The organism is Pseudomonas sp. RT4P38, from assembly GCF_054897765.1.
This window is the reverse complement of the sequence record NZ_CM142703.1, coordinates 514420-629762: the sequence shown is the minus strand read 5'-3', so window position 1 is coordinate 629762 and position 115343 is coordinate 514420. Positions and strand designations below refer to the sequence as shown.

Annotated in this window: 103 protein-coding genes, 1 tRNA gene and 3 pseudogenes (1 of these 107 running past the window's edge); 49 read left to right on the top strand and 58 right to left on the bottom strand. The window is 59.5% G+C overall.

Going from position 1 to position 115343, the window contains the following annotated elements; genetic code table 11:
* The 5 genes in view from pilQ to ACYZT7_RS02920 are tightly spaced (at most 13 nt apart) and all read right to left on the bottom strand, a layout consistent with a single transcriptional unit that may run on beyond the window.
* A protein-coding gene (pilQ, locus tag ACYZT7_RS02940) for a type IV pilus secretin PilQ (RefSeq protein ID WP_462039873.1) crosses the window boundary here: on the bottom strand, positions 1-525 show its 5' portion. Its footprint begins 1563 nt before the window's first position; 525 of the gene's 2088 nt are visible here — the first part of the coding sequence; the start codon lies at positions 523-525; its stop codon lies beyond the left edge, outside the window.
* Positions 526-538: 13 nt separating this feature from the next.
* Positions 539-1066: a pilus assembly protein PilP gene (locus ACYZT7_RS02935; RefSeq protein WP_462039872.1), complete on the bottom strand. Its 528-nt coding sequence runs from the start codon at positions 1064-1066 to the stop codon at positions 539-541.
* Positions 1063-1686 carry a type 4a pilus biogenesis protein PilO gene (pilO, locus tag ACYZT7_RS02930; RefSeq protein WP_462039871.1) on the bottom strand — a complete coding sequence of 208 codons (624 nt, stop codon included), beginning with the start codon at positions 1684-1686 and terminating at the stop codon, positions 1063-1065. The genes ACYZT7_RS02935 and pilO overlap by 4 nt, the downstream gene beginning before the upstream one ends.
* Positions 1683-2249 carry a PilN domain-containing protein gene (locus tag ACYZT7_RS02925; protein ID WP_462039870.1) on the bottom strand — a complete coding sequence of 189 codons (567 nt, stop codon included), beginning with the start codon at positions 2247-2249 and terminating at the stop codon, positions 1683-1685. The genes pilO and ACYZT7_RS02925 overlap by 4 nt, the downstream gene beginning before the upstream one ends.
* Positions 2249-3313, bottom strand: coding sequence for a pilus assembly protein PilM (locus ACYZT7_RS02920; RefSeq protein WP_462039869.1), 1065 nt, complete (start codon positions 3311-3313; stop codon positions 2249-2251). Before ACYZT7_RS02920 ends, ACYZT7_RS02925 begins: the two co-directional genes overlap by 1 nt.
* A 214-nt stretch (positions 3314-3527) precedes the next feature.
* Between ACYZT7_RS02920 and ACYZT7_RS02915 the strand changes: the two genes are divergently transcribed.
* Positions 3528-5972: a penicillin-binding protein 1A gene (locus ACYZT7_RS02915; RefSeq protein WP_462039868.1), complete on the top strand. Its 2445-nt coding sequence runs from the start codon at positions 3528-3530 to the stop codon at positions 5970-5972.
* Positions 5973-6210: 238 nt separating this feature from the next.
* Here the strand turns inward: ACYZT7_RS02915 and ACYZT7_RS02910 are convergent, their stop codons facing one another.
* The 3 genes from ACYZT7_RS02910 to rpmE all read right to left on the bottom strand — a co-directional run bounded on the left by ACYZT7_RS02910 (position 6211) and on the right by rpmE (position 8710).
* Positions 6211-7479: a malic enzyme-like NAD(P)-binding protein gene (locus ACYZT7_RS02910; protein WP_449642738.1), complete on the bottom strand. Its 1269-nt coding sequence runs from the start codon at positions 7477-7479 to the stop codon at positions 6211-6213.
* A 182-nt stretch (positions 7480-7661) separates the two neighbouring features.
* Positions 7662-8462: a thermonuclease family protein gene (locus ACYZT7_RS02905; RefSeq protein ID WP_462039867.1), complete on the bottom strand. Its 801-nt coding sequence runs from the start codon at positions 8460-8462 to the stop codon at positions 7662-7664.
* 14 nt (positions 8463-8476) lie between these two features.
* Positions 8477-8710 carry a 50S ribosomal protein L31 gene (gene rpmE / locus ACYZT7_RS02900; protein ID WP_282379923.1) on the bottom strand — a complete coding sequence of 78 codons (234 nt, stop codon included), beginning with the start codon at positions 8708-8710 and terminating at the stop codon, positions 8477-8479.
* A gap of 170 nt (positions 8711-8880) precedes the next feature.
* Here rpmE and ACYZT7_RS02895 point away from each other — a divergent pair, with 170 nt between their 5' ends.
* From ACYZT7_RS02895 to ACYZT7_RS02850, 10 genes are all read left to right on the top strand, one after another.
* Entirely contained in the window at positions 8881-11100 is a 2220-nt protein-coding gene (locus ACYZT7_RS02895) for a primosomal protein N' (protein WP_462039866.1), read from the top strand.
* A gap of 239 nt (positions 11101-11339) precedes the next feature.
* Positions 11340-13076 (top strand): arginine--tRNA ligase, encoded by a 1737-nt coding sequence (gene argS, locus ACYZT7_RS02890; protein WP_462039865.1) that lies wholly within the window; start codon positions 11340-11342, stop codon positions 13074-13076.
* A 1-nt stretch (position 13077) separates the two neighbouring features.
* Positions 13078-13782, top strand: coding sequence for an SPOR domain-containing protein (locus ACYZT7_RS02885; RefSeq protein ID WP_449642742.1), 705 nt, complete (start codon positions 13078-13080; stop codon positions 13780-13782).
* 232 nt (positions 13783-14014) lie between these two features.
* The gene (gene hslV / locus ACYZT7_RS02880) at positions 14015-14545 is read left to right on the top strand and encodes an ATP-dependent protease subunit HslV (protein ID WP_007899242.1); all 531 of its coding nucleotides are present in this window, start codon (positions 14015-14017) and stop codon (positions 14543-14545) included.
* A gap of 55 nt (positions 14546-14600) precedes the next feature.
* Positions 14601-15944, top strand: coding sequence for an ATP-dependent protease ATPase subunit HslU (gene hslU, locus ACYZT7_RS02875; protein ID WP_462039864.1), 1344 nt, complete (start codon positions 14601-14603; stop codon positions 15942-15944).
* 45 nt (positions 15945-15989) lie between these two features.
* Positions 15990-16370 carry a gamma-butyrobetaine hydroxylase family protein gene (locus ACYZT7_RS02870; protein ID WP_462039863.1) on the top strand — a complete coding sequence of 127 codons (381 nt, stop codon included), beginning with the start codon at positions 15990-15992 and terminating at the stop codon, positions 16368-16370.
* Positions 16371-16628: 258 nt separating this feature from the next.
* Positions 16629-18308 carry a class II poly(R)-hydroxyalkanoic acid synthase gene (gene phaC, locus ACYZT7_RS02865; RefSeq protein ID WP_462039862.1) on the top strand — a complete coding sequence of 560 codons (1680 nt, stop codon included), beginning with the start codon at positions 16629-16631 and terminating at the stop codon, positions 18306-18308.
* A 73-nt stretch (positions 18309-18381) separates the two neighbouring features.
* Positions 18382-19236, top strand: a complete 855-nt coding sequence (gene phaZ / locus ACYZT7_RS02860; protein WP_462039861.1) for a poly(3-hydroxyalkanoate) depolymerase — start codon at positions 18382-18384, stop codon at positions 19234-19236.
* Between the two features lie 129 nt (positions 19237-19365).
* The gene (gene phaC, locus ACYZT7_RS02855) at positions 19366-21048 is read left to right on the top strand and encodes a class II poly(R)-hydroxyalkanoic acid synthase (protein ID WP_462039860.1); all 1683 of its coding nucleotides are present in this window, start codon (positions 19366-19368) and stop codon (positions 21046-21048) included.
* A 27-nt stretch (positions 21049-21075) separates the two neighbouring features.
* On the top strand, positions 21076-21696 hold the full coding sequence (locus tag ACYZT7_RS02850; protein WP_449642748.1) for a TetR/AcrR family transcriptional regulator: 621 nt from the start codon (positions 21076-21078) through the stop codon (positions 21694-21696).
* A 114-nt stretch (positions 21697-21810) separates the two neighbouring features.
* Here ACYZT7_RS02850 and ACYZT7_RS02845 read toward each other — a convergent pair whose 3' ends face one another.
* The 3 genes from ACYZT7_RS02845 to ACYZT7_RS02835 all read right to left on the bottom strand — a co-directional run bounded on the left by ACYZT7_RS02845 (position 21811) and on the right by ACYZT7_RS02835 (position 23542).
* Complete coding sequence (locus tag ACYZT7_RS02845) at positions 21811-22584, bottom strand: phasin family protein (protein ID WP_462039859.1); 774 nt, start codon at positions 22582-22584, stop codon at positions 21811-21813.
* Between the two features lie 10 nt (positions 22585-22594).
* Positions 22595-23017: a phasin family protein gene (locus ACYZT7_RS02840; protein ID WP_462039858.1), complete on the bottom strand. Its 423-nt coding sequence runs from the start codon at positions 23015-23017 to the stop codon at positions 22595-22597.
* A 249-nt stretch (positions 23018-23266) separates the two neighbouring features.
* Positions 23267-23542: a polyhydroxyalkanoic acid system family protein gene (locus ACYZT7_RS02835; RefSeq protein ID WP_462039857.1), complete on the bottom strand. Its 276-nt coding sequence runs from the start codon at positions 23540-23542 to the stop codon at positions 23267-23269.
* A gap of 155 nt (positions 23543-23697) precedes the next feature.
* Here ACYZT7_RS02835 and ubiE point away from each other — a divergent pair, with 155 nt between their 5' ends.
* The 11 genes and pseudogenes from ubiE (at position 23698) to ACYZT7_RS02780 (ending at position 31760) form a co-directional block, all read left to right on the top strand.
* Positions 23698-24468 (top strand): bifunctional demethylmenaquinone methyltransferase/2-methoxy-6-polyprenyl-1,4-benzoquinol methylase UbiE, encoded by a 771-nt coding sequence (gene ubiE, locus ACYZT7_RS02830; protein WP_007948968.1) that lies wholly within the window; start codon positions 23698-23700, stop codon positions 24466-24468.
* Positions 24468-25091, top strand: a complete 624-nt coding sequence (locus ACYZT7_RS02825) for a ubiquinone biosynthesis accessory factor UbiJ (protein WP_462039856.1) — start codon at positions 24468-24470, stop codon at positions 25089-25091. The genes ubiE and ACYZT7_RS02825 overlap by 1 nt, the downstream gene beginning before the upstream one ends.
* Entirely contained in the window at positions 25088-26692 is a 1605-nt protein-coding gene (gene ubiB / locus ACYZT7_RS02820; RefSeq protein ID WP_462039855.1) for a ubiquinone biosynthesis regulatory protein kinase UbiB, read from the top strand. Before ACYZT7_RS02825 ends, ubiB begins: the two co-directional genes overlap by 4 nt.
* 81 nt (positions 26693-26773) lie before the next feature.
* Complete coding sequence (gene hisI, locus ACYZT7_RS02815) at positions 26774-27175, top strand: phosphoribosyl-AMP cyclohydrolase (RefSeq protein ID WP_149416786.1); 402 nt, start codon at positions 26774-26776, stop codon at positions 27173-27175.
* Complete coding sequence (locus tag ACYZT7_RS02810) at positions 27168-27500, top strand: phosphoribosyl-ATP diphosphatase (RefSeq protein ID WP_008047820.1); 333 nt, start codon at positions 27168-27170, stop codon at positions 27498-27500. Before hisI ends, ACYZT7_RS02810 begins: the two co-directional genes overlap by 8 nt.
* A gap of 25 nt (positions 27501-27525) precedes the next feature.
* Positions 27526-27804 (top strand): twin-arginine translocase TatA/TatE family subunit, encoded by a 279-nt coding sequence (locus ACYZT7_RS02805; protein WP_462039854.1) that lies wholly within the window; start codon positions 27526-27528, stop codon positions 27802-27804.
* A gap of 10 nt (positions 27805-27814) precedes the next feature.
* Positions 27815-28276, top strand: a complete 462-nt coding sequence (gene tatB / locus ACYZT7_RS02800; RefSeq protein WP_462039853.1) for a Sec-independent protein translocase protein TatB — start codon at positions 27815-27817, stop codon at positions 28274-28276.
* The gene (tatC, locus tag ACYZT7_RS02795) at positions 28273-29067 is read left to right on the top strand and encodes a twin-arginine translocase subunit TatC (RefSeq protein WP_462039852.1); all 795 of its coding nucleotides are present in this window, start codon (positions 28273-28275) and stop codon (positions 29065-29067) included. The genes tatB and tatC overlap by 4 nt, the downstream gene beginning before the upstream one ends.
* Positions 29064-29771 (top strand): 16S rRNA (uracil(1498)-N(3))-methyltransferase, encoded by a 708-nt coding sequence (locus ACYZT7_RS02790; RefSeq protein WP_449642756.1) that lies wholly within the window; start codon positions 29064-29066, stop codon positions 29769-29771. The genes tatC and ACYZT7_RS02790 overlap by 4 nt, the downstream gene beginning before the upstream one ends.
* A 51-nt stretch (positions 29772-29822) precedes the next feature.
* Positions 29823-30902: pseudogene (locus ACYZT7_RS02785) on the top strand (methyl-accepting chemotaxis protein); the annotation flags it as partial.
* Positions 30888-31760 (top strand): methyl-accepting chemotaxis protein, encoded by an 873-nt coding sequence (locus tag ACYZT7_RS02780; protein WP_462041731.1) that lies wholly within the window; start codon positions 30888-30890, stop codon positions 31758-31760. The pseudogene ACYZT7_RS02785 and the gene ACYZT7_RS02780, both read left to right, overlap by 15 nt.
* A gap of 50 nt (positions 31761-31810) precedes the next feature.
* Here ACYZT7_RS02780 and mdoH read toward each other — a convergent pair whose 3' ends face one another.
* The 4 genes from mdoH to pip all read right to left on the bottom strand — a co-directional run bounded on the left by mdoH (position 31811) and on the right by pip (position 37914).
* Positions 31811-34381, bottom strand: coding sequence for a glucans biosynthesis glucosyltransferase MdoH (gene mdoH / locus ACYZT7_RS02775; RefSeq protein WP_462039851.1), 2571 nt, complete (start codon positions 34379-34381; stop codon positions 31811-31813).
* Positions 34374-36188 (bottom strand): glucan biosynthesis protein G, encoded by a 1815-nt coding sequence (locus ACYZT7_RS02770; protein WP_462039850.1) that lies wholly within the window; start codon positions 36186-36188, stop codon positions 34374-34376. Before ACYZT7_RS02770 ends, mdoH begins: the two co-directional genes overlap by 8 nt.
* Positions 36189-36508: 320 nt before the next feature.
* Entirely contained in the window at positions 36509-36946 is a 438-nt protein-coding gene (dtd, locus tag ACYZT7_RS02765) for a D-aminoacyl-tRNA deacylase (RefSeq protein ID WP_461967920.1), read from the bottom strand.
* Positions 36943-37914 (bottom strand): prolyl aminopeptidase, encoded by a 972-nt coding sequence (pip, locus tag ACYZT7_RS02760; protein WP_462039849.1) that lies wholly within the window; start codon positions 37912-37914, stop codon positions 36943-36945. Before pip ends, dtd begins: the two co-directional genes overlap by 4 nt.
* Before the next feature lie 517 nt (positions 37915-38431).
* Between pip and ACYZT7_RS02755 the strand changes: the two are divergent.
* Positions 38432-38828: pseudogene (locus tag ACYZT7_RS02755) on the top strand (DUF6124 family protein).
* 100 nt (positions 38829-38928) lie between these two features.
* On the opposite strand, the gene ACYZT7_RS02750 reads toward ACYZT7_RS02755, so the two are convergent.
* From ACYZT7_RS02750 to hutC, 20 genes are all read right to left on the bottom strand, one after another.
* Positions 38929-40059, bottom strand: a complete 1131-nt coding sequence (locus ACYZT7_RS02750) for a hypothetical protein (protein WP_462039848.1) — start codon at positions 40057-40059, stop codon at positions 38929-38931.
* Positions 40043-40249, bottom strand: a complete 207-nt coding sequence (locus ACYZT7_RS02745; RefSeq protein ID WP_462032202.1) for a hypothetical protein — start codon at positions 40247-40249, stop codon at positions 40043-40045. The genes ACYZT7_RS02750 and ACYZT7_RS02745 overlap by 17 nt, the downstream gene beginning before the upstream one ends.
* A gap of 26 nt (positions 40250-40275) precedes the next feature.
* A complete protein-coding gene (locus tag ACYZT7_RS02740; RefSeq protein ID WP_462039847.1) occupies positions 40276-41406 on the bottom strand; it encodes a hypothetical protein in 1131 nt (376 codons plus the stop codon).
* Positions 41390-45028, bottom strand: a complete 3639-nt coding sequence (locus ACYZT7_RS02735; RefSeq protein ID WP_462039846.1) for a toxin VasX — start codon at positions 45026-45028, stop codon at positions 41390-41392. Before ACYZT7_RS02735 ends, ACYZT7_RS02740 begins: the two co-directional genes overlap by 17 nt.
* Positions 45025-45891: a DUF4123 domain-containing protein gene (locus tag ACYZT7_RS02730; RefSeq protein ID WP_462038961.1), complete on the bottom strand. Its 867-nt coding sequence runs from the start codon at positions 45889-45891 to the stop codon at positions 45025-45027. The genes ACYZT7_RS02735 and ACYZT7_RS02730 overlap by 4 nt, the downstream gene beginning before the upstream one ends.
* The gene (locus ACYZT7_RS02725) at positions 45888-47888 is read right to left on the bottom strand and encodes a type VI secretion system Vgr family protein (RefSeq protein WP_462041730.1); all 2001 of its coding nucleotides are present in this window, start codon (positions 47886-47888) and stop codon (positions 45888-45890) included. Before ACYZT7_RS02725 ends, ACYZT7_RS02730 begins: the two co-directional genes overlap by 4 nt.
* 97 nt (positions 47889-47985) lie before the next feature.
* Complete coding sequence (locus tag ACYZT7_RS02720) at positions 47986-48918, bottom strand: alpha/beta hydrolase (RefSeq protein ID WP_462039845.1); 933 nt, start codon at positions 48916-48918, stop codon at positions 47986-47988.
* A complete protein-coding gene (locus ACYZT7_RS02715) occupies positions 48918-49865 on the bottom strand; it encodes a choline ABC transporter substrate-binding protein (RefSeq protein ID WP_462039844.1) in 948 nt (315 codons plus the stop codon). Before ACYZT7_RS02715 ends, ACYZT7_RS02720 begins: the two co-directional genes overlap by 1 nt.
* Positions 49866-50131: 266 nt before the next feature.
* Complete coding sequence (hutG, locus tag ACYZT7_RS02710) at positions 50132-50935, bottom strand: N-formylglutamate deformylase (protein WP_462039843.1); 804 nt, start codon at positions 50933-50935, stop codon at positions 50132-50134.
* A gap of 10 nt (positions 50936-50945) precedes the next feature.
* Positions 50946-52151: an imidazolonepropionase gene (gene hutI, locus ACYZT7_RS02705; RefSeq protein WP_462039842.1), complete on the bottom strand. Its 1206-nt coding sequence runs from the start codon at positions 52149-52151 to the stop codon at positions 50946-50948.
* A 17-nt stretch (positions 52152-52168) separates the two neighbouring features.
* Positions 52169-53578: an amino acid permease gene (locus ACYZT7_RS02700; RefSeq protein ID WP_462039841.1), complete on the bottom strand. Its 1410-nt coding sequence runs from the start codon at positions 53576-53578 to the stop codon at positions 52169-52171.
* A gap of 110 nt (positions 53579-53688) precedes the next feature.
* On the bottom strand, positions 53689-55221 hold the full coding sequence (hutH, locus tag ACYZT7_RS02695; RefSeq protein ID WP_462039840.1) for a histidine ammonia-lyase: 1533 nt from the start codon (positions 55219-55221) through the stop codon (positions 53689-53691).
* 115 nt (positions 55222-55336) lie between these two features.
* The gene (gene hutH / locus ACYZT7_RS02690; protein WP_462039839.1) at positions 55337-56860 is read right to left on the bottom strand and encodes a histidine ammonia-lyase; all 1524 of its coding nucleotides are present in this window, start codon (positions 56858-56860) and stop codon (positions 55337-55339) included.
* 142 nt (positions 56861-57002) lie between these two features.
* Entirely contained in the window at positions 57003-57833 is an 831-nt protein-coding gene (locus ACYZT7_RS02685) for a quaternary amine ABC transporter ATP-binding protein (protein WP_462039838.1), read from the bottom strand.
* Positions 57830-58681: an ABC transporter permease gene (locus tag ACYZT7_RS02680; RefSeq protein WP_074872803.1), complete on the bottom strand. Its 852-nt coding sequence runs from the start codon at positions 58679-58681 to the stop codon at positions 57830-57832. Before ACYZT7_RS02680 ends, ACYZT7_RS02685 begins: the two co-directional genes overlap by 4 nt.
* A 70-nt stretch (positions 58682-58751) precedes the next feature.
* Positions 58752-59720, bottom strand: coding sequence for an ABC transporter substrate-binding protein (locus ACYZT7_RS02675; RefSeq protein ID WP_462039837.1), 969 nt, complete (start codon positions 59718-59720; stop codon positions 58752-58754).
* A gap of 68 nt (positions 59721-59788) precedes the next feature.
* Complete coding sequence (locus ACYZT7_RS02670) at positions 59789-61261, bottom strand: purine-cytosine permease family protein (RefSeq protein WP_462039836.1); 1473 nt, start codon at positions 61259-61261, stop codon at positions 59789-59791.
* A gap of 165 nt (positions 61262-61426) precedes the next feature.
* Positions 61427-63130 (bottom strand): urocanate hydratase, encoded by a 1704-nt coding sequence (gene hutU, locus ACYZT7_RS02665; protein WP_462039835.1) that lies wholly within the window; start codon positions 63128-63130, stop codon positions 61427-61429.
* A gap of 402 nt (positions 63131-63532) precedes the next feature.
* Positions 63533-64102 (bottom strand): HutD/Ves family protein, encoded by a 570-nt coding sequence (locus ACYZT7_RS02660; RefSeq protein WP_462039834.1) that lies wholly within the window; start codon positions 64100-64102, stop codon positions 63533-63535.
* Complete coding sequence (gene hutC / locus ACYZT7_RS02655; RefSeq protein ID WP_177326944.1) at positions 64099-64809, bottom strand: histidine utilization repressor; 711 nt, start codon at positions 64807-64809, stop codon at positions 64099-64101. The genes ACYZT7_RS02660 and hutC overlap by 4 nt, the downstream gene beginning before the upstream one ends.
* Before the next feature lie 146 nt (positions 64810-64955).
* Here hutC and ACYZT7_RS02650 point away from each other — a divergent pair, with 146 nt between their 5' ends.
* Positions 64956-66320, top strand: coding sequence for a formimidoylglutamate deiminase (locus ACYZT7_RS02650; protein WP_462039833.1), 1365 nt, complete (start codon positions 64956-64958; stop codon positions 66318-66320).
* 132 nt (positions 66321-66452) lie between these two features.
* On the opposite strand, the gene ACYZT7_RS02645 is transcribed toward ACYZT7_RS02650, so the two are convergent.
* Positions 66453-67022 (bottom strand): lipocalin family protein, encoded by a 570-nt coding sequence (locus ACYZT7_RS02645; RefSeq protein WP_462039832.1) that lies wholly within the window; start codon positions 67020-67022, stop codon positions 66453-66455.
* A gap of 31 nt (positions 67023-67053) precedes the next feature.
* Complete coding sequence (locus tag ACYZT7_RS02640; protein ID WP_045061982.1) at positions 67054-67308, bottom strand: lipoprotein; 255 nt, start codon at positions 67306-67308, stop codon at positions 67054-67056.
* A gap of 284 nt (positions 67309-67592) precedes the next feature.
* Here ACYZT7_RS02640 and ACYZT7_RS02635 point away from each other — a divergent pair.
* The 4 genes and pseudogenes from ACYZT7_RS02635 to ACYZT7_RS02620 form a co-directional block, all read left to right on the top strand.
* Positions 67593-68627, top strand: a pseudogene (locus tag ACYZT7_RS02635) (HAMP domain-containing protein); the annotation flags it as partial.
* Positions 68628-68720: 93 nt separating this feature from the next.
* Positions 68721-69485 (top strand): methyl-accepting chemotaxis protein, encoded by a 765-nt coding sequence (locus ACYZT7_RS02630; protein ID WP_370694726.1) that lies wholly within the window; start codon positions 68721-68723, stop codon positions 69483-69485.
* 149 nt (positions 69486-69634) lie between these two features.
* Entirely contained in the window at positions 69635-69907 is a 273-nt protein-coding gene (locus ACYZT7_RS02625) for a type II toxin-antitoxin system Phd/YefM family antitoxin (RefSeq protein WP_462039831.1), read from the top strand.
* On the top strand, positions 69904-70230 hold the full coding sequence (locus ACYZT7_RS02620; protein ID WP_462039830.1) for a type II toxin-antitoxin system RelE/ParE family toxin: 327 nt from the start codon (positions 69904-69906) through the stop codon (positions 70228-70230). Before ACYZT7_RS02625 ends, ACYZT7_RS02620 begins: the two co-directional genes overlap by 4 nt.
* 19 nt (positions 70231-70249) lie before the next feature.
* Here ACYZT7_RS02620 and ACYZT7_RS02615 read toward each other — a convergent pair whose 3' ends face one another.
* From ACYZT7_RS02615 to ACYZT7_RS02595, 5 genes are all read right to left on the bottom strand, one after another.
* Positions 70250-70852, bottom strand: coding sequence for a DUF924 family protein (locus tag ACYZT7_RS02615; RefSeq protein WP_462039829.1), 603 nt, complete (start codon positions 70850-70852; stop codon positions 70250-70252).
* A gap of 2 nt (positions 70853-70854) precedes the next feature.
* Positions 70855-71865, bottom strand: a complete 1011-nt coding sequence (locus ACYZT7_RS02610) for a class 1 fructose-bisphosphatase (protein WP_462039828.1) — start codon at positions 71863-71865, stop codon at positions 70855-70857.
* A 160-nt stretch (positions 71866-72025) separates the two neighbouring features.
* A complete protein-coding gene (locus ACYZT7_RS02605) occupies positions 72026-73399 on the bottom strand; it encodes a DUF3999 domain-containing protein (RefSeq protein WP_462039827.1) in 1374 nt (457 codons plus the stop codon).
* Positions 73396-76968: a DUF2339 domain-containing protein gene (locus ACYZT7_RS02600; RefSeq protein ID WP_462039826.1), complete on the bottom strand. Its 3573-nt coding sequence runs from the start codon at positions 76966-76968 to the stop codon at positions 73396-73398. Before ACYZT7_RS02600 ends, ACYZT7_RS02605 begins: the two co-directional genes overlap by 4 nt.
* Before the next feature lie 270 nt (positions 76969-77238).
* Positions 77239-79689, bottom strand: a complete 2451-nt coding sequence (locus ACYZT7_RS02595) for a glycogen/starch/alpha-glucan phosphorylase (RefSeq protein ID WP_462039825.1) — start codon at positions 79687-79689, stop codon at positions 77239-77241.
* A gap of 254 nt (positions 79690-79943) precedes the next feature.
* Between ACYZT7_RS02595 and ACYZT7_RS02590 the strand changes: the two genes are divergently transcribed.
* Positions 79944-80387 (top strand): YkgJ family cysteine cluster protein, encoded by a 444-nt coding sequence (locus ACYZT7_RS02590; RefSeq protein ID WP_008149447.1) that lies wholly within the window; start codon positions 79944-79946, stop codon positions 80385-80387.
* 217 nt (positions 80388-80604) lie between these two features.
* On the opposite strand, the gene typA is transcribed toward ACYZT7_RS02590, so the two are convergent.
* Together typA and thiI are read right to left on the bottom strand one after the other, a co-directional pair.
* Positions 80605-82425: a translational GTPase TypA gene (gene typA / locus ACYZT7_RS02585; protein WP_449642782.1), complete on the bottom strand. Its 1821-nt coding sequence runs from the start codon at positions 82423-82425 to the stop codon at positions 80605-80607.
* A 139-nt stretch (positions 82426-82564) separates the two neighbouring features.
* On the bottom strand, positions 82565-84019 hold the full coding sequence (thiI, locus tag ACYZT7_RS02580) for a tRNA uracil 4-sulfurtransferase ThiI (RefSeq protein WP_461967859.1): 1455 nt from the start codon (positions 84017-84019) through the stop codon (positions 82565-82567).
* Between the two features lie 330 nt (positions 84020-84349).
* Between thiI and glnA the strand changes: the two genes are divergently transcribed.
* The 5 genes from glnA to ntrC all read left to right on the top strand — a co-directional run bounded on the left by glnA (position 84350) and on the right by ntrC (position 89932).
* Positions 84350-85756, top strand: a complete 1407-nt coding sequence (gene glnA / locus ACYZT7_RS02575) for a glutamate--ammonia ligase (RefSeq protein WP_149411305.1) — start codon at positions 84350-84352, stop codon at positions 85754-85756.
* 294 nt (positions 85757-86050) lie between these two features.
* Positions 86051-86566 (top strand): DUF4124 domain-containing protein, encoded by a 516-nt coding sequence (locus ACYZT7_RS02570; protein WP_462039824.1) that lies wholly within the window; start codon positions 86051-86053, stop codon positions 86564-86566.
* Positions 86563-87183, top strand: coding sequence for a DUF4124 domain-containing protein (locus ACYZT7_RS02565; protein WP_462039823.1), 621 nt, complete (start codon positions 86563-86565; stop codon positions 87181-87183). Before ACYZT7_RS02570 ends, ACYZT7_RS02565 begins: the two co-directional genes overlap by 4 nt.
* Before the next feature lie 230 nt (positions 87184-87413).
* Positions 87414-88499, top strand: coding sequence for a nitrogen regulation protein NR(II) (gene glnL / locus ACYZT7_RS02560; RefSeq protein ID WP_008024908.1), 1086 nt, complete (start codon positions 87414-87416; stop codon positions 88497-88499).
* Positions 88496-89932 carry a nitrogen regulation protein NR(I) gene (ntrC, locus tag ACYZT7_RS02555; protein ID WP_462039822.1) on the top strand — a complete coding sequence of 479 codons (1437 nt, stop codon included), beginning with the start codon at positions 88496-88498 and terminating at the stop codon, positions 89930-89932. Before glnL ends, ntrC begins: the two co-directional genes overlap by 4 nt.
* Before the next feature lie 549 nt (positions 89933-90481).
* On the opposite strand, the gene ACYZT7_RS02550 is transcribed toward ntrC, so the two are convergent.
* A complete protein-coding gene (locus ACYZT7_RS02550) occupies positions 90482-90922 on the bottom strand; it encodes a hypothetical protein (protein ID WP_462039821.1) in 441 nt (146 codons plus the stop codon).
* Between ACYZT7_RS02550 and ACYZT7_RS02545 the strand changes: the two genes are divergently transcribed.
* Positions 90921-91376 carry a tRNA (cytidine(34)-2'-O)-methyltransferase gene (locus tag ACYZT7_RS02545; RefSeq protein WP_007949025.1) on the top strand — a complete coding sequence of 152 codons (456 nt, stop codon included), beginning with the start codon at positions 90921-90923 and terminating at the stop codon, positions 91374-91376. The genes ACYZT7_RS02550 and ACYZT7_RS02545 overlap by 2 nt on opposite strands.
* A 114-nt stretch (positions 91377-91490) precedes the next feature.
* Here ACYZT7_RS02545 and secB read toward each other — a convergent pair whose 3' ends face one another.
* Genes secB through ACYZT7_RS02530 form a run of 3 tightly spaced genes read right to left on the bottom strand, consistent with a single transcriptional unit; the run spans position 91491 to position 92687 of the window.
* A complete protein-coding gene (gene secB / locus ACYZT7_RS02540) occupies positions 91491-91976 on the bottom strand; it encodes a protein-export chaperone SecB (protein WP_461967853.1) in 486 nt (161 codons plus the stop codon).
* A gap of 41 nt (positions 91977-92017) precedes the next feature.
* Complete coding sequence (grxC, locus tag ACYZT7_RS02535; protein ID WP_462039820.1) at positions 92018-92272, bottom strand: glutaredoxin 3; 255 nt, start codon at positions 92270-92272, stop codon at positions 92018-92020.
* A gap of 1 nt (position 92273) precedes the next feature.
* Positions 92274-92687 carry a rhodanese-like domain-containing protein gene (locus ACYZT7_RS02530; RefSeq protein WP_247292360.1) on the bottom strand — a complete coding sequence of 138 codons (414 nt, stop codon included), beginning with the start codon at positions 92685-92687 and terminating at the stop codon, positions 92274-92276.
* 153 nt (positions 92688-92840) lie between these two features.
* Between ACYZT7_RS02530 and gpmI the strand changes: the two genes are divergently transcribed.
* From gpmI to ACYZT7_RS02505, 5 genes are all read left to right on the top strand, one after another.
* The gene (gene gpmI / locus ACYZT7_RS02525; protein WP_462039819.1) at positions 92841-94370 is read left to right on the top strand and encodes a 2,3-bisphosphoglycerate-independent phosphoglycerate mutase; all 1530 of its coding nucleotides are present in this window, start codon (positions 92841-92843) and stop codon (positions 94368-94370) included.
* A gap of 230 nt (positions 94371-94600) precedes the next feature.
* Positions 94601-95899, top strand: coding sequence for a murein hydrolase activator EnvC family protein (locus ACYZT7_RS02520; protein WP_462039818.1), 1299 nt, complete (start codon positions 94601-94603; stop codon positions 95897-95899).
* A 31-nt stretch (positions 95900-95930) separates the two neighbouring features.
* Complete coding sequence (locus tag ACYZT7_RS02515; RefSeq protein WP_449642791.1) at positions 95931-97250, top strand: S41 family peptidase; 1320 nt, start codon at positions 95931-95933, stop codon at positions 97248-97250.
* A 1-nt stretch (position 97251) separates the two neighbouring features.
* Positions 97252-98043 carry a divergent polysaccharide deacetylase family protein gene (locus ACYZT7_RS02510; RefSeq protein ID WP_462039817.1) on the top strand — a complete coding sequence of 264 codons (792 nt, stop codon included), beginning with the start codon at positions 97252-97254 and terminating at the stop codon, positions 98041-98043.
* A 104-nt stretch (positions 98044-98147) separates the two neighbouring features.
* Positions 98148-99386 carry a trypsin-like serine peptidase gene (locus ACYZT7_RS02505; protein ID WP_462039816.1) on the top strand — a complete coding sequence of 413 codons (1239 nt, stop codon included), beginning with the start codon at positions 98148-98150 and terminating at the stop codon, positions 99384-99386.
* Between the two features lie 3 nt (positions 99387-99389).
* On the opposite strand, the gene ACYZT7_RS02500 is transcribed toward ACYZT7_RS02505, so the two are convergent.
* The 7 genes from ACYZT7_RS02500 to ACYZT7_RS02470 form a co-directional block, all read right to left on the bottom strand.
* Entirely contained in the window at positions 99390-100145 is a 756-nt protein-coding gene (locus ACYZT7_RS02500) for a substrate-binding periplasmic protein (RefSeq protein ID WP_462039815.1), read from the bottom strand.
* Between the two features lie 78 nt (positions 100146-100223).
* Entirely contained in the window at positions 100224-100994 is a 771-nt protein-coding gene (hisF, locus tag ACYZT7_RS02495; RefSeq protein ID WP_121731627.1) for an imidazole glycerol phosphate synthase subunit HisF, read from the bottom strand.
* 9 nt (positions 100995-101003) lie between these two features.
* Positions 101004-101741 carry a 1-(5-phosphoribosyl)-5-[(5-phosphoribosylamino)methylideneamino]imidazole-4-carboxamide isomerase gene (hisA, locus tag ACYZT7_RS02490; protein ID WP_282377342.1) on the bottom strand — a complete coding sequence of 246 codons (738 nt, stop codon included), beginning with the start codon at positions 101739-101741 and terminating at the stop codon, positions 101004-101006.
* Positions 101742-101783: 42 nt separating this feature from the next.
* Entirely contained in the window at positions 101784-102044 is a 261-nt protein-coding gene (locus ACYZT7_RS02485) for a DUF2164 domain-containing protein (RefSeq protein WP_403104477.1), read from the bottom strand.
* A complete protein-coding gene (gene hisH / locus ACYZT7_RS02480) occupies positions 102045-102683 on the bottom strand; it encodes an imidazole glycerol phosphate synthase subunit HisH (protein WP_462039814.1) in 639 nt (212 codons plus the stop codon). It lies immediately after the preceding gene.
* A complete protein-coding gene (gene hisB, locus ACYZT7_RS02475) occupies positions 102683-103276 on the bottom strand; it encodes an imidazoleglycerol-phosphate dehydratase HisB (protein WP_123367004.1) in 594 nt (197 codons plus the stop codon). Before hisB ends, hisH begins: the two co-directional genes overlap by 1 nt.
* Before the next feature lie 282 nt (positions 103277-103558).
* Positions 103559-105223, bottom strand: coding sequence for an OFA family MFS transporter (locus ACYZT7_RS02470; protein ID WP_462039813.1), 1665 nt, complete (start codon positions 105221-105223; stop codon positions 103559-103561).
* Between the two features lie 223 nt (positions 105224-105446).
* On the opposite strand from ACYZT7_RS02470, the gene ACYZT7_RS02465 reads away from it, so the two are divergent.
* From ACYZT7_RS02465 to ACYZT7_RS02445, 5 genes are all read left to right on the top strand, one after another.
* On the top strand, positions 105447-105851 hold the full coding sequence (locus ACYZT7_RS02465; protein ID WP_449642796.1) for an acetyl-CoA sensor PanZ family protein: 405 nt from the start codon (positions 105447-105449) through the stop codon (positions 105849-105851).
* A gap of 78 nt (positions 105852-105929) precedes the next feature.
* Positions 105930-108149 carry an AsmA family protein gene (locus ACYZT7_RS02460; protein WP_462039811.1) on the top strand — a complete coding sequence of 740 codons (2220 nt, stop codon included), beginning with the start codon at positions 105930-105932 and terminating at the stop codon, positions 108147-108149.
* A complete protein-coding gene (gene mutY / locus ACYZT7_RS02455; RefSeq protein ID WP_462039810.1) occupies positions 108146-109213 on the top strand; it encodes an A/G-specific adenine glycosylase in 1068 nt (355 codons plus the stop codon). The genes ACYZT7_RS02460 and mutY overlap by 4 nt, the downstream gene beginning before the upstream one ends.
* Entirely contained in the window at positions 109210-109482 is a 273-nt protein-coding gene (locus ACYZT7_RS02450) for an oxidative damage protection protein (RefSeq protein WP_462039809.1), read from the top strand. Before mutY ends, ACYZT7_RS02450 begins: the two co-directional genes overlap by 4 nt.
* 103 nt (positions 109483-109585) lie before the next feature.
* Positions 109586-109661, top strand: a tRNA-Phe gene (locus ACYZT7_RS02445).
* Between the two features lie 65 nt (positions 109662-109726).
* Here ACYZT7_RS02445 and ACYZT7_RS02440 read toward each other — a convergent pair.
* Entirely contained in the window at positions 109727-110176 is a 450-nt protein-coding gene (locus ACYZT7_RS02440; protein WP_462039808.1) for a carboxypeptidase regulatory-like domain-containing protein, read from the bottom strand.
* A gap of 263 nt (positions 110177-110439) precedes the next feature.
* Between ACYZT7_RS02440 and ACYZT7_RS02435 the strand changes: the two genes are divergently transcribed.
* From ACYZT7_RS02435 to ACYZT7_RS02420, 4 genes are all read left to right on the top strand, one after another.
* On the top strand, positions 110440-111495 hold the full coding sequence (locus ACYZT7_RS02435) for a PDDEXK nuclease domain-containing protein (protein WP_462039807.1): 1056 nt from the start codon (positions 110440-110442) through the stop codon (positions 111493-111495).
* 69 nt (positions 111496-111564) lie between these two features.
* Positions 111565-112539, top strand: a complete 975-nt coding sequence (locus ACYZT7_RS02430) for an alpha/beta hydrolase family protein (RefSeq protein WP_462039806.1) — start codon at positions 111565-111567, stop codon at positions 112537-112539.
* 37 nt (positions 112540-112576) lie between these two features.
* A complete protein-coding gene (locus tag ACYZT7_RS02425; protein WP_462039805.1) occupies positions 112577-112993 on the top strand; it encodes a hypothetical protein in 417 nt (138 codons plus the stop codon).
* 6 nt (positions 112994-112999) lie between these two features.
* Positions 113000-113452 (top strand): hypothetical protein, encoded by a 453-nt coding sequence (locus ACYZT7_RS02420; protein WP_462039804.1) that lies wholly within the window; start codon positions 113000-113002, stop codon positions 113450-113452.
* 72 nt (positions 113453-113524) lie between these two features.
* Here the strand turns inward: ACYZT7_RS02420 and gabP are convergent, their stop codons facing one another.
* A complete protein-coding gene (gabP, locus tag ACYZT7_RS02415; protein ID WP_462039803.1) occupies positions 113525-114916 on the bottom strand; it encodes a GABA permease in 1392 nt (463 codons plus the stop codon).
* 177 nt (positions 114917-115093) lie between these two features.
* A complete protein-coding gene (locus tag ACYZT7_RS02410) occupies positions 115094-115312 on the bottom strand; it encodes a hypothetical protein (RefSeq protein WP_462039802.1) in 219 nt (72 codons plus the stop codon).
* Positions 115313-115343: the final 31 nt, after the last annotated feature.

The window sequence follows — 115343 nt, the reverse complement described above, 5'->3', positions numbered from 1 at the left end:
GACCACATTGCCTTCGCCCTGAGTGCCGCGCTGGAAATCCACCCCCCGAATAGCCTTGCCTACCGGCGCATAGGCTTTCGCCGGGGCTGGCGCTGCAGTCGCGGCGCGCGGCGTTTTGGGCGCTGGGCTGGAGGCCGTTTTGTTGGCTCCTTGCCCGACCACCACGAACAGATTGTTGCCTTCGACCCGTGCGTTATACGGGGTCAACTGGGTCAGATTGATGATCAGCCGCGTGCGGTCCTTGGCTTCCACCACCGTGGCGCTGCGGGCATTTCCACCGCCCAGGTCACGATTTTTGCTTTTTAACTGACTGACTACGCCCGGCAGATCCAGCGCAATCCGAGCCGGTTGTTCCGTGGTGTAACCGTGGGGCGGCGGTGGCGGCCCATCGAATGACAACTTCAACTCGACGCGGTCCCCCGGCAGCGCCGCAACATCCAGCGCTTTGAGGTTGGCCGCTTGTACCATCGGCGACAGCAACGCTATCCATAGCGCAATACCGACGGTTGAGAAAATCCTGTTCATTATTCGAGTTCCACTATGAGTGCTCTTTCAAAGGGATGGTCCGCGGCCGCTCCAGCCAGGCGCCTTGGCCGTCGGGAACGATTTCGACCACATCGACCTGCGAGCCGCTGATGGCGACGATCTGCCCATCGTTACGCCCCAGGTAATCGCCGACTTTCAACCGATGCACCCCACCCGCCCCGCGCACCAGCGCAAAGGAGCCGGTCGCATTGGCGATCGTTCCGACCATTTCAAACTGCTCGATGTTGAAACCTTCGAGGTACTGCTTGACCCGATCAGGGTCAGGTTTGACATTGCGTGAGCCGTGCTTCTGGCCAGCCAGATCAACTCTGATCTGTGGGGAAAACGGGCTTCGCAGGTTGGCGGCGTTGTAGGTGAATGTTGGGTAAGACCGAAATGTCGGCGTTGGTTCAATCTTGCCGGGCGCACGCAAACGCATTTCGTTCATGTAGGCGTCCAGGTCGCTGAAGTCATTGTCGCTGCCACAACCGGCCAGGCCGGCGACCAACACAACCATCGAAAAGCAACGAATCGGGCTCATTTTTGCTGCCCCTTGTCGTTGTAGCGGTAGGTCTTGGCAAGGATGCTCATGCGCAACTTCGGACCACCTTCCGGGTTGGCCGGCGCAAGGTCGAAGTCGTGCAGGGTGACAATCCGTGGCAGCCCGGCTACGCCGCTGACGAAGGTGGCCAAGTCGTGATAGGCACCGGTGACGGTGATCTGGATCGGCAACTCGATGTAGAACGGCTGCGTGACCTCTGGCAGCAGTTTGATCTCCTCGAATTCCAGGCCACTGCCCAGGCCGGTGCGAGTAATGTCCTCCAGCAGGCCCGGCACTTCGGTGTCACTGGGCAATTGCCGCAGCAGCACGCCAAAGGAGTTCTCCATTTGCTTCATCTGCTGGGTATACAGCTCCAGATTCGCCGCCATGTGGGCTTTGTTGGCGAATTGTTCCTTGAGGGTCGACTCTTCCTCGCGCTTGAGATCAAGGTGGCTCTGAAGGTCGCTGACGGAAAAACTGTAGCCCAGCGAAAGCACCAGGATCATCAGCAGAATGCCCGCCAGCGCCTTGATGGCTGGCGGCCAGGAACCCATGTTATTGGTGTCCAGGTCGTTGATGTCGATCTTGCGCAGTCCCTCAAACCATTCAGACGGAGTCATTGACCGCCCTCCGCAGCGGCTGGCTGAGTCTGACGAACGGTTAATTGAAAGACGTTGGCCTGGTCCAGCTGACCGGCAGTGGTCGCTTTGACTTCCGTCAAGGTCGGCGCATTGAACCAGTCCGACGCATCCAGATTACGCATCAGGTCCGAAACACGATTATTGGAGTCTGCCGCGCCGGTAATGGACAGGGTTTTGCCGGCCATTTTCACCTCGGTGAAATACACTCCCTCCGGCAAGGTACGCGCTAACTGATCGAAGATCCGCCCGCTGATTGGACGGTTGCCTTGCAGGTCCTGGATGATGCGCATGCGCTCGACCAGTTGCTGGCGACGAGCCTTCAAATCGCTGATCAGTTTAATCCGCTCGTCGACCACGGCAATCTGTTTTCCGATGTAGTCATTACGAGCAACTTGCCGATCGATGGCGCCATTGATGGCCTGGTTCGCGATCAGCACCGCGCCCACTGCCCCCACCATCACACCGACCAGCGCCAGCAAAAAGCGTTTGCGGCGTGCTTCACGCTGCTCTTCACGCCAGGGTAAAAGATTGATCCGCGCCATCAGTCGAAACTCCTGAGGGCCAGCCCGCAGGCGATCATCAGTGCCGGCGCATCGTTGGCCAGGGCTCCGGCGTTGACCTTGCTGCTCAGGGCCATGTCGGAGAAAGGGTTGGCCACTTGCGTCGGCGTGCCCAATCGCTGTTCGATCAACCGATCCAGCCCCGAAACCGACGCAGTACCCCCGGCCAGCAGGATGTGATCAACCTCGTTGTACTGACCGGAGGCGAAGAAAAACTGCAACGAACGGGACACCTGCTGCACCAGCGCATCGCGAAACGGCTGCAACACCTCGCTGACGTAATCGTCAGGCAAACCGCCCTGCTTCTTCGCCAACCCGGCCTGCTCAAGCGTCAGGCCATAACGTCGCTGGATTTCTTCCGTCAGTTGGCGACCGCCGAACAATTGCTCGCGGGTGTAGATGATTCGTCCCTTGTGCAGCACGCTCAGGGTGGTCATGGTCGCACCGATGTCGACCACCGCTACTGTCAGACGCTCCTGAGAAGTAGCCAGTTGCCCCGCCAGCAAACCGTAAGTACGCTCCAGCGCATAGGCCTCGACGTCAACCACGCGCGCCGTCAACCCGGCCAGGGCCAGGGCCGCTTCCCGGACCTCGACGTTTTCCTTGCGACAGGCGGCCAGCAGCACATTGACTCGGTCGGGGTTGCGCGCGGAAACACCCTGGACCTCAAAGTCGATGGCCACTTCGTCCAATGGATAAGGGATGTACTGATCGGCCTCGATCTTCAGCTGGTTTTCCATTTCGTCGTCGGAAAGACCGGCATCCATCTCGATGGTCTTGGTGATCACCGCCGAACCGGCCACAGCCACAGCCACGTTCTTGAGACTGGTTTTGGCCTTGAGCAACACGCGCGCGAGTGCCTGCCCCACGCCTTCGAGTTCGGCGATATTTTTCTCGACCACCGCGTTGGCGGGCAAAGGCTCCACCGCATAGGCTTCGACCCGATAGCGGTCGCCCCGGCGGCTTAGCTCCAGAAGCTTTACCGACGTGGAGCTGATGTCGATCCCCAGAAGCGTATTGGCCTTTTTATTGAAGAGTCCTAGCACTAGCAATTCCCTATGACTATCCGTGTCTTACGGACTCTGTAATATCAGTTGCGTTCAAACCACCCGTCTTGACAGCAGCGCAAATGACGCCCTCGACGGAAAAATGCTTATAATGCCCAGCGTTTTTTTCCGGTTTTTACTTCAAGCGCGGGTCGTTCCCTGTTATCTGAACCCTGATGCCTCATTCATTCTTTGCCCTGGATGTCCAAAAGCCTTGATTCGTCTGCTGAAATTTTTCGGATGGTCCATCGTCGCCGTTTTCTGCGGACTGCTCCTCGGTCTTAGCGGCGCGTTTCTCTACCTTAGTCCGGGATTACCGTCCGTGGAGGCGCTGAGAAGCATTCAGTTGCAGATCCCTTTGCGGGTGTACAGCAGCGACAACAAGTTGATCGCAGAATTTGGCGAAATGCGCCGCACACCGATCCGTTTCGCCGACATTCCCCCCAATTTCATTAATGCGTTACTAAGTGCTGAAGACGACAACTTCGCCAACCACTACGGCGTCGACCCTGGCAGCCTGATGCGCGCGGCCACCCAGTTGGTAAAAAGCGGACACATCCAGTCCGGCGGCAGCACCATCACCATGCAGGTGGCGAAGAACTTCTTCCTGACCAGCGAACGCAGCTTCTCGCGCAAAACCACCGAAATTCTCCTGGCCTTGCAGATCGAACGGCAGCTGACCAAGGACGAGATCCTCGAGCTCTACGTCAACAAGATCTATCTGGGCAACCGCGCCTACGGCATCGAAGCCGCCGCACAAGTTTATTACGGCAAATCGATTCGTGACGTCAGCCTGGCGCAGATGGCGATGATCGCCGGCCTGCCAAAAGCCCCTTCGCGCTTTAACCCCCTGGCCAACCCGACCCGCAGCAAGGAACGTCGCGACTGGATCCTTGGGCGCATGTACAAGCTCGGCAAGATCACCGAAGCCGACTACACCACGGCGATCAACGAACCTCTGAACGCCATCTATCACGTGCCGACCCCGGAAGTGAATGCACCGTACATCGCTGAAATGGCCCGCGCCGAAATGGTCGGTCGTTATGGCAGCGACGCGTATACCGAGGGTTTCCGCGTCACCACCACGGTGCCAAGCAACCTCCAGGAAATGGCCAACACCGCGGTCCACGAAGGTTTGATGACCTACGACCAGCGTCATGGTTATCGCGGCCCGGAGTCGCGCCTACCGGGCAAGACTCGCGAGGCCTGGACAACCGAGCTGACCAAGCAGCGCACCATCAGCAGCCTTGAGCCTGCCATCGTCACCCAGGTCGACAAGACCGGCCTACAAGTGTTGACCCGTACCGGTGACGAACACGTCGGTTGGGACAGCATGAAATGGGCGCGTCCGTTCCTGAACACCAACAGCATGGGTGCCAATCCGAAGCAGCCGTCGGACGTCGCCCAGGTCGGCGACCTGATTCGGGTACACCGTCAGCCAGACAATTCACTGAAATTCAGCCAGATCCCGCAGGCTCAGGGCGCACTGGTTTCCCTCGACCCGCAGAACGGTGCCATTCGTTCCCTGGTCGGCGGTTTCGCCTTTGAACAGAGCAACTACAACCGCGCGATGCAGGCCAAGCGCCAGCCGGGATCGAGCTTCAAGCCGTTCGTCTACAGTGCCGCGCTGGATAACGGCTACACCGCCGCCAGCCTGGTGAACGATGCACCGATCGTGTTCGTCGACGAGTACCTGGACAAGGTCTGGCGTCCGAAGAACGACACCAACACCTTCCTCGGCCCGATCCGTATGCGTGAAGCGCTCTACAAGTCGCGCAATCTGGTGTCGATCCGCTTGCTGCAGGCGCTGGGCGTCGACCGCACCATTGATTACATCAGCAAGTTCGGCTTCAACAAGCAGGACTTGCCACGCAACTTGTCCCTGGCCCTGGGCACCGCGACACTGACGCCAATGGAAATCGCCACTGGCTGGAGCACCTTCGCCAATGGCGGCTACAAGATCACCCCCTACATCATCGACAAGATCGAAAGCCGCAATGGCGACACGCTGTTCGTCGCCAACCCGCCGAGCGTCCCGAAAGGCGACGTCGCCACCGACGGCATCGCCGCCCCTGTCGCGGCCAACGCCTTCACCGTCAACACAACCCCGGGCGAAACCCTGACTGCCCAGCCAGCGCCGCAAACGCCGGCCGTGGCCGAGCGCATCGTCGATGGCCGCACCACCTACATCCTCAACAGCATGCTCGAGGACGTGATCAAACTCGGCACCGGCCGCCGCGCCCTGGCCTTGGGCCGCAGCGACATTGCGGGCAAGACCGGTACGACCAACGAGTCCAAGGACGCCTGGTTCTCGGGTTACAACGCCGATTATGTAACGACCGTCTGGACCGGTTTCGACCAGCCTGAAAGCCTGGGTCGCAAGGAGTTCGGCGGCACCGTCGCCCTGCCGATCTGGATGAGCTACATGGGCGCCGCACTCAAAGACATGCCGCCCCATACACAGCAAGAGCCGGAAGGCATCCTCAGCCTGCGAGTCGACCCGATTAGCGGCCGTGCAGCCACCCCAGGCACGCCAGGCGCCTACTTCGAGCTGTTCAAGGCCGAAGACACGCCACCGTCGGTGAATGAGCTGGGCAACGGCACTGCGCCGGGCAGCCCACTGCCTGCGGATGAAGCGGCGCCGATCGATTTGTTCTGATCACCTGAAGCTGCAAAAAGCCCCGCCTTCGAAAGAAGAGCGGGGCTTTTTATTTGTGTTGCCTGTCAGGCCTCATCGCGAGCAAGCTCGCTCCCACATTGGATTTGTGAACGATGCAAAACCCTGTGGGAGCGAGCTTGCTCGCGATGAGGCCATTACTGCCGCTGCAAAACTCCCAGACATAAAAAAGCCCCGACTCAATAAGAGCCGGGGCCTTTGATTGAAGCGCTACAACGACTTAGCCGTTGAACACGTCATCCACGCTTTTCAGCGGGTAGTTCTTCGGATACGGCAGGGTCGCTACGCCGGTCTCGATTGCGGCCTTGGCCACAGCATCGGAGATCAGGGTGATCAGACGGGCATCCATTGGCTTCGGAATGATGTACTCACGACCGAATTCCAGTTTGATACCGCCGTAGGCGTCGCACACTTCCTGAGGAACCGGCAGCTTGGCCAGCTCACGCAGAGCGTTGGCGGCAGCCACTTTCATTTCTTCGTTGATGCGCTTGGCGCGAACGTCCAGGGCACCACGGAAGATGAACGGGAAGCCCAACACGTTGTTGACCTGGTTCGGGTAGTCCGAACGGCCGGTGGCCATGATCACGTCGTCACGGGTGGCGTGAGCCAGTTCCGGGGAAATTTCCGGATCAGGGTTGGAGCACGCGAACACGATCGGGTTGGCCGCCATGGATTTCAGGCCTTCAGCGCTCAGCAGGTTCGGGCCGGACAGGCCCACGAACACGTCAGCACCGGTCAGGGCGTCAGCCAGGGTGCGCTTGTCGGTCGCGTGAGCGAAGACAGCCTTGTACTGGTTTAGGTCGTCACGGCCGGAGTGGATCACGCCGGTACGGTCAACCATGTAGATGTTTTCGATGTTGGCACCCATGCTCACTAGCAATTTCATGCAGGAGATGGCGGCCGCACCGGCGCCCAGGCAGACGATCTTGGCGTCAGCGAGGGTTTTGCCAGCGATTTCCAGGGCGTTGATCATGCCGGCCGCCGTAACGATCGCGGTGCCGTGCTGGTCATCGTGGAATACCGGAATGTCGCACTGCTCGATCAGAGCGCGTTCGATCTCAAAGCACTCAGGTGCCTTGATGTCTTCCAGGTTGATGCCACCGAAGGTGATGGAGATGCGCTTGACGGTGTCGATGAAGGCTTGCGGGCTTTCGGAATCGACTTCGATGTCGAATACGTCAATGCCGGCGAAGCGCTTGAACAGCACACCTTTACCTTCCATCACTGGCTTGGAAGCCAATGGGCCGAGGTTACCCAGGCCGAGAATTGCGGTGCCATCGGAAATGACTGCAACCAGGTTGCCCTTGCCGGTGTATTTGTAGGCCAGTTCAGGATCGCGGGCGATTTCGCGTACTGGTTCGGCTACGCCGGGGCTGTAGGCCAGCGACAGATCGCGGGCGGTAGCGGTGGCCTTGGTGAGCTCGACACTCAGCTTCCCTGGACGAGGATGGGCGTGATATTCGAGAGCGGCAGTTTTCAAATCAGACATGTGGGCATTCCGCTTTTTACTGTTGGACAGACGGACCGCCGAGGATACGCGTGTCGTAAAGTCCCCACAAGACTGACCAGTCACCCCTGTCAAGCACCCAGCCCTACGACTTTGGACCAAGAGCCGCGGAACACAAGGGACAGACTGTTCACAATCTACAGAAAAAATGTCTACAGCTTTTCTCATGGCGCCGCTTGCAGCATCGCCGGGGCGGTCAATGGCAGAAGCCAGCGCGCCTGCCCTTGTTTAAGTCCACCGCGCCGCGAACGGTCCAGCAACCAGCCACGCGCCTCAATCTGTTTGCCCTTCAGCCGCTCAAGCGTCGCAACATCGAACTGCCCCAACAGATTGGGTGCAACGCGCAATACAACCGAATCCTGCAACTCGATCCAAACCCCACCGCGATTGCGCTGAACCTTGCTCACACGACCGCTGAGCACAGTGAAACCAGACGTGCTGATCTGCTCCGCTTTCAGTACAGGAGATTGGCGCCACAACCCGAGTCCGGCCTGACGGGCACTGTGTTCCGCCGCTTGCTGGCAGTCGACCAACTCGACATTCGGCGCGACCGCCACCTGAAAACCGAGCCCTTCTGCGAGCATCTGCGCTTCGAGGTTGGCGCCGTCAGCGCTGTAGACATGGGCCAGCGTGCGACCGTAATGATCTTTGCTCTCTTTGCCGGGCAGTAAACCGACCCGTCCGTCGCTGGCGGCCACCAGCGCTTCCAGGCGTTGGCGCGCGGTCACCGCGAACGGCTCGTCGGAGCGGCCTTTCTTGCCCAGCTCCGGCGTATTCAAACCGATCATGCGCACGCTGCGGCCATCGCTCAGGCGCAGCGTGTCACCATCCACCACCCGCTGCACCGCGACGGATGTCAGCCCGCTCGGCACCGGACAGAAGGCCTGAGCACCAGAGAGCCAAATCGCGGACACAAAAAAGGCGCCCGCAAGGGACGCCTTTTTCATCAGCAAGGAAAAGCCCATCGGGCTTTGCAACCTTACTCTGCAGCAGCAGGAGCTTTGGCTTTGCCAAAAGCACCGAAACGGTCTGCGAAGCGCTGTACACGGCCGCCAGTATCCAGAGTCTTCTGCTTACCGGTGTAGAACGGGTGGCACTCGTTGCATACGTCAGTACCCAGTGGCTTGCACAGGTTCGAACGAGTTTCGAACTTGTTGCCGCAGCTGCAAGTTACTGCGATGGTTTCGTACGCTGGATGGATATCGGCTTTCATGGTGTATTCCTCAGGCTAGCGTGCCGCCACTCAACACTATTGTTGAATACCGCACGTAATTAGGCCGCGGATTCTACCAGACCTTTGCAATCACGCAAGCTGTCGCTTAAACCAGTCGTCTGCTAGGCTCCCGGCCTTCTTCATCGCCCCATCATCGAGAAAACAACCGCGTGCCCGACGCCATATTGCGCCTCGCCCTGCCTTCGCCCCTGCGCCGCCTGTTCGATTACCGTGCCCCGGCCGGGGTCCTGCGCGCCCAGTTGCAACCAGGCATGCGCCTGCGGGTGCCGTTCGGCCGACGGGAGATGATCGGCATTCTGATCGAGGTCACCGACACCAGCGAAGTGCCGGTCGAAAAGCTCAAACCGGCTCTGGCACTGCTCGATGCCACAGCGCCACTGCCGCCGGCGCTGTTCAAACTGTGCCTGTGGACGTCTCAGTATTATCAGCACAGTCTCGGTGACACCTTGAGCTGGGCGCTGCCGGTGTTGCTGCGCCAGGGCGAACTGGCCGAAGCACGGCAGGAGCGCTTCTGGTCCGCCGCGCCGGGCGCCAGCCTTGATGACCCGCGCATCGCTCGCGCCCCGCGTCAACGTGAGGCCCTGGCGACACTGGCCCAGCATCCCCATGGCGTCGCCCATCAGTTGTTGAGCAAACTGATGCTGAGCAAGGACAGCCTGGACTTGCTGCTGGCCAAGGATCTGGTGCAAGTCGAAATCCGCAAGCACGCCCCCGGCGCCCGCCACGAACACTGGCTGGCGCAGCCGGAGTTGCCACTCAACCCGGAGCAACGCGCCGCTTATGAGGCGATTCGCGCTGGGTTCGACAGTTATCACGCCTTCCTGCTGGCCGGCGTTACCGGCAGCGGCAAGACCGAAGTCTATTTGCAGTTGATCCGCGAAACCCTTGAGGCCGGCAAACAAGCACTGGTGCTGATCCCGGAGATCAACCTCGGCCCGCAGACCCTGGCGCGCTTCGAGCAGCGCTTCAATGCACGCATCGCGCTGATCCACTCGTCGGTCAATGATCGAGAACGCCTCGAAGCCTGGCTCGCCGCCCGGGACGGTGACGCCGACATTATTATCGGCACCCGTTCGGCGCTGTTCACACCGATGAAGAACCCCGGCCTGATCATCATCGATGAAGAGCACGACGGTTCCTATAAACAGCAGGAAGGCTTGCGCTATCACGCCCGCGACCTGGCATTGGTCCGCGCCCGCCAGGAAAACATCCCGATTGTCCTCGGTTCCGCCACGCCTTCGCTGGAAAGCCTGCACAACGCCTACACCGGCCGTTATGGCCTTCTGCGATTAAACGAGCGCGCTGGTGGCGCCAAACAGCCGCGATTTCTGCGCCTGGACGTAAAAAGCCGTCCGCTGGACAGCGGCATTTCCGGGCCGATGCAGCAAGCCATCGGTCAGACACTGGCCGCGGGCCAACAAGTATTGGTGTTCCTTAACCGTCGCGGTTTTGCGCCGACCTTGCTGTGTCACGACTGCGGCTGGATGTCCGAGTGCCAGCGCTGCGATGCGCGCATGACCGTGCACCAGCGCTCCGGTGAGTTGCGCTGCCACCATTGCGGCTACGTTGAACGCGTACCCCGGCATTGTCCGAAATGCGGCAAGGTCGATTTGCGGCCAGTGGGCGCCGGCACCGAGCGCGCCGAAGAGCGATTGGGGATTTTGTTTCCGGATGTCCCGGTGCTGCGGGTCGACCGCGACAGCACCTCGCGCAAGGACGCGATGAATCAGCTGTTCGCGACCATCCAGAAAGGCCAACCGTGCATTCTGGTCGGCACGCAGATGCTTGCCAAAGGGCATCACTTCCCACGGGTGACGCTGGTGTCGATTCTCGATGCCGATGGCGGGCTGTTTTCCGGCGACTTCCGCGCCAGCGAGCGCATGGCGCAACTGATCGTCCAGGTTGCCGGGCGTGCGGGACGCGCTGAAGAACCGGGCAAGGTGATTATCCAGACGCATCTGGCCGACCATCCGCTGCTGGTGCAATTGACTGAACAGGGTTACTTCGCCTTTGCCGAACAGGCCTTGAGCGAACGTCGCTCGGCGGGTCTACCGCCGTTTGCGCACCTGGCATTGCTGCGGGCTGAAGCGCACAAACCGGGGCAGGCCGAAGGCTTTCTCGATGAGGCGTGCAGCGAGGCCGAGCGCTTGCTGGCCGAACAGAATTTGACCGGCATCGAGTTACTCGGGCCGGTGCCGGCACCGATGGAACGCCGGGCCGGGCGTTATCGTGCGCAGTTGTTGTTGCAAGCGACGGCTCGGGCGCCGCTGCATCGACTATTAAGCAGCTGGTTGCTGGTGCTGGAGCAGATGCCGAGTGGGCGGGCGGTGCGTTGGTCGTTGGATGTTGATCCAGTCGATCTGTATTGATTTAGAGTTCGCCATCGCGAGCAAGCTCGCTCCCACATTGGGTCTGTGGTGTTCATTGGTTTTGTGATCGACGCACATCCCCTGTGGGAGCGAGCTTGCTCGCGATGGGGCCCGATTTGTCACCACATATCCATAACCTGCCCGCTATAGTTGGCAAGCCCGTCTTCGCAACGGATAATGCCCAGTTTTTCCACCAGCGCATCGAAGCGCCGCCGCGCTTGCGGTCGAAAGAGAACACCATGAAAGACACCATTCGCCAGCTGATCCAACAAGCCATCACCCAACTCGTCAACGAAGGTGTGTTGCCTGAAGGCCTGTCGCCGGCGATCCAGGTGGAAAACTCCCGTGACAAGACTCACGGCGACTTCGCCAGCAACATCGCGATGATGCTGGCCAAGCCGGCCGGCATGAAACCGCGTGACCTGGCGGAGAAAATAATCGCCGCGCTGCCGGCTGACGAAAACGTCACCAAGACCGAAATCGCCGGTCCCGGCTTCCTGAATTTCTTCCAGAACACCCAAGCCCTGGCGACTCGCCTGGACGCCGCCCTGACAGACGCTCACATCGGCGTGCGCAAGGCCGGCCCGGTGCTGCGCACCGTCGTCGACCTGTCGGCACCGAACCTGGCCAAAGAGATGCACGTCGGCCATTTGCGCTCGACCATCATCGGCGATGGCGTGGCCCGCGTTCTGGAGTTCCTCGGCGACGAAGTCATCCGTCAGAACCACGTCGGCGACTGGGGCACCCAGTTCGGCATGCTGATGGCGTATCTGCAGGAAAACCCGATCACCAGCGATGAGCTGTCGGACCTGGAAAACTTCTACCGCGCCGCCAAGCAACGCTTTGACGAATCCGAAGAGTTCGCCGACCGCGCCCGTGGTCTGGTGGTCAAATTGCAGGCCGGCGACCCGGACTGCCTGGCGCTGTGGACCAAGTTCAAAGACATCTCGCTGTCGCACTGCCAGAAAATCTACGAACTGCTGAACGTCAAACTGACCATGGCCGACGTGATGGGCGAAAGCGCCTACAACGACGACCTGATCAACGTGGTCAACGACCTCAAGGCCGCCGGCCTGCTGGTCGAAAGTAACGGCGCCCAGTGCGTGTTCCTCGACGAGTTCAAGAATGCCGACGGCGACCCGCTGCCGGTGATCATCGTCAAGGCCGACGGCGGCTACCTCTACGCCACCACCGACCTCGCGGCCGTGCGTTACCGCAGTGGCAAGTTGAAGGCTGATCGCGCGCTCTACTTCGTCGACCAGCGTCAGGCCCTGCACTTCCAGCAAGTGTTCCAGGTCGCGCGCCTGGCCGGCTTCGTGACGCACCCGATGGAAATGGAACACATGGGCTTCGGCACCATGAACGGTAAAGATGGCCGCCCATTCAAAACCCGTGATGGCGGCACCGTGAAGCTGATCGACCTGCTGACCGAAGCTCAGGAACGCGCCTACACCTTGGTGAAGGACAAGAACCCGGAGCTGGCCGATGACGAGTTGCGCAACATCGCCAAGGTCGTGGGCATTGGCGCGGTGAAATACGCCGACCTGTCCAAGCATCGCACCAGCGACTACAGCTTCAACTTCGACCTGATGCTGAACTTCGAAGGCAACACTGCACCGTACTTGCTGTACGCCTACACCCGCGTGGCCGGTGTGTTCCGCAAACTCGGCAAGGACTTCAGCGAAGTCGAAGGCCAGATCGTCCTCGAAGCGGCGCACGAACACGAACTGGCGGCGAAGCTCGCGCAGTTCGGCGAAGTGCTGAACAACGTTTCCGACAAGGGCACGCCGCACATCCTCTGCACGTACCTGTACGATGTCGCCGGCCTGTTCTCCAGCTTCTACGAGAACTGCCCGATCCTCAGTGCCGACACTCCGGCGCAAATGCAGAGCCGTTTGCGCCTCGCCGCGCTGACCGGCCGCACTCTCAAGCAAGGCCTGGAACTCTTGGGTCTGGAAACTCTGGAGCGTATGTAAGTTGGCTGCCAAGAAAAAACCTGCACCCAAGCGTGGCGCCAGCCGTTACCAAGCTCCTGCAAAGCAACCGATCCCGGGTTGGCTGTGGATGGCCATCGGCCTGACGGTCGGCGCATTCATTGTGTTCCTGATGAAGCTGGAGCCAGGCAAGGGCAGCGAGAGCGTCAAGCGCGAGAGGATCGAGCAACAGAAGGCCAAAATCGCCGAGGCCAACAAGACCCCGCCGAGCCCGACGCAACCGGTGAAGCCGAAGTACGACTTCTACACCCTGCTGCCAGAATCGGAAGTCATCGTACCGCCGGATGCCGTGCCGGAGAAAACCCTGCCGACGCCGCAAGTGCCAGCCATTCCGACGACGCCGGTCACGCCAGAGCAAGCGGCGAAGATCGATACCGCGCGGGCTCAGGCCGCACTGGCCGGGATCACTCCGCCGCCAGCGCCACCGGTGTCCAAAGCGGCGCCAGTGACCAAGTTCTTCCTGCAGGCCGGTTCGTTCCGCAAGGAGGCTGACGCGGACAAAGTTCGGGCGCAGATCATTTTGCTCGGCCAGGCAGTGGCGGTTGAGTCCGGCACCGTGAAGGACGAGACCTGGTATCGGGTATTGGTCGGACCGTTCAGCAACCGCGAACAGCTGACTACGGCCCAGAAGCAACTGGCTGGAAGCGGGTTCAGCAACCTGTTGTTACAACAACGCCAAAGCCGCTGATTCCACCAGAAACACCGCGTCATCGTTCTTCGCGGGCAAGCCTCGCTCCTACGGGATTTACGCATTTCCCTGTAGGAGCGAGGCTTGCCCGCGAAGGCGCCAGAACAAACAATACGCCCTTCCCTGCCAAACACCGCTCGTCCCCTCCCCCTTCCTGCAGTTGAAAAACGCTCCACCACCCCCATATGAGTTGGCATAAGGCATTTTCGCCCCGCTGCGTGGAGACTCTCCCTTGACCACCATCGTTTCAGTTCGCCGCCACGGCAAAGTCGTCATGGGCGGCGACGGCCAGGTTTCTCTCGGCAATACCGTGATGAAAGGCAACGCGAAGAAAGTTCGCCGCCTGTACCACGGCCAGGTAATCGCCGGTTTTGCCGGGGCCACCGCTGACGCCTTCACCCTCTTCGAGCGTTTCGAAGGCCAGCTTGAGAAACATCAAGGGCACCTGGTTCGCGCCGCCGTCGAACTCGCCAAAGAATGGCGCACAGACCGTTCCCTCAGCCGCCTCGAAGCCATGCTCGCGGTCGCGAACAAAGATGCCTCTCTGATCATCACCGGCAACGGCGACGTGGTCGAACCTGAAGAAGGTCTGATCGCCATGGGCTCCGGTGGCGGTTACGCCCAGGCCGCCGCCAGCGCGCTGCTGAAAAAAACCGATCTGTCGGCCCGCGAAATCGTCGAAACCGCCCTCGGCATCGCCGGCGACATCTGTGTATTTACCAACCACACCTTCACCATTGAGGAGCAGGACCTCGCTGAGTAAGCCTGTTTTGGCCACCACGCCACGGCTCACTTTTACTTGAGGACCGCCAATTACTATGTCCATGACTCCCCGTGAAATCGTCCACGAACTCAATCGCCATATCATCGGCCAGGACGATGCCAAGCGCGCCGTCGCCATCGCGCTGCGTAACCGCTGGCGCCGGATGCAGCTGCCTGAAGAGCTGCGCGTTGAAGTGACCCCCAAGAACATCCTGATGATCGGCCCGACCGGTGTCGGTAAAACCGAGATTGCTCGTCGTCTGGCCAAACTGGCCAACGCGCCGTTCATCAAAGTTGAAGCGACCAAGTTCACCGAAGTCGGTTATGTCGGCCGCGACGTTGAATCGATCATTCGTGACCTGGCTGACGCGGCGATCAAACTGTTGCGCGAACAGGAAATGACCAAGGTTCGCCACCGCGCCGAAGACGCCGCCGAAGAACGCATCCTCGACGCCCTGCTGCCACCGGCACGCATGGGCTTCAGCAGCAACGACGACGCCGCACCGTCGGCCGACTCCAACACCCGGCAGCTGTTCCGCAAGCGTCTGCGCGAAGGTCAGCTGGATGACAAGGAAATTGAAATCGAAGTCGCCGAAGTGACCGGCGTCGATATCTCCGCGCCACCGGGCATGGAGGAGATGACCAACCAGCTGCAGAGCCTGTTCGCCAATATGGGCAAGGGCAAAAAGAAAAGTCGCAAGATCAAGGTCAAGGAAGCGCTGAAACTGGTGCGTGACGAAGAGGCCGGCCGCCTGGTCAACGAAGAAGAGTTGAAGGCCAAGGCGCTGGAAGCCGTCGAGCAGCACGGCATCGTGTTCATCGACGAAATCGACAAGGTCGCCAAGCGCGGCAACTCGGGTGGCATCGACGTGTCCCGTGAAGGCGTGCAGCGCGACCTGCTGCCGCTGATCGAAGGTTGCACCGTCAACACCAAACTGGGCATGGTCAAGACCGACCACATCCTGTTCATCGCATCCGGTGCGTTCCACCTCAGCAAGCCGAGCGATCTGGTTCCTGAGCTGCAAGGTCGTCTGCCAATTCGTGTCGAGCTCAAGGCGCTGACGCCTGAAGATTTCGAGCGCATTCTCAGCGAACCGCATGCGTCACTCACCGAGCAGTATTGCGCACTGCTGAAAACCGAAGGCCTGGTTATCGAGTTCCAGCCGGACGGTATCAAGCGTATTGCCGAGATCGCCTGGCAGGTCAACGAGAAGACCGAGAATATCGGTGCCCGTCGCCTGCACACGCTGCTTGAGCGTCTGCTCGAAGAGGTATCGTTCAGCGCCGGTGATCTGGCCAGTGCCCACGACGACAAAGCGATCGTGATCGACGCCGATTACGTCAACAGCCACTTGGGCGAATTGGCGCAGAACGAAGACCTGTCCCGTTATATCCTGTAGGTCTCATTCTCTACATGGCAGGGCCGCTTGCGGCCCTGAACCAAAATGACGACCCAACTCCCCACCGATATCAAACTGCACAAAGCCTCGAAAACCCTGTCACTGAAATACGCGTCCGGCGAGGAATATCACCTGCCTGCCGAGTTCCTGCGCGTGCATTCTCCTTCCGCCGAAGTCCAGGGCCACGGCAAACCTATCCTGCAATTTGGCAAGATCGCCGTAGGACTGACCAAGGTCGAACCGGCCGGTCAGTACGCACTGAAATTGACCTTCGACGACGGCCACGACAGCGGCCTGTTCACCTGGGAATATCTGTACCAGTTGGGCGTGCGCCAAGAGGATCTCTGGAACGATTATCTTGCCGAGCTCAAAGCCGCCGGAAAAACCCGCGACCCGAACCAATCCATCGTCAAGCTGATGCTCTAGCTCGGGCCTCTCGCTCTTTAGAGGGCATTTTCTAATTCCATCTGTTTGAATGCTCGGCTTCCGGGTCGACGATTGGCCTGCTTGCGAAAAAAATTAAACTCGGGTAACCAATGGAACTGGCAAGTTCCCTGCAGTGCTCTCTGCGATAAAAAGCAGCGATGCAGAATTAACGGTCACCCTAGCAGTAGTACCTGGCATTTGCCGTGTGAATGCACAGCTGGGACCAGGTACTCGCCTCAGGACAATGGAGCGTCGTAGATGAGTAACAAGAATAGCGATGACTTGAAGTATCAAGCCTCGGAAAACACCTTGGGGCTGAATCCTGTCGTTGGGCTGCGTGGAAAGGATTTACTGGCTTCTGCTCGAATGGTGCTAAGGCAGGCCATCCGACAACCGATTCACAGCGCCAGGCATGTCGCCCATTTCGGTCTTGAACTTAAGAATGTGTTGTTCGGCAAATCCGAGCTTCTACCGACAAGCGATGACCGTCGCTTCGCCGATCCGGCCTGGAGCCAGAACCCGCTCTACAAACGTTATTTGCAAACTTACCTGGCGTGGCGCAAGGAACTCCACGACTGGATCGGCGACAGCAACCTCTCGCCCAAGGACGTCGCACGCGGGCATTTCGTGATCAACCTCATGACCGAAGCCATGGCCCCGACCAACAGTGCGGCCAACCCGGCGGCGGTCAAACGTTTCTTCGAAACCGGCGGCAAAAGCCTGCTCGACGGCCTGGCCCATCTGGCCAAGGACCTTGTGCACAACGGCGGTATGCCGAGCCAGGTCAACATGGGCGCGTTCGAGGTCGGCAAGAGCCTGGGCGTCACCGAAGGCGCGGTGGTGTTTCGCAATGACGTGCTGGAGTTGATCCACTATCGGCCGACCACCGAGCAGGTGTACGAGCGCCCACTGTTGGTGGTGCCACCACAGATCAACAAGTTCTATGTTTTCGACCTTAGCCCGGACAAGAGCCTGGCGCGTTTCTGCCTGCGCAACAATGTACAGACGTTCATTGTCAGCTGGCGCAACCCGACCAAGGAGCAGCGCGAGTGGGGCCTGTCGACCTACATCGAAGCGCTCAAGGAGGCGGTCGACGTGGTCACTGCGATCACCGGCAGCAAAGACGTGAACATGCTTGGCGCCTGCTCCGGTGGCATCACCTGCACCGCCCTGCTGGGCCACTACGCCGCGATCGGTGAGAACAAGGTCAACGCCCTGACGCTGCTGGTCAGCGTGCTGGACACCACTCTGGACAGCGACGTGGCACTGTTCGTCGACGAACAGACCCTCGAATCCGCCAAGCGTCACTCCTATCAGGCCGGTGTCCTGGAAGGACGCGACATGGCGAAAGTCTTCGCCTGGATGCGTCCCAACGACCTGATCTGGAACTACTGGGTCAACAACTACCTGCTGGGCAACGAGCCACCGGTTTTCGACATCCTGTTCTGGAACAACGACACCACAAGGCTGCCCGCAGCGTTCCACGGCGACCTGATCGAGTTGTTCAAAACCAACCCTCTGATCCGTCCTGATGCACTGGAAGTGTGCGGCACACCGATCAATCTGAAGCAGGTCACTGCCGACATCTTCTCCCTGGCCGGCACCAACGACCACATCACCCCGTGGAAGTCCTGCTACAAGTCGGCGCAACTGTTCGGTGGCAAGGTCGAATTCGTGCTGTCCAGCAGCGGGCATATCCAGAGCATTCTGAACCCGCCGGGCAATCCGAAATCGCGCTACATGACCAGCACCGAGATGCCGGTCAAGGCTGAGGACTGGCAAGAAAATTCCACCAAGCACACCGATTCCTGGTGGCTGCACTGGCAGGCATGGCAAGCCGAGCGTTCGGGCAAGCTGAAGAAGTCTCCGGGCAGTTTGGGCAACAAGGCTTATCCGGCGGGCGAAGCTGCACCGGGTACTTATGTACATGAGCGCTAACTGATACCTGTGGGAGCGAGCTTGCTCCCACAGTAAAGATGAGATAGCGATACCACCCCACAGGGCTTGAAGCATGCCGCAACAGTTCATATTTCGTACCGTCGACCTGGATGGCCAGACCCTCCGCACGGCGGTACGCCCCGGCAAGCCTCACTTGACGCCCTTGCTGATTTTCAACGGCATCGGTGCCAACCTCGAGCTGGTGTTTCCGTTCGTCGCGGCGCTGGATCCGGACCTGGAAGTCATTGCCTTCGACGTTCCTGGCGTCGGCGGTTCGTCGACGCCAAACCGACCGTATCGCTTTCCGGGCCTGGCGAAACTCACGGCGCGGATGCTCGACTATCTCGACTACGGCCGAGTCAATGTGATCGGCGTTTCCTGGGGGGGGGCCCTCGCCCAGCAGTTCGCTTACGACTATCCCGAGCGCTGTAAAAAACTTGTTCTGGCGGCCACGGCGGCTGGCATGGTAATGGTGCCGGGCAAGCCGAAAGTCCTGTGGATGATGGCCAGCCCGCGACGCTACATCCAGCCGTCTCATGTGATTCGCATTGCACCGATGATCTACGGCGGCGCGTTCCGTCGCGATCCAACGTTGGCAGCAAGCCATGCTGCGAAAGTCCGCTCGGCGGGCAAACTCGGTTACTACTGGCAGCTGTTCGCCGGCCTGGGCTGGACCAGCATTCACTGGCTGCACAAGATTCATCAGCCGACCCTGGTACTGGCCGGTGATGACGATCCGCTGATCCCGCTGGTCAACATGCGATTGCTCGCCTGGCGGATCCCCAATGCCCAATTGCACATCATCGATGACGGGCATCTGTTCCTGATTACCCGAGCCGAAGCGGTTGCACCGATCATCATGAAATTCCTCGAGGAAGAACGGCAGCGTGCCGTGATGCATCCGCATCCGGCGCCATTCGGCGGATAACCGCCCCCGACTTTTGTTAACAAAAAGGGGTCGGCAGGACGCCGCGCCGCGCAACAACCCGTAACAGCGTCTATGGTGTTCTGGTTCGGTGTATCTGTATTTGGCCTGAAGACGAAGGAGTGTTGATTCATGCGCGAAAAACCAGCGAGGGACTTTTTGCCCACTCCCGCCGCGTTCATCAACGCACAGAGTGCGATTACCGGCCTGCGCGGTCGGGACCTGTTGTCGACCCTGCGCAGCGTTGCCGCCCATGGCTTGCGCCACCCGGTGCACAGCGCCCGACACGCCTTGAAGCTGGGCGGTCAACTGGGACGCGTGCTGCTGGGCGAAACCCTGCACCCGACCAATCCGCAGGACAATCGCTTTGCCGACCCAGCGTGGAGCCTCAACCCTTTTTATCGCCGCAGTTTGCAGGCCTACCTGAGCTGGCAGAAGCAGGTCAAACACTGGATCGACGAGAGCAGCATGAGCGCGGACGATCGCGCCCGTGCCCACTTCGCGTTCGCCTTGCTCAACGACGCCATGGCACCGTCCAACAGCCTGCTTAATCCGCTGGCGATCAAGGAAATCTTCAACTCCGGCGGCAACAGCCTGGTGCGAGGTATCAGCCACCTGGTCGACGACTTCCTGCACAACGACGGCCTGCCCAGACAAGTCACCAAGCAAGCTTTCGAGATCGGAAAAACGGTCGCCACCACTACTGGCTCCGTGGTGTTTCGCAATGAGTTGCTGGAGCTGATCCAGTACAAGCCGATGAGCGAAAAGCAGTATTCAAAACCGCTGCTGGTGGTGCCACCACAGATCAACAAGTACTACATTTTCGACTTGAGTCCCGGCAACAGCTTCGTCCAGTTCGCCCTGAAAAACGGTTTGCAGACCTTCATGATCAGTTGGCGCAATCCGGATGTACGGCATCGCGAATGGGGGCTGTCGACGTACGTCGAAGCCGTCGAAGAAGCGATGAACGTCTGCCGGGCGATCACCGGTGCTCGCGAAGTCAATCTGATGGGCGCCTGCGCGGGCGGGCTGACCATTGCCGCGCTGCAAGGGCATTTACAGGCCAAGCGGCAATTGCGGCGAGTGTCCAGCGCAACGTACCTGGTAAGCCTGCTCGACAGTCAGATGGACACGCCTGCGACCCTCTTCGCCGACGAACAGACCCTTGAGGCGGCCAAGCGTCGCTCCTATCAGAAAGGCGTGCTGGACGGCCGCGACATGGCCAAGGTCTTCGCCTGGATGCGCCCGAACGATCTGATCTGGAGCTATTTCGTTAACAACTACCTGTTGGGCAAAGAGCCGCCAGCGTTCGACATTCTCTACTGGAACAACGACAACACACGTTTGCCGGCAGCCCTCCATGGCGACTTGCTGGACTTCTTCAAGCACAACCCGCTGAGTCATCCGGGTGGTCTGGAGGTGTGCGGCACGCCGATCGACTTGCAGAAAGTCACTGTCGACAGCTTCAGCGTCGCGGGCATCAACGACCACATCACCCCGTGGGATGCGGTGTATCGCTCCACCTTGCTACTGGGTGGCGAGCGACGCTTCGTGCTGTCCAACAGCGGTCATGTGCAGAGCATTCTCAACCCGCCCTCCAACCCGAAAGCCAATTTCGTCGAAAGCACGAAACTGAGCAGCGACCCACGGGCCTGGTATTACGACGCCAAGCAAGTCGACGGCAGTTGGTGGACCCAATGGCTGAGCTGGATTCAAGAACGTTCAGGCACGCAAAAAGAAACCGACATGGCCCTCGGCAACCAGAACTATCCACCGATGGAGGCAGCACCCGGTACTTACGTGCGTGTGCGCTGACGTTCAACGAACCATTAAGAAGACTGGATGAAAACCCGCGACCGGATTCTCGAATGTGCTTTGCAGTTGTTCAATCAGAAGGGCGAACCGAACGTCTCCACCATGGAAGTTGCCAATGAAATGGGCATCAGCCCGGGCAACCTCTACTACCACTTCCACGGCAAGGAACCGCTGATTCTCGGGTTGTTCGAGCGCTTCCAGGCCGAACTGGCGCCCCTGCTCGATCCACCGGCCGATGTCGAGCTTGCACCGGAAGATTACTGGCTGTTCCTGCACCTGATCGTCGAACGCCTGGCCCACTACCGGTTTCTGTTCCAGGACCTGTCGAACCTCGCCGGGCGCTTGCCGAAACTGGCCAAGGGCATACGCAACCTGCTCAATGCGTTGAAGCGCACGCTGGCTTCGTTACTCGCTCGATTGAAGGCTCAGGGGCAATTGGTCAGCGAGACCCAGGCACTGGGACAACTGGTGGAGCAGATCACCATGACGCTGCTGTTCTCACTGGACTATCAGCGGATTCTTGATCGCGAAGGTGAGGTGAGATTGGTGGTGTACCAGATCATGATGCTGGTGGCGCCGCACTTGTTGCCGCCGATCAAGGTGGCGACGGAGCAGTTGGCACTGCAATACCTCGAAGAACACGAGTAACCCCCTGTGGGAGCGGGCTTGCTCGCTCCCACAGGGTTCTGCGGTGTCTATAAATCCGTGCACAAATAAAAACGCCCGACCTTAGCAGGCCGGGCGTTTTCTTGAGCCCTGAAATCAGGACTGACTGGTTGGCGTCGATGGAGCTGGCGCGACAGTCGGGGTTGCAGCAAGGGTTGGCGCAGCAGCGGAATTCGATGCGCTGACCGGGGTCGCCGGTTTGGCGGCAGCTACTGCTGGTTTTGGTGCAGCGGCTTTCGGCGCTGCCGGTTTTTTCACAGCTGGCTTCTTCGCTGCGGCAGGTTTTGCCGCTGGCTTGGTTGCCGGTTTGGCCGCAGCGGTTTTCGCGGCAGGTTTCGCTGCGGCAGTTTTGGCCGCTGGTTTGGCAGCCGGTTTAGCGGCAGCCTTGGCCAGTGGTTTGGCAGCAGACTTCGCAGCAGGTTTGGCCGCTGCGGTTTTCGCCGCAACAGGTGCAACCTTGGCACCGGTCAGACGCTCGATCTGCTTGGTCAGGGTATCGACCTTGCTGTGCAGCGCTTTGACTTCATTGCGGCTCGGTACACCCAGGCGCGAAATGGCGCTGTTCAGACGCTTGTCAAAAGCCCCTTCCAGCTCATCCCACTTGCCCAGTGCGCGATCTTTCACGCCGCTGATGCGCGACTTGGCCGACGAAGCAGAGTCCTTGGCGGCATCGACTTTCTTGTCGACAGCGCTCTTGGTGAGCTTCTCGGCTTTCTCGCCGTCTTTAACCAATGTATCGAAGAGCTTGCTGCCGTCAGTGTCGATCTTCGAGTACACGCCTAAACCAGCCAGCCAGATTTTGCGGGAGTAGTCTTCAACCTTCCCGATCCACGAGCTGCCTTCTTTTTCAGTATTCTTTTTACCAGCCATCCCGTTCTCCTTAAGATTTTTGCGCGACGCGTTCGAGCAATGCCGTCAGCTCATCGAGCTTGGCAGAGAGTGTCTCAACGTCATGTTTAGACGGAATGCCGATACGATTCAAGGTACTTGCGACACGCGAGTCAAAAGCCTTCTCGACCTTGTCGAGTTGAACTTCGACCTTACCTTTGAAAGTAGTGACTTCACTCTTGGCTTCATCGATCTCGGCATTCGCTGCTTCAAGTTTCTCGGCAACTACTTTTTTGCCTTTCTTTTCAACGTCTTGACCAGCTTTGATCAACTCTTGAAAGTACTCGTTGCCCTCTTGACCGACCTTGGTGTAGGCCCCCAGGCCTGCCAGCCAGATCTTGCGGGCGTAAGATTTAACGTCGCTCAGAGCAGTCGTCGAAGCGTCGATTTTTTTCTTCAAAATAACTTTGGCCATGGTGCACCTCACGCGCAGAAGGTTTGAGGAACTGCCCGCGAAAGCGTCGGGCTCAGGCACAAAGTAGTGAGAATAATTAGAAACAGCACCCTAACAACTGACACAAACCCTTGGGCACACCACACAAAAACTGTGGGAGCGAGCTTGCTCGCGATGGCGGTGTATCAGACAACATGTATGTTGACTGACATGCCCTCATCGCGAGCAAGCTCGCTCCCACATTTGATCCGATTTCATGCGAAGACCGAATCAAGCCAAGGCTTTATCGAGGGCCTTTTCGATTTCCGATTTGATCGTGCCGCTCATGACCGACATCAACAGGCCAAGTTCGACATCGACCTTGATCGAATTCTCGCCCACATACACCGCGCCTTTCACACCGGAACGTTTGAGGTTCAGGGTGTCACCGGACCATTGCGGTTCCAGGCCATATTGATCGGACAGTTTCTGCGCCAACTTGTCAGCCTTCTCGCGGGCCGCTTCCTTACCCAGGGCGTGGGCACGCTCAACACTAATACGGGCCATCAAATGACTCCTGCTATATGGATACTTTCCTGAAGCATCTTGACCGCTACTGCGGCAAAACGTCCCGGCGGTTACCTATCTTACCTGCAGCCTTGCCAAGACAAAGCAGGCCACCGGGATTAGAATGTCCCGCATTCTCTTCTGGTGACAGCGATATGACTGATCAGCGCAAAGGCAGCGATGCCGAACCCACCACTCACTTCGGTTTCAAAAACGTTCCGGAAAGCCAAAAAGCGGAAAAAGTCGCTGAGGTTTTCCACTCGGTAGCCGCCAAGTACGACTTGATGAACGACCTCCTGTCGGGCGGCATGCACCGTCTGTGGAAGCGTTTCGCGATCGAGCTGTCGGGCGTTCGCACCGGTAACCGCGTGCTGGACATCGCCGGCGGCACGGGCGATCTGACCAAGAAGTTCTCGCACCTCGTTGGCCCGACCGGCCAGGTCGTGTTGGCCGACATCAACGAATCCATGCTCAAGGTCGGTCGTGACCGTCTGCTGGATCTGGGTGTGGCCGGCAACGTCGAATTCGTTCAGGCCGATGCTGAAAAACTGCCATTCCCGGACAACCATTTCGACTGCGTGACCATCGCTTTCGGCCTGCGCAACGTGACCCATAAAGAGGACGCCTTGCGCTCGATGCTGCGCGTGCTGAAACCGGGCGGCCGTCTGCTGGTGCTGGAATTCTCCAAACCGACCAACGCGCTGATGTCCAAAGCCTACGACGCCTACTCGTTCGCCTTCATGCCGCTGATGGGCAAGCTGATCACCAACGACTCGGAAAGCTATCGCTACCTGGCCGAATCGATCCGCATGCACCCGAATCAGGAAACCCTGAAGTCGATGATGGTCGAAGCCGGTTTCGACCGCGTGACCTACCACAACATGACCGCAGGCATCGTCGCCCTGCACCGTGGCATCAAACCCTGATGTTGCTGGCCGGCCTGCTCGCCAGCGCTGAACTCGGTCTGAACCGGGTGCTGCGTCTCGACAGCACGGCGCTTCCGCGGCTGGCGCATTTGAGCGGCAAGGTGATTGCCGTCGACTGCCGCAGTCCGGCGCTGCAAGTGTTCATCCTGCCCAGCGACGAAGGCTTGATGCTGGCTTCCCACTGGGAAACCGGCGCCGACTGCACCTTGCGGGCACCGGCCTCAAGCCTGTTGAAACTGGCAATGAGCAAGGACAAGACTTCGGTCCTGCATGCTCCTGAAGTCGAACTCGACGGCGACAGCGGCGTGCTGCTGGAACTGGCGGCGATCCTTCAGGACCTTGAGCTGGACTGGGAGTACGAACTCGCACGCGTGCTGGGACCTGTCGCCACGCAGCTGCTCGGCGGTCACCTGCGCAGTCGCGCACGCTGGTATCAGCAAGGGTTCGCCAGCTTGAATCAGAATCTTGGCGAGTATTTGGCCGAAGAATCGCGCACCCTCGTCGGTCAGCGCGAAGCTGAAGCCCGTTTCAATGAACTGGACCAGATCAAACTCGACCTGGAACGTCTCGAGGCGCGCTTCGAGCGCCTTTCCCGATCCCTCGACCCAAGCGATAACGCATGAAGCTGCTTGCCGTCCGCCGTTTGTTGCGCATCCAGCGCGTTGTGATTCGCTACCGCCTCGATGACCTGTTGTTCGCCCTGCCATTGCCGTGGTTTCTGCTGGCGCTGCGCTACGCCTTGCCGTGGCGCTGGTTCCCACGCAAGACGCTGGACCTGAGCCGTGGCGCGCGATTGCGTCTGGCGTTGCAGGACCTGGGACCGATTTTCATCAAGTTCGGCCAAATCCTGTCCACCCGCCGCGACTTGTTGCCGGAAGACATCGCTGATGAGCTGATGAAGCTGCAGGACCGCGTGCCGCCGTTCGACTCGCAAGTGTCGATCAAGCTGATTGAAGAGCAGCTCGGCAAAAAGATCAGTGAAGTGTTCAGCCGCTTCGACGTCGAGCCACTGGCCTCGGCCTCGGTGGCGCAGGTGCATGCCGCGCAGCTGAAAACCGGTGAAGAAGTGGTGGTCAAGGTCATCCGCCCAGGCCTGAAACCGATCATCGCGCAGGACCTGGCGTGGCTGTTCATCCTCGCCCGCGCCGCCGAAAAGCTCTCTTCCGACGCGCGCCTGCTGCACCCGGTGGACGTGGTACTGGACTACGAAAAAACTATCTACGACGAACTCGACCTGCTGCGCGAAGCGGCCAACGCCAGCCAGTTGAAGCGCAACTTCGACGGCTCGGAGCTGCTCTACGTGCCGCAGGTCTATTGGGACTGGTGCCGGCCGAAAGTGCTGGTGATGGAGCGCATCTACGGCATTCAGGTCACTGACCTCGCGACCTTGGCTGATCAGCGCACCGACATGAAAATGCTCGCCGAACGCGGTGTGGAGATCTTCTTCACCCAAGTGTTCCGCGACAGCTTCTTCCACGCCGACATGCATCCCGGCAACATCTTCGTCAGCACCGTGAACCCGTGGAGCCCGCAGTACATTGCGATCGACTGCGGCATCGTCGGCAGCCTGACCCCGGAAGACCAGGACTACCTGGCGCGCAACCTGTTCGCGTTCTTCAAGCGTGATTACCGGCGTGTCGCGCAATTGCACATCGATTCGGGCTGGGTCCCGGCGGAAACCAAACTCAATGAATTCGAGGCGGCGATCCGCACCGTGTGCGAGCCGATCTTCGAAAAACCGTTAAAAGATATTTCCTTCGGCCAGGTGCTGATGCGCCTGTTCCAGACCGCCCGGCGCTTCAACATGGAAGTGCAGCCGCAGCTGGTTCTGCTGCAAAAAACCCTGTTGAACATCGAAGGCCTGGGCCGTCAGCTGTACCCGGACCTCGATTTGTGGAACACCGCCCAGCCGTTCCTCGAACGCTGGATGCGCGAACGCGTCAGCCCCAAAGCCTTGATCGGTAACGTGCAGAGCCAGTTCGAACAGCTGCCGCACCTGGCCAACATGGCCCGCGACCTGCTCGAGCGCATGTCCCAACCGCACGCCTACGACCCGCCGCCACCGTGGCACCGGCGCAAGGACGACTGGTTCATGCGCTTGCTCGGCTCTGCGCACCTGGCAGGCGGCACGATACTCGCGGCCGGGGGGCCGTTGAACGAACTGGGCCATTGGCCGGCCGGCATCATGGTGGCCGTCGGTTTGTATCTGGTCGTTCGCCGATAGCCAGAGCCCCCGCACGCTGGCACACTGTTTCAACGCCTGGGCTTCACTAATGAAGTGTGGAGCCCGCTGTCGGAGTCGAAGATGAAAAACTGGCTGGACGAGATTAAGTGGGACGCCGATGGCCTGGTGCCGGCGATTGCACAGGATCACAAGACCGGGCGCGTCCTGATGATGGCCTGGATGAACCGTGAAGCGCTGGAACTGACCGCTGCCGAGAACCGCGCCATTTACTGGTCACGCTCCCGTGGCAAACTGTGGCGCAAGGGCGAAGAGTCCGGCCACGTGCAGACCCTGCATGAGATGCGCCTGGACTGTGACGCCGACGTCATCATCCTGATGGTCGAGCAGGTCGGCGATATCGCCTGCCATACCGGCCGTCAGAGCTGCTTCTACCGCGTCTTCGAGAATGGCGACTGGAAAACCGTCGACCCGGTTCTGAAAGATCCGCACGCTATCTATTCCGCAGGACACACCCATGAGTGACACTCTGACCCGTCTGGCCGAGGTACTGGAAGAGCGCAAAGGCGCCGCTGCCGACAGCTCGTATGTCGCCAGCCTGTACCACAAGGGCCTGAACAAGATTCTGGAAAAAGTCGGCGAAGAGTCGGTCGAAACCATCATTGCCGCCAAGGATGCCGCCATCAGCGGTGACTGCAGCGATGTGATCTACGAAACCGCCGATTTGTGGTTCCACAGCATGGTCATGCTCGCCCAACTGGGTCAGCATCCACAGGCTGTACTCGACGAACTGGACCGTCGTTTCGGTCTGTCCGGACACGCCGAGAAAGCCTCGCGTCCGTCCGCCTGAACAACTATTAGAGAGGAGCAGCAACATGGGCATTTTTGACTGGAAACACTGGGTCGTCATCCTGGTTGTCGTGGTGCTGGTGTTCGGCACCAAGAAACTGAAAAACCTCGGCACGGATGTAGGTGAGTCGATCAAGGGCTTTCGCAAAGCCATGAACGATGAAGACAAGCCAGCTGACCCGACGGTAACACCGGCCCAACCGGTCCCACCCGCTCAGCCACAGACCACACAGTCCGTAAACCAGCCGCACACCATCGACGTGCAGGCGCAAAAAGTCGAAGAGCCGATCCGCAAAGACGTGTGAGCACTGACTAATGTTTGGTATCAGCTTCTCTGAACTCCTGCTCGTCGGCCTCGTGGCCCTGCTGGTGCTGGGCCCCGAGCGTCTGCCGGGTGCTGCGCGCACCGCCGGCCTTTGGGTCGGCCGTCTGAAGCGCAGCTTCAACGCGATCAAACAGGAAGTTGAACGTGAAATCGGTGCCGACGAGATTCGTCGGCAGCTGCACAACGAGCACATTCTGTCGCTGGAGCAGGAGGCGCGGAAGATTTTCACGCCGACTCAGCAGGAGGCTACGCCGGTTCAGCCGGTTGGTCCTGTGGCTGAGCAGACGATTCATGCTCCGATTGCAGAAGCTGCACCTGCCGCTGCACCGACGGAAACAGTGAAAGCTGTTGAACCGGCGCCGGTTGTCGCGTCCGTAGAACCTGTTGCTCCTGCCGCCGCGCCGACAACGCCGGCTCCTCACGACACCACTTTGCCGCCGCGAGTCTCATGAGCGATCTCCCCGAAAATGACCAGCACATGCCGCTGGTTTCGCACCTCACCGAGTTGCGTACCCGTCTGCTGCGTTGTGTAGCGGCGATCTTCATCATATTCGCCGGGTTGTTTGCCTTCACCCAGCAGATCTACACCTTCGTCTCCACGCCGCTGCGTCAGTACCTGCCCGTGGGCGCGACGATGATCGCCACCGACGTGTCGTCGCCGTTCCTGACGCCGCTGAAGTTGACCATGATGGTCTCGCTGTTCCTGGCGATCCCGGTGATCCTGCATCAGATCTGGGGCTTCATTGCGCCAGGCCTGTACAAGCATGAAAAACGCATCGCCGTACCCTTGCTGGTGTCGAGCATCATGCTGTTCTACGCCGGCATGGCCTTCGCCTACTACCTGGTGTTCCCGCTGATCTTCAAATTCTTCGCCGCCGCCACCCCGGCCGGCGTGGAGATGATGACCGACATCAGCAGCTACCTCGATTTCGTCATGACGCTGTTCTTCGCCTTCGGCGTAGCGTTCGAGATTCCGGTGGCCGTGGTGCTGCTGGTATGGATCGGCGTGGTCAACGTCGCTTACCTGAAGAAAATCCGCCCGTACGTGATCATTGGCTGCTTTGTGGTTGGCATGATCCTGACGCCGCCGGACATCTTCTCGCAGACGTTGCTGGCCGTACCGATGTGGCTGCTGTTTGAAATCGGCATCCTGTTCGGTGGCCTGATCAGCAAGCGCGGCGATCATCCGGACGACCAGCCGGTCGACGATCACAACGACCAGCCGCCAGCGACCCAAGCGTGAACCTGCTGCTCCTCGAAGAAGCCGACTTCATTGCGGCCGACCGCGTGATCCTGCGCGATCGCCGGTTGACGCACATGCAGGAAGTGCATCGTTCGGTGGTCGGTGACACCCTGCGGGTTGGGCGTATCGGCGGGCTGATGGGGTCGGCCGAACTGCTGCGCCTGGACGCTGATGAAGCCGAGTTGCGCGTCACCCTCGACCAGCCAGCACCGGCCAAGCTGCCACTGACCCTGGTGCTGGCCCTGCCACGCCCGAAAATGCTCCGCAGGGTGTTTCAGACCGTGGCGGCCATGGGTGTGCCGCGAATCGTGCTGGTGAACAGCTATCGCGTCGAGAAGAGCTTCTGGCAAACCCCGTTCCTTGAGCCCGAGGCGATTCGCGAGCAGTTGATCCTCGGCCTCGAACAGGCCCGGGACAGCGTGCTGCCGGAAATCGTCATTGAGAAACGCTTCAAGCCGTTCGTCGAAGATCGTCTGCCGGCGATCACCGATGGCACCCTCGGACTGGTCGGCCACCCCGGCAATTACCCACCCTGCCCCCGTGGCCTGGACGAACCGGTGACACTGGCCATCGGCCCCGAAGGCGGCTGGATTCCTTACGAAATCGACCTGCTGGGCAAGGCCGGCCTGCAACCGGTGCAGCTCGGCGACCGCATCCTGCGGGTCGAAACCGCCGTCACTGCGCTGCTCGCCCGCCTGTTCTAATCCCTACAGATTCCCGGCTGCCTGCCGATACATTTCCCATAAATCCAACAAATGGTTCGAGGGAGTAGCAGCATGTACCGATGGCTAGCCGAGAAACTGGGGAACGTCAGCGTCAATCGCAAACTGGGTATTGGCTTCGGTCTGGTGCTGCTGCTTACCTTATTGATCACTTTCACCGGTTGGACCGGGCTGAGTGGCGTGATGAGTCGCGGCGATAAGTTGGGGTTTATTGCCAGCCTCAATGACCTGGCCAAAGACCTGCGCCTGGCCCGTCTGGATTACGAAATGCGTCGCGGCGAACAAGGCCCCGGTGCGGTCAACGACCTGCTTGGCCAACTCGATACCGGCCTGAAAACCGCGCGCACGTTGATCGAACAACCGGCCGACATAGCCATGATCGACCAACAACTGGCCGCCGTCAGTGAGTACAAACAAGCCTTCACCGCCATGACCCAGGCTGGAGCCATCCGCGAAGACGCCCGCGGCAAACTCGGCGCCACCGCCGACAACGCCGTGGCCCGTGTCGCCGAAGTCGAAAAATCCATGCTGCAAGGTGACAGCGTCGCCGATTTCAACAGCGTGATCGACCTGAGCAAACTGATCCAGCAAGCACGCTTCCAGGTTCGCGGTTATACCTACAGCGGCAAAACCGAGGCCGAGCAACCCGCTCTGGACGCCATCGACAACGCGCTGAAGAACCTCGAGAGCCTGCCCTCGAAACTGCCGGAACAGCACATCGCCAACCTGCAACAGGCCACTGACTCGCTTAAGGCCTATCGCGCCGCCGTCAGCCAGTTCCGTGACTCTCAGGTTGCCAGCGCCGCAGCCCTCCAACGCATGGCCGATCAAGGCCAGATCCTGCGCGACACCAGCAAAAAACTCACCGTGTCGCAAACCATCGTCCGTGACACCGACGCCGCGCACGCCAAAAACCTGCTGCTGATGGCCACCGTGCTAGCGCTCGCCTTCGGCCTGCTTGCCGCTTGGGCCATCACGCGCCAGATCGTGATTCCCCTGAGCCAGACCCTCAAAGTGGCGGAACGCGTTGCTGCTGGCGACCTGACGCAGAACCTTATTTCTGAGCGTCAGGACGAACTCGGCCAGCTACAGCGCGCCATGCAGAGCATGACCCTGGGCCTGCGCGAGTTGATCGGTGGCATCAGCAACGGCGTTACGCAAATCGCCAGCGCCGCTGAAGAGCTGTCGGCCGTCACTGAGCAGACCCGCGCCGGGGTCAACAGCCAGAAGGTCGAGACCGACCAGGTGGCCACCGCCATGAACGAAATGACCGCCACCGTGCAGGAAGTCGCGCGTAACGCCGAAGAAGCGTCCGAAGCTGCCGTCGCCGCCGACCAGCAGGCCCGCGAAGGTGACAAAGTGGTCGGCGAAGCCATCGCCCAGATCGAACGCCTGGCCAAGGAAGTCGGCAACTCCACCGAGGCCATGGGTCATCTCAAACGCGAAAGCGACAAGATCGGCAGCGTGCTCGACGTGATCAAATCCGTGGCCCAGCAAACCAACCTGCTGGCCCTCAACGCCGCCATCGAGGCCGCCCGTGCCGGTGAGGCCGGACGTGGTTTTGCGGTGGTCGCCGACGAAGTCCGCAGCCTGGCCCAGCGCACCCAGAAGTCCACCGAAGAAATTGAAGAGCTGATCGTCGGCCTGCAAACCGGCACCCAGCAAGTGGCGACCATCATGGACAACAGCCGCAGCCTGACCGACAGCAGCGTCGAACTGACCCGCCGCGCCGGTGGCTCACTGGAAAGCATCACCCGCACCGTCTCGGCGATTCAGTCGATGAACCAGCAGATTGCTGCAGCCGCCGAACAGCAGAGCGCGGTGGCCGAAGAGATCAACCGCAGCGTGCTGAACGTGCGCGACGTATCCGAGCAGACCTCGGCAGCCAGTGAAGAGACCGCGGCCGCCAGCGTTGAGCTGGCGCGGTTGGGGACGCATCTGCAGATGCTGGTGGGCAGGTTCAAGGTTTAATCGGGCGGGCTGATCCGCGCAAAAAAACCCCGCTTTCGCGGGGTTTTTCGTTAGGCCAACTGAGGCTGCACGCTCAGCGGTTTGAGCGGCAACAGCGGCGCATGGGGATCGGCCTTCACCGATTTACGCCACGCCTCCAGCCACTCGGGGTGACCTTCGTTCCAGATCTGCTCATGCAGACGACCCAATGCAACCGGATCACTGAGCAGCTCCACACGCTCATGGTTGGTCAGACCCTCAGGCCCGGCTTTCAGCGCATGACGCACCCGTTCGATCCGCAGCCACTCGATCGGCTCGGCCTGACGGTGACGGGACGTCGCCAGCGAGCACGCCAAGGCGTTCTGCTGTGGATCGACCACTGCCCGGATGAAGCCGTCGTTCAGCGCATGCCAACGGTTTTCGTGGGTGTACTGGTCGGTTGCCAGCAATGCCTGTGGCGGATTGTATTCCTCAGGGATCAGGAACAGGCTTTCGTCACGGGACTTGAGGCCCAGGCCGACTCGACTGGAGATCACCGACACCGGAATCGACAGCATCAACGAACCGACGATCGGCACCAGCCACCAGAGGAAGCTCGGGTTCAGCCAGATCACCAACAGGGCCCAGAAGAAGCCCAACAAGGTTTGCGGACCGTGGCGTTTTACCGCTTCGCTCCAGGGCGTGGAATCGTCGTCACGTTGCGGCGAGTTCCAGGTCGCGGCCCAGCCAAGAAACGCGGCGAGGACGAAACGGGTGTGGAAAATCATCCGCACCGGCGCCAGCAGCATGGAGAACAGCATCTCCAGCAGCATCGACATCGTCACCTTGAACTTGCCACCGAACTCTTTCGCGCCCTTGGCCCAGATCAGGATGATGCTCAACAACTTCGGCAGGAACAGCAGCACGACGGTGGTCGAGAACAGCGCGATCGCCTTGTCCGGGTGCCATTGTGGCCACAACGGATAGAGCTGACGTGGCTCAAGGAAGTACTGTGGCTCCATCAGCGTGTTGACCGCCAGCAGCGCCGTCGACAGCACGAGGAAGAAGAACCACAACGGCGCCGACAAGTAAGACATCACGCCCGTCAGGAACACCGCGCGGTGCACCGGGTGCATACCCTTGACCAGGAACAGCCGGAAGTTCATCAGGTTGCCGTGGCACCAGCGACGGTCACGCTTGAGTTCGTCCAGCAGGTTCGGCGGCAATTCTTCGTAGCTGCCCGGCAAGTCATAGGCAATCCACACGCCCCAGCCGGCACGGCGCATGAGCGCAGCTTCGACAAAGTCGTGGGACAGAATTGCACCGGCAAATGCGCCTTTACCCGGCAACGGCGCCAGGGCGCAGTGCTCGATGAACGGCTTCATGCGGATGATCGCGTTGTGGCCCCAGTAATGGGATTCACCCAACTGCCAGAAGTGCAGACCGGCGGTAAACAGCGGACCGTACACGCGGGTCGCAAACTGCTGCATACGCGCATAAAGGGTGTCCATGCCCGACGCACGCGGCGCGGTCTGGATGATCCCGGCGTCCGGCGTGGCTTCCATCAAGCGCACCAGACTGGTCAGGCATTCGCCACTCATCACGGAGTCAGCGTCGAGCACGACCATGTACTTGTAGTCACCGCCCCAGCGACGGCAGAAGTCGTCGAGGTTGCCGCTTTTACGTTTAACGCGGCGGCGACGGCGGCGATAGAAAATCTTGCCGAAGCCCTTGGCTTCACGGCAGACGTCCAGCCAGGCTTGTTGCTCGGCGACGCAGATATCGGCGTCGTTACTGTCGCTGAGGACAAAGAAGTCGAAGCGATCCAGGTTACCCGTGGCCGCAACCGACTCGAAGGTCGCCCGCAAACCGGCAAACACCCGAGGCACGTCTTCGTTGCAGATCGGCATCACCAGTGCGGTGCGAGCGTCCCTGGGGATCGGCTCGTTGCCGGCGCTTTTACCGGAAATGCGGTATTTGTCGTGACCGGTGAGCAGCTCCAGAAAGCCCATCAACGCGGTCCAGAAACCGGCCGATACCCAGCAGAACAGAATCCCGAACAGAATCAGGATGCTGGTCTGCAGCGCATACGGCAGAACTTGCGTGACGGTTTGCAGGAACGGCTGATGCAGGACTTCGTTCAGGTCGACGAACGACCAGCCCTGGTACGGCATGATGCCTTTCATGTACCAGCCAGCGACGATGGTCTGACCGAGCATCAATACCAGCAGAATGTAGCGGCGGATCGAACCGACGGTACGCCAGCGAGCTGCCGGCAGCACGTTCTCGTCTTTCGGCGGGGCCGGTGGATTGGTGCGACCGGTCAGACGCCGCCAGCCACGCACCAGAATGTTGGTGCGCCATGGCTCCGGCACAACTTTGGTCCGACGAATCGGCGGGGTTGCCCGCAGGCAGACCCGGCCGCTGGCGTCGAGCACCAGCATTTCAGCGTCTGCCAGCTCTTCGGCGGTGTTCAGGGTCAGGCGACGACCCACCGAAGCTTGAGCAGCCTCGGTCGGCGCGTCGAACGTCGAGGACGACAGGCGCTCATGCAATTCGCTGAAAGACTTGCAGCCCGCGAGTTCCGCGCGCTGCTCGTCGGTCATTGGCAGATGCGCCAGATACTCGGCAAGAGTCTCTGGCTGTACTTGAGAATTACTCATCGGCAGGCAACTGGTAGCTCCAGGTCTCGGTCAGGACTTCTTCAGTCGGTGCCGATTCCGGTGTGGCTGGGGCCGCGTCGGCAGCGACTGGCTGCTTGGCGTCTTTGTTGTCCTTGTCCTTGGAATCTGCGGCCGGCTTGGCTTCGGCTTGTTTGGCTTCAGCTTGCTTGGCTTCCTTATCCATCTTCTCTTGTTGCTTGGCGGCAACCTTGTCGGCCTTGGCGACGGAAGAATTGGACGCGGGCACCGATGTTTTGGCCAGGTCGGCAGTCACGATGTTCTTGACCAGTGCAGCACGCATCTCGGTAGGTTTGCCCGGATCCTTGATTTTCATCCGCAGGGTCAGGCGCCAGCCCTTGGTTTCAGGGTTGTAACGTACGTTGTTCTCGACCAGCTCGGCATTCTCGCCAACGCTGACCTGGCTGCGAACGTCCGCAGTTTCCGGCAGTGCTGCAAGGGACGGACCTTCGAAGTCCACCAGATAGGCAACGCTGCCGTCCGGCTGACGGATCAGATTGGACTGTTTCACGTCACCCGTGGAGCGCAGGGTTTGTTGGACCCAGGCGCTGTCCGGTGCGTGAAGTGCGGCTTCGTCGATGGTCCAGTGCATGCGATAAGCGACGTCTAGCGGCTGGCCAGGCTCAGGCAGCTTTTCCGGACTCCAGAACGCAACGATATTGTCGTTGGTTTCGTCGGCAGTCGGAATCTCGACCAGATCGACGGACCCCTTGCCCCAATCGCCTTCTGGTTCGATCCAGGCACTTGGACGCTTGTCGTAGCGGTCGTCGAGGTCTTCGTAGTGGCTGAAGTCGCGGCCACGTTGCAGCAAGCCGAAGCCACGCGGGTTCTCGATGGCGAAGTTGCTCACTGACAGGTGTTTCGGGTTATTCAGTGGACGCCAGATCCACTCGCCATTGCCGGCATGGATCGACAGACCGCTGGAGTCGTGCAGTTCGCGACGGTAGTTCAGTACTTTCGACGGCTGATTGGCGCCGAACAGGAACATGCTGGTCAGCGGCGCAACGCCAAGCTTGGTGACTTTGTCACGCAGGAACATTTTGGCCTTGACGTCGACAACGGTGTCGCTGCCCGGACGCAGGGTCAGGCGATAGGCACCCGTCGCCCGTGGCGAATCCAGCAGAGCAAAGATCACCAGGTGCTTGTCACCCGGTTTTGGCTGTTGAATCCAGAACTCGGTGAACCGCGGGAATTCTTCGCCAGACGGCAAAGCGGTATCAATGGCCATGCCGCGAGCGGACAAGCCATAGGTGTGACCCTTGCCGACAACGCGGAAATAACTCGCGCCGAGCATGGTCATGATTTCGTCTTGCTTGTCGGCCTTGTTAACCGGGTACAGCACACGGAAACCGGCATAACCCAGTTGTTCGGTGGCTTTAGGATCGAACTTTACGTCGCCGAAATCGAACCGACTTGGGTCGTACTTGATCTCTTCGACGGTGTTAGCCGTGATTTCGTTGATTTTCACCGGCGTATCGAAATGCATACCCTGGTGATAGAACGACAGCTTGAACGGCGTTTTCTGATCGGCCCACTCGGCTTTTTCGGTCAGGAAGCGAATTTTTTGATAGTCCGCGAATTTCATCTCGCGGAACTCGTTCGGCAGGTTACTGCGCGCAGCTTCGTATTTCTGCCCGGCCAGCTCTTTTGCCTTGACCGATACATCATCCAGATTGAATGCCCAAAGCTGACCGGCGCTGAGCAGGCAGAGCAGTGCAGAGCCCGCTACCAGAGCGCTTCGAAACCGTTTGGCAGACAATTTTGGTGCATTACAGGGACTAACAATCACGAGCAACCCTCGCCGAAAACAGATCAAAAAACCAACGGCCAGTTAAAGTGCCTGTGAGGTGTGCGGAATGAAAAAACCGACCCTACAGACCACTCTTGCCAAGTTGGCGAGCATTATTCCGACTCCGATGGGACTAAATGATTCCCCAAACGGTCCAGGACAAGTCTCTACCTAAGTCAAAATGGACCAACGAACGCTGATCCCCGTAGCGCGCGATTATCTAGTAGGCCGCGTTACAACGCATCAGGGGCAACAAAGTATTTATCGCGAAAAACGCCTGTTTTCAGTCGAAAAGCCTTAAAAAGATGTTTCAAGCGCTTTCAGGTCTGTAACAGGAAGGTTACCGGGCCATCGTTGACCAGGTGCACCTGCATATCCGCGCCGAATCTACCTGATGCCACAGTGCCATGCACCTGTTTCGCCTTCCCTAATAGATAGTCGAAAAGTTCCTCGCCCAAGGCCGGAGGGGCAGCGGTCGAAAACCCCGGACGCAACCCGCTCCTGGTATCGGCGGCCAGGGTGAACTGTGAGACCAGCAGCAACCCACCGCCTACCTCCGCCAAGGACAGATTCATCTTGCCCTCGGCGTCACTGAACACACGATAGTTAAGCAGCTTATGCAGAAGTTTGTCGGCGCTGGCCCGGGTATCCTCAGGCTCTACCGCGACCAACACCAGCAAACCCTGATCGACGGCACCCACCACTTCCCCCGCTACCTCGACTCGCGCACCACGCACGCGTTGCAGCAGGCCCTTCATGCTTCTTCAGGGGCCAGGTCGAGCAGACGCCGGGCCATCTGATCGGCGGCGCGAACCAGTGCGTCCGTAATGCCTGGCTCGGAGGCGGCATGGCCGGCGTCACGGATCACCTGCAATTCACTGTTCGGCCAGTTTTGATGCAGTTCCCAGGCGTTATCCAACGGGCAGATCACGTCGTAACGGCCATGGACGATCACACCGGGCAAATGAGCGATCTTGCCCATGTTGCGGATCAGCTGGTTAGGCTCAAGGAACGCATTGTTGGTGAAGTAGTGACATTCGATACGGGCAATCGACAGCGCGCGCTGAGGCTCGGAGAAGCGATCGACCACCAGCGGGTTCGGGCGCAGGGTGGCGGTCCGGCCTTCCCACGTGGACCAGGCTTTGGCCGCATGCATCTGGGCGATCTGATCGTTGCCGGTCAGGCGTTTGTGGAAAGCCGAGAGCAAGTCGTCGCGCTCGTCCAGCGGGATGGGCGCGATGTAGTCCTGCCAGTAATCGGGAAACAGACGGCTGGCGCCCGCCTGGTAGAACCACTCGATTTCCTGCGGACGGCAGAGAAATATCCCGCGCAGAATCAGACCGTGCACACGCTCCGGGTGAGTTTGCGCGTAGGCAAGCGCCAGGGTCGACCCCCACGAACCGCCGAACAACACCCATTTATCGATGCCAAGGTGCTGGCGAATCCGCTCAAGGTCGGCGACCAGATCCCAGGTAGTGTTGTTTTCCAGGTTCGCGTGGGGCGTGGAACGACCGCAACCGCGCTGATCGAAGGTCACAATGCGATACAGGTTTGGATCGAAATACCGACGGCTCTGGGCATCACACCCGGCGCCGGGGCCGCCGTGGATGAACACTACCGGCAAACCTTTCGGTGAACCGCTTTCGTCGACATACAGCGTGTGGGTTTCATCGACGGCCAGATCGTGCCGGGCGTGGGGTTTGATCTGCGGGTACAAAGTCTGCATTGCGCGCTCCGTAAGGGGTCGAGGTCATCCCTGGGGGGACTTCTATTATTCTGCCGTCCGGCATCATAAACCCGAATTACGCCAATGAGCATGCCTTGCAGAGTCAGAGTTTTTCAGCCGGTTTTTTCAGACTCGTTCTTGTCAACATTTCGGTAGTTAAACACCGCTAGACAGCGTTTGTTTAAAACGCCTCAAGGTTACTTCCTGCAAGCTACAACACCTTGCGTCGTTGCCTACGGCTACGCCAGAATCCGCCGGCTTGTGCGCCTTGGGGCTACTCGGTAACTTGATTCGTGTCACTGCCCATCAGTGATCGGGTTTAGTAGCCCGTTGTTGCCAAGTCGCACGATGTCTCTATCAGTCAGGTATCCCATTCCTGCACTTGATGGCGGCTGTGCGCAGGGCGCCCTCGGGCGCGCCGATTTCTTGGCTCGTCGGTCTACTAACCTGTGCACAGCTGCCTCCCTTTCGTTTAGTAGCGAACGGGTTGCGGCCTCACTCTTAGAGGTTAGAGCCAATGTTCAAGGTAACTCCAAACCCGCCGGACACCGACCCGGTCTCCCCCTATGTAAGCCCCGATTCAAACAAACTCAACGAAGCCGCCGAGCGCGCCCTCGACCATCACTTCCCGCCAGCCGACCCCAAACCACCAAAAACGCAACGGCCAGCTCTTCAGCGTCTGCCCGGGCATCAACCCTGAAACCCTTCTCGCCAATGCCTCGGAAGATTTGCTGTCCATCAGCGCCATCGCCGCCAACCTCGCCGACGATGTGGACGGTTCCCGCCGCTCCGTAGCCTTGGCGCTCAGCCGCATGGCTGACGGCGTGCATTTGTTGGTGGAGCGAACGCTGGATCATCTGGATGAACCCGAGATGGCGGCGATTTTCGCCAAGCAACAAAATCGAGTCAGCTGATTCGTCAGGCATAAAAAAATGGGCACCCAACCTCGTTGGCGTGCCCATTTTTTATCCCGCTCACTCGCTACGGGGGAAGTCGGTGCGTGTTACGGACAGCTCATGCGCGACGTTTGTCCGTCGGATTCAAGCGCTGAACCTCGGCAAAGATCTCAGTAATCGGGCGTCGCGGTTGGCGTTTGTGCAGGGCGCGGACCTGTGCGCTCAGGCGCAGCAGTTCTTCGCTCGGCTTCGCCCATTGTTCCTTCGGTAATGGCTCGGACCATTGGCGCATCGCTTCGGGTAAGGCGTGCGGGGCCATTTTCTGAAGTCGGCGGACTTCCCATTCGGTCAGGTGGTTGGGAATCGTCCACAGCGTCATCACGTGGTACAGGTACCAGAAAAAGCCGGACACCCGACCGCGCTGACCATCGCGGATTTGTTGGTGCATGCGCGCACGGGCGTTGCGGAAGGTGTGCAGGCCTTCGTGGGGTGGATCGTCGGGGCCTTGCAGGTCTTGCGGGTCCTGGATGGATTTGAGGTCGTGGATTTCGTATTCCATGTAACCGCGAATGGCTTCCCAGTGGCTGATGGCCAGCGAAAGACCGAAGCAGGGAAATTCGACGCTGGTCAGCGTGTCGCCGTGCTGGAAGCCGATGCCCATGCCGTATTGGCGGTGGATGCCGTATTGGGTGGCGCCTTGGGCTTCGATGACCCAGGCGGAGAGGGATTCCCAGGGGACGAAGACGGGTTCGGTGGCGTCTTCGGGCATGAAGCAGACTTCGCGGCGTTGGCGGTTGAAGCGGGTGGGGATGATTTTGAGGCGTTTTTTGTGGTTGTGGTGCCAGACGCCGAGGCCGATGAGTAGGGTCCAAAAGCCAGTTTGTATGGCTATCGGGTAGGACGCATGGAAGATCCCTTGTATGGCATGAGAAATATCGTCCCAACCCATCCCGAATAAAAAAAACATGAAGCCGCCAATCAGGGGAAACAGGAATGCAATCATAAATGCGCCGCTGAATGGCCCGCCCAATGTTATCTGCCACATAAAGACTTGAGGCGATCCCACCCCGAAGTCCATGTACACGTCATTTAATTCCCCGATGTGAGGACCATGCGGCGGCAGCGGCGTCGGCAATGGCAACGGCGCGAGATAGGTGATTCTCCCACTGGGAAACGGTTCGACATCGCCGGCTTTGCGGGATTGCTCAAGGTGCGGGGAAGGCAGAGGCATTTCAATCTTGGTGGGCATGGTCGGCCAGCTCCAGCAGATGGGTTTCAACCAGCAACAACGGTGGATGCTCGGTAACGGATTGACGGGGCAACGAAGGGAAATGGCCCTTACTGCGCGGGTTGAGGTGAATAACGTCAGTCAACGATTCCCACACCCCCTTGGCGTTCAAGGTCTGGATGCAGACGGCCAGCTCCAGTGTTTCGGACATCGGAGCAAATACATTGAAAAAACAACTCATGCGCGACGTTTGTCGGTCGGATTCGTGCGCTGTACCTCGGCAAAAATCTCGGTGATCGGTCGGCGCGGCTGACGTTTGTGCAGGGAGCGAACGTGCGCGCTCAGGCGCAGCAGTTCTTCGCTCGGCTTCGCCCATTGTCCCTTCGGAAGCGGTTCCGACCATTGGCGCATCGCCTCGGGCAACGCCTGTTGGCCCATTTTCTGGAGACGGCGGATTTCCCATTCGGTCAGGTGGTTGGGAATCGTCCACAGGGTCATGACGTGGTACAGGTACCAGAAGAAGCCGGACACTCGACCACGTTGGCCGTCGCGGATTTGCTGATGCATACGCGCGCGGGCGTTGCGGAAGGTGTGCAGGCCTTCGTGGGGTGGATCGTCGGGGCCTTGCAGGTCTAGCGGGTCCTGAATGGATTTGAGATCGTGGATTTCGTATTCCATGTAACCGCGGATGGCTTCCCAGTGGCTGATGGCCAGGGAGAGGCCGAAGCAGGGGAATTCGACGCTGGTCAGGGTCTCGCCGTGCTGGAAGCCGATGCCCATGCCGTATTGGCGGTGGATGCCGTACTGGGTGGCGCCTTGGGCTTCGATGACCCAGGCCGAGAGGGATTCCCAGGGGACGAAGAGCGGTTCGGTGGCGTCTTCGGGCATGAAGCAGACTTCGCGGCGTTGGCGGTTGAAGCGGGTGGGGATGATGGCGGCGCGTTTGTTGTGGTTATGGTTCCAGACGCCGAGGCCGATGAGCAGGGTTAAACAACTGGTTTGGATTCCGAGCTCAGAAGCGGGAAGGAAAACATCCTCCGCAAATTCCCAGGAATACAGCCAGTCATATCCCAAAACGAGACCGAAAAAAAAACTAAACAATGGGAACAAAAAAACAAACATGCAAGCCAGCGTGAACGGGCCTCCCAGTGTCATTTTCCACATAAATACTTGGGGAGATCCCACCCCGAAATCCATAAACACCTCATTTAACTCACCGATATGCGGACCATGCGGTGGCAACGCTGTCGGCAATGGTAGAGGCGCAAGGTAAGTGATCCTCCCACTGGGAAACGGCTGCACATCTCCCGCTTTTCGGGGTTGTTCCAGGTGCGGTGCAGGCATCGGCTTATCAAGGTTGTGCGGCATGGTCGGCCAGCTCCAGCAGATGGGTTTCAACCAGCAACAACGGTGGATGCTCGGTAACGGATGGAGGGGCCAACGCCGGAAAGCGGCCGTCACCCCAAGGGTTCAGGCGAATGACCCGAATGTGAGAAACCCACGCGCCGTTGGCGTTCAAGGTTTGGATACAGACCGCCAGCTCCAGCGTTTCGGAGGCAGGGGTAAATTCGGCATCAGGATCCGATGGATATTGCAGGCATAACACCAGCCGGTCAGGTCCTGCTTGCACGATGCGCAGGCTGTTTGCGACTTCTTCACTGATGACGTCCTTGCGCTCGCGCCGTACACCACGACTGTGGAGAGGAACGGAAAGACGGTGGGCGCCGATCCCCAGGCGATGAGCCGGTTGACCGCTCAGGGGCGGCTGAAAATCATTGAGCTTGAGCCCTGGCAGCACCAGATGGATGTCTTTGGGCTTGGACTTTAACAGTAGGTCTTTCAGCCAGGAGTCATGCTTGTTCGGACCCAGTTGTGCATACGAGGCGTGAAGCAAATAGGCCAGATAGCGTTGGTATTCATCCAGGGTATGGTCGCCGCGATGATCGGTGTCCAGACTCCATGGCGTGGTTTTCAGCCACTTATCGTGGGCGCTGAGGTTGTAACGGTTGAACAGCCAGGTGCCACCCAGTTCCAGCACGGTGAACAGGGCTCCCGCGAGGTTGAAGCGGAAGAATACGGTGGAGAGGCGTGTGCCCGCCGCGGCCCAGGCGGCGGTCCTTGCGGCAGTGTTTTTTGCCATCAGCACGGTGGATCCCGCGTGTAAGGTATGACCAAAGCCATAGGCATTGACGGTCGTCATGCCGGCTGCCCCTGCCGTGGCGAGCGCTGCACTACTCTGAGCTGCGCTATTTCCGCTTCGCGTCGCTTGTTGCCAATTTTTGTGTTGGGTATTGAGGCTGGTCATTGAAGATGCGAGACCAAAGCCGTAGGTAAAGATACCCAAACCGACATGCATTTTCCCCATCTGCACATGCACATTTAGTAACGCATGGCGTTGAAGTCCTGCAACAAGTTCGCTGCTACGTGATTTAAGGGCTGTATCCAAAAGGCTTTGTGCCGCTGTGAATCCAGCAGATCCAGTGGCAGCCGCCGCCGCAAGCAATGGGCCTATAGCTCTCTCGTTTCTAGACTGTTTGAAAGTCTCCTTGAACACTCCCACCAAATTCACCCCCTGCACCAAAAACACCAACAACCCCATCCCCTCGCTCCGAATCAACTTCGCATTCGGCACACTCTGAACCCCCAGCCGAATATCCTTCAACAAACTCCGCACCTCCAACTGCTGCGCCGGCGGAAACACCACCGTCACCCCCGCCCGAGCCTGCGTTGCGCCGTACAGGCGCGCCGACTGATCCGGCAACTCCGCAATCGGGCTCAGCGCCCCAGCCAACCGGCCTTCAAGTAGCGTCAACTGCCCGCGTACTCGCACGATCTCGCCCTGCAACTCCACCGCCCGTGGCGTCTTGTGCCCCGCCCGGTTTTTGTTGTGGGTGAGCTGGTTGCGTTCGCGGGTCAGGGTTTTCAGGTAGTCGCGCTCCCTGAGCAGTTCCTTGAGGTTGGTTTGCAGCGCCGCATGTTCCGCCGGGCTGGCGACAGTAAAGGTCACGCCGGTGGTTTTTGCCGCATCGAGTATCCGCCCCGACAAGGCTTTGGGCAGACGACTGAACAGCTCGTCTAGGTCGGGGATTTTCTCTGCCGACAGGTCGAACCCTTCCAGCGCCCGGCTCAGGCCCAGGTTCAGCGCCGGGCTGAGGCTGTGCTGGGCCGCGTCCGCGACAGCGCGGGTATGCTCGGGCAGGTCGTCGAGGGCTGGCAGGTGCGCTTGTTCGATTTTCTGCAGCTCGCCCAACCAGTGCGGCAGGTTGTTGAACACCCCCATGCCGGCGTTGAACAACGTGGCGTATTGCGCGGCCCGTTCTGGCTGAAGACGCAGGGGCAAGGTGTAGAACAGTGGCCGGGTCAGTTCGGGGTGTTTCTCCAGATAACCGAGGAGGGTTTCGCTGGCGTGGTCACTGCGGCAGATGTCCTTGAGGCAGGCGTATTCGGCGGTGAAGGCCTGGTGGAGTTGCTGTTGATCCTGCGCGTCGTAGTACCAGGCCGAACGATGGTAGCGACCGGCACATACCATCATCGTACGGTCAGCGGTGATGCGTTCGAGCAAGCGGTTCCAGCGGCCAAGGTCGTCGCGATGCTGAAACAGCGCCGCGTCCATGGCGGGGCGGTCGATGAAATCGTTGACCCCGCGTTTGCCACTGAAGCTGGAACCTTCGAGCACATCGATGATGCGTTTGTTTTGCTCTTGGCCGAGTTTTATCAAGGTATCGAGGTGACGTTCGACGAAATCGTCGGGGGCAACCTTGAAATGTTGGCGAGCGTAGTAACGGCGGTCTGCCTCGTCACTGGCGCGGCTGTGGGCGGTGAAGTCGGGTGCGGCGCCCTGGTACTTGGCGAATTTGAACGCTTCGGCATGGGCTTCTTTGCGCAACTGCTCCAGTTCCGGTGGCACCGGTACGCCCGTAGGCTCGACCTTGCCGCCCTTGTTCAGGTAGTCGAGCAAGGCTTTGCGGGTGTGTTCCCGATCCGGTTCGGGCAACTGTTCCAGATCGCCAAAAAGCACCTGGACCGACGGATCGTTGCTGGCCTCGGCCAGGTTGCCGATATCCGCAGGACTGAGCTGGCTCAGGGACTCGATAAAACAGGCCAACAGGTAATCGCGTTCGTTATGGTCGGCATTGCTCCAGTCGTCGACCCAGCCGACCACGGTGTCCTGATATTCGGCCAGATCACGCAATACGCCGAGGTCGTCGTGGACCACGAGAAACAGGGTGTCGTCCTGATAAGCCGGGCGCACCCGCCCGAGAAACTCGCCAATGTGCGCCTCGCGAAAGCGCCGAGGCTGTTCCCACAGATACGGTTCACGTTCGTGCGCGGGGGCATCGCTGACGTGCACCGGCGGCAATAGAACGGCGTCCGGTGGCGACTCGGTTTCCTGTTCAGCGCGGTCTTGCGCGGCGTGGGCCTGCTGGACCGGTACCGTAGCGATCTCCGCCAGCCACTGCTTGCCTTGCGCGACCGTCAGCAAGTTCGCGCCACCGGTTTGGCAATGCACCGGGCCGAGGTCGACGGCCTGCATGAAGTGTTCGCGTTCGTTGGAGCTGTCGAGCACTTGCGTGCATTTGACCGCCGTCCACTGCACTTCGGCGAAGCTCACATGCAGGGTGCTGCGTCTTGAAAACACCAGTGCAGGACGCTCTTCGATGGGCGTGCGCTGATCGTCGGCAACCTTGGCGCCCTTGTGCAGCAAGGCGCTGACCAGTCCGTTAAGTACTTGATACTCGTGCAGATGGCCGGTCACGCTGTCGATGACGTACAACCAGCCATCGCGCAGCATGCGAATGCCCAGCGGGCGGGTCGTCAGGGTATACGGCAGCTTCAGTTCGGCACTCGGGTCGAGGGGCTTTTCCACCAGCCCATAACACAAGGGCAACAACTGCACGTGGGTTTGGCGCAAGGGGCAGGCACCCAGAGAGCCGATGGGAGATTTGGACGCGGCGGCCGCCGCGAGGTCGGCAGGGTGTGGCTTGTTCATGGACGACCTCGTTCATTTGCCCATTGGCGGGCCAGGTCAGCGGCCAGTACGATGCGCTCGCCGATGGGTTGCAGGGAGGGGTTATGCAGCAATCGATTGATTTCGGGATGCTGGCCTAGGGGAGATCCGTCCAGCCGGGCCATGACATTGGCGTAATAGAGCAGCCCGGACGGGGCATCCAGGCCCAGGGCGCTGGCTTCGGCCTCCAGTTGTTCGAGCATTGGCCAACGTTCAGACACGCTTTCGCCGCGAAGGAGTTCGGGGAAGTGCCTGAGCAGATGAGCGTCGAGTTCGAGCAATACGCGACGCCGATCAGCATGGTCCAGCGCCGAATTCTGTTCTGCGCTCAGGCGATAGGGCGTTAGCAATTCAGGGCACTCGGCCAGCCGGGGTTGGTGCTGTTGCCAATTAACCTCGACACCGTCGGCGGTTACCACACAGGACAGAGGCCCAAACAATCGCTGATCGCCGCTGCCAAACAGTGCCTGCGCCACTGCCGCATCGGCCAGGCGCAGGACCACCGGCAGACCTTCGGGCAATTCAACGGTCAGCAGTTTGCGTAAGTGTTGGGCGACGTCATGCGCAGGAGCGGTGCTGAACAGCATCACGCCCCACTCTTCGTGCGCCTGTTGCAGATAGAACTGAAAAATCGGTTCGTCAGGTTGTTCGATCGCCACCAGCAGCGGTGAGATATCCCGCAGCGCAGTGAACGGCGCACAGTCATACAGCGCAACGGAGCTCGCACCGGGGTCCAGTTGTTTCAAGCGCTCCGGCAAATTGCTCAAGGTCGCGCCGTCCAGCAACAGGAAAGCCTGTTGCTCGCTCCAGGGCAGGTTTTCAGGCAGAGAGGTCGAGAGGTTCATGCTTGGGCGGCCTCACAAATCAGGCAGCGCGAGGCGCGGGTTGAAATCAACGCATGGCGTTGCTGGACCGCATCGAACGTCACTTTCAGCAGGGGCAAGGCTCCCGGCATCAGAGGCTCGGCTGGTAGACCCACGGTCGGGGCGCCGCCCACTAGAATCGGTACGCTGCTGAAAATGCCTTCCGGCCCCAGCGTCAGCCAGTGACCGCCAGCCTGGACTGACAGGCGCGCTCCGCCATCGATGACGACTTGCTGCCCGGCGCCCAGGTGAATTTGGTGGGTGGCATTGAGCAGGTGATTGGTGGTTCGGACGTGGCGGTCGCCGTGAACCAACAGATGATCGTCCTGTTTGAGTTCCGTCAGGCGGTTGCCGTGGGTCAGGTGCTGTTCTTCGCCACGCAGGTCATGGCTGGCGATACCGCCGACCACCACGGTGCGTTGGTTATCGACTTGAATGCGTTCATCATTGAGCACGAGTTGGACGAAATCGCGCTGGGCACGCAGGGCAATTTCCTCGGTGCCTTGTCTGTCCTCGATGCGCAACTCGTTGTAGCCGCCACCACCGGGGCTGCTCTGGCTACGGAAAATGCTGCGGGTGTGCTCAGCCGGCAGATCCAGTGGCACGGGGGTTGAGGCGTTGGGCATACAGCCAAGGACGAAGGGTTTGTCGGGGTCGCCGTCGGTGAATCCCACCAGCACTTCCATGCCGACCCGCGGGATCAGCACGCCGCCATAGCGGTCATGGGCCCAACCGGTAGCGACCCGAAGCCAGCAGCTCGATTGTTCGTTGTGCTGACCCTCTCGGTCCCACGGCAGTTGAACCTTGACCCGACCGTATTCGTCGCAGTAGATCTCTTCGCCGTGCGGGCCTGTGACGATGGCATGCTGGTTGCCCGTTATTCGCGGCTTGGCGTGTTCAAGAGCCGGCCTGAATAGGACGTCCCAAGGTGTCGCGATGAAGTGGTTACGGTAGCCCTGACTGAAACCGTCCTGCGGACTGGCATCGGTGATCGACTCCTCAAGCACTTGGGGTTGCAGGCCAACATGTTCGACTTCAGTCAGAAGCCACAGGCCATTCCAGTCAGCGCGTGGGTGTTCGGTCATCTCGACAAAATGGCCGCTGCGCATGGCGCTCTGATCGCTGCGCCCGTCGGCTTGCTGGTAATCGGCGCGGTGGCGTTCGAGTGCCCGATTGGTCAGATGTTTACCGCGTTCACGATGGGTGAACTGGCCTGGAAAGGCGTAGTCCTCAAGGTGCGGCAGCAGCGGACTTTTAGTCTCGCTGTCGAGCTGCAGGCGCGGTTTCTCGAAGTCGTAATCACGACGGCTGACGTGGGTCGGGCGGGTTTCCAGTCGCAGCTTGAAACGGTCAATCACCGGCGCTTCGGCGACCATGCCACTGCCTGGCCTGTACGCGGTTGACTGGGAGGGTTGCGAGAAACTGGTTTGATCGTCGCCGAACACCAACAAATGCCCATCGGTGCTGTGTTCGAAATGAAAGTGCAGACCTTCTTCCTCGCACAACCTTTGCAGGAAATGCAGATCAGCCTCGTACTGCACGCAATAGAGCCGTGGCCGGTACTCGGCGCTCAGTTGGAAGCGCCAGGCATCGGACTGCATGCCTTGGTCTTTCAGTACTTTTGCAATGATTTGCGGCACGCTCAGGTGTTGAAAAATACGCTGGTTATGGCAGTGGGTGAGGTAGGCGAGTTGGGGCACCAGGGTCATCTGATATCGGGTCAGGCGTTTGCCTGAATCGCCTTGGGCGACGCCATAGATCTGCCCGTGAAGGCCGGAGTTGTCAGGACCGAAGCGCAGAAAAGCCGGGCGATGCAGCAGAGACTCGAGGTCCAGGTTGGGGCGTTCGCTGACCAGTTCGAGTTTGACTTCGTAAGGTTGGTTGAGCCTTTCCTTGGCGCGAAATTCGAGGACCTGAAGGTCGTGGGGAAAACCTTCAATGTCGAGTTTGAAATCGACCTGCTTGGCATCGCTGAGCATCCACATGTCCCTGTGTCTATTTGTAGGCACGGGACTTTGCGTGGATCTACCAATTCGCGCAGTCAGACGAATCGATATTTAGCGTAGGACGCTTCCGTTAAGCCGAATGGTTGTCGAATATCGTTTTCAAATAGCCGAGCAGCGTTTCATAGAGTGCGTCGACCTCGGCGACCTGCCCCCGAGCCCGCAGACAGCCGTGCACCAACCCTTCGCCGTAATAAAGCGTCGCTGCCACGCCTGCTGCGTTCAGTCGCTCGGCGTAGAGCACGCCGTCATCGCGCAGCGGGTCGAACTGAGCCACGGCGATCAAGGCCGGCGGCAAACCACTGAAATCCTCGGCGAGCAACGGCATCGCATAGGCACCTGGCTGTCGGGTGCCGCGCAAGTACAGGGCGTGATAACACTCCAGATCGCTGCTGCTGAGCAAGGGTGCGTCGATGCATTCACTGCGCGATGGCAATCGCTGATCACCGCCCAGCCCCGGATAAATCAGGACCTGCGCAGCCGGCAATGGCTCGCCCGCATCGCGCAACGCCAGACACAACGCAGCAGCAAGGTTGCCACCGGCGCTGTCCCCGGCCACCAGCGTTCGCTCGGGATCGAGCCGCAATGGCCCGGTCCGTAGCGCGCGCCAGACACCCAGACAGTCCTCGAACGCCGCCGGAAACGGATGTTCCGGCGCCAACCGATAATCGACGGCGATCATCAGCACACCGAGCGTCGACGCCAGTTCGGCGCAGATGAAGTCGTGGGAATCCAGGTCGCCCACCACCCAACCGCCGCCGTGCAGATACACGATGCACGGGCAACCTCTGGTCAGTGGCGAAACCGGCGGTTGATACGACCGCACCGGCACGCCTGCCAATTCAAAGTCGACCACATAAAGCCCGGCGGGACGCGGCGGGGTAAACGCCCGGCACATCCCGCTGTAGGCCTGACGCAAACCGGTGAGGCTGCTGTCGGTGCTGTTGAAGCTGACGGTTTTCTCGACGAACGCCGTCATCTGTTCGGATAAAGGATACGCCGCCATCAAGGTTTCAAACTGGCCTGAACGGTTGCCACGCCTTCCTTGCCATCGAAACTGCTGACACCCGCCAGCCAGCGCTGAAGATCTTGCGGATGGTCGCGTAGCCATTGTTTGGCAACGTCCTGAGGTGTTTTGCGCGCCATGATCGGCACCATCAACTGGCTTTCCTGGGCGGCGGTGAAGGTCAGGTTCTCCAGCAAACGATTCACGTTCGGACAGCGCTGGGCGTAGTCCGGGGCGGTCACCGTGGAGACGGTTGCGGCGCCCTCGTTCGGGCCGTAAACGTCTTCGCTGCCGGTCAGGTAGGCGATCTTCATGTTGATGTTCATCGGGTGCGGGGTCCAGCCGACGAACACCACGAATTCCTTGCGATTCACCGCCCGCTGAACGGCGGCAAGCATGCCCGCCTCGCCTGACTCGATCAGTTTGAAATCCTTCAAGCCAAATTGATTGGTCTCGATCATGGTCTTGATGGTGGTGTTGGCGCCGCTGCCCGGCTCGATGCCGTAGATCTTGCCGCCGAGTTGATCCTTGAATCTGGCGAGGTCGGCGAAGGTTTTCAGGCCGGCGGCGGCCACGTAGTCAGGCACGGCGAGCGTTGCCTGGGCGTCGGCCAGGCTCGGTTTGTCCATGACCTTCACTTGATTGGCGGCCACGAACGGGGCGATGTTTTTGTCCATCGCCGGTTTCCAGTAACCGAGGAAGATATCGAGGCGTTTGTCGCGGATGCCGGCGAAGATGATTTGCTGCACGGCGCTGGTTTGCTTGCTTTCGTAGCCGAGGCCATTGAGCAGTACGTCAGCCATGCCACTGGTGGCGATCACGTCGGTCCAGTTGACCACGCCCATGCGCACAGCCTTGCAGGAAGCGTCGTCACTGGCCAGTACGCTGGTGCTCAGGAGAGCAGTGCCGCAGAGGATTGAGAGACAGCAGGTAAACAGTCTTTTCATTGGGAGGATCTCGTGCGGCAGATTATTGTGAGGACCGGTGTCTTCATGCACCGTGCCCAGCACATTACGCAGCGTCGAGAGGGTAAAAGCGAACTGTAGCGACCGTGTTTTGCACGGTGGCGACTGTCAGGAAAGCGCTTTCAAAGTGAACGCAACCCTGTGGGAGCGAGCTTGCTCGCGATGAGGCCATAACAGTCAACATCGATGTTGCCTGTCAGTCCGCCTCATCGCGAGCAAGCTCGCTCCCACAGGTTATGCGCCAGATTCTAACCGTTGTAGTGCTTCTCGCCCCAGGCCAACAGCCCTTGCAGCAATTCCTTGAGCACCACCTGGGTCGGTGCTGCCAGATCCGGGCGATAACGGAACGGCTCGAACTCTTCCATGTACGTGCACTGGCCCAATTCCAGTTGCACCGCATGGATGTTCTCGGCCGGATTGCCGTAATGCCGGGTAATGTGGCCGCCCTTGAAGCGACCGTTCAGCACATGGCTGTAATCGCCGTGGCGCGCGCAGATGGCTTCCAGCTGACTGGCCAACTGTGAATCGCAACTGGCACCGTTAAAGGTGCCGAGGTTGAAGTCCGGCAGCTTGCCGTCGAACAGGTGCGGGATCACCGAACGGATCGAGTGCGCATCGAACAGCAATGCGTAGCCAAACTCGGTTTTCAGTCTTGCCAGTTCCTGCTGCAAGGTGGTGTGGTACGGAGTCCAGATCTGCTCCAGATAAGTCACGCGTTCTGCGGCCGATGGCTCATGCCCTTCGCGGAACAACGGAATACCGTCGAACAGCGTCGCCGGGTACAGACCGGTGGTGGCGCCGACATACAAAGGCTTGTCGTCAGACGGTCGATTCAGGTCGATGACAAAACGCGAGTACTCGGCGGCCAAGGTGCTGGCGCCCAGCTCGGCAGCAAATTCATAGAGCTGCGGGATATGCCAGTCAGTGTCCGGCAGGCTTTTCGCGTCGGGGATCAACCCGGCTTCGACCGTCGGGGTCAGGCGCAGGCCGGCGTGGGGCATGCTGATCAGCAACGGCACGCGGCCTTGTTTGAAGTTCAGAACCTTATCCACAACTGTTCTCCTAAATGCTCACTTCAACGCCGTGACGCACGACGCGTTTTTCCAGGTCACCGCCCAGCCAGTACGACAGATCGGCCGGACGATCGATTTGCCAGGCGACGAAATCCGCGACCTTGCCGACTTCCAGCGAGCCGTGAGTCGCGGCCATGCCCAACGCGGTAGCGGCATGAATCGTTGCACCGGCCAGCGCTTCTTCCGGGGTCATGCGGAAACAGGTGCACGCCATGTTCAGCATCAAGCGCAACGACAGCCCCGGTGAGGTTCCAGGATTGAGGTCGCTGGCGATGGCGATTTTCACGCCGTGTTTGCGCAAAGCTTCCATCGGCGGCAATTGGGTTTCCCGCAGAAAGTAGAACGCACCGGGCAGCAACACCGCGACGGTGCCGGACTTGGCCATGGCAATGGCGTCATCTTCGGTCATGAATTCCAGGTGATCGGCCGACAGTGCGTGGTAACGCGCCGCCAGACTCGAACCATGTAATGACGACAACTGTTCGGCGTGCAGCTTCACCGGCAAACAGAGCTTCTGCGCGGTGATGAACACCCGCTCGACCTGCGCCGGCGAAAACGCCAGGTATTCGCAGAACGCGTCGACGGCATCCACCAGCCCTTCGGCGGCCAGGGCCGGGAGCATCTCGGCACAGATGTGATCGATGTAGTCGTCGGCGCGATCCGCATACTCCGGCGGCAAGGCGTGAGCGGCCAGGCAGGTGCTGCGCACGCTGACCGGCAGTTCGGCGCCGAGACGGCGAATCACCCGCAGGATCTTGCGTTCGCTGGCCAGGTCGAGACCGTAGCCGGATTTCATCTCGACCGTGGTCACGCCGTCACGCATCAGGCTCTTCAGGCGTTTGGCGGCGCTGGCGAACAGTTCGTCTTCGGTGGCCGCGCGGGTGGCGCGTACGGTGCTGGCAATGCCACCACCGGCCGCTGCGATTTCGGCATAGCTGACGCCCTGCAAGCGCTGTTCGAATTCGCCGCTGCGGTTACCGCCGAACACCGTATGGGTGTGGCAGTCGATCAGGCCCGGAGTCACCCAGGCCCCTTTAAGATCATTGACCGCCGGGTACTCGCCCGACGGCAGTTCAGCGCGTGGGCCGATCCACTCAATGTGCGCTCCTGACGTCACGATGGCCGCATCCTCGATGATCGAGTAGGCGCCTTGCGCCATGGTTGCGACGTGGCAGTGTTGCCAGAGAGTTTTCATCCGTGGCCTCCGTTAGGTTATCGATGAGAAAAAGAGGGTTCCCGCTCAACCGGTACTGCCTTGCCTGCCGCCGGTTTCACCCACGTCAGGTAGGCCAGCACCAGCAATACAATCCAGACCACGCCGACGATCAGAGCCGCCTGGGTGTCCGGGAAATAGCCCAGCACGCCAAAGATGAACAGCATGAACGCAATCGCCGCCATCGGCGCATAAGGCCAGAACGGCACCGGAAATTTCAGCTGTGCGACCTGTTCGGCACTCATGGAACGACGCATCGCCACTTGGGTGAACAGAATCATTAACCAGACCCACACCGTGGCAAAGGTCGCGACGGAGGCGATTAACAGAAAGACGTTTTCCGGAATCAAGTAGTTCAGCAACACACCCAGCAGCAGCGCGACGCTCATCACCACCACGGTCATCCATGGCACGCCATTGCGCGACAACCGGGCGAAGCCCTTGGGCGCATGCCCTTGTTGGGCCAGACCGTACATCATGCGGCCAGCGCCGAAGATGTCGCTGTTGATCGCCGATATCGCCGCCGAGATCACCACGATATTGAGAATGGTCGCCGCCGAGCTGATCCCCAGGTTGTCGAAAATCTGCACGAATGGGCTGCCTTGGCTGCCAATCTGCTGCCATGGAAAGATCGACATCAGTACGAACATCGTCAGCACGTAGAACAGCAGGATACGCAACGGTACGGCATTGATCGCCCTGGGCAGCACGCGCTGCGGGTCTTTGGCTTCGCCGGCGGTCACGCCGATGATTTCAATGCCGCCGAACGCAAACATCACCACCGCAAACGAAGCGATCAGGCCGCCCACGCCATTGGGCATGAAGCCGCCATGGCTCCAGAGATTGCTGATGTCGGTCGCCTGAGCACCGGGCGCGGTGCTGATGCCGAACAGCATGATGCCGAAGCCACCGAGGATCATCGCGACGATGGCCGCGACCTTGAGCAACGACAGCCAGAACTCCATTTCACCGAAGACTTTGACGTTGCACAGGTTCAAGCCGCCGACCACCGAAACGATGCCCAGTACCCAGATCCAGCGGGCGACTTCCGGAAACCAGAAGCCCATGTAAATACCGAACGCGGTGACGTCGGCCATGCCGACGATGACCATTTCAAACGCGTAGGTCCAACCAAGGATGAAGCCCGCCATCGGCCCCAGATAAGTGCTGGCGTAGTGACCGAAAGAACCGGCCACCGGGTTGTGCACCGCCATCTCACCGAGGGCGCGCATGACCATGAACACCGCCGCGCCACCGATCAGGTAAGCGAGCAGGACCGCGGGCCCGGCCATTTGAATGGCCGAGGCAGAACCGTAAAACAGCCCGGTGCCGATCGCCGACCCCAGTGCCATGAAGCGAATATGTCGAGCAGAGAGCCCGCGTTTCAAACCTTTTGCTGGCTGTTGCATTTCTCGTCCTTAATTATTCTTATTCGACGCAAAATCGAATCGCGAGCAGGCTCGCTCCCACAGGGTTTACGCAATCCAATGTGGGAGCGAGCTTGCTCGCGATGGGTCCATCACAGGCTAGGCAGCAACTTCGCCGGTACCAGCGCGTTCAGGCAACGGGTCGCCAACAACTCGCTCGCCGCGTTGATGTCCGGCGCAAAGAAGCGATCCTTCTCGTAGAAAGGCACTTTCGCACGCAGAATCCCGCGGGCCTCTTCCAGCTTCGAAGAAGTCTTCAGACCATCGCGCAGATCCAGACCTTGGACCGCAGCCAACCATTCCACCGCGAGAACGCCACGAGTGTTTTCGGCCATTTCCCACAGACGCTTGCCGGCAGCAGGGGCCATGGAAACGTGGTCTTCCTGGTTCGCCGACGTCGGCAGACTGTCCACCGAGTGCGGATGGGACAACGCCTTGTTCTCGCTGGCCAGTGCCGCAGCGGTCACCTGGGCAATCATGAAGCCGGAGTTCACGCCGCCATTGGCCACCAGGAACGGCGGCAGTTGCGACATGTGCTTGTCCATCATCAGCGAGATACGACGCTCGCTCAGGGAACCGATTTCCGCGATGGCCAGCGCCATGTTGTCGGCGGCCATGGCGACCGGTTCGGCGTGGAAGTTACCGCCGGAGATCACGTCACCTTCAGCGGCGAATACCAGCGGGTTGTCCGAAACGGCGTTGGCTTCGATGGCGAGCACTTCGGCGGCCTGACGGAACTGGGTCAGGCAGGCGCCCATGACTTGCGGCTGGCAGCGCAGGGAGTAAGGGTCCTGAACCTTTTCGCAGTTCTGGTGCGAGTCGGACACTTCACTGCGCTCACCCAACAAATCGCGGTACGCGGCAGCGGCGTCGATCTGGCCTTTCTGGCCACGGGCGGCGTGAATACGAGCGTCGAATGGCGAGCGCGAGCCCAGCACGGCTTCAACGGTCAGGGCGCCCAGCGCCACAGCGCCAGCGAACAGGTCTTCACCTTCGAACAGACCACGCAGTGCGTAAGCGGTGGAAACCTGAGTGCCGTTGAGCAGCGCCAGACCTTCTTTCGCCGCCAGGGTCAGCGGGGTCAGACCGGCGACTTTCAGCGCTTCGGTTGCTTCCATCCACTCGCCTTTGTAGCGGGCCTTGCCTTCGCCCAGCAGCACCAGCGACATGTGGGCCAAAGGCGCCAGGTCGCCGGATGCACCCACCGAGCCTTTCAATGGAATGTGCGGGTAAACCTCGGCGTTGATCAGGGCGATCAGTGCGTCGATGACCTTACGACGAATGCCGGAGAAACCACGGCTCAGGCTGTTGACCTTGAGCACCATGACCAAGCGAACCAGTGCGTCGCTGATCGGCTCGCCAACACCGGCGGCGTGGGACAGCACCAGCGAGCGCTGCAGGTTTTCCAGGTCTTCGCTGGCGATACGGGTCGACGCCAGCAGGCCGAAACCAGTGTTGATGCCATAAGCGGTGCGGTTCTCGGCGAGGATCTGTTCCACGCAGGCAACGCTGGCTTCAATCTGGGCCGCAGCGCTTTCATCGAGGGTGATTTTGACCGGCTGCTGATAGACATCACGCAGTTGGGCAAGGCTCAGTTGGCCGGGAATCAGGTTTAACGCAGTCATTTCTATGCTCCTTTTGAGAGATTTTATTAACTCACCAGACGCTCCGGAGATGTCCGTTGTCCGTCGCGTCTCGCCTTCTGGGGAGCCGCGCCTTGGCACGCTGGTGTGGTGGGAATCAGTTCAGGTTCGGTAACACTTTGTGCAGCAAAATCGGGTCTTTCAAAACGGCAGCGGCACTGGCGATGTCTGGTGCCAGCCAGCGGTCCTGGTCGTAGGCCGGAACTCGCTCGCGCAGCAGACGCCAGGCGGCATCAGTGCCAGCGCCGAAGCGTTGTTCCTTCAAGAATTCAAATGCCTGAGACGCCAGCAGGTACTCGATGGCAAGGATCTGCGTGCAGTTTTCCAGAGCGCGATGCAACTTCAGCGCGGCGTTGGTGCCCATGCTCAGGTGGTCTTCCTGCAGGCCCGACGTGACGTAGTTGTCGAGCACCGCCGGTTGTGCCAACTGGCGGTTTTCCGCACACAGGGAAGCGGCGACGTACTGGACGATCATCATCCCGGAGTTCACTCCCGGATTGGCCACCAGGAATGCCGGCAAACCGCTGACATGCGGGTTGATCAAGCGGTCCAGACGACGTTCGGCGATGGAGCCGATTTCCGCCATGGCGATGGCCAGCAAATCTGCCGCCATCGCGACCGACTGGCCATGCGGGTTGGCCTGGGACACCACTCGGAAGTCGTCCGGCGTACCCAGCAACATCGGGTTGTCGGTGACCGAGTTGAGTTCGGTTTCAATCTGCTTTTTCGCGTGCTCAAGCTGATCGCGAGCGGCGCCGTGAACTTGCGGAATCGAGCGGATGCTCAATGCATCCTGCGTACGAATGCCTTTACTGCTGGCAATCACTTCACTGCCATCGAGCAACGCGCGCAAGTTGATGCCGACTTGCTGCATGCCTGGATGCGGTTTGAGCGCGATGATCTCGGCATCGAACGCAGCAATCTGACCGCGCTGGGCTTCGAAGCTCATGGCGCCGATCACGTCGGCCCATTGCACCAGACGCGTCGCGTCGGCGATTGCCAGGCAGCTGAGGCCGGACATGCACGGTGTGCCGTTCACCAGGCACAGGCCATCTTTGGCGCCCAGTTGAACCGGTTGCAGACCTTCTTCGGCCAGGGCCTGCTGCGCGGAAACGATCTGCCCGCGATAGCTGACATTGCCGACACCCAGCAGCGCAATGCTGATGTGGGCCATGTGGGTCAGGTAACCCACCGAACCCTGGGACGGCACTTGCGGGGTGATGCCGCGGTTGAGCAGCGCCAGAAGACCTTCGACGACCCGGCGATGAATGCCGGATTTGCCATGGCTGTAGTTGCGAATAGCGGCGCAGATGATTGCGCGAGTCTGTTCGTCGGCCAGTGGCGCGCCAACGCCACAGGCGTGACTGAGCAGGGTGTTGCGCGACAACTGGCTGAGCTGCTCGTCTTTGAGCGAGACATTGCACAGCGCGCCGAGGCCGGTGTTGACGCCATAAGCGCGCTCGCCGCTGACGACGATGCGCTGGACAATCGCCTGAGCATTTTCGATCCGCGCCCAGACCTGTGGCGACAGCTCAAGCTGTGCGCCATGACGGGCGACGGCGACCACATCCTGCCAACGCAGGTGGTCGCCTGCGATAACGATTTTTTCAGCCTGGGACATCATTAACCTCAACCGTACAACCTGAATATTGATGCAGCCCTACCGGCCCCATCGCGAGCAAGCTCGCTCCCACATTTGGAATGCATTCCCCTGTGGGAGCGAGCTTGCTCGCGATGGGGCCAGCACAGTCACCACAAATTTGTCAGACCACCGCCGCGCGCCGCTGTACGAACCGATCCACATACTCATCCGCCGGCGAATGCAGGATCTCTCTTGGCGTACCCACCTGAATCAGGCGCCCGTCCTTGAGAATCGCAATCCGGTTACCAATCCGCACAGCCTCATCAAGGTCGTGGGTGATGAAGACGATGGTCTTGTGCAGGGTCTTTTGCAGCTCCAGCAACTGGTCCTGCATCTCCGCGCGAATCAGCGGGTCGAGCGCACTGAAGGCTTCGTCCATCAGGATGATGTCGGTGTCCGCCGCCAAGGCGCGAGCCAGGCCCACACGCTGACGCATACCGCCCGAGAGCTGATGCGGGTATTTGTTTTCGTAGCCCTTGAGGCCCACGGTGTTGATCCAGTGCAGCGCGCGCTCGGAGCACATTTGCTTGGTCTCGCCACGCACTTTCAGGCCGTAGGCGACGTTATCCACCACGGTCTTGTGCGGCAGCAGGCCAAAGCTCTGGAACACCATGCTGATCTTGTGCCGGCGAAATTCGCGCAGGGCTTCCATGTCGTATTGCAGGATGTCCACGCCGTCCACCAGGATCGCGCCGCTGGTCGGGTCGATCAGGCGGTTGAAGTGGCGCACCAGCGTCGACTTGCCGGAACCCGACAGTCCCATGATCACGAAGATCTCACCGGTGCCGATGCTCAGGGACAAGTCGTTCACGCCGACCACACAGCCGGTTTCGGACAGCACCTGATCTTTGGTTTTGCCCTGACCAATCATGGCCAGCGCATCCTTGGAACGGTTGCCGAAAATCTTGAAGACGTTTTTGACTTCGATTTTGCTCACGGTTGCGTCGTTCATTTGCTCACCTCATGCCGTGGCCGACCATACGCCTGAGTAATACGGTCGATAACCACTGCCAGAATCACGATCGCCAGACCGGCCTCAAGACCACGTCCGACGTTGAGGGTCTGAATCCCCACCAACACGTCTTCGCCCAAGCCACGGGCACCGATCATCGAGGCAATCACTACCATCGACAGGGCCATCATGGTGGTCTGGTTAATCCCGGCCATGATGCTCGGCAGGGCCAGCGGAAGTTGCACGCCAAACAGTTGCTGCCAACGGTTGGCACCGAAGGCGTTGATCGCTTCCATCACTTCGCCGTCGACCTGGCGAATACCCAGATCAGTCAGGCGGATCAGCGGTGGTGCGGCGTAGATCACGGTGGCGAAAATCGCCGGGACCTTGCCCAGGCCGAACAGCATCAGCACCGGGATCAGGTACACGAAACTCGGCATGGTCTGCATGATGTCCAGCAACGGCATCAGCACCGAACGCAAGCGATTGCTACGTGCCGAAAGAATGCCCAGCGGAATGCCGATCAGCACCGAAATGACCGTCGCGACCATCATCAGCGCCAGCGTCTGCATCAACTTGTCCCAGAGGCCAACCGCGCCGACCAGAAACAGCAGACCGACGATCACGGCAGTGGTCACCACTTTACGGGTTGCGTGCCAGGCAACGCCCGCCACGATCGCCAGCATCAGCCACCAGGGCGCCGCACGCAGCAGGCCTTCAAGATTGACGATGGCCCACAACAGGGTGTCGGAGATGCTGCGGAACACGTCGCCGTAGTTGGTGACCAGCGAATCGACCCAACTGTTGACCCAGTCGGCGATGGAAAAGGTAAAGCTTTCGGGAAACATAAGAGACTCTCAATCAAGGGGTTGCGATCAAGCACCCGACTGCCGCTCAGGGCAGTCGGAGAGGCTCAACCTACAAGGCCGCGTCGATCTTTTTGGCTGCGTCTTCGCTCACCCACGCGTGCCAGACTTCAGGATGTTCCTTGAGGAAGATTTTCGCCAGTTTTGGTGACTCGATCCGCTCTTTGGCCATGCGCCCGAGGTTCTGGTTGAGCAGGTCGATTGGCAGGTTGACCTTCTCCAGCACAGCCACCAGTTCCGGGGCTTGCTCGTGGAAGGTCTTGGACAGGCCGACCTTGATGGTCACTTCCTTGTTCACGCCTGGTTTCTCTTCGAGTTTCACCAGATCAACCTGGCCCATCAGCGGGGTTGGCGACCAGTAGTAGAACAGGATCGGCTCGCCACGCTTGTAGCTCGACAACACCGCGGCATCCAGCGCCGGACCGGTGCCCGGACGGAAGTTGGTGTAGGTATTTTCCAGGCCGTAGCTTTTCAGCATTTCGCTGTTATCCAGCTCACAGGTCCAGCCGGCCGGGCAGTTATAGAAACGGCCCTTGGATGGCTCTTCCTGATCCTTGAACACTGCAGCGTATTTACCCAGATCGGCGATCGCTTTCAGGTCTGGGGCTTTGGGCTCCAGCTTGCGCTTGGCGTCGCCTTCGATCACGTAGCGCGGCACGTACCAGCCTTCGACAGCACCCACGACAGGCGCGCCGACACCGACAACCTTGCCGGCCTTCTCGGCCTTGTTCCAGACTTCGCTACGCCCAACCCATTCTTCGGCGAACACTTGAATGTCATTGCTGCTCAGGGCGTTTTCCATGGTGATGGAGTTCCCTGGCAGGCTGTCGACCTTGCAGTCGTAACCTTTCTCCAGCACGACCTGCATCACGTCGGTCAACAGCATGCCGCTTTCCCAGTTCAGGCCGGCGAATTTCACCGGCTTGCCCGACTCGCACCAACCGGCTGCCTGAGTAGCACCGGCACTGGCCAGCAGGCCCATGGAAAGCAATGTGGTCAGCAGGGTCTTGTTCGATTTCATTGTGTGACGCTCCTAATCATGAATTGGCTTACGGCAGTCAAGAGGCATCCAGCCCTGTCCACGTCCAATCAGGCCTGCGCCGCAGCGCGACCGGCCCCGCTTGTTATAGGTGCTGCATCGCTGTCCTGCTCGACCGGCAGAATCAGGTGATCGGGTACTGCGCTGTGCCATTTTTTCGCGCACACGTAATAGAGGGCTGCGGGAAGCACCAGACCGATGATCCAGGAAATATCCACGCCACCCAGAGCGTCCACCAGCGGACCGGTATAGAACTTGGTAGAGATGAACGGCAGTTGCACCAGCACACCGAAGACATAGACGCTGATACCGAGGGGGTTCCAACGACCGTAGCGACCGTTCGGATCGGCCAGCGCCGGCACGTCATAGCGCTCGCGAGTGATGCAGTAGTAGTCCACCAGGTTGATCGCGCTCCATGGCGTAAAGAACGCCAGCAAGAACAGGATGAACGACTTGAACGCACCGAGGAACGAGTGCTGACCGAGCAACGCGATCAGGGTCGCAGTGCCGACGATAACCAGCACGAAGACCAGACGCTGCAAGCGCGTTACTTTCAGGTCACCACGGAAACCGCTGATGACGGTCGCAATGCACATGAAGCTGCCGTAAGAGTTCAGCGTGGAGATGGTGACCTTGCCGAACGCGATGCTGAAGTACAGCAGCGCAGCGGTGGCACCGGTACCGCCCAGACCCACGATGTAGGCCACTTCGTGGCCGGCGAACTGCCCGTTGGCCGAGGCGGCGGCAAGCACGCCGAGGATCATCGCCACCTGTGCGCCAATGACCGAACCTGCGCCAGCGGCGAAGAAGGTTTTCACCGAAGAAGTCTTGCTCGGCAGGTAACGTGAATAGTCAGCCACGTAGGGGCCGAAGGCGATCTGCCAGGACGCCGCGAGCGATACCGCGAGCAGGAAACTGCTCCAGCTGAAGTGACGGATTTGCAGGAGTGCGCCAATGTCAGTCTGGCTCATCAGTCGGCTGAACAGGTAAACAAAGGCAATCACACCAATGACGCTGGCGACACGGCCGATGAAGTGGATCACCCGATAACCGAGCACCGTGACCAGCACGATGACACTGGCGAAGATAAGGATTCCGACGCTGTCGCTGACGCCAAACAACTGGCCCAGCGCCTGGCCGGAAAGCACGGTGCCCGTTGCGGTGAAACCGAGGTACATCAGACAGACCAGCACGATCGGGATGGCCGCGCCATACACGCCGAACTGTACCCGGCTGGAGATCATCTGCGGCAGGCCAAGCTTGGGCCCTTGCGCCGCATGCAACGCCATTACGCCACCGCCCAGCAGTTGACCGATCAACAGACCGATCAACGACCAGAACACATCACCACCGAGCACCACCGCCAGCGCACCCGTCACAATCGCGGTGATCTGCAGGTTGGCACCCAACCACAGGGTGAATTGGCTCAACAGACGACCGTGTCTTTCCGCTTCCGGGATGTAGTCGATCGAACGTTTCTCGATCAACGGTTTACTGCCTGCACGATCGCTATTAACAGCCATGATTCAACCTCTGTGGATTGTTGGTCGGTGTTGGTTGTTTCTCTGTAGGAGCGAGGCTTGCCCGCGAAGGCGTCTTTTCTGACACACCGCGGTGCATCGGTTCGCGGGCAAGCCTCGCTCCTACAGGTTTTGCGTCGGGCCACCCAATCAAGGTGACCCGGTTTTTTATTTACCGGTAATCATCGGCAGGTTCAGACCCTGTTCCTTGGCGCAGTCGATCGCGATCTGGTAACCCGCATCGGCGTGACGCATGACACCGGTAGCCGGGTCGTTGTGCAGGACGCGAGCGATACGCTCGGCCGCTTCGTCAGTACCGTCGCAGACAATCACCATGCCCGAGTGCTGGGAAAAGCCCATGCCGACGCCGCCGCCGTGGTGCAGGGAAACCCAGGTCGCGCCGCTCGCGGTGTTGAGCAGAGCGTTGAGCAGTGGCCAGTCGGACACGGCATCGGAGCCGTCCTGCATGGATTCGGTTTCGCGGTTCGGGCTGGCGACAGAACCGGAGTCCAGGTGGTCGCGACCGATCACGATTGGCGCGGACAATTCACCGCTGCGAACCATTTCGTTGAACGCCAGACCGAGCTTGGCGCGCAGGCCCAGGCCAACCCAGCAGATACGTGCCGGCAGACCCTGGAAGCTGATGCGCTCGCGCGCCATGTCCAGCCAGTTGTGCAAGTGGGCGTCGTCCGGGATCAGTTCTTTGACCTTGGCGTCGGTTTTGTAGATGTCCTGCGGATCGCCCGACAGTGCAGCCCAACGGAACGGGCCGATACCGCGGCAGAACAGCGGACGGATGTAAGCGGGTACGAAGCCTGGGAAGTCGAATGCGTTCTCGACGCCTTCTTCTTGGGCCATCTGACGGATGTTGTTGCCGTAGTCGAAGGTCGGAATACCCATTTTCTGGAAGTCGAGCATCGCTTTAACGTGCACAGCCATCGATTGCTTGGCGGCTTTGACCACGGCAGCAGGCTCGGTCTTGGCGCGAGCGCGGTATTCGTCCCAAGTCCAGCCGGCTGGCAGGTAACCGTTGAGCGGGTCGTGGGCGCTGGTCTGGTCGGTGACCATGTCCGGGCGCACGCCGCGCTTGACCAGTTCCGGCAGGATTTCAGCCGCGTTGCCCAGCAGCGCGATGGAAATCGCCTTGCCTTCTTTGGTGTATTTGGCGATGCGGGCCAGCGCGTCATCGAGGTCGGTGGCTTGCTCATCGACATAACGGCTGTTCAGGCGGAAATCGATGCTGACCTGCTGGCATTCGATGTTCAGCGAGCAAGCGCCGGCCAGGGTCGCGGCCAGAGGCTGAGCGCCGCCCATGCCGCCGAGGCCTGCGGTCAGGACCCAACGACCTTTCAGGTCATCGTTGTAGTGCTGGCGACCGGCTTCGACGAAAGTTTCGTAGGTGCCTTGAACGATGCCCTGGCTGCCGATGTAGATCCAGCTGCCGGCGGTCATCTGGCCGTACATGGCCAGGCCTTTGGCGTCCAGTTCGTTGAAGTGTTCCCAGCTCGCCCAGTGTGGCACCAGGTTGGAGTTGGCGATCAGTACGCGCGGAGCGTTGCTGTGGGTCTTGAACACGCCGACCGGCTTGCCGGATTGCACCAGCAGGGTCTCGTCGTCGTTCAGGTTGGTCAGGCTTTCGACGATCTTGTCGTAGCATTCCCAGTTACGTGCCGCACGACCGATACCACCGTAAACCACCAGTTCTTTAGGGTTCTCGGCGACTTCCGGGTCGAGGTTGTTCATCAGCATGCGCAGCGGCGCTTCAGTCAGCCAGCTCTTGGCGGTCAGCTTGTTACCGCGAGCGGCACGAATTTCAACGTCACGAAACTTTGTAAAAGAGGCGGTAGTAGGTTTCTGGGTATTGTCAGTCACGAAAAAGACTCCTCAGCGATCAATCCAAACCAACCCTGGCGGTGGGTAAGCCAGCCTGTGCGCGTCAAAGCGACACAAGCGAATCAGTGGACGTTGCGAGGAGTCTCGATTGACTCATACGCATACGTCTTTACTTGTACATACAAGCATATGCAATCAAGCGGCCAACTTGTTGGATGGGTGTTCAAGAAAAATTTCTGGAGCGCTGGAAGGCCCTTGGATCAAGGGTTTTGGCGAAGATGAATATTTGACGGGGGATTTTGCGGAGGGGAGGCAGCTGTTACTTGGGCGTGGTTTTGCGCCACGCTGGGGCGTTCGGTAACAAAGTGGTGCGCATTGGGGAACGCGTTTGAGGGGCGGAAAAGCTTCGCGGGCGAGGCTTGCCCGCGAAAGGATTCTGGATCAGCGCGCGATCAGCTCGATCACACAGCACGGGCCGTTGCTGGAGACTTCCAGCAGGCCGGTGTTACCGACGAGTTGCAGGCAATCATGGCGACCGAGTTGTGAGGTGCTGTTACCGACCTTCAATTCCAGCGCTTCGCTGACACTGAACACCAACACAGTCCCGGCTTCGCTGAAAAACCGCTGTTGGCCATTCAGCCACTGCAACCGCGCGTTGTAACGCTGTGGCGCATAAATCAGGTTGAAATCGCGGATCGGCCCGCCGAGCAATGTGCAGGACACCTGGCTCTCGCCACTAAAGGCAAATGGATCGAGCGGTAACAGTGAACGCGTGGCCTGGCCATCAACCGACAAGGTCATGCCGTCGCCTTGCAGCACGGTGATGATCCGCTCGTAACCGGCGAAGGTAGAGAAGCCACCCGACTCACCGATATCGGCAATCGACAGGCGCCAACCGAAACCATCCAGGCCTGTACCTGCATCACGGGTGATTTCTTCAGTGCTGCCGCCGCCGTTTTTCCACGGCATGCGCGGGTAATCTTTTGCGCGTAGAACCTTTACTTGACTCATTTGTGGAACCGACCTTCCAGACGATGACGGGAACCGGGGTGGATCAAACGGGCGGCGGTCACCGGCTGACGGCCGGACCAGGTACGACGACGAATCAGCAGGCACGGCTCGCCCTTCTCAATCTGCAGCAACTTGCATTCGCTGGCTTCGGCCAGAATCGCCTCGACCACATGCTCGCCTTCGGTCAGTGGTGCGACCTGGTTCAGATAGGCGTATGGCGTTTGCAGGGTGAAGTCCTGCTTGAGGTAGTCCGGCGCCACCAGCGCGTTGACGAAACGGTCTTCGATTTGCACCGGGATATCGTTTTCGAAATGCACGATCAGCGAGTGGAAAACCTTCTGGCCTTCGCGCATGTCCAGCGCCAAGGCGCGCTCGGAACCGGCGGCCTCTTCTTCGAGGGTGATGACCTTGCAGGTATGACGATGGCCGCGTGAGGCGATTTCGTCGGCGATGTTGTGCACTTCAAACAGCGCGGACTGACTTTTCGGCTCGGCGACAAAAGTCCCGACACCTTGCATGCGCACCAACAGACCGTCGGCGGTCATCTCGCGCAGGGCGCGGTTGATGGTCATGCGGCTGAAACCCAGTTGGTTGACCAGCTCGCTTTCCGACGGAACGCGGTAGTGCGGCGGCCAGTTTCCACTGTCGATTTGCTGGGTGATCATCTGTTTGACGCGGGCGTACAAGGGCGCCGGACTGTCGCCCATGTGTGCGGCCAACGGAGAGACTGCAGGCGGAGTCGGCACGGTTAATCCTTGTTGATCTGTTAGAGGTTGCTAGCTTGCCGGAGTTTACCGAGCAGGCAAACGTCTGTATATGTATATACAAATAACACACGATGGGGTGCTGAACCATGTCCGCCTTCTTTGCCGAACGCGCGCTGCTGCCTAGTGGATGGGCCAACAATGTACGTCTTGAGGTCAGCGCCGAGGGCGTGCTGACCCATATCCAGGCCGATTCCCACGCAGATGATGCCGAACGGCTTAGCGGTCCGCTGCTACCTGGGATGCCGAATTTACACTCCCACGCCTTCCAGCGGGCCATGGCCGGGCTGGCGGAAGTGGCAGGTAATCCGAACGACAGTTTCTGGACCTGGCGCGATTTGATGTATCGCCTCGTCGGAAAAATCAACCCGGAGCAGCTCGGCGTCATCGCTCGTCAGCTGTACATCGAAATGCTCAAGGCCGGTTACACCTCGGTCGCAGAATTTCACTACGTACACCACGACACCAACGGCCAGCCTTACGCGGACCCGGCCGAACTGGCGCTGCGCATCAGCCAGGCCGCCAGTTCCGCCGGGATCGGCCTGACCCTGCTGCCGGTGCTCTACAGCCATTCCGGCTTCGGTGGCCAAACGCCGAACGACGGCCAGCGCCGCTTTATCAACAGTACCGAAAACTACCTCAAGCTTCAGTCGCGCTTGCAGCCGATCCTGGCGCAGCAACCGGCGCAGTCGCTGGGTTTGTGTTTCCACTCGTTGCGTGCGGTAACACCGCAGCAAATCAGCGAAGTGCTGGCCGCCAGCGACAAGCAGTGCCCGGTGCACATTCACATCGCCGAGCAGCAGAAGGAAGTCGATGACTGCCTGGGCTGGAGCGGTCGCCGCCCGCTGCAATGGCTGTACGAAAACACCGAGGTCGATCAGCGCTGGTGCCTGGTTCACGCGACCCATGCCAACCCGGAAGAAGTCACGCTGATGTCCAAGAGTCGCGCCATCGCCGGTTTGTGCCTGACGACCGAAGCCAACCTCGGCGACGGTATCTTCCCGGCGGTGGATTTCCTCGCTCAGGGCGGGCGCATGGGAATTGGCTCCGACAGTCATGTGTCATTGAGCGTGGTCGAAGAATTGCGCTGGCTGGAATATGGCCAGCGCCTGCGCGACCAACGACGTAATCGTTTGTATGGCGCGGATCAGCCGATGGTTGGCCGCACACTGTACGACGCAGCGCTGGATGGCGGGGCCCAGGCGTTGGGTCAGCCGATTGGCGCGCTGGAAGTTGGCAAACGTGCGGATTGGCTGGTGCTGGATGGCAACGATCCGTACCTGGCGACAGCCAGTGGCGACGGGATTCTGAATCGTTGGTTGTTTGCCGGTGGCGACCGCCAGGTGCGGGATGTGCTGGTCAATGGCCGGTGGGTTGTGCGTGGCGGGCATCATGCCGGGGAAGAAGAAAGCAACCGCGCGTTCACCCAGGTCTTGCGCGATCTGTTGGGCTAACGCAAAAAACTGTGGGAGCGAGCTTGCTCCGGGCGGCGTTCCGACGATGGGGCCATCAGCCTCAACAATGATGTTGACTGATAGACCTATATCGCGAGCAAGCTCGCTCCCACATTTGTTCTCTACTAGCCGTCAGTTCGAAGTCTTGGCCATCTGCGTATCTGTCGCGCGCCAGATCAGCCGCGTAGTGTCGTAACCCTGCTGACGTGCCTTGCTCAGCAGTTCTTCACGCACTACACCATTGACCGTCGGGGTCCGTGACAGCAGCCACAGATACTTGCGGCTCGGATCGCCAACAATGGCGGTCTTGTAGTCATCGCTGACGTACAACACCCAGTATTCGCCCTTCGCAACACCCGGTATCAGCCGCGAAAACCAGTTGTCGAACTCGACCCACAATTTGTCGCTCTTGCCCGGCACCTGTGGCCACGCCGTGCCTTTGGCCTCTTCCCATTGCCAGTCCGCCGTCAGACAGCGGTTCAGTACCAACACTTTGCCGTCAGGCTTGAGCGTGTAATGGGCTTCGGATTGCGCGCAGTTGCGCTGGAAATACATCGGCAGACGAGCCAACTCGTACCAGGTCCCTTGGTACTTCTTGAGATTGACGCTATTGGCGGTTTTCGGTGCCAACGGATCTACGCCAGACGTGGCGCAGCCGGCCAATACCAGGCCGGCTAAAAGGACTATCAGTAACCGCTTCATTGTTTTTCTCCCGTGGGCGTATAACCCCGGATTACTTCAGGCCTTGGCCGGAAAACATCAGCACTTTGTCACCGGCGTACTGCACGCTGATAAAGCTGTTCTTGTCGCCCCAGGTACAACTGGACATGCCGAGCGCGCCCGAGCAGTCGGTGGGTTTGCCCAGCAAGGTTTCTACCTCGGCCTTGGGCATGCCTGACGACAGCTTCGAGTAGTTTTCCTGATTGACCTTGCTGCACGCGGCCAACAACACGCAGAACGAAAGCAGGGCGATAGAACGCAGCGACATTGTGTAGCTCCTGGGGCGAAGGGGGAATGGCATGACTGCCAAGCTGAAGCTTAGAAGAGAAAACCCCTGTCTGGTTCCCTGGCTGGCCGGCTATTTGTGAGGCCGCTCGTCTGTTTTTCGTGAAATATCAGGAACTTTCGTTTGCTGTTGAGCATTTGGTCGGTTTTCGCAAAAGCCGCCTAATCTTTGCCGCCGCTCAGTCGACATAAAGGCAGCGCAAAGCCCATGACTGTGGCAAATTGACGCCCCCCTTGTTGCCCAGCCTCTTCGTGGTAGCTCATTTAATGACCAGAAACATGAAGTTCAGCCACAAGATCTTGTTGGCTGCCGCCCTCGTGGTGGCCGTTGCATTCGCTTGTTTCATCCTCTTCAACGACTACCGCCAGCGGCAAACCCTGCGCAGCAGTACCGAATCCTCAATGCAGGAACTCGGCAGCCTGACCACCAGCAATATCCAGACCTGGCTGGAAAGCCGCATTCAATTGCTGCAATCGCTGTCCCAGCAGATCGCCGTGGACGGCAGCGCACAGGCCAATCTCAAGCGCGCCATCGACCTGCCGGCCTACACGAGCAACTTCCAACTGAGCTACTTCGGCGGCACCGATGGTGTGATGTTCTCGGTCCCGGCCGGCAATCGCGCGGCGGACTACGACCCGCGTGCTCGTGGCTGGTACAAGGCGGCCAACAACGCGCAACAGACCATCGTCACTGAACCCTACATTGCAGCGTCGTCGGGCAAACTGGTGATCACCGTCGCCACGCCAGTGAAGCACCAGAATCAAATGATTGGCGTCGCCGGCGCAGACATTGATCTGTCCAGCGTCAGCGCGATCATCAACTTGCTGAATTTCGGCGGTCATGGCCATGCGTTTATCGTCAGCGCCGACGGCAAGATCCTGATTCACCCGGACAGCAAACTGGTACTCAAGAACCTGGCCGACGCCTACCCGAACGGCGCGCCGAAAGTCAGCCCGGGCATGAAAGAAGTCGAGATCGACGGCATGACCCAATTCATCTCCTTTACCCACGTCAATGGTGTGCCCTCGGCAGACTGGTACGTGGCGCTGGTGCTGGATCAGGACACCGCGGTCTCGATGCTCAGCGAATTTCGCACCTCGGCGATCATCGCCATGGTCATTGCCGTGGTGATCATCATCGCGCTGTTGGGCATGCTGATCAGCTTCTTGATGCAGCCGTTGCTGACCATGGGTCGCGCGATGCATGACATCGCCGAAGGTGAAGGCGACCTGACCAAGCGTCTGACCATCCACGGCCAGGACGAATTCGGTGCGCTGGGCACCTCGTTCAACCGTTTTGTGGAGCGTATTCACACCTCGATCCGCGAGGTGTCCTCGGCCACCGGCCAGGTCAACGAAGTCGCCTTGCGTGTGGTTGCCGCGTCGAACTCGTCGATGTTCAACTCCGACCAGCAAGCCTCGCGCACCAGCAGCGTCGCCGCCGCCATCAACGAGCTGGGCGCCGCCGCCCAGGAAATCGCCCAGAACGCCGCCCTCGCCTCTCAGCATTCGAGCGATGCTCGCGCATTGGCCGAGGACGGCCAGCAAGTCGTCGATAAAACCATCGCGGCGATGCAGCAGCTCTCGGCGAAGATCAGCGATTCGTGCGGCAACATCGAAACGCTCAATAGCAACACCGTGAACATCGGGCAGATTCTGGAAGTGATTACCAGCATCTCCCAGCAGACCAATTTGCTGGCCCTCAACGCAGCCATCGAAGCGGCCCGTGCCGGTGAAGCCGGTCGCGGTTTTGCCGTGGTAGCGGACGAGGTGCGTAACCTCGCGCACCGTACTCAGGATTCGGCGCAGCAAGTGCAGAAGATGATTGAGGAACTGCAAGTCGGCGCCCGGGAAGCCGTGAGCACCATGACCGACAGCCAACGCCAGAGTGAAAGCAGCGTCGGCATCGCCAACCAGGCGGGCGAACGTCTGGGCAGCGTGACTCAGCGGATCGGAGAGATCGACGGGATGAACCAGTCGGTGGCCACCGCGACGGAAGAGCAAACGGCGGTGGTGGAGTCGATCAACGTCGACATCACCGAGATCAACACACTGAATCAGGAAGGCGTGGAGAACTTACAGTCGACCTTGCGCGCCTGTGCGGATCTTGAGCAGCAGGCGGCGCGTTTGAAGCAATTGGTCGGCAGCTTCCGGATTTAATGCGCTTTGAGGGCCTCATTGCTCGCAATGGCGGCATCAGTTGCAACAAAGATCTAGACGCTTAGAGAGAAACGTTGGTCACCGCAGCCTGACGCAGGACTGAATTAAGACTAAAATCGGTCCTACTCAAACTTGGCGAGGCTCACCCCATGAAGCTTTCATCTCAAATCAAGCCGATCAGCTACCTGAAAAGCCATACGGCCGAAATCGTCAAAGCACTTACAGAGAGCCGCGAGCCCTTGGTGATCACCCAAAACGGTGAAGCGAAGCTTGTGGTCATGGACGTAAAAAGTTTTGAAGAGCAGGAAGACACCATGGCCCTGCTTAAGCTCTTGGCGATGGGAAATCGTGAAATAGTAGAAGGCAAGTTGCGCGACGCCGAAGATGTCTTTGCAGAACTGGACAGGGCTGACCATCAATGAGTTTAAAGGTCGTCATTCTTCAGTCTGCCGAGACTGACCTGAAAGAACTTCGTACTTATCTCATCAAACAGTTCTCTACTCAAACTTGGCAAAGCACCTATGCCGACCTGAAGGCCGTCATCCGCAATTTGGGGATACAGCCCGATGCAGGATCGATCCCGGAAGAAATCGAGAAGCTTAATCTCAGCCAATATCGACAAATCCTGTCAGGGATGAACCGGATCATCTATGAGATTCGTGAGCAGACGGTCTATGTTCACATCATTGCCGACACCCGAAAAAGTCTGCCAACACTGCTGATGAAGCGGCTACTTCAAGGGTAAACGTGAGCTCGGGGCGCGTTTAGAAACGCGATCCAGGCTTACTCAGAAACTCCAACTCCTCAGCCGTAGATTCCCGCTCCAACACTGCATTCCTGTGCGGAAACCGACCAAACCGCGCAATCACCTTTTGATGCCGCTCGGCATAATCCAGGTTATCGGCAAACACCGCTCGATCAGCTACTGGCTGCTCGGCAACCAGCGCGATAAATCGCGAGACGGCTTCGTTCTGCACCGCCAGATTCTCGCAATGCTCAAACACCAGATAGATAAATACCCGCTGTATGGGTCGCAACTGCCGATCGAAATCCGCAGCGATGCCTTGCGCCACCAGCGCCTGAGCCCTGAGATCGCCTGCAAAAGATTTTGGAGTGTCGCGAAAGATCATTCGCGGGAGTTGATCGAGCAACAGCACCAGGGCCAGCCAACCTTCGGGGCGTTGCGCCCAGTCAGTCAATCCGCCGGCCAGTGCCTGCTCGACCCAGTCCCCGAAACGCGTCTGCGCTTCGAGGTCCTGGCTGTCGCGCTTGCCGAACCATAACTTGCCCTTGTCAGCCGATATTTCGTTGGGGGATTCGAGCGTTCCGAACCACCATTCGAGCAAAGGCTGCCAGGGCGCGGTCATGTTTATTCCTTGTGATAAGCCGTGACGCGTGCGACTTCTTCTTTCGAGCCGAGGAACACCGCTACGCGCTGATGCAAGCCGTCAGGCTTGATGTCGAGGATGCGCTGATGGCCATCGGTGGAAGCGCCGCCAGCCTGTTCAACCAGGAACGACATCGGGTTGGCTTCGTACATCAAGCGCAGTTTGCCCGGCTTTGAAGGCTCGCGGCTGTCGCGTGGGTACATGAACAGACCGCCACGGGTCAGGATACGGTGTACGTCGGCAACCATCGCGGCGACCCAGCGCATGTTGTAGTTCTTTTTCAGCGGGCCTTCTTCGCCAGCCAGCAATTCGCCGACGTAGCGTTGTACCGGAGCTTCCCAGTGACGCTGATTGGACGCGTTGATCGCGAATTCCTGAGTGGACTCCGGAATCTTGATGTCTTCATGGGTCAGCACGAAGCTGCCCATTTCGCGGTCCAGGGTGAAGCCTTTTACGCCGTCGCCCAAGGTCAGGATCAACATCGTCTGTGGACCGTAGATCGCGTAACCGGCAGCCACTTGCTCGGTGCCTGGCTGCAGGAAAGCCTTTTCGTTCAAGGGCTCGTTTTGGCTCAGGTATTCGTTCGGGCAACGCAGCACCGAGAAGATAGTACCGACCGGCGCGTTGATATCGATGTTCGACGAGCCGTCCAGTGGGTCGAAAACCAGCAGGTACGCGCCTTTCGGATATTTGCCCGGGATCTGGTAGGCGTTGTCCATTTCTTCGGACGCCATGCCGGCCAGGTGACCGCCCCATTCGTTGGCTTCGAGCAGGATCTCGTTGGAGATCACGTCGAGTTTCTTCTGCACTTCACCTTGGACGTTTTCAGTGCCCATGCTGCCCAGAACACCACCGAGGGCGCCTTTGGACACGGCGTGGTTGATCTCTTTGCAAGCACGCGCCACCACTTCGATCAGGAAACGCAGATCGGCAGGGGTGTTATTGCTACGGGTCTGCTCAATCAAATAGCGACTCAGGGTAACGCGGGACATGGAAGGCTCCGGTGGAATGGGGGGGCTAAAAACCCGCGCAGTTTAACGCGAGTCGGGGCGCATTTCCTCCTATCAGACGTGTTACACCCAATAGAGTTCATGCGCCCGGATGAGCGTAGTTCGAAACCGCCCGGATGTGCACCGGGCGTTGCTGCCAGTTTCAAGGCTTGACTGGCGGCTTGCGCAACAGACTGAACGCCATCGCGGCCAGAAACAAAACACTGAGCAGCAGCACCGCCCACAACCCGAATTTCTTCCAGTTGGTGTCCGTCGGCGCAGCCGTTGTCACGGTCGACGCTGGCGTGGCCACCGCCGCGCCTTCGACCGTAGCCTTGCCCAATGTCGCCAACTTTGCAGCGCTGTAATCCGGAATCAACGTCGACAGCGGCAGGCTCGCCGCCTTCACCGTGGCACTGCCCAGCGCGAGCGTATAAGGCCCCGCTCCGCGCGCCAGGAACACCAATTGAATGGAGCGCACGGCGAATCGCACAGTCGGTGCCTCGGCACCCAGGCCACCGCCGCGTTCGTCCACCGTCAGCTTCAACTGCTGCACGGTTTGCCCTGACAGCTGCAATTCGTTCTGCACCACGTCCTGGCCACTTTGAGTCAGGCGATAGAGCAAACCGCTGCTCAGCGACTGCCACGGCAGGCTACTTTCCCGACGACCGGACAAGGTCACGGGCGCCAAACTGTTGGGCTGACTCAACTCGACCTGTAAGCGCTCGACATTCAGCCCCATGGGTAATTGCCAGGTGTATTCACCGGCCTTCACGCTGCTGCCAGCCAGCGGTTGCGACCAGACAAGTGGTAGCGGCAGGCTGCGGGTCTTGGCGCTTTGCAGTTGCGCCGAGGTCAACGTCGGGGCCGATTGCGGCGTGCTCCATAGCAATCGCAGATACCGGGCCGACTGACCCGGCAGGGCGACTTCATGTTGCTCGACCCGCTCGTCGGCGAACGTCAGGCGTGCCACCTGCCCTTCGCCCCACGACTGCCAATGCTGCAGGTCGTCGCTGGCTTCGATGGTGAAACGCTGGAAGCCATCGCGCTCACTGGTCCAGTCGAGGATCAACTGCTGCAACGGTGCTTTGATGCTGCTGGCGTCGAGCAACCAGCCGCGCAGCATTTCTTCGCCCGCCTCCAGCTGACTGGACGGCTGCACTTCGACCAGCGTGCCATTGGCGCTCGATTGCACCCGCACGCTCGGTGCGTGCTCGGTGGAATCCGCCGAGTTGTACAGCGGGAACCACTTCACGTCGGTCAGGGTGCGGTTGTCGCTGGTCTGCGCCGGCGCTCGCGCCAAGGCATACGCCTGAGCCTCCCCGGAGGCATTGAACACGCGCACATCGCTGAGATCGGTTTGCCGCGCATTCAATTGCACGCTCAACGGCAATTCGAGGCGATACCACGGACCTTCGCCGCTGACCGACAACGGCACCTGAGTGGCGAAGTCCGCCAATTTTTCCTGAGCACTGGCCGACAGCGCCACACCCAGCGCAACAGCGCCCAACCAGACACGGTTCAGCTTCTGACTCAAGACGACACTCCTTCGGTTTGCGGGGCCGGTTTTTCAGACTCCGGCACAGCATCAACGCGTTTGGGCGGCAACGGGGCGAAATAGCCCACCACCAACAGCAACACGCCAACGCCGATAAACGACACGATCCGGGCGAGTCCGCCGCGGTTACTCAATTCGACCAAGAACAGTTTGGCCACCACCACACCAATCAGCGCCGCACCGATCAGCCAGACTTCGCGGCGATGACGCAGATGGCCGCCGATCATCAGACTCAGGGCCATCAAGGTCCAGGCGATGGACAGGCCGGCCTGCACCAGCATGGATTCGAGCAACGCATCCAGCTCGAACGGCACACCGCCCCAATGATGGGCAGTGCGCATCACCAGGGCCGTGAAGAACACAAACAGCGAGACGCCAGCGATCAGTTGCGTGGCGTGATCACAGTAGTCCTTGCGAATCGCCAGTTGCGTCACGGCGCTGCGGGACCAGACATAAACCCCGAACAGCGCAAACAGCAGACCCAGCTCCAGCGGGTTGATCAGCGGCACGTAAGGCAACGGCTCGGCGGCGCCGTCGCTGAGGACGTTCGCCAGCCAGAACCAGCCGAGCATCAGCAACGCCAGCGGTGCCGCCGCGTACACACGGTATTCGCGCGTATAAGCCGACACCGGCCATGGCCAGGCACGGGGTGCCGCCATCAGCACCAGATACAGGCTCGGCAGAATCGCCCAACCCAACCAGCGCCAGGCGTTGTACTGCTCGGACAACAGCAACAGGCCGTAACGCAGCTCCAGGGCCAACACACCGATCAATAGCCAGCAGCCGAGCACATGCGCGGTACTGAGCGCGCGCATCGGCAGCATCGGCGCCAAACGCCGCAGGGAGATGAAATGCACAACAAACACGGCCGCCCATACCAGCCATCCGAAGTTGGCTGCCGGGTGATAACGCGAGTGCCACGCAGCCAGCAACACCAAACCGGCCGTAGGCATTAGCAAGGTGCAGAGCAAGCCCAGCGACGACCATTTCAGGCGCAGCGCCAATACCGTCCACAGCGCCACGCTCAGCGCCGCGACCGCCAGCAACAACGTCGCTTGCAGATTCAAAGGTGCGAAGCGCAATACTTCACTCACCCACGCCAGCGCCCACCAACCCGCGCCCCACACCAGCAGCACTTCGGACAAACGCTGCAAGCTCAGCACATCGAAGGCCGAAGCATGATTTCCGAGCTGCAAGCGCCAGGCGCCAACCATCGCAGCCAAACCCAACACCAGCGGTGTCCAGAAACCGCTGTGAGCCAGAGGCTTCAATCCTTCGCTCGCAAGCGGTCCGAGCAAATCAGGCCCGGCCATCAGGAACGCCGCGCCGCCGATGACCTGCAACAGCAGGCCGAAGACAAAACTCACGCGCTGCTTCAGGAACAGGCTGAGCCAGATGATGAACAGACCGCTGGCCGCCCATACCGCACTCGCCGTTTGCCAAGGCAGGACGAACAGCACCGCCAGATTGATCAACACCAGACCGGCCAGCAGCACCACCGACAAGCCGCGCAGCAATCGCACGTCGCTACGGACCATCTCATCGCGCGCCGCCAGCAACATACCAGCGATCAGCGCCAGGCCGATCAACGACGCACTCAGCAAACCGCTCCAACCCGCATTGAACACGGCGCCAGACTCACCGCTCGAACCCTGCAGCCGCAGCAGGAACAACGCACCGCCGAGCAACTGCACGGCGAACGCGGTGAACAGGAACGTGCGCGATTGCAGACGCAAGCCACCAAACAACGTCGCCAACCCCGCCAGCGCCCAACTGATCGCCGTGCCGTGAGTGAAGAAAAACAACGGCGCCAGCAGATAGAGGGAGGTCAGACCGAGGCAAGCCAACACCGGCAGCCCTTGGCGCTCCCATTCCGACGTCTGTGCGGGCAAGGCTTTGCGCAACTGGTAGAAGCTGAACAACAACGCCACGCCGAGCATCAACGCACCGAGCGGCGCACCGTCGAGCAGGCTGCTTTCACCGATCCGCAGTTCGCTGATAAACGCCAGCGCCGAGCCCAATTGCAGCAGCAAGGCAAAGGCTCGGGCCAGCGGTCGTTGCTGACGCAGGCCGAGCCAGAAGATGCCGGCGCCTTCGACGGCCCAGGCAGCAGCAGTCCAGCGCGCATCGAGCCCCAACGGAATCGCGAGGCTGGTGAAGATCACCCCCAGCGCCAGACAGGTTTCCGCCAGCAGCAACGCTCGTCCGCCCATCAACAGCCGCGCCAGCCCCATATAAATCATGCCCAACGCCAACGCGCTGAAGGCTGCGGCAAACTCGAGATGCTGAACCAGTGCGAACTGCAAGCCGAAGCCCACCAACGCAGGACCGAACAGCATTGTGCCGTCGACGTAATCACCCTTTTGCGTCGACCAACGCAGCAGCGCCTCTCGGCTGTCATCCTCGGGCGCATCGCTCATTTCCAGCAACTTGCGTCGGGCGAACAGCAGGCCGATGGCCAGGTACATCAGGAAAAACACAATCAGAAACGGTTCGGTGCTCCACAACAGTTCCGGGGTGTAGGAACGCAGGCCCCAGGCGAAACCGATGCCGAAGGTGCCGACGAAGCCGATCAGGTTGAGCAGCCGCCAGGCCTTGAACCAGGCGATGGCGAGGATGCCGGCGTTGAGCAAGGCGAAGTAGCTGAACAGCGCGATATGGTTGCCGGCGCCGGTGGAGGTCAGGATCGGCGCCGCGAACCCGCCGAGTGCCGCAGCGGCGGCGAGCCCCAGAGCGTCCTGGGTGATGGCGAGAATCGCCGAGAACACCGTCACCGCGACCAGCAGGCCCAACGCTGCAGTAGGATCGAGCAGCGGATGCAGGCGCATTGCGGCAAACACGGTCAGGTACAACACCGCGATCCCGGTGCCTTGCAGCATCAACGCGTAATGGCTGTTGCGTGTTCTAAGCCACCAACCCAGCCCCAGAAGCCCCAATGCCGCCGCCGCAACACCGGCGTAACGCAACTCGATCGGTACCACCATGCCTTCGGTGGCGTAACGCAACAGGAAGGCCAAGCCGAGAAACAACAGCACCACACCGACCCGCAGCACGGTGTTGCCGCCGAACAACCAGTTGCGGGCGCCGCTAATGGCGCGGTCGATGAAGTTTGGGCCACGCGGGATGGCAGGTTGTTGTGGTTCGCGGGCGACCGGTTCGGGTTTCCAGGCATCGACGGGCACTGGACGGCTCGCTTCGGCGGCGGCCGCGGTGATCGGCTCGAGTTCGGGAGGGAGTTCCCAGATCAGCTCCGGGGCCTCGGCAGGGATTTCGTCGAGCGTGAACTCAGGAGACGGCGCGGGTTCGTGGGTTTCCGGCGTCTTGACGCCTGACACTTCCAGCAATGACAGCCGTTGCTGCACCGCATTCAGCGCGATCTGAGCCTGATCAAGTAGCTTACGTTGCTCGTCAGCTTGTGAACCCAGGCGGCCAATGCAAATGGCCTGGCCAATACCCAACCCGAGCAGCCCGCCCAACAGCGCATCGCTGAACGACTCGTCGAGTACCCAGCCCAGCACCAGCCCAATCAGCATGAACATCCATTGCATGGTCGATATCCCTAAGTGGCCCCGCGATGGGCAAATCCGGGCCAGTCTAGTTTGAAACAACACAAACCTTGTGGGAGCGAGCTTGCTCGCGATGGGGCCCGTACATTCACCATTGATGTTGAATGTACGTCCGCTATCGCGAGCAAGCTCGCTCCCACATTGGATTGCCTCTGACTGAGCCTAGCCATACTTTGGCCCGGTGTAACCGGCGCTTAGTATATCGATCAGGCCCAACAACCGTCGGGCCTTGCTCGCAATTATTGCTAAAAGTTACTCCAAAGCTTTCCAGATATCCGTGGCGTACTCGCGAATGGTCCGGTCGGAGGAGAACCAGCCCATCCGGGAAGTGCTCAACACCGCTGAACGCCACCATTCGTTCGAATCGTGCCAATGGGCTTCAACGCGCATCTGCGCGTCCCAGTAAGAGTCGAAATCGGCGCAGACCAGGAAGCGATCGTAGTCGATCAGCGAATCGATCAATCCTGCGTAACGGGACGGATCATCCGGCGAGAACACCCCGCCGCGTATCGCTTGCAGCACGTCATTCAAACGGTGGGAGGCCGCAATATCCGGCGTCGCATTGAACTCATGGTTCTGCTTGCGCGCTTCAACCTGCTGAGCGCTGAGGCCGAAGATGAACATGTGTTCGACGCCGATGCGTTCAGACATTTCGACGTTGGCCCCGTCCATGGTGCCGATGGTCAGCGCACCGTTGAGGCCGAACTTCATGTTACTGGTGCCCGAGGCCTCGAAGCCTGCGGTGGAAATCTGCTCCGACAAATCCGCTGCCGGGATGATGCTTTCCGCCAGACTGACGTTGTAGTTGGGCAAGAACACCACTTTCAGCAAACCGCGCACGGTCGGGTCGTTGTTCACCACCCGGGCAATGTCGTTGGTCAATTTGATGATCAGCTTGGCCTGGTGATAACTGGCCGCAGCCTTGCCGGCGAAGATCTTCACCCGCGGCACCCAATCGATTTCCGGCTCGGCGCGAATGGCCTGATACAGCGCGACGGTGTGCAACAGGTTGAGCAACTGACGCTTGTATTCGTGGATCCGTTTGACCTGTACGTCGAACATCGCTGCCGGGTTGACCGCGACCCCCAGGCGTTCATGAATGATGTACGCCAGGGCTTTTTTGCTGTGCAGGCGCTGCTCGGCGAACGCCTTGCGGAACGCAGGCTTCTCGGCGAACGGTTCCAGCTCGAGCAAACGCTCTTCGGCGTTGTCCAGCAGATCCGGGCCGAGGGCGTCGACCATCATCGAGGTCAGCTCCGGGTTGGCCTGGTAGAGCCAGCGGCGGAAGGTGATGCCGTTGGTCTTGTTGTTGATCCGGTCAGGGTAGAGTTTGTGCAGTTCGGAGAACACCGTTTTGCGCATCAGCTGCGTGTGCAGGCCGGACACGCCGTTGACGCTGTGGGAACCGAGGAACGCGAGATTACCCATGCGCACACGGCGGCCGTTGTCTTCCTCAATCAGCGACACCGCACGCAGCACCTCGAAGTCATGGATACCCTTGGCCCGCAGCGAATCGATGTGCTGGGCATTGATCAAATAAATGATCTGCATGTGCCGCGGCAACATCCGCTCCATCAAACCGACTGGCCAGGTTTCCAGCGCTTCCGGCAGCAGCGTGTGGTTGGTGTACGAAAGCGTGTCGACGGTGACTTGCCACGCCGCATCCCACGCAACGTCGTAAACATCGACCAGCTGACGCATCAGTTCGGCCACGGCAATCGAGGGATGGGTGTCGTTGAGCTGGATCGCGGCATGATCGCCCAGGGTTAAAACCGAGGCGTGCATGTTGCGATGACGACGCAGCAAGTCCTGCAAGGACGCGGCGACGAAGAAATACTCCTGACGCAGGCGCAGTTCCTGGCCGGCTTCGGTGCTGTCGGCCGGGTAGAGCACCCGGGAAATACTCTCGGCCCGGGCGACTTCTGCCACGGCGCCCAAGTGATCACCGGCGTTGAAGCGTTCCAGGTGCAAATCTTCCATGGCCCGGGCGCGCCACAAGCGCAGCGTGTTGACGCTCGCCCCGCGCCAGCCGACGACCGGCGTGTCATAAGCAATCGCGCGAACGGTTTCCACGGGTGTCCAGACTTGCTTGGTCTTGCCGGTCTCGTCAGTGATCGTTTCGACACTGCCACCGAAGCCGATCGGGTAAACGACCTCTGGCCGTTCGAACTCCCAAGGGTTACCGAAATCCAGCCAGTGTTCGGTCTGTTCCTGCTGCCAGCCGTCGACGATGGCCTGGCGGAACAAGCCGTGTTCGTAACGAATGCCGTAACCGTGGCCGGCAATGCCGAGTGTCGACATGCTTTCCATGAAGCACGCGGCCAGGCGACCGAGGCCGCCGTTGCCCAGCGCTGCGTCGGGTTCCAGCAGGCGGATGCGTTCAAGGTCGACGCCGAGCTCAGTCAGGGCCTCGCGGGCTACATCAAGCAGGCCGAGGTTACTCAGGCTGTCGTAGAGCAGCCGGCCGATCAGGAATTCGAGGGAAAGGTAATAAACCCGCTTCTGACCTTTGCGGTAGATCTGCCGGGTGTGATCCATCCAGTGCTCGACCATGTGATCGCGCGCCGCCAGGGCAATGGCTTCGAACCAGTCGTGGTCGAAGGCGTGATCCGGGTCTTTGCCCACCGCATAGGTGAGTTTGGTCAAGACGGCGTCGCGGAATGCGGCCACCTCTGCTTCGCGAACAAGTGGTTCTTGAGTCATCGATAGGACCTCGAGCGAGCGTGGAGTTGTTGAGCCTAGACGGTCTGACAGGCCGTTGGAACTCTGGTTCGGCAGTTTTTCCCGTTAGTGTGAGATAGATCGACATTACCTTGTCGCGCACCGGAAAGAATGCAGGGGGCGTGCCGGGTTACAGGTGTTATTGGGCGGTATACGAAAAAATCTGGCGAAAGGTTGTTCAAAAATCCACCAGTCCCGGTATGATCGCGCGCCCTGATGCACGCTGGTAACAACCGATGATGAAGTCCAACCTGATCGCCGCCGCGGAGATCGACCGCCTCGACACCTGGGCCAAGTACTCCGCCCCGATGTGCGGTTCGTGCGTTTCCAGCTGCTGCACCCTGCCTGTCGAGGTCAAGATCAAGGATCTGATCCGTATCGGCATCGTCGATGAATTCGAGCGCGGCGAGCCGCCAAAGAACATCGCCAAGCGTCTGCAGAAGGAAGGCATCGTCGAGCGTTACAACCAGAAGTCCGAGATCTTCACCCTTCAGCGCATGAGCAACAACGATTGCCTGTACCTGGATCGTAAGAGCCGTCTGTGCACTATTTATGAAAAGCGCCCGGATACTTGCCGCAACCACCCGAAAATCGGGCCGCGACCGGGGTATTGCGCGTATAAGCCGAAAGAAGTGGCGCGCGAGACCAGCGAGAGCCGTCGGACCCTCGAGAAGTTCTGATCCGGAATCTCGCTGCCTGACCGGGCCTCATCGCGAGCAAGCTCGCTCCCACAGGGGGATGTGTCGTAAACAATATTTGTGTGTCAGCGCAGAACCCTGTGGGAGCGAGCTTGCTCGCGATGAGGCCGGGACAAACACCGCACTACACCCAGACAAACAAAAACGCCCCCGACCTTGCGGTCGGGGGCGTTTTTTTAAGCGCTAACTAAGTCGAAACTCAGTTACCGGCTTTCTTCGCAGCGCGGGTACGCTCGCTTTCGCCCAGGATCTTCTTACGAAGACGGATGGACTTAGGAGTGACTTCGCACAGTTCGTCTTCTTGCACGAACTCAAGAGCTTGTTCCAGGGTGAAACGGATAGGCGGAACCAAAGCGATGGTTTCGTCTTTACCCGAAGCACGCATGTTGTCGAGCTTCTTGCCTTTGGTTGGGTTAACGCCCAGGTCGTTGTCGCGGCTGTTGATGCCGACGATTTGACCTTCGTACACGTCTTCACCGTGACCCAGGAACAGTTTGCCGCGAGCTTGCAGGGTTTCCAGCGAGTAAGTCAGCGCCTTACCGGTAGCCACCGAAACCAGCACGCCGTTCTGACGGCCGGACATATCGCCGGACTTCATCACGTCGTAACGGTCGAAGATCGAGGTCAGGATGCCAGCACCGGAGGTCAGGGTCAGGAACTCGTTACGGAAACCGATCAAACCACGTGCCGGGATGTTGTACTCAAGGCGCACACGGCCCTTGCCATCCGGAACCATGTTGGTCAGGTCGCCTTTACGGATACCGATCTGTTCCATGATCGCGCCCTGGGATACTTCCGGCAGGTCGATGGTCACGTTTTCGTACGGTTCGTGCTTGACGCCGTCAACCATGCGGATGATCACTTCCGGACGACCAACACCCATTTCGAAGCCTTCGCGACGCATGGTTTCGATCAGTACCGAGAGGTGCAGCTCACCACGGCCGGAGACTTTGAACTTGTCGGCGGTGTCGCCTTCTTCAACGCGCAGAGCAACGTTGAACAGCAGTTCCTTGTCCAGACGTTCCTTGATGTTACGGCTGGTGACGAACTTGCCTTCTTTACCGCAGAAAGGTGAGTCGTTTACCTGGAAGGTCATGGAAACGGTGGGTTCGTCAACGGTCAGCGGCTTCATCGCTTCAACATTCAGTGGGTCGCACAGAGTGTCGGAGATGAACAACTGGTCGAAGCCGCTGATGCAGACGATGTCGCCGGCAGCTGCTTCTTCAACGTCGATACGGTGCAGACCGTGGTGACCCATCAACTTCAGGATACGACCGTTACGCTTCTTGCCGTCAATGTCGATAGCCACAACTTGAGTGTTCGGCTTGACGCGACCACGAGCGATACGGCCAACGCCGATAACACCCAGGAAGCTGTTGTAGTCCAGAGCCGAGATTTGCATCTGGAACGGACCGTCACGGTCAACCTGTGGAGCAGGGACGTGGTCAACGATGGCCTGGTACAGCGGGGTCATGTCTTCCGCCATGGCGGTGTGTTCCAGACCGGCAATGCCGTTCAGTGCCGAGGCGTAGACGACTTTGAAGTCCAGCTGTTCTTCGGTAGCACCGAGGTTGTCGAACAGGTCGAAGATCTGGTCCAGAACCCAGTCCGGACGTGCGCCTGGACGGTCAACCTTGTTGATCACCACGATTGGACGCAGGCCGGCTTCGAAAGCCTTCTTGGTCACAAAACGGGTTTGCGGCATAGGGCCGTCTTGAGCGTCAACCAGCAGCAGAACGGAGTCAACCATCGACATTACGCGTTCAACTTCGCCGCCGAAGTCGGCGTGGCCCGGGGTATCCACGATGTTGATGTGGTAGCCGTTCCAGTTGATGGCGGTGTTTTTCGCCAGAATGGTAATACCGCGCTCTTTCTCCTGGTCGTTGGAGTCCATCACGCGCTCGTCGTTGAGCTCGTTGCGCTCCAGGGTGCCGGATTGACGCAAGAGTTTGTCTACCAGGGTGGTCTTACCATGGTCAACGTGAGCAATGATGGCGATGTTGCGTAGATTTTCGATCACTTGTGTATCTCGATCAGAGGATTCGGTGTGCTGACAAGTCTTGGCAGCGATTAACAGTAGAGTCAGGCCTTGCCGTTACAGCTTGACGGCGGCGTCGGGGGGCCGGTGACGCAGGCCACAGGCAAACAGCCCCGGGCTCTTAGCTCGGTCGATAAACGCGCACATTGGCATGCCCCTCACTGAGCAAATGGTGGGCATGCAGGCGACTCATCACGCCTTTGTCGCAATACAGCAGGTACTGGCGAGTAGGGTCCAGTTCCTTGAAACGAGCGTTCAATGCATAAAACGGCATCGCTTGTACCTCGATGCCAGCCAAGTCCATCGGGTCATCTTCAGCGGCATCCGGGTGACGGATGTCGATGACGATCTGACCGGCCAGCGCTTCGCTGACTTCTTCAATCTGCACATCCTGGCCCAATTCGTCGATCACGCGATCGATCGGCACCAGCTTGGCGTTCTCGAGCGCACGCTCAAGCACTGCCATGTCGAACTGTTGTTCTTCGTACTCCACGCGCGGACGCTTGGCGTGGGTCTTGGGGTTCACCGAGATGACCCCGCAGTATTCCGGCATGTGCTTGGCGAAGTCGGCAGTACCGATTTCGTTGGCCAGGTCGATGATGTCCTGCTTGTGACTGGCGATCAGCGGACGCAAGACCAGCTTGTCGGTCACGCAGTCGATCACGGACAGGTTCGGCAGCGTCTGGCTCGACACCTGGGAAATCGCTTCGCCGGTGACCAGCGCATCGATGTCCAGCCGATCGGCAATACGGGAAGCAGCGCGCAACATCATACGCTTCAAAACTACGCCCATATGACTGTTATCGACTTTCCCGAGAATTTCTCCCAGTACTTCCTCGAACGGCACACTGACAAATAACACGCGTTGGGAGCTGCCGTACTTCTTCCAGATGAAATGCGCGACTTCCATAACGCCCAGCTCATGGGCTCGTCCGCCCAGATTGAAGAAGCAGAAATGGCTCATCAGCCCGCGGCGCATGATCTGGTAAGCAGCAACAGTGGAATCGAAGCCGCCGGACATCAGCACAAGTGTCTGTTCCAGGGCACCCAGCGGATAACCGCCGATGCTGTTGTGCTGGCTGTGGATCACAAACAACCGTTTGTCGCGAATCTCGATACGAACTTCGATTTCCGGCTCTTTCAGCGAAATTCCGGCGGCGCCGCACTGACGGCGCAGTTGGCTGCCGACGTATTTCTCGACATCCATCGAGCTGAATTCGTGCTTGCCGGCACGCTTGCAGCGCACCGAAAAGATCTTCCCGGCCAACGCATCACCGAAGTGCTGCTTGCACTTGGCGACGATGTCGTCGAAGTCGCCCAGCGGGTATTCGTCGACCTGCAGGAAATGCGCGATACCCGGCATGCAGCTCAGGCGCTCAGTCATCTCCTTCAGGGCTTTGGGCTCGCTGACACGGGTTTCCAGCTCGAGATTGTCCCACACACCGTTCACCACCACAGCCGGGTCCAAGTCGCGGAGCACGGTACGGATGTTTTTGGCCAACTGGCGGATGAAACGCATCCGTACCGGGCGGCTCTTGATGGTGATCTCGGGGAAGACTTTTACGATTAGTTTCATGAAAACAGCGCGCGCTGGGCCAGCCGAAAAAGGGGGGCGCGGATTATAGCGGAAATTGCTCAAGGTTTAACCAGTTAATGTGCAGAAGGTTTTGCACGCACCAAAACAGGTCATTTGTTGAATTTAACGCTACATTACGGGGCGCGATTTCCAGTTCTACGCTGCTTTGTTCCTTTATAAGCGTGATATTGGGGCAGAAAACCCATGGTGGGGCACTGGCATGCAATTTGCTCCCTTGTGAGGCAGGTTGCCATGGCAGAGTATTCGCGCCGGCATCACCCACATTCCAAGGGCATCCACTACTAAGCCCGAAGCCACCCGGAGGACACTATGTCGAAGTCGGTTCAACTCATCAAAGATCATGACGTCAAATGGATTGATCTGCGCTTCACGGACACCAAAGGCACTCAGCACCACGTGACCATGCCGGCTCGCGACGCGCTGGATGACGCTTTCTTCGAAGAAGGCAAAATGTTCGACGGTTCCTCCATTGCTGGCTGGAAAGGCATCGAAGCTTCCGACATGATCCTGATGCCGGACGACAGCACTGCCGTTCTCGACCCGTTCACCGAAGAGCCAACCCTGATCCTGGTTTGCGACGTGATCGAGCCTTCGACCATGCAAGGCTACGACCGTGACCCACGTGCGATCGCCAAGCGTGCCGAGGAATACTTGAAGTCGACCGGTATCGGCGACACCGTATTTGTGGGTCCAGAGCCTGAATTCTTCATCTTCGACCAAGTGAAGTTCAAGTCCGATATCTCCGGTTCCATGTTCAAAATCTACTCCGAACAAGGTTCGTGGATGTCCGACCAGGACGTGGAAGGCGGCAACAAAGGCCACCGTCCAGGCGTCAAAGGCGGCTACTTCCCGGTTCCGCCGTTCGACCACGACCACGAAATCCGTACCTCCATGTGCAACGCCATGGAAGAAATGGGCCTGGTCATCGAAGTTCACCACCACGAAGTGGCAACTGCTGGCCAGAACGAAATCGGTGTGAAGTTCAACACCCTGGTGGCCAAGGCTGACGAAGTTCAGACCCTGAAGTACTGCGTACACAACGTTGCTGATGCCTACGGCCGCACCGCGACCTTCATGCCTAAGCCACTGTACGGCGACAACGGTTCGGGTATGCACGTTCACCTGTCCATCGCCAAAGATGGCAAGAACACCTTCGCTGGCGAAGGCTATGCCGGCCTGTCCGACACCGCTCTGTACTTCATCGGCGGCATCATCAAGCACGGTAAAGCGCTGAACGGCTTCACCAACCCGTCGACCAACTCCTACAAGCGTCTGGTCCCAGGTTTCGAAGCTCCAGTAATGCTGGCCTACTCGGCTCGCAACCGTTCCGCTTCGATCCGCATTCCTTACGTGTCCAGCCCTCGTGCTCGCCGTATCGAAGCTCGCTTCCCGGATCCAGCAGCCAACCCGTACCTGGCCTTCGCTGCCCTGGTAATGGCCGGCCTGGACGGTATCCAGAACAAGATCCACCCTGGCGACGCTGCTGACAAAAACCTGTATGACCTGCCGCCTGAAGAGGCGAAAGAGATCCCACAAGTTTGCGGCAGCCTGAAAGAAGCCCTGGAAGAGCTGGACAAAGGTCGTGCGTTCCTGACCAAAGGCGGCGTTTTCAGCGACGACTTCATCGACGCTTACATCGCCCTGAAAAGCGAAGAAGAAATCAAAGTACGCACCTTCGTACACCCACTGGAATACGAGCTGTACTACAGCTGCTGATCCGGTAGCGCTGCGGCACGCGGCGTGACAAAAAGAGGCCTCCTTCGGAGGCCTTTTTTGTGGCTGCGATTCAGTAGCGCTGAAATACCTGTGGGAGCGAGCTTGCTCGCGATGGCATTTTCTCATTCAACATTGTTGTCGGCTGAACCGCTGCCATCGCGAGCAAGCTCGCTCCCACAGGGTTTTGTGGTGTTTGAGGGATTTTGGCAGTTCATGCCCAAATGTTTACAACTTGGGCCAACCGTCCCCTCTGACCTATGCTGCACCTCAACGCCTTCGCTTCCGGTCGATTTTATGGGTCGTGGTTTTCTATTCATCTTGCTGCTGATCGCCCTGCCCGCCGCCGCGCAGATCTATAAGTACACCGACGCCGACGGCAACACCGCCTACAGCAATCAACCGCCCGATGGCGTTAAAGCTCAACCGGTCGAATTGCCTCCGCTCAACAGAGCCGAAAGCCAGGCGCCGGGCGGACCTGCACCGCCTGCCGAAGCCAACGCCCGTGAGCAACCTCGTAGCGCCTACGAGGTACTGGAACTGACCGGCCTGCCCACCGAGGAGGCGTTGCGCGCCAACAACGGCACTTTCACCGTCAGCGTGCTGATCAAGCCACGCCTGCAAGGGCCGCATCTATTGAGGTTGTTGCTGGATGATCAGCCCTACGGACAACCGAGCAACGTGCCGATCCTGCAACTGGTGAACGTCGATCGCGGCGAACACAGCCTCGCGGTGCAGGTGATCAATGGGGAAAATCTGGTGCAGCAAAGTCCCACCGTGACGTTCACCGTACAACGGGTGCATAAGCCATGAGGGTGTGGCTGCTGATCGCCTGCTTGATCGCCCTGCCGGTGACGGCCGAGGTTTTCACCTACCTCGACGCCCAGGGCAATCGGGTCTACACCGACCAGCCAGGCTCCGGCAACGCCAAGCGCGTGCCGCTGGCGACGAGTAATCGCATGTCCGCCAACCCAACCGGTGCTGCGCCGATGACAGCCCCGAAGAAAACCGAAGCCAAACAGCTGTTCCACTACGACATGCTCCGCGTACTGGTGCCGGAACCAGACGCCACAGTGCGCAGCAGCGCTGGCGAGATTATCGTCAGCGTCACCAGCGAACCCGGCCTGCAACGGGGCCATCGCTACCGACTGCTACTCGACGGCCAACCCACCGCAGAGCCCGCCCCAAGCCCGGTATTCGCCCTGAGCAACATCGATCGCGGCAGCCATAACCTCTCTGTGGAAATCCTCGACGAGCAGGGCCTCATCGTTGAGCGCACAGCCAACCAGCCGTTCCACATGCTGCGCATCTCCCTCGCACAGAAGCGCCATGTCAAACCCTGCGCCCTCCCCGATTACGGCCAACGGCCAGAATGCCCGCTCAAAGACAAACCCATCGAGCCAAAAAACCCCTTCCTGCGTTTCTTCTAACGCCGTTCAGCTTTGCGCACTATATTGGTGCAATAGACTGCACTGTACCCACACCCCAACCCATTTTGGTTCGAAAGTACCCGTCAAAGCCGGCAGAACGCCACGCAAACGAGCGTCAAACGCCCGTTTCAGGCCTTAAACGCTTCTTTTCGGAGCCTTGGTTTGGTTTTTGCATTTTCCTCGTATCAGCGCTTTTTTCATGCGCGCGCCCTGCTCCAAAAGAGGTCCTGATGACCATTAGCGACGCACTGCATCGATTGCTACTCGACAACCTGACCACCGCTACCATTCTGCTCGACGCCGAACTGCGCCTCGAGTACATGAACCCGGCAGCGGAGATGCTCCTGGCCATCAGCGGTCAGCGTAGTCATGGGCAGTTCATCAGCGAGTTGTTTACCGAATCCACCGAGGCGCTGAACTCCCTGCGCCAGGCGGTCGAGCAGGCGCACCCGTTCACCAAACGCGAAGCGATGCTCACCGCCCTCACCGGCCAGACCCTGACCGTCGATTATGCGGTCACGCCGATTCTCGCCAACGGCGCCACCATGCTGCTGTTAGAAGTCCACCCTCGTGACCGCTTGCTGCGCATCACCAAGGAAGAAGCGCAGCTGTCGAAGCAGGAAACCAGCAAGATGCTGGTGCGCGGCCTCGCTCATGAAATCAAGAATCCTCTCGGCGGGATACGCGGCGCGGCGCAGTTGCTGGCTCGCGAACTGCCAGAAGAAAGCCTGCGCGACTACACCAACGTAATCATTGAAGAGGCCGACCGCCTGCGCAATCTGGTCGATCGCATGCTCGGCTCCAACAAACTGCCGTCGCTGGCGATGTGCAACGTCCACGAAGTGCTCGAACGCGTCTGTCATCTGGTGGAAGCCGAAAGTCAGGGCTGTATCACGTTGGTGCGCGACTACGACCCTAGCATTCCCGACGTGTTGATCGACCGCGAACAAATGATTCAGGCCGTTCTGAACATTGTGCGCAATGCGATGCAGGCCATCAGCAGCCAGAACGAGCTGCGCCTTGGCCGCATCAGCCTGCGTACCCGCGCCATGCGCCAGTTCACCATTGGTCACGTGCGTCATCGCCTGGTGACCAAGATCGAAATCATCGACAACGGCCCGGGCATTCCCGCGGAGTTGCAGGAAACCATCTTCTTTCCCATGGTCAGCGGCCGCCCGGACGGTACCGGGCTGGGCCTGGCCATAACCCAGAACATCATCAGCCAGCACCAGGGCCTGATCGAATGTGACAGCCATCCAGGCCACACCACCTTCTCGATCTTTCTGCCACTGGAACAAGGAGCCACATCGACATGAGCCGTAGTGAAACCGTGTGGATCGTCGATGACGACCGTTCTATCCGTTGGGTCCTGGAAAAAGCCTTGCAGCAAGAAGGCATGACCACGCAAAGCTTCGACAGCGCCGATGGCGTGATGAGCCGCCTGGCGCGCCAGCAACCGGACGTGATCATCTCCGACATCCGCATGCCGGGTACCAGCGGTCTGGACCTTCTGGCGCGGATTCGCGAACAACACCCACGACTGCCGGTCATCATCATGACCGCTCACTCCGATCTGGACAGCGCTGTCGCGTCCTATCAGGGCGGCGCGTTTGAATACCTGCCCAAGCCGTTCGATGTCGACGAAGCGGTGTCGCTGGTCAAACGCGCGAACCAGCACGCCCAAGAACAGCAAGGCCTGGAAGTCCCGGTTGCCCTGACCCGCACCCCGGAAATCATCGGTGAAGCACCGGCAATGCAGGAAGTGTTTCGCGCCATCGGGCGCTTGAGCCACTCCAACATCACCGTGCTGATCAACGGCGAATCCGGGACCGGTAAAGAACTCGTGGCCCACGCTCTGCACCGTCACAGCCCGCGCGCGGCTTCGCCGTTCATTGCGCTGAACATGGCGGCGATCCCGAAAGACCTGATGGAATCCGAGCTGTTCGGCCATGAGAAAGGCGCGTTCACCGGCGCGGCCAACCTGCGTCGCGGGCGATTTGAACAGGCTGACGGCGGCACGCTGTTCCTCGATGAAATCGGCGACATGCCGGCAGACACCCAAACTCGTTTGCTGCGGGTATTGGCCGACGGCGAGTTCTACCGCGTCGGCGGCCATGTGCCGGTGAAGGTCGATGTGCGAATCATCGCCGCGACTCACCAGAATCTGGAAACCCTGGTGCACGCCGGGAAATTCCGTGAGGACTTGTTCCACCGCCTCAACGTAATCCGCATCCATATTCCACGGCTGTCGGACCGTCGCGAAGACATCCCGACCCTGGCCAAGCACTTCCTCAGCCGAGCCGCGCAAGAACTGGCGGTGGAACCGAAGCTGCTGAAAAGCGAAACCGAGGAATACCTGAAGAACCTGCCGTGGGGCGGCAACGTGCGCCAGCTGGAGAACACCTGCCGCTGGATCACGGTGATGGCTTCGGGTCGCGAAGTGCACATCAGCGACCTGCCGCCAGAGCTGCTGAACCTGCCGCAGGATTCGGCGCCGGTGACCAACTGGGAGCAAGCGCTGCGCCAGTGGGCTGATCAGGCGCTGGCCCGTGGCCAGTCGAACCTGCTCGACAGCGCCGTGCCGGCGTTCGAGCGGATCATGATCGAAACCGCCCTCAAACACACCGCCGGCCGCCGCCGCGACGCCGCGGTTTTGCTGGGCTGGGGGCGTAATACCCTGACTCGCAAAATCAAGGAATTGGGGATGAAGGTTGATGGTGGGGATGATGATGAGGGGGATGAAGGCTAAGCAGCCTTTAGTCCTTCGCTTACAGTTACATCCAATCGCGAGCAAGCTCGCTCCCACAGTGGATTTCAGTGTTTTCACGATTGAGTGAACCCCCTGAACCCTGTGGGAGCGAGCTTGCTCGCGATGCTTTTGGAGCCATCGTGCACCGACTGAATGCACCGTGAACCGCAATCGCGCACAGTAACTGATCTGAAACCCCGCCTGCTTTCGCAATCGAACCCCGATCGAAAAAACACGAAAGCCCCGAATCACGGGGCTTTCAGCGCTTCAAAGCAGCTTTCTGTTTCAACTTGTTAAAACCTGGCACGCCCCCTGCATTAGTCCATTCAGTGATTCGATTCACTACCCAGTTTCGGGGACCTTGGTACAGGCAGGCCGGGGATTCCCCTCTTTACACCGGCTCACACCGCACAAGCGACGAGCCACGCAGTTTTGGGGCCCTTGATACAGGCAGGTCAGGGGTTCCTTCTTTACACCGGGCTCACGACGCAATGCGCGAGCCCTGCCGTTTTGGGAACCTTGGTACAGGCAGGCCGGGGATTCCCTCTTTTATTGCTCTCGGAGATGGATCTCCAGCCGCCAGCGGTCATCGACCTCGCTACCGACCCACTCGCCCTGCAGTGGCCGGGCCGCCACCACCGTCAGCAACAACCCCCCATCACTCAAACGTACTCGCCAGTTCACGCTCTTGTCGTTGAGCTTGAGCTGACCTTTCTGCGCCTTGCCTTCAGCCTCAAACAGCAGCGCAAGGCTACCGTCGACGAACTCGCCATGGGTCTTCGGTTCGTTGTTGAACCACACCACCAGCCCATCGTTCGTCACCTCCACTTGCTGCAATTCGCTGGGGTCGGGGGTGGTCAGGCGACCGATCATCAGCCCTACCATCACCCCGACAATCGCCAGCGAAGCCATCACTCGCGGGAATAGCTTCGAACGCGGGTCAGCTTCAGGCGTAGAATGCCGCTCATCTTTACCTTCGGAGCCGTGCATGTTTCACGTCATCCTTTTCCAACCAGAAATTCCGCCGAATACCGGCAACGTTATCAGGCTGTGCGCCAACAGTGGCTGCCACCTGCATTTGATCGAACCGCTGGGCTTCGAGATGGACGACAAGCGTCTGCGCCGGGCCGGCCTCGATTACCACGAGTATGCCACCCTGCAGCGCCACGCAGACCTCGCCAGCTGCCTGGAAAGCCTCGGCCATCCTCGGCTGTTCGCCTTCACCACCAAGGGCTCGCGGCCGTTCCACGATGCCAGCTTCGCCGAAGGCGATGCATTCCTGTTCGGCCCGGAAAGCCGTGGTTTGCCGGCGGAAGTACTCGATGCCCTGCCCGGTGAACAGCGCCTGCGCCTGCCGATGCGTGAAGGCTGCCGCAGCCTGAACCTGTCAAACACCGTGGCGGTTGCCGTCTACGAAGGCTGGCGTCAACTCGGTTTTAAATAACGCTACATAAAAAAATGTGGGAGCGAGCTTGCTCGCGATGGCGGTGTGTCAGCCAACATAAATGTTGAAGCTGATGACCTCATCGCGAGCAAGCTCGCTCCCACATTGGATCGCTTATTGAACGGTCGTAGTTTCGCCCGCAGTCTGCATGCGCTGCAGTTCCTGTGCGTACAGCGCGTCGAAGTTCACCGGAGCCAGCATCAGGGCCGGGAACGAACCGCGGGTCACCAGGCTGTCCAGGGTTTCGCGAGCGTACGGGAACAGGATGTTCGGGCAGAACGCGCCGAGGGTGTGACTCATCGAAGCGTCATCGAGGTTCTTGATCAGGAAGATCCCGGCCTGTTGCACTTCAGCAATGAACGCCACTTCGTCGCCGTTCTTCACGGTGACGGACAGGGTCAGTACGACTTCGTGGAAATCGCCTTCCAGTGCCTTTTGACGGGTGTTCAGATCCAGACCGACGCTTGGTTCCCACTGCTGACGGAAGATCGCCGGGCTTTTCGGGGCTTCGAAGGACAAGTCACGTACGTAGATGCGCTGCAAGGAGAATTGCGGTGCGGTTTCTTCTTCGCTAGCTGCAGTGTTCTGTTGGTCAGTCATCTCAGATCCTTTCTGATCTTGGGGTCTTACAGGGAAGGCATTCAGGCCTTGAGCATGGCGTCGAGCTTGCCGGTACGCTCAAGGGCAAACAAATCATCACAACCGCCAACGTGGGTGCTGCCGATCCAGATCTGCGGCACGGACGTACGTCCGGCCTTCTGGGCCATGGCGGCACGCACCTGCGGCTTGCCATCGACCTTGATCTCTTCGAAGGCTACGCCTTTGTTCTCGAGCAGGTACTTGGCTCGCGAGCAGTAAGGGCAGTAATCGCTGGAATAGACGACGACGTTGCTCATATCACTTCACCAGCGGCAGGTTGTCACCCTTCCAGCTGGAAATGCCGCCGGAGAGCTTGGCGGCGGTGAAGCCGGATTTCATCAGCTCGCGGGCATGAGTGCCGGCAGTCTGGCCCATGGCATCAACCAGGATGATGGTCTTGGCCTTGTGCTTTTCCAGTTCGCCGACGCGAGCGGTCAGTTTGTCGTGAGGAATGTTCAACGCGCCAACAATGTGACCGGCGGCGAAATCCTTGGTCGGACGAATGTCGATCACCACGCCTGCGTCCTTGTTGACCAGCCCGGTCAGTTCCCCGGTGCTCAGGCTACGGCCGCCGCCCTTCATCTCATGGGCGATCAGCAGAGCCAGCAGAACGGCGAAGATGCCGACGAGCAGATAGTGGGTAGTGGCAAATGCAATCAGGTGATCAACCATCGAAGGAGGTTCCAGGGCGTTAAAATGTCGGCCAGTATACACAGCCACTATGGTGGGCCAAACCCCGTCCGGCGGTGACGTGGGTTGAACTTGCCTTTAAACTGCCACTCCCTTTTCCATCGCCCTCTTTTAACTCAGCCACGAGTGGAATCCATGACTACCACGCCTAAACCTTTGGTCCTGATTATTCTCGACGGCTTCGGTCACAGTGAGAGCCCTGAATCCAACGCCATCTTTGCGGCCAAGAAGCCCGTGCTGGACCGTTTATGGGCCAACGTGCCGAACGGCCTGATCTCGGGCAGCGGCATGGACGTCGGCCTGCCGGATGGCCAGATGGGCAACTCCGAAGTCGGCCACATGAACCTCGGCGCCGGTCGCGTGGTGTATCAAGACTTCACGCGCGTGACCAAATCGATCCGCGATGGCGAGTTTTTCGAAAACCCGACTATCTGCGCCGCTGTGGATAAAGCCGTCGCTGCCGGTAAAGCTGTGCACTTCATGGGCCTGCTGTCCGATGGCGGCGTTCACAGCCACCAGGATCACTTGGTTGCCATGGCCGAACTGGCCTACAAGCGCGGTGCTGAAAAAATCTACCTGCACGCCTTCCTCGACGGCCGCGACACCCCGCCGAAAAGCGCTCAGTCGTCGATCGAACTGCTGGACGCAAGCTTTCAGGCCCTCGGCAAAGGCCGGATCGCCAGCATTGTCGGCCGGTACTTCGCCATGGACCGCGACAACCGTTGGGACCGCGTGTCCCAGGCCTACAACCTGATTGTCGATGGCAACGGCGAATTCAACGCCGCCACCGCTCAGGAAGGCCTGCAAGCCGCGTACGAACGCGGCGAGAGCGACGAATTCGTCAAAGCAACCTCCATCGGTGAGCCGGTGAAAGTCGAAGACGGCGACGCCGTGGTGTTCATGAACTTCCGCGCCGACCGCGCCCGTGAACTGACCCGCGTGTTCGTTGAAGACGATTTCAAGGAATTCGAACGTGCGCGCCAGCCAAAACTGGCCGGCTTCGTCATGCTGACCCAGTACTCCGCCAGCATTCCCGCGCCATCGGCCTTCGCTGCGGGCAGTCTGGACAACGTGCTGGGCGACTACCTGGCGAAAAACGGCAAGACCCAGCTGCGCATCGCCGAAACCGAGAAGTATGCCCACGTGACCTTCTTCTTCTCCGGCGGTCGCGAAGAACCGTTCCCGGGCGAAGAGCGCATCCTGATCCCGTCGCCGAAAGTCGCCACCTATGACTTGCAGCCCGAGATGAGCGCCCCGGAAGTCACCGACCGCATCGTCGACGCTATCGAAAACCAGCGTTACGACGTGATCGTGGTCAACTACGCCAACGGCGACATGGTCGGCCACAGTGGCGTGTTCGACGCAGCCGTCAAAGCGGTTGAATGCCTGGACCTGTGCGTCGGCCGCATCGTCGACGCGCTGGAAAAAGTCGGCGGCGAAGCGCTGATCACCGCCGACCACGGCAACGTCGAGCAAATGGCCGACGAATCCACCGGTCAGGCCCATACCGCTCACACTACCGAGCCGGTGCCGTTCATTTATGTCGGCAAGCGTGACTTCAAGGTTCGCGACGGCGGCGTGCTGGCGGATGTGGCGCCGACCATGTTGATGTTGATGGGGCTTGAGAAACCTGCCGAGATGACCGGCACGTCGATTCTGGTGTAACTCAACCTTCCAAACACCATCAAACCCTGTGGGAGCGAGCTTGCTCGCGATAGCAATCTAACAGCCAACATCTATGTTGAATGTCAGGCCGCCATCGCGAGCAAGCTCGCTCCCACATTGGTTTGTGGGTGTTTTTGGGTCCAGTCATCACACAGTCCGAATTGGGCATTTTTTTTGCCACGCTTGGCGGGCATACTAGGCCGTCCCTTTCCCTGGTGTCGCCCGCCTCTATGCTTCGCGTCCTGATAGCCCTTGCTCTGACATGCCTGCTCCAACCGGCCTTTGCTGACGAGCGCGCGCAAACCCAACAACAGTTGGACGCCACGCGTCAGGACATTGCCGAGCTGAAAAAACTGCTGGGCAAGCTCCAGGAAGAAAAATCCGGTGTGCAAAAAGACCTCAAAGGCACCGAAACCGAGATGGGCAAGCTTGAGAAGCAGGTCGAAGCCCTGCAAAAAGAGCTGAAGAAAAGCGAATCCGAGCTGCAGCGACTCGATGCCGAGAAAAAAAAACTCCAGAGCGCGCGCATTGAACAGCAGCGACTGATCGCCATTCAGGCCCGCGCGGCTTATCAAAACGGCCGTCAGGAGTACTTGAAGCTGCTGCTCAACCAGCAAAACCCGGAAAAATTCGCCCGCACCCTCACCTATTACGACTACCTGAGCCAGGCCCGCCTGGAGCAGCTGAAGAATTTCAACGAAACCCTGCGCCAACTGGCCAATGTCGAAAAAGACATCGCCATGCAACAGGCGCAATTGCTGGTGCAGAAAAGCAGCCTCGACAGCCAGCGCGACGAACTCGACAAAGTCCGCAAGGAGCGCCAGCAAGTCCTGGCCAAGCTCAGCGACGACGTGAAGGCCCGCGATCAGAAGCTGGCAGCCCGCGAGCAGGATCAGGCAGACCTGTCTAAAGTCCTTAAAACCATTGAAGAAACCCTGGCCCGTCAGGCCCGTGAGGCAGAGGAAGCGCGGCAAAAAGCGCTGATCGCCCAGCAGGAAGCCGAAAAAAAGCGTTTACGTGAGGCTCAGGCTGAAGCAGACGCAGACGCCACTGACGCCCCACGCAAACCTGTTAAATCGACGCCCGGCGCTCTGGTATCAAGCTCAGGCGAGACCTTTGGTGGCCCTTTCGCTTCAACTCGGGGAAAACTTCCTTGGCCCGTTGATGGTCGACTGCTGGCACGCTTTGGCGAAACCCGTGGCGATGACGCCCGCACCAAGTGGGACGGCGTGATGATCAGCTCCTCCGCCGGCAGCCAGGTGCACGCCGTGCATGGCGGTCGCGTGGTGTTCGCCGACTGGTTGCGAGGCGCCGGGCTGCTGGTGATTCTCGACCATGGCAACGGTTTTTTGAGTCTTTATGGTCACAACCAGACGCTGCTCAAGGCTGCGGGTGACGTTGTAAAAGCCGGTGAGTCCATCTCCACTGTGGGTAGCAGTGGCGGGCAGGACACACCAGCGCTGTATTTCGCTATTCGTCAGCAGGGTCACCCGAGTGATCCGGCGCAATGGTGTCGTGCGCAAGGATAAGCACGTTACCTAATTCAGGAGTTCGTTCGACATGCTGCATTTGTCCCGCCTTACCTCGCTGGCCCTGACGATCGCCCTGGTGATCGGCGCGCCTCTGGCGTTCGCCGCTCAACCGGCTCCGGCAGTCGCGCCTGCGGGCACTGCTGCGACCACCAAGGCGCCATTGCCGCTGGAAGAGTTGCGCACCTTCGCCGAGGTCATGGATCGGATCAAAGCCGCCTATGTTGAACCGGTGGACGACAAGACACTGCTGGAAAACGCCATCAAAGGCATGCTCAGCAACCTCGACCCACACTCCGCCTACCTGGGCCCGGAAGACTTCGCTGAATTGCAGGAAAGCACCAGCGGCGAATTTGGTGGCTTGGGCATCGAAGTCGGCGCTGAAGACGGTTTCATCAAGGTCGTTTCACCGATCGATGACACCCCGGCCTCCAAGGCTGGCATTCAGGCCGGCGACTTCATCGTCAAGATCAACGGCCAGCCGACCCGTGGCCAGAGCATGACCGAAGCCGTGGACAAGATGCGCGGCAAGATCGGCCAGAAAATCACCCTGACCCTGGTACGGGACGGCGGTACACCGTTCGACGTGACCCTGACCCGCGCCATCATTCAAGTGAAGAGCGTGAAGAGCCAGTTGCTGGAATCCGGTTACGGCTACATCCGCATCACCCAGTTCCAGGTCAAGACCGGTGACGAAGTCTCCAAAGCCCTGGCCAAGCTGCGCAAGGACAACGGCAAGAAGCTCAAAGGCATCATCCTCGACCTGCGGAACAACCCGGGCGGCGTGCTGCAAGCGGCGGTGGAAGTGGTCGACCACTTCATCACCAAGGGCCTGATCGTTTACACCAAGGGCCGTATCGCCAACTCCGAACTGCGCTTCTCCGCCACCGGCAAAGACGAAAGCGAAGCCGTGCCAATGGTCGCACTGATCAACGGCGGCAGCGCCTCGGCGTCGGAAATTGTCGCCGGCGCCTTGCAGGATCAAAAACGCGCGGTGGTCATGGGTACCACCAGTTTCGGCAAAGGCTCGGTACAAACCGTCCTGCCGCTGAACAACGAACGCGCACTGAAGATCACCACGGCGCTGTATTACACGCCGAACGGTCGCTCGATCCAGGCTCAGGGTATCGTTCCGGACATCGAAGTGCGCAAGGCCAAAATCACCAGCGAGCAGGACGGCGAGTACTTCAAGGAAGCCGATCTGCAAGGTCACCTGGGCAATGGCAACGGCGGCGCCGACAAACCGACCAGCTCCAGCGGCAAAGCCAAGGCGATGCCGCAGGATGACGACTACCAATTGGCCCAGGCGCTGAGCCTGCTCAAAGGGCTGAGCATCACCTCCGGCCGCTGAGATGCAGCTGCGGTTCATCCTCGGCTTGCTGTGCTGTCTGGCGGGTGTTGCTCATGCAGCGCCCGTCGCGACGGCGCCTCAAAAGGCCTACCTAAGTCTGATCATCGATGACCTGGGGCAGAACCTGCCCCGGGATCGTCGCGTGCTGGCCCTGCCCGGCCCCGTCACCACGGCGATCATGCCCGACACACCCCACGCCACCGAATTCGCCCGCGAGGCCCATCGTGCCGGCAAGATCGTCATCCTGCACATGCCCATGGACCCGGCAACGGGGCCGTTCGCCTGGCGCCCTGATTTGCCCATCGACGAACTTGAGAAACGCCTGAACGCGGCGTTCAAGGTCGTGCCCTATACCGCTGGCATCAACAATCATATGGGCAGTCGCATGACGGCTCAGCCGGCCGCCATGGCCTGGTTGATGGCGGACCTGCAACGTCGGCACAAATTCTTCGTCGACAGCCGCACCAGCGCACAAACCGTAGCGGCGGCCGAGGCGCAGAAAATCGGCTTGGCGAGTGTTTCTCGGGATGTGTTTCTGGATGATGAGCGCACTGAAGCGGCGATCTTCACGCAGCTACAGACGGCGATCAACCTGGCGCGCAAACAGGGCTCGGCGGTGATGATCGGGCATCCGTATCCGCAGACACTGGCAGTACTGGAGCGTGAGCTGCCCAAGCTCAAGGCTCAGGGGATTGAGTGGATCGACATCAAACAGATGATCAGCGTGCGCAGCAATCGTGCAACGGCAGCGCACGGCAAGGATGGCCAGTACCGCCTCCCGACCGCACGATAACTCCTCGCAGCCCACTCCATTTCGCGATAACTATCTATACCTGCCGGTACACCGCCGCGTGCCACGATAGCGCTCACCCTGAATTTCATCACCAAGGAATGGACATGAAATACCTTAGCTTCTTTTGCTTCGCAGGCCTGATTGGCCTGCTGGCTATTTCCGCAGTGCAGGCCCGCGATCTGGGCGAAGGCGCCGTCAACGACTCACCGTCAAGGGCACTGCAAAACAGCGAACATTTTTATGAACTCTGGAGCGGCGTGGGACGACTCAGTCTCCAATCGGGCGAGACCTGCAGCGCCGTTCTACTGGATACGCGAAACAGGCAAGGCCGAGCCACCGGCCCTGCTTACCTGCTCACCAGCGGTCATTGCGTGTTGTTTCAGTTCGGTTCGGCGCGGACCAATCTGCCTTTGAAAGCCAGCGTCACTTTCCACTACTTTCATGACATGCCACAGCGTAAGCGCCGATACGCCATCCGGACTGCCCGATGGAGCAGTCTGGTCGGGACCGATCTTGCAGTACTGGAGGTCGACGCAACATTGGCGTCGCTGATACAGGCCGGGGTCAACCCGCTCAAGCTGGCGTCCCATCAAACCAACGAGAGTCATGATGCGCTTAACATTGGCGCGCCGAGCGGCTTTACCGAACAAGGGCTTCGATTGAGTGCCTGCGCTGAACAAACCGCCGGAACGTTCATCGATCACCCCGGGGTGTTGCCTTTGGCCATGAAAAACAGCTGCGACCTTCGCCCTGGCAGCTCCGGTAGCCCGATGCTGAACCGCCACACCAATGAAATCACCGGCATCGTCAGTAAAGTCGTAAGCTCGCGCAATACACCAGCGCCGCCTGGCTGTGAACACTCGACGTCCTGCACAGCTGCCCGTTTCAACTACAGCTACTCTGCCAACTTTCTACACAACTGCTTTATTGACGGTGTCTTCACCAGCGATGGGGCGAACTGTTCATTGGAGCCGGTCGAGCTGACTGTCACGGAGCCCTGGAAGCTCAAGTCATACGTTCATAGAACGCAAAACGCGGATGAGCAGATCGTATTGCCTACGTGGGACTTCAGGTTCTCCCTCGAGGCGCCCTTCTATCGCTACAAAACGGTCCATAACGCCAGGGACTGCAAAGCTTCCGACAATTACAGTGCCGCCATCAGCGCTGAAGATGCTTACATCAATACTGAAATCGGGCCACAAAGCGGCGCACATGCACTGTGCATTATCGGCGTCGCCTCAGGGGAACTGCAGCTGACAAGGGCGATGTTGAATAACGTGTTTACAAGTGCCGTGTACTTGAGCGCGACGCCGACCGCTCCGTCTCAGGTTGTATCGAAGTGATGGTTACAGATACTTCGCCATTATGTCGTCCACCACGCCTTCCTTGCGTAGCTGATCCAGCGCGGCTTGCAGCTTCGCCACCACCTCATCCGGCACGTCCTTGTTCAGCGCCAAGTAAAGCTCGGCGCTGTTGAATCGCATCACGGTCTTGAGGCCGGTCACGCCATCCTGTCGCGCGAGGTAACGGCCGGCAGGGTCGCCGGTGGCCCACAGGTCGATCTGGCCATTGACCAGTTTCTTCGCGTTGTCCTGATCCCGCAGCACGACAATCGGCTTCAATCCCTGCTTGGCCAACGTCTCGGCAATTGCATCACCCTTGTAGGCGCCAATCTTGTATTTGCGCGCCTGATCCAGCGTCTCGAGGGTGATCTTGCTGTCAGCCTTGGCCAGCATGATCCAGTCATCCGGGCCAATCGGGCCGACCCACTTGAACAGGTTCTCGCGGTCCGGCAACCGAGCCATCACGAACACGCCGTAACCGGGTTTCTCAAGGGCGATTTTGTAGATCCGTTCCCAAGGGAAGCGTAGCGTCAGGCTGTAAGTGACTTTGGCACGTTTGAACATCTCACGGACGATGTCGACGGCGATGCCGTTGATGTTCTCGTCCTGAGCGAAGTTCTTGCCGTTCTTCGCCATGTTGTACGGTGGGAAGTTTTCAGTCAGCAACACCAGATCGGTGTCGTGATTTTCTGCGGCATGCACCCCATTGACGAGCAAAAGAGAAGCGCTGGCGAGGGCGAAAAGAAGGCGTCTAAGCATGTCTGGCTACCGAGATCCATGGCGTACCCAAGAGTGCCTTGAGCCCGCCATGATGTCCACTGGCCTGTATCGGTTTGTTTAGCGCATCACGATGCCGCGATGAGCCATGTAGGCCTTGGCTTCCTGCACGGTGTATTCGCCGAAGTGGAAAATACTCGCCGCCAATACTGCGCTGGCATGGCCTTCGATAATGCCGTCAGCCAAATGCTGGAGGTTGCCAACGCCGCCGGAAGCAATCACCGGAATACCCAGCGCATCGCTGATGGCACGGGTGACGCCCAGGTCGAAGCCGTTTTTCATGCCGTCCTGGTCCATGCTGGTCAGCAGGATTTCGCCAGCACCCAGGCCTTCCATTTTCTTCGCCCATTCAACGGCGTCGAGACCGGTCGGCTTGCGGCCGCCGTGGGTGAAAATCTCCCAGCGCGGGGTTTCGCCCGGCAGTGAAACCTTCTTGGCGTCGATGGCAACGACGATGCACTGCGAACCGAAATGTTGAGCAGCTTCGCCAACGAATTCCGGGTTGAACACCGCAGCAGTGTTGATCGAGACCTTGTCCGCGCCAGCATTCAACAAGTTGCGAATGTCCTGCACGGTACGCACGCCGCCGCCCACGGTCAGCGGAATGAACACCTGGCTGGCCATGCGCTCGACAGTGTGCAGCGTGGTGTCGCGGCCATCGACGCTGGCGGTGATGTCGAGAAAGGTAATCTCGTCGGCACCCTGCTCGTCATAGCGACGGGCGATTTCTACCGGGTCACCGGCGTCGCGGATGTTCTCGAACTTGACGCCCTTGACCACCCGGCCGTTATCCACGTCCAGGCAAGGGATGATGCGTTTGGCCAGCGCCATGGTCAGTCCTCAGCCTTTGTACGAATCGCAGAAAGCTTGCGCTTCAGCGACATCGAGAGTGCCTTCGTAGATCGCCCGGCCAGTGATGGCGCCGATGATGCCTGGCGCCTTGGCGTCTAGCAGCGACTTGATGTCACCGAGGTTGTGGATGCCACCGGAAGCGATCACCGGGATCTTGGTTGCAGCGGCCAACGCAGCGGTGAACGGTACGTTGCAGCCCTGCATCATGCCGTCTTTGGCGATGTCGGTATAAACGATCGCGGACACGCCATCAGCTTCGAACTGCTTGGCCAGGTCGATCACCTGAAGGGTGCTGATCTCAGCCCAGCCATCGGTGGCGACGAAACCGTCTTTGGCATCCAGACCGACAATAACCTTGCCCGGGAACGCGCGGCAGGCTTCAGCGACGAAGGCCGGATCTTTCACGGCTTTGGTGCCGATGATCACGTAGCTCACGCCGGCCTTCACGTAGTGTTCGATGGTTTCCAGGGAACGGATACCGCCGCCGATCTGGATCGGCAGGTTCGGGTAGCGCTTGGCGATAGCGGTGACCACTTCGCCGTTGACCGGCTGGCCTTCGAAAGCGCCGTTCAAGTCGACCAGATGCAGACGACGGCAACCGCCCTCCACCCACTTGGCAGCCATGCTCACCGGGTCATCGGAAAACACCGTGGAATCTTCCATGCGGCCCTGGCGCAGACGAACACAGGCACCGTCTTTAAGATCGATAGCGGGAATAATCAGCATCTGGCAAACCTTCAAATTCGATTGTTCAGCTTCACTCGAAAATCAGTTTTTCTCGAGCGCCCACAGGTCGCTTTCGATGCTTTCGAACCTCTCTTTGAGGTGCGTCTGCACATCGAAAATCGCCCTGTTGTAATAGTGCGGAGCAATTTCGCGGGTAAACAGCTCAAGGATTTCAGCCGCTTCGAACGAACCCAGGTCGAGTTCGAAGCGATCCTCCATGAAGCGTTTGATCTTGTGATTGGCCTCGTTCTCCTGTTCGGGAGTGAGGGTCAGGATCGGCGGCTTCGTTTTCTTGGCGGCCATTTACCAGCGACCATCCCACGCGGCGAAGTTCTGCAGCAATTGCAGACCATGGGCATGGCTTTTCTCCGGGTGGAACTGCACGGCGAAACGCGAGCCATCGGCCAGCGCGGCGGCGAAGTCAACACCGTAGTGACCGCCACCCACCACTTGCCGCGGGTTGCCGGCAGCGATGTAGTAGCTGTGCACGAAGTAGAAACGCGCCAGGTCCGGAATGTTGTGCCACAGCGGATGTGTGACCGTCTGCTTCACTTCGTTCCAGCCCATGTGCGGGACTTTCAGGTGCTCGCCGTCTTCGTGCAGGTCTTTGCCGAAGAACTTCACTGCGCCTGGAAACAGGCCGATGCAGTCGACGCCGTCGTTCTCTTCACTGCTGTCGAGCAAGGCTTGCATGCCGACGCAGATGCCGAGGAACGGACGGTTCTGGCTGACTTCACGCACCAGCGAATCGAAGCCCAGGCGACGGATCTCCGCCATGCAATCGCGAATCGCGCCGACGCCGGGAAATACCACCCGGTCGGCTTCGCGAATCACGTCGGCATCACTGGTGATCAAGACCTTGCCGGCACCGACGTGCTCGAGGGCCTTGGCCACCGAGTGCAGGTTGCCCATGCCGTAATCGATAACCGCGACCGTCTGCATTACAGAACGCCCTTGGTCGACGGCATCTGACCGGCCATGCGGTCATCCAGCTCTACGGCCATGCGCAGGGCGCGGCCGAAAGCCTTGAACACGGTTTCGATCTGGTGGTGGGTGTTGGTGCCACGCAGGTTGTCGATGTGCAGGCTGACGAGGGCATGGTTGACGAAGCCCTGGAAGAACTCCTGGAACAGGTCAACGTCGAAGCCGCCAACGGTGGCGCGAGTATAGGGAACATGCATCTGCAGGCCCGGACGGCCGGAGAAGTCGATCACCACGCGCGACAGCGCTTCATCGAGCGGCACGTAGGCGTGGCCGTAACGACGGATGCCTTTCTTGTCGCCGATGGCTTTGGCGAAGGCCTGACCCAGGGTGATACCGACGTCTTCCACCGTGTGGTGATCGTCGATATGCAGGTCGCCCTTGCTGACAATATCCATGTCGATCAGCCCGTGACGGGCGATCTGGTCCAGCATGTGCTCAAGAAAAGGAACACCGATATCAAATCGGGCCTTTCCGGTGCCATCCAGGTTGATCGAGGCTTTGATCTGGGTTTCCAGAGTGTCGCGCTCGACTGACGCCTTACGTTCGGCCATCACCAGCTCCGCAAAATCATTGGGCGAAAAAGGCAACCATTATAGGGGCGCGAGCGCCAAACAGAAACACGGGAGGTGATATCACTGACGGAGTGAATCCCGTGTTGTCGGGGATAGACATGTCCATACAAGCCATTTGTACACACCACAAAACAAATGTGGGAGCGAGCTTGCTCCGGGCGGCGTTCCGACGATGAGGCCCTCACATTCAACATCTCTGTCGACTGTCAGACCGCCATCGCGAGCAAGCTCGCTCCCACAGGGGTGATGCGTTTACTTAACTTAGTGGAACAGAACTGCCGTTTTTTGCAGGGTCACCCAAACACCCCATGCCAACGGAATCCCCACCACCAGCCACGCGGCAATCGCCAGCGGACGTGTGCCAGGTGCCGCTTTCCACTCCAGCGAAGTGCTGGCATCAGCACCCTTGTCATGGCCCAGCGCCTGTTCGGCAGCCAGTTCAGCGTCTGTCATGAAGTACTTGTCAGCCACCGGACGCACCAGCAGGTTGCACAGGAAACCCAGCACCAGCAGGCCAGCGAGGATGTACAGAGTGATGTCGTATGCTGCGGCGCGCTCAACGCCAATGCTCAGCTGATATTCACGCAGGTAGTTCACCAACACCGGACCCAACACACCCGCCGCCGCCCAGGCAGTCAGCAGACGACCATGGATCGCGCCGACCATTTGCGTGCCGAACAGGTCCGCGAGATACGCAGGGGCCGTCGCAAAACCACCGCCGTACATCGACAGGATGATGCAGAAGGCCGCCACGAACAGCGCAACGTTGCCCAAGTGACCGAGGTTTGGAATCAACGCGTACAGAGCAAAGCCCAAGGCGAAGAACACGAAGTAGGTGTTTTTGCGACCCAGGTAGTCGGAGAACGACGCCCAGAAGAACCGGCCACCAATGTTGAACAGGCTCAGCAAACCGGTGAAACCGGCAGCGATCGCAGCGATCGAGGCCAACTGCGAGGCGTCGAGCTGACCGAAAGTCAGACCGTTACCCAGCAACTTACCGGCGAACACTTCCTGCAACAGCGGCGACGCCATGCCGAGGATGCCGATACCGGCGGATACGTTCAGGCACAGCACCAGCCACACCAGACGGAATTGCGGGGTTTTCCACGCCACATTCACGTGGACGTGACGGTGGGTGATCATCGCGTTGGAAGCTTTCTTCGCCGGAGAGGTCCAGCCTTCAGGCTTCCAGCCGGTTGGCGGAACGCGGTAGGACAGTGCGCCACCGATCATGAACACGAAGTAGATCGCGGCCATCACCAGAAAGCTCTGCCATACGCCGACGCTGGTTGGCGAAGCGAAGTGACCCATCAGGGCTGCGGCCAGCGGAGCACCGACCATCGCGCCACCGCCAAAACCCATGATCGCCATGCCGGTCGCCATGCCGCGTTTGTCCGGGAACCACTTGATCAGGGTCGAAACCGGCGAGATGTAGCCCAAGCCCAGGCCGATACCGCCAATGACCCCGGAACCGATCCACATCAGCCATATCTGGTGGGTATAGACCCCCAGCGCTGAAATCAGCAGACCGCCACACCAGCACAGTGCCGATACAACGCCGGCCTTGCGTGGCCCGGCGTGTTCCAGCCAGCCACCCCAGATCGCTGCCGAGCAGCCTAGGAAGATGAAGAACAGGGTGTAGATCCAGCCGAGCATCGAGATCGGCCAGTCGCATTGGGACGAAAAGACTTGCGAGATGAAGCTCATGTCCGGCGCGCAAGCCGCTGCCTTGGTCACGCCCAGGGCTTTGGACAGTGGCAACCAGAACACCGAGAAGCCGTAGGCCATGCCGATGCAAAGGTGGATGGCCAGGGCGGCCGGTGGGACCAGCCAACGGTTGAAACCGGGCTTGGCGATGATGCGTTCCTTGGACAGGAACGAGGGCTGGTCAGCCGTGAGGCCGTCCGCCGTGATGCTCGTGGTCATTGTGTATCCCCCAATTATTAGTAGGGTTCGCCTGCCACTCTTCACCCCCAGCCTTTATGCGCACGCACGACTGTTTTATCGGGGTGAAGCTTCATTTTGGTGTGACATCAAGTCGCAGAAGGACGGACGAACCGGCAGAGGTTACCATCTGTACGTGACAGAAAAACCAAAGTGACATCACCTTTTGTACGTTGTCTGTTTTCGTACCACCGAAGGAACCGCCATGCCGATCATAGTCGAGCCGCTGAACGAAGCCACTTACCAGGACCAGCAAGATCTACAGAAGATCTACCGCGATGCGCCGGACTGGCTGTTTGCGCCGTTTGCCGGGGATGTGCAGTTGATCGAAGGCTGCCTGCTTGAGGGTTCGCTGATTGCCGGCCGCTTCAATGATCGCCTGTTGGGCGCAGCACGTCTGCAACGTCATCAGGATGTCTGGCATCTGTCTCAACTATGCGTACGAAAAATTACCCGTCGTCGTGGCGTGGCCGAGCGCCTGGTGCACGAAGCGCAGAAAATGGCGTCGCAATCAGGCGCGATTTTGCGTCTGCTGGCGCCTGCCGGGCACCTGGAGGCACAAGCGCTGGCGGCCAAACTGAAAGTGCCGCTGGACGTGTTGTCGACGTGATCGCTGACCGGTCGTCCGCTGCGGAGCGCTATACTCCCCGGCTAAATTTCGAATTCGACTAACTACAAGGACTCGCCCATGAAAGCGTTCGGCAAAATCCTGGGTCTGGTACTTCTCGGACTGTTGCTGATCATTGTGGCGCTGGGCTTTGCCCTGACCCACCTCTTTGATCCCAACGACTATAAAGACGAGATTCGCCAGATTGCCCGCGACAAGGCCCACATCGAGCTGACGCTCAATGGCGATATCGGCTGGAGCCTGTTCCCGTGGCTGGGCCTGGAATTGCACGAAGCCAGTGTCGCGACCCTGGCCAAGCCCACCGAACCGTTCGCCGACTTGCAAATGCTCGGTCTGTCGGTTCGCGTGTTGCCGCTGCTGCGCCGTGAAGTGCAGATGAGCGATGTGCGCGTCGAGGGCCTTAACCTGCGCCTGAACCGTGACAAGGACGGCCACGGCAACTGGGAAGACATCGGCAAGGCGCCAGCAACCTCGGCCACGCCACCCGCCACCACCGAAGCCCCTACGCCAGAAACCACCGCCCAAGCAGAAAAACCGGCCCAGCCAATCCGCCTGGACATCGACAGCCTGACCGTCAACAACGCCCGTGTTGAATACAGCGATGAGAAAACCGGCAAGCAGTTCAGCGCCGAAAGCATCCAGCTGAGTACCGGCCCGGTGCATGACTCCACCAATATCCCGATCAAACTCACCGCGTTCCTGGGCACCAACCAGCCAGTCCTGCGCGTGCGTACCGAGCTCAACGGCGAACTGCGTTTCGAGCGCGCACTGCAGCGCTACAAACTCGAAGACATGAAACTCTCCGGTGAAGTTGCCGGCGATCCGCTGCAAGGCAAGACCATGACCTTCGCCGCCCAGGGCCAGTTGCTGCTGGATAAAGCAGCGAACGTCGCCGAATGGACCGGCATCAAAATCTCCGCCAACCAATTGCGCGCGCTGGGTGAACTGAAGGTCAACGACCTCGACAAGACTCCGCAAATCAACGGCGGCCTCTCGATCGCCCAGTTTGATCTGGCGAAATTCATCGATAGCATCGGCCAGAAACTCCCGGCAATGGCCGAAGGCAGCCTGAGTAAAGTCGAGCTGGTCAGCCGTCTTGCGGGAACGCCTACCAGCCTGTCGTTCGATAACATCAACCTGAAAGTCGACGACAGCACCTTCACCGGCCGCATTGCCGTCGAGGACTTCGCCAAGCAATCGCTGCGGGCGAGCCTCAAAGCTGACACCTTCAACGTCGACCGTTACCTGCCGCCAAAGTCTGCCGAAGCCAGCAGCGCAACGCAGGTCCGTCAGGCTGAAGTCGCCACCACCGAAGCCGATGCCATGGCCGGCGCGGGCAGCACACCGCTGCCGCAAGCACCGACCAAAGACGCGTGGAGCAACGAACGTCTGTTGCCAGTGGAACGGCTGAGCAAACTCGACGTGGACGCTGACCTCACCTTCGGCCAGTTGACCCTGGATAAACTGCCGATCCAGAACGCGGCGCTCAAGGCCACCGGTCAGGGCGGCCTGCTGACACTGGAAAACCTTCGCGGCGAGTTGTACGACGGCCACTTCGACGCCAAAGGTACGCTCGACGTGCGCCAACAGGTGCCCGCGCTGAACATGCAGACACAGATCAGCAAAGTGCCGGTGGAAAAAATCCTCGAAAGCCAGGGTAAAAATCCGCCGGTCAAAGGTCTGGTGACGCTCAACAGCAACCTGACCGGCAGCGGCAACAGCCAGAAAGCACTGATCGAAAGCCTCAACGGCAACGCCAGTTTCGTCATCAACGACGGCGTCCTGCTCAATGCCAACCTCGAACAACAGCTGTGCAAAGGCATCGCCACCCTGAACCGTAAATCCCTCACCGGCGAGCCACGGGGCAAGGACACACCGTTCCAGGAGCTCAAGGGCAACCTGACCTTCCGTAACGGCGTGGCCAGCAACCCGGACCTGAAAGTGCGCATCCCGGGCATGACCGTCAACGGCGACGGTGACGTCGATCTGCGGGTGCTGGGCATGGATTACCGCGTGGGCATTATCGTCGAAGGCGACAAGAGCGACATGCCGGACCCGGCCTGTCAGGTCGGCGAGAGGTTCGTCGGCATCGAGTGGCCGCTGCGTTGCCGGGGCCCGCTGGAGCTAGGCGCCAAAGCTTGCCGCCTCGATAACGAACGCATGGGCCAGGTCGCGAGCAAAATGGCTGGCGAGAAAATCAGCGAAAAAATCGATGAGAAGCTTGGCGACAAGGTCAGCCCGGAGTTGAAAAACGCCTTAAAGGGGCTGTTCAAGCGATGAGAGCCGAGCAGTTTTCAACGGCGGTGCTGGACTGGTACGACCGCCACGGCCGTCACGACTTGCCCTGGCAACAAGGCATCACGCCGTATCGGGTGTGGGTGTCAGAAATCATGTTGCAGCAAACCCAGGTCAGCACCGTGCTGAACTACTTCGACCGTTTCATGGCCTCGTTGCCGACCGTCGAAGCCCTGGCCGCTGCGCCGGAAGACGAAGTCCTGCACCTGTGGACAGGCCTCGGTTACTACACCCGCGCACGCAATCTGCAGAAGACCGCGAAAATTGTCGTCGCCGAATACGGCGGCGAGTTTCCGAGGGATGTGGAAAAGCTTGTTGATCTGCCGGGTATCGGCCTGTCCACGGCGGGCGCCATCGCCAGCCTGAGCATGGGCCTGCGGGCGCCGATCCTTGATGGCAACGTCAAACGGGTGCTGGCGCGCTTTACCGCGCAAGAGGGCTATCCGGGCGAGCCAAAGGTCGCGAAACAGCTGTGGGCGAACGCTGAGCGCTTCACACCGCATGATCGGGTCAACGCCTACACCCAGGCAATGATGGATCTGGGCGCTACGCTCTGTACACGCAGCAAACCGAGCTGCCTGCTTTGCCCGCTTGAAAAGGGTTGCGAGGCGCACATGCTCGGCCTCGAAACCCGCTACCCGATCCCCAAACCGCGCAAAGCCGTGCCACAGAAGCGCACGCTAATGCCGATGCTCGCCAACGGCGAAGGCGCGATTCTGCTTTACCGTCGCCCTTCCACGGGCTTGTGGGGCGGTTTATGGAGCCTGCCGGAACTCGACGACCTCGACGACCTGCAACATCTGGCGACGCAGCATTCGCTGGAGCTGGGCAGCCAACAGTCGCTGCCGAGCCTGGTGCACACCTTCAGTCACTTTCAGTTGTCCATCGAACCCTGGCTGGTTCAGGTCCAGGAGGCCGGCCATCACGTGGCCGAGGCCGACTGGCTCTGGTATAACCTCGCCACCCCGCCGCGCCTGGGCCTTGCCGCCCCGGTCAAAACCTTGCTCGAACGCGCGGCCGCCGTATTGAACGCAGGAGAGTCGTCATGACCCGCACCATCATGTGCCGCAAGTACAAAGAAGAATTGCCCGCCCTGGAACGCGCCCCATTCCCGGGGGCGAAAGGTCAGGACATTTTTGACCATGTCTCGGCCAAGGCCTGGGCCGACTGGCAGAAACACCAGACCCTGCTGATCAACGAAAAACGCCTGAACATGATGAACGCCGACGACCGCAAATATCTTCAGGGCGAGATGGACAAGTACTTCTCCGGCGAGGAATACGCCAAAGCCGACGGCTACGTTCCGCCGGCTGAATAATCCCGCTTTCTCGGGGGGCGGATCGTAAGCGACGGTAATAATTAAATATTTTTTGAAAACTTGCTTGACGACCCCCTGAAAAACCCGTTTAATGCGCCCCGTTGCCCAGATAGCTCAGTCGGTAGAGCAGGGGATTGAAAATCCCCGTGTCGGCGGTTCGATTCCGTCTCTGGGCACCAAATACCGAAAACCCTGAATCGCAAGATTCAGGGTTTTTTTATGCCTGGGATTTAGTAACGCCCAACTACTCATCAACATCCCAGTGAAAAACCAGATTGCGGGCGGTGCCGCTTCCGACATCCGTTGTGTCATGTTTCGCTTCACCATTACGGGTCGCGACAACGGAGTACTTGCCGGGAGGTAGCTGAACGTAAACCAACGGGCCAGCCTGGCTCAGCGTCAATACCGTCTGCCCCGGTGCTTTCTGAATGACCACATCTACGTCGGGAACGTATTTATTTTCCGGCCCGATAGAGAAGGTCATGTGCAGGTTGTATCCAGTGGTTTGCTGGATAGCCTTCGACTCATCCTCGCCAATACCGCCGGACAGGTAAGTAATCCCGTTTTGCTCTTGCCTCTGGACTTGCACACCTGAGCTATCGATGGGCTCAAGGCTGGCGGCCGGCGACAGCGCTGGGAACATCAACAAGCCGATTGCGGCGATGGGCAACATGAGTGAATGGACGTACTTCATGATGGCGACTCCCGGGCTCCGCAGAACCCAATCGTTACTCCTTTTTAGATTTCTCGCTGAATGTCCTAGTTTTAGATTGATTAGTACTTGGGTTCACTGCGAATTGGACTACGTGATGTGCTCTTCATGCATGAGCTGCCGTCGGCCCGGTCCTGCATAGCAAATCCACTTTTCCTTCCGATTTACCAGCAACGCCCGGCATCGCGGGTTATCACTCTCTTGCCATCCTCTTCCGACTGTTTCCTTCAGCTGCGGAAAATGTCATGACCTCCCTCAAACCCGGTAACAAAGATCCGCAAATAACCTCACTGCTCGGCAATCTTGGTGAATTGATCCGCGAAGCGCGTCAGAAGGTATTACGAGCGGTCGATACCGTTCAGGTGCAAACCTGTTGGCAGATCGGACGGCATATTGTGGAGTTCGAGCAGGAAGGCGCTCGGCGGGCGAGTTATGGCAAGCAGCTGCTATCGACACTGGCGAAAGTACTGACGTCGGAGTTTGGGAAAGGTTTTGACGAACGCAACCTGCGATACATGCGGGACTTTTATCAGACCTTTCCATTTTGGAACGCAGTGCGTTCCGAATTGAGCTGGACCCACTACCGCAGACTGCTACGAGTCGACAACGACCACGCTCGCCACTGGTACATGAACGAATCAGCCCTGCAGAACTGGTCAAGTCGCGCCCTCGAGCGCCAGATCAATACCCTCTATTACGAACGCTTGCTGGCGAGCCGCGACCGGGCTGCCGTCAAACAGGAAGCCGCCACCAACATCCAGCAAATGAACGCCAGCCCTCGGGATTTCATCCGGGACCCAGTGCTACTGGAGTTTCTCGGCCTGCCCAATGCGGGCTTGATCCAGGAAAGTGAACTTGAACAAGCATTGATCAATCAACTCCAGGGCTTCCTGCTCGAATTGGGCAAAGGCTTCGCCTTCATCGCTCGTCAGCAACGCATCAGTACCGAGAGCAAAGACTTCTACATCGATTTGGTGTTCTACAACTACCTGCTCAAGTGCTTCGTCATCTTCGACCTCAAGCGCGGCGTACTGACCCACCAGGATGTCGGCCAGATGGACATGTACGTGCGCATGTACGACGACCTCAAGCGCGGACCGGAGGATGGCCCCACCGTCGGCCTCATTCTGTGCGCGCAAAAAGATGAATCGGTGGTGCGCTATTCAGTACTGCAAGGCAACGAACAACTGTTCGCCAGTACCTACAGACTGGTACTGCCGAGCGAGGAGGAACTTCGCACAGAACTGGATCGGGAGTGGGCGGTGCTTGAGGAGCGGTTACTCAAGCAAAGGCTCCGATAAGCACGGGTGGATTGTTCATAAACGGCGTGAAGACTATGGTGACTGGCTAACCGCAAAGGTTCAAAGCCGATGAATTTGCAGGACATGCCCTCACTGGCCCCGACGCAACTTGAATTGCCGTTACCCACCGGCACACCTGGTGACTCTTTCAAGGAACCCGCCGCCGACGGTTTCATCCTTGGCGGCTTCACCTGGCGGCATGCGAATCAAGACTCGACCCGTCCAGTGGTGATCATCAACGCCGCAACATCGGTCCGCTGTCGGCACTACTCGCGCTTTGCCGATTACCTATTCGCCAACGGCTTCGACGTGATCACTTACGACTACCGTGGCATCGGCGAATCGCGACCCGCGTCGCTGAAAGGGCTTCGGGCTTCATGGTCAGATTGGGGCGCGCTGGACTTTGAGGCGATGCTCAAGCGCGCTCAGCGTGAATTTCCCGGGCAACCCATCGATGTTGTAGGCCACAGCTTTGGAGGCTGTGCAGCGGGCCTGGGAGCTTCCGGGCATATGATTCGACGTCTGGTGACCGTCGGTGCGCAATTCGCTTACTGGCGCGATTACGCGCCCGCCCATCGCTGGCGGATGTTCGGCAAGTGGCATCTGGTGATGCCGTTGATGACATTGCTTTGCGGCTACTTCCCCGGCAAACGTCTCGGCTGGCTAGAGGACACCCCCGCCGGCGTGGTTCGCGACTGGAGCATGCCCACCGCGCACTACGAGAAACGCCCCAGCGGTCGCATCCTTCACGCAAAATCCGGGCGACTGCCCTTCTCATCCGTCACCGCACAAAACCTGGCCATCAGCATCAGCGACGATCCTTACGGCACGATTCCGGCCATCGAACGGCTGCTGGGTTACTTCACCAACAGCACGAACGCCCACTTGCGAATCGCCCCCGAAGACATCGGCGAACAAGAAGTCGGACATTTCGCCTTTTTTCGTAGCCCATACCAAGCCACACTATGGCCCATTGCATTGTCCTGGTTGCAAACCGGCAAACTGGCCCCCGACACACCTGGGCGGCTAGTGCCACGCAACTGACTGATGCGCCCACTCAACGGAATACGGAACGACGCCCATGGCATCCGCCAACAAGCAGAACAAACGCGCCACACGCGCCAAAGCCAAGGCCAAGCAGAACCGCACCCAACGGGCTGCCGCGCCGGTCGAGCTGGACCCGAACGACGATCGAATCGACTTTGAATCGGTGGACCTGACCGAGCTGTTCAAGAAAATGATCGACGCTGAAAAAACCAGCCAGCAAGCCATGTGCGTCGCCTTCTTGGAAGACCCGCTGCTGGGGCTCGTGTACGAGCAGGAAGGCGAAGAAGGCGCGATGGACTTCATCCTCGCCGCTCTGATCGAATATCGCCAATGGTCCACCGAAGTCGACGAAGCCGGCGCCTTGGCGTGGATCGAATCCCCAGCCTTCCAGGCTGACTACGTGGCGGCGTCCGACGCCATCGCGGCCCAAACACAACCGAAAGCAAACTGAGTTCCCATGGCATCCCTGAACAAGCAACAGAAACGCGCCAAACGCGCCAAGATCAAAGCCAAACAAATCAATATCCACGGCAGAAAACCCGCTGCGCTGGACGATGACCTGGGCGAAATCGGCGAGCCGATCCCGGAATACACCCTGGCGATGTTCAGCAAAATGCGTGACGCGGAAGCCACCAGCCGCAACGACATGCTGCTGACCTTGCTGTCGAACCTTGCCGGCATCATCAGCGACCACCCAGAACTGCTGGACATGGAAAACGCCGACAACGAAGCCATGGCCGCCACTCACCTGGCCGCCGACATGCTGATCGATTACCGCATGTGGGCCGACGGCATGGACCGCGATACCGCCCAGGCCTGGCTGACAGACCCGCAGTTCATCACCGACTTCGGCACGGCGCTCGACAGCTATCGCGAGTCGCTGGATGCGCAGGAAGAAAAGGCTAAGTAAACACTCGCCTCAGAAACAAAAACGGCCGTTTGTCATCACTGACAGCGGCCGTTTTGCGTTACGCGGTGTGAATCAGTTCAGCACCACCGCGCCACGCTTTTCCAGTTTGCGACGGCGAGCCACGAACAAACCGGCAGCCACCACCAATACGCTCAGCAGCCCAGTCGTGAGGATCTCCACGCGATGGGCTTCCTGGAACAGCATGATCGTCAGTATGCCAACGATGAACACGATCACCGCATAGGTCAAACCAGGGAACAGCCACATCTGGAAGGCAATTTTCTCACCGGCAGCCATGCGCTTCTGACGCAAGCGCAGTTGGGAAACTGCGATCACCAGATACACCAGCAGCGCGATGGCGCCGGAGCTGGCCAACAGGAATTCGAACACGGCGGCCGGGGCCACGTAGTTGGCGAATACGGCGAGGAAGGCCGCGGCGGTCGACAGCATCACAGCCCAGTAAGGTGTGCCGCTACCGTTCGTGCGCTGGGACACGGCCGGAGCATCGCCGCGCTTGCCGAGGGAAAACAGCATGCGCGAAGCGGTGTAGAGCGCCGAGTTCAGGCAGCTTGTTACGGCAACCAGAACCACGATGTCGACGATCAGCTTGGCATTCGGGATGCCCATGCGTTCAAGCACGGTCTGGTAGGAACCGACAGCTGCCAGTACCGGATCATTCCATGGCACCAGCGCCACGACGATGAAGATCGACACGAGGTAGAACAAGCCGATCCGCCAGATCACCGAGTTGGTGGCCTTGGAGATTTGCTTGCCCGGGTTCTTCGATTCCGCGGCCGCAATGGTCACGATCTCGGTGCCCATGAAGGAGAACATGGTGGTCAACATTGCAGCGAGTACAGCGCCCATGCCGTTTGGCAGGAAGCCTTGCGTGTCGAACAGGTGCGAAACGCCGCTGACCTGGCTGTTCGGCAAGAAGCCGAAAATCGCCAGAACGCCGAGGACAATGAAACCGATGATCGCCACGACTTTGATCAGGGCGAACCAGAATTCGAATTCACCGTAGTTCTTCACGCTGAACAGGTTGGTCACCGTCAGCAACAAGGTAATGATCAAGGTGAAGGCCCAGATCGCCACATTCGGGAACCAGGCATGCAGGATGGTCGCGGCGGCGTTGGCCTCCAGCGGAATGACCAGAACCCAGAACCACCAGTACAACCAACCGATGGTGAAACCGGCCCAGTGACCGATCGCGCGATCGGCGTACGTCGAGAAGGAGCCCGTGTCCGGCGAAGAGACGGCCATTTCGCCGAGCATGCGCATCACCAGGACCACCAGGGTACCAGCGGCAGCGTAGGCCAACAGCACGGCTGGGCCTGCTGCGGCGATGGCGTGGCCCGAGCCGACGAACAGGCCGGCACCGATAACCCCGGCGATCGACAGCATGGTCACATGACGCGGTTTGAGCCCCTGTTCGAGGCCATTGGAGCTTGGGGTACTGCTCATTGAAACTACCTTTGTAAGGAAAAGCGAATGCATCCATCCCGCTTGGGATTCCCTCTCGTAAAAAGAAACCAACGGGGCGTTCCGTATTCTGCACGCAATAATTGCGCCAAAATATTACAAACTCCTCATCCTCGGTGCTCTCGGCACTGACCGGACAGTCACCGCAAGTCACTGAGATTAATGGCAATTCGCCCCAGAAACACACTCATAAATGAGCCGGCGCACAATAAAAGTGCAGATCAGGAACGTTTGGCCGGTAAGCGCTTCCAACACCCCGCCAAAGCTGGCAACATCGCGCCCTTTTTTACGCGGCAGCCGCGGAGCATCTGGTTCAAACGGCTGTTCGGTTGATAGCAGCGCGACAGTCTGCTGTATCGATGCGACAACCTGCCACATGCCACCCGTTTACTGCCCGTAGCACTGTTGG

Coding starts and splice junctions, on each gene's coding strand:
- ACYZT7_RS02935 (WP_462039872.1), bottom strand. CDS start 1,066: ATGAGCCCGATTCGTTGCTTTTCGATGGTTGTGTTGGTCGCCGGCCTG.
- pilO (WP_462039871.1), bottom strand. CDS start 1,686: ATGACTCCGTCTGAATGGTTTGAGGGACTGCGCAAGATCGACATCAAC.
- ACYZT7_RS02925 (WP_462039870.1), bottom strand. CDS start 2,249: ATGGCGCGGATCAATCTTTTACCCTGGCGTGAAGAGCAGCGTGAAGCA.
- ACYZT7_RS02910 (WP_449642738.1), bottom strand. CDS start 7,479: ATGTCTGATTTGAAAACTGCCGCTCTCGAATATCACGCCCATCCTCGT.
- ACYZT7_RS02905 (WP_462039867.1), bottom strand. CDS start 8,462: ATGGGCTTTTCCTTGCTGATGAAAAAGGCGTCCCTTGCGGGCGCCTTT.
- rpmE (WP_282379923.1), bottom strand. CDS start 8,710: ATGAAAGCCGATATCCATCCAGCGTACGAAACCATCGCAGTAACTTGC.
- argS (WP_462039865.1), top strand. CDS start 11,340: ATGAAAGACACCATTCGCCAGCTGATCCAACAAGCCATCACCCAACTC.
- hslU (WP_462039864.1), top strand. CDS start 14,601: ATGTCCATGACTCCCCGTGAAATCGTCCACGAACTCAATCGCCATATC.
- ACYZT7_RS02870 (WP_462039863.1), top strand. CDS start 15,990: ATGACGACCCAACTCCCCACCGATATCAAACTGCACAAAGCCTCGAAA.
- phaC (WP_462039862.1), top strand. CDS start 16,629: ATGAGTAACAAGAATAGCGATGACTTGAAGTATCAAGCCTCGGAAAAC.
- phaZ (WP_462039861.1), top strand. CDS start 18,382: ATGCCGCAACAGTTCATATTTCGTACCGTCGACCTGGATGGCCAGACC.
- phaC (WP_462039860.1), top strand. CDS start 19,366: ATGCGCGAAAAACCAGCGAGGGACTTTTTGCCCACTCCCGCCGCGTTC.
- ACYZT7_RS02850 (WP_449642748.1), top strand. CDS start 21,076: ATGAAAACCCGCGACCGGATTCTCGAATGTGCTTTGCAGTTGTTCAAT.
- ACYZT7_RS02845 (WP_462039859.1), bottom strand. CDS start 22,584: ATGGCTGGTAAAAAGAATACTGAAAAAGAAGGCAGCTCGTGGATCGGG.
- ACYZT7_RS02840 (WP_462039858.1), bottom strand. CDS start 23,017: ATGGCCAAAGTTATTTTGAAGAAAAAAATCGACGCTTCGACGACTGCT.
- ACYZT7_RS02835 (WP_462039857.1), bottom strand. CDS start 23,542: ATGGCCCGTATTAGTGTTGAGCGTGCCCACGCCCTGGGTAAGGAAGCG.
- ubiE (WP_007948968.1), top strand. CDS start 23,698: ATGACTGATCAGCGCAAAGGCAGCGATGCCGAACCCACCACTCACTTC.
- ACYZT7_RS02825 (WP_462039856.1), top strand. CDS start 24,468: ATGTTGCTGGCCGGCCTGCTCGCCAGCGCTGAACTCGGTCTGAACCGG.
- ubiB (WP_462039855.1), top strand. CDS start 25,088: ATGAAGCTGCTTGCCGTCCGCCGTTTGTTGCGCATCCAGCGCGTTGTG.
- hisI (WP_149416786.1), top strand. CDS start 26,774: ATGAAAAACTGGCTGGACGAGATTAAGTGGGACGCCGATGGCCTGGTG.
- ACYZT7_RS02810 (WP_008047820.1), top strand. CDS start 27,168: ATGAGTGACACTCTGACCCGTCTGGCCGAGGTACTGGAAGAGCGCAAA.
- ACYZT7_RS02805 (WP_462039854.1), top strand. CDS start 27,526: ATGGGCATTTTTGACTGGAAACACTGGGTCGTCATCCTGGTTGTCGTG.
- tatB (WP_462039853.1), top strand. CDS start 27,815: ATGTTTGGTATCAGCTTCTCTGAACTCCTGCTCGTCGGCCTCGTGGCC.
- tatC (WP_462039852.1), top strand. CDS start 28,273: ATGAGCGATCTCCCCGAAAATGACCAGCACATGCCGCTGGTTTCGCAC.
- ACYZT7_RS02780 (WP_462041731.1), top strand. CDS start 30,888: ATGCAGAGCATGACCCTGGGCCTGCGCGAGTTGATCGGTGGCATCAGC.
- mdoH (WP_462039851.1), bottom strand. CDS start 34,381: ATGAGTAATTCTCAAGTACAGCCAGAGACTCTTGCCGAGTATCTGGCG.
- dtd (WP_461967920.1), bottom strand. CDS start 36,946: ATGAAGGGCCTGCTGCAACGCGTGCGTGGTGCGCGAGTCGAGGTAGCG.
- pip (WP_462039849.1), bottom strand. CDS start 37,914: ATGCAGACTTTGTACCCGCAGATCAAACCCCACGCCCGGCACGATCTG.
- ACYZT7_RS02750 (WP_462039848.1), bottom strand. CDS start 40,059: ATGCCCACCAAGATTGAAATGCCTCTGCCTTCCCCGCACCTTGAGCAA.
- ACYZT7_RS02745 (WP_462032202.1), bottom strand. CDS start 40,249: ATGTCCGAAACACTGGAGCTGGCCGTCTGCATCCAGACCTTGAACGCC.
- ACYZT7_RS02740 (WP_462039847.1), bottom strand. CDS start 41,406: ATGCCGCACAACCTTGATAAGCCGATGCCTGCACCGCACCTGGAACAA.
- ACYZT7_RS02735 (WP_462039846.1), bottom strand. CDS start 45,028: ATGAACAAGCCACACCCTGCCGACCTCGCGGCGGCCGCCGCGTCCAAA.
- ACYZT7_RS02730 (WP_462038961.1), bottom strand. CDS start 45,891: ATGAACCTCTCGACCTCTCTGCCTGAAAACCTGCCCTGGAGCGAGCAA.
- ACYZT7_RS02725 (WP_462041730.1), bottom strand. CDS start 47,888: ATGCTCAGCGATGCCAAGCAGGTCGATTTCAAACTCGACATTGAAGGT.
- ACYZT7_RS02720 (WP_462039845.1), bottom strand. CDS start 48,918: ATGGCGGCGTATCCTTTATCCGAACAGATGACGGCGTTCGTCGAGAAA.
- ACYZT7_RS02715 (WP_462039844.1), bottom strand. CDS start 49,865: ATGAAAAGACTGTTTACCTGCTGTCTCTCAATCCTCTGCGGCACTGCT.
- hutI (WP_462039842.1), bottom strand. CDS start 52,151: ATGAAAACTCTCTGGCAACACTGCCACGTCGCAACCATGGCGCAAGGC.
- ACYZT7_RS02700 (WP_462039841.1), bottom strand. CDS start 53,578: ATGCAACAGCCAGCAAAAGGTTTGAAACGCGGGCTCTCTGCTCGACAT.
- hutH (WP_462039840.1), bottom strand. CDS start 55,221: ATGACTGCGTTAAACCTGATTCCCGGCCAACTGAGCCTTGCCCAACTG.
- hutH (WP_462039839.1), bottom strand. CDS start 56,860: ATGTCCCAGGCTGAAAAAATCGTTATCGCAGGCGACCACCTGCGTTGG.
- ACYZT7_RS02685 (WP_462039838.1), bottom strand. CDS start 57,833: ATGAACGACGCAACCGTGAGCAAAATCGAAGTCAAAAACGTCTTCAAG.
- ACYZT7_RS02680 (WP_074872803.1), bottom strand. CDS start 58,681: ATGTTTCCCGAAAGCTTTACCTTTTCCATCGCCGACTGGGTCAACAGT.
- ACYZT7_RS02675 (WP_462039837.1), bottom strand. CDS start 59,720: ATGAAATCGAACAAGACCCTGCTGACCACATTGCTTTCCATGGGCCTG.
- ACYZT7_RS02670 (WP_462039836.1), bottom strand. CDS start 61,261: ATGGCTGTTAATAGCGATCGTGCAGGCAGTAAACCGTTGATCGAGAAA.
- ACYZT7_RS02660 (WP_462039834.1), bottom strand. CDS start 64,102: ATGAGTCAAGTAAAGGTTCTACGCGCAAAAGATTACCCGCGCATGCCG.
- hutC (WP_177326944.1), bottom strand. CDS start 64,809: ATGGGCGACAGTCCGGCGCCCTTGTACGCCCGCGTCAAACAGATGATC.
- ACYZT7_RS02650 (WP_462039833.1), top strand. CDS start 64,956: ATGTCCGCCTTCTTTGCCGAACGCGCGCTGCTGCCTAGTGGATGGGCC.
- ACYZT7_RS02645 (WP_462039832.1), bottom strand. CDS start 67,022: ATGAAGCGGTTACTGATAGTCCTTTTAGCCGGCCTGGTATTGGCCGGC.
- ACYZT7_RS02640 (WP_045061982.1), bottom strand. CDS start 67,308: ATGTCGCTGCGTTCTATCGCCCTGCTTTCGTTCTGCGTGTTGTTGGCC.
- ACYZT7_RS02630 (WP_370694726.1), top strand. CDS start 68,721: ATGTTCAACTCCGACCAGCAAGCCTCGCGCACCAGCAGCGTCGCCGCC.
- ACYZT7_RS02625 (WP_462039831.1), top strand. CDS start 69,635: ATGAAGCTTTCATCTCAAATCAAGCCGATCAGCTACCTGAAAAGCCAT.
- ACYZT7_RS02620 (WP_462039830.1), top strand. CDS start 69,904: ATGAGTTTAAAGGTCGTCATTCTTCAGTCTGCCGAGACTGACCTGAAA.
- ACYZT7_RS02615 (WP_462039829.1), bottom strand. CDS start 70,852: ATGACCGCGCCCTGGCAGCCTTTGCTCGAATGGTGGTTCGGAACGCTC.
- ACYZT7_RS02610 (WP_462039828.1), bottom strand. CDS start 71,865: ATGTCCCGCGTTACCCTGAGTCGCTATTTGATTGAGCAGACCCGTAGC.
- ACYZT7_RS02600 (WP_462039826.1), bottom strand. CDS start 76,968: ATGCAATGGATGTTCATGCTGATTGGGCTGGTGCTGGGCTGGGTACTC.
- ACYZT7_RS02595 (WP_462039825.1), bottom strand. CDS start 79,689: ATGACTCAAGAACCACTTGTTCGCGAAGCAGAGGTGGCCGCATTCCGC.
- ACYZT7_RS02590 (WP_008149447.1), top strand. CDS start 79,944: ATGATGAAGTCCAACCTGATCGCCGCCGCGGAGATCGACCGCCTCGAC.
- thiI (WP_461967859.1), bottom strand. CDS start 84,019: ATGAAACTAATCGTAAAAGTCTTCCCCGAGATCACCATCAAGAGCCGC.
- glnA (WP_149411305.1), top strand. CDS start 84,350: ATGTCGAAGTCGGTTCAACTCATCAAAGATCATGACGTCAAATGGATT.
- ACYZT7_RS02570 (WP_462039824.1), top strand. CDS start 86,051: ATGGGTCGTGGTTTTCTATTCATCTTGCTGCTGATCGCCCTGCCCGCC.
- ACYZT7_RS02565 (WP_462039823.1), top strand. CDS start 86,563: ATGAGGGTGTGGCTGCTGATCGCCTGCTTGATCGCCCTGCCGGTGACG.
- glnL (WP_008024908.1), top strand. CDS start 87,414: ATGACCATTAGCGACGCACTGCATCGATTGCTACTCGACAACCTGACC.
- ntrC (WP_462039822.1), top strand. CDS start 88,496: ATGAGCCGTAGTGAAACCGTGTGGATCGTCGATGACGACCGTTCTATC.
- ACYZT7_RS02545 (WP_007949025.1), top strand. CDS start 90,921: ATGTTTCACGTCATCCTTTTCCAACCAGAAATTCCGCCGAATACCGGC.
- ACYZT7_RS02550 (WP_462039821.1), bottom strand. CDS start 90,922: ATGCACGGCTCCGAAGGTAAAGATGAGCGGCATTCTACGCCTGAAGCT.
- secB (WP_461967853.1), bottom strand. CDS start 91,976: ATGACTGACCAACAGAACACTGCAGCTAGCGAAGAAGAAACCGCACCG.
- grxC (WP_462039820.1), bottom strand. CDS start 92,272: ATGAGCAACGTCGTCGTCTATTCCAGCGATTACTGCCCTTACTGCTCG.
- ACYZT7_RS02530 (WP_247292360.1), bottom strand. CDS start 92,687: ATGGTTGATCACCTGATTGCATTTGCCACTACCCACTATCTGCTCGTC.
- gpmI (WP_462039819.1), top strand. CDS start 92,841: ATGACTACCACGCCTAAACCTTTGGTCCTGATTATTCTCGACGGCTTC.
- ACYZT7_RS02520 (WP_462039818.1), top strand. CDS start 94,601: ATGCTTCGCGTCCTGATAGCCCTTGCTCTGACATGCCTGCTCCAACCG.
- ACYZT7_RS02515 (WP_449642791.1), top strand. CDS start 95,931: ATGCTGCATTTGTCCCGCCTTACCTCGCTGGCCCTGACGATCGCCCTG.
- ACYZT7_RS02510 (WP_462039817.1), top strand. CDS start 97,252: ATGCAGCTGCGGTTCATCCTCGGCTTGCTGTGCTGTCTGGCGGGTGTT.
- ACYZT7_RS02505 (WP_462039816.1), top strand. CDS start 98,148: ATGAAATACCTTAGCTTCTTTTGCTTCGCAGGCCTGATTGGCCTGCTG.
- ACYZT7_RS02500 (WP_462039815.1), bottom strand. CDS start 100,145: ATGCTTAGACGCCTTCTTTTCGCCCTCGCCAGCGCTTCTCTTTTGCTC.
- hisF (WP_121731627.1), bottom strand. CDS start 100,994: ATGGCGCTGGCCAAACGCATCATCCCTTGCCTGGACGTGGATAACGGC.
- hisA (WP_282377342.1), bottom strand. CDS start 101,741: ATGCTGATTATTCCCGCTATCGATCTTAAAGACGGTGCCTGTGTTCGT.
- ACYZT7_RS02485 (WP_403104477.1), bottom strand. CDS start 102,044: ATGGCCGCCAAGAAAACGAAGCCGCCGATCCTGACCCTCACTCCCGAA.
- hisH (WP_462039814.1), bottom strand. CDS start 102,683: ATGCAGACGGTCGCGGTTATCGATTACGGCATGGGCAACCTGCACTCG.
- hisB (WP_123367004.1), bottom strand. CDS start 103,276: ATGGCCGAACGTAAGGCGTCAGTCGAGCGCGACACTCTGGAAACCCAG.
- ACYZT7_RS02470 (WP_462039813.1), bottom strand. CDS start 105,223: ATGACCACGAGCATCACGGCGGACGGCCTCACGGCTGACCAGCCCTCG.
- ACYZT7_RS02465 (WP_449642796.1), top strand. CDS start 105,447: ATGCCGATCATAGTCGAGCCGCTGAACGAAGCCACTTACCAGGACCAG.
- ACYZT7_RS02460 (WP_462039811.1), top strand. CDS start 105,930: ATGAAAGCGTTCGGCAAAATCCTGGGTCTGGTACTTCTCGGACTGTTG.
- mutY (WP_462039810.1), top strand. CDS start 108,146: ATGAGAGCCGAGCAGTTTTCAACGGCGGTGCTGGACTGGTACGACCGC.
- ACYZT7_RS02450 (WP_462039809.1), top strand. CDS start 109,210: ATGACCCGCACCATCATGTGCCGCAAGTACAAAGAAGAATTGCCCGCC.
- ACYZT7_RS02440 (WP_462039808.1), bottom strand. CDS start 110,176: ATGAAGTACGTCCATTCACTCATGTTGCCCATCGCCGCAATCGGCTTG.
- ACYZT7_RS02435 (WP_462039807.1), top strand. CDS start 110,440: ATGACCTCCCTCAAACCCGGTAACAAAGATCCGCAAATAACCTCACTG.
- ACYZT7_RS02430 (WP_462039806.1), top strand. CDS start 111,565: ATGAATTTGCAGGACATGCCCTCACTGGCCCCGACGCAACTTGAATTG.
- ACYZT7_RS02425 (WP_462039805.1), top strand. CDS start 112,577: ATGGCATCCGCCAACAAGCAGAACAAACGCGCCACACGCGCCAAAGCC.
- ACYZT7_RS02420 (WP_462039804.1), top strand. CDS start 113,000: ATGGCATCCCTGAACAAGCAACAGAAACGCGCCAAACGCGCCAAGATC.
- gabP (WP_462039803.1), bottom strand. CDS start 114,916: ATGAGCAGTACCCCAAGCTCCAATGGCCTCGAACAGGGGCTCAAACCG.
- ACYZT7_RS02410 (WP_462039802.1), bottom strand. CDS start 115,312: ATGTGGCAGGTTGTCGCATCGATACAGCAGACTGTCGCGCTGCTATCA.